Annotated in this window: 114 protein-coding genes (2 of these 114 only partly in view); 74 read left to right on the top strand and 40 right to left on the bottom strand. The window is 63.7% G+C overall.

All coding sequences use genetic code 11. From position 1 onward, the window contains the following. Positions 1-561: the 5' portion of an MBL fold metallo-hydrolase gene (locus ACFOJ9_RS32500; RefSeq protein ID WP_378985280.1), read on the bottom strand. The gene continues 459 nt to the left of window position 1, outside the view; 561 of the gene's 1,020 nt are visible here — the first part of the coding sequence; its start codon is at positions 559-561; its stop codon lies beyond the left edge, outside the window. 283 nt (positions 562-844) lie between these two features. Between ACFOJ9_RS32500 and ACFOJ9_RS32495 the strand changes: the two genes are divergently transcribed. Continuing rightward, complete coding sequence (locus tag ACFOJ9_RS32495) at positions 845-1,384, top strand: protease inhibitor Inh/omp19 family protein (protein ID WP_378985278.1); 540 nt, start codon at positions 845-847, stop codon at positions 1,382-1,384. A gap of 88 nt (positions 1,385-1,472) precedes the next feature. Next, a complete protein-coding gene (gene zapE, locus ACFOJ9_RS32490; RefSeq protein ID WP_378985276.1) occupies positions 1,473-2,675 on the top strand; it encodes a cell division protein ZapE in 1,203 nt (400 codons plus the stop codon). A 210-nt stretch (positions 2,676-2,885) separates the two neighbouring features. Here the strand turns inward: zapE and ACFOJ9_RS32485 are convergent, their stop codons facing one another. Continuing rightward, on the bottom strand, positions 2,886-3,314 hold the full coding sequence (locus tag ACFOJ9_RS32485; RefSeq protein WP_378985274.1) for a GNAT family N-acetyltransferase: 429 nt from the start codon (positions 3,312-3,314) through the stop codon (positions 2,886-2,888). A gap of 235 nt (positions 3,315-3,549) precedes the next feature. On the opposite strand from ACFOJ9_RS32485, the gene mdh reads away from it, so the two are divergent. From mdh to lpdA, 10 genes are all read left to right on the top strand, one after another. Next, positions 3,550-4,518 carry a malate dehydrogenase gene (gene mdh, locus ACFOJ9_RS32480; protein ID WP_378985272.1) on the top strand — a complete coding sequence of 323 codons (969 nt, stop codon included), beginning with the start codon at positions 3,550-3,552 and terminating at the stop codon, positions 4,516-4,518. Between the two features lie 46 nt (positions 4,519-4,564). Further along, a complete protein-coding gene (gene sucC / locus ACFOJ9_RS32475) occupies positions 4,565-5,758 on the top strand; it encodes an ADP-forming succinate--CoA ligase subunit beta (protein ID WP_378985270.1) in 1,194 nt (397 codons plus the stop codon). Between the two features lie 4 nt (positions 5,759-5,762). Continuing rightward, entirely contained in the window at positions 5,763-6,134 is a 372-nt protein-coding gene (locus tag ACFOJ9_RS32470) for a cupin domain-containing protein (protein ID WP_378985268.1), read from the top strand. Positions 6,135-6,175: 41 nt separating this feature from the next. Beyond that, the gene (gene sucD, locus ACFOJ9_RS32465; RefSeq protein ID WP_027042853.1) at positions 6,176-7,078 is read left to right on the top strand and encodes a succinate--CoA ligase subunit alpha; all 903 of its coding nucleotides are present in this window, start codon (positions 6,176-6,178) and stop codon (positions 7,076-7,078) included. 132 nt (positions 7,079-7,210) lie between these two features. Continuing rightward, positions 7,211-10,198, top strand: a complete 2,988-nt coding sequence (locus ACFOJ9_RS32460) for a 2-oxoglutarate dehydrogenase E1 component (RefSeq protein ID WP_378985266.1) — start codon at positions 7,211-7,213, stop codon at positions 10,196-10,198. A gap of 49 nt (positions 10,199-10,247) precedes the next feature. Then, positions 10,248-11,528 carry a 2-oxoglutarate dehydrogenase complex dihydrolipoyllysine-residue succinyltransferase gene (gene odhB / locus ACFOJ9_RS32455; RefSeq protein ID WP_378985264.1) on the top strand — a complete coding sequence of 427 codons (1,281 nt, stop codon included), beginning with the start codon at positions 10,248-10,250 and terminating at the stop codon, positions 11,526-11,528. 4 nt (positions 11,529-11,532) lie between these two features. Then, entirely contained in the window at positions 11,533-12,120 is a 588-nt protein-coding gene (locus tag ACFOJ9_RS32450) for a hypothetical protein (RefSeq protein ID WP_378985262.1), read from the top strand. A 72-nt stretch (positions 12,121-12,192) separates the two neighbouring features. Beyond that, the gene (locus ACFOJ9_RS32445; RefSeq protein WP_378988202.1) at positions 12,193-12,708 is read left to right on the top strand and encodes a hypothetical protein; all 516 of its coding nucleotides are present in this window, start codon (positions 12,193-12,195) and stop codon (positions 12,706-12,708) included. Next, entirely contained in the window at positions 12,705-13,460 is a 756-nt protein-coding gene (locus ACFOJ9_RS32440; RefSeq protein WP_378985260.1) for an SDR family oxidoreductase, read from the top strand. The genes ACFOJ9_RS32445 and ACFOJ9_RS32440 overlap by 4 nt, the downstream gene beginning before the upstream one ends. A gap of 24 nt (positions 13,461-13,484) precedes the next feature. After that, positions 13,485-14,891: a dihydrolipoyl dehydrogenase gene (lpdA, locus tag ACFOJ9_RS32435; protein WP_378985258.1), complete on the top strand. Its 1,407-nt coding sequence runs from the start codon at positions 13,485-13,487 to the stop codon at positions 14,889-14,891. A gap of 115 nt (positions 14,892-15,006) precedes the next feature. Here lpdA and ACFOJ9_RS32430 read toward each other — a convergent pair whose 3' ends face one another. Next, positions 15,007-15,351, bottom strand: coding sequence for a hypothetical protein (locus ACFOJ9_RS32430; protein WP_378985256.1), 345 nt, complete (start codon positions 15,349-15,351; stop codon positions 15,007-15,009). Positions 15,352-15,545: 194 nt separating this feature from the next. On the opposite strand from ACFOJ9_RS32430, the gene ACFOJ9_RS32425 reads away from it, so the two are divergent. Next, positions 15,546-16,022: a DUF2867 domain-containing protein gene (locus ACFOJ9_RS32425; protein ID WP_378988199.1), complete on the top strand. Its 477-nt coding sequence runs from the start codon at positions 15,546-15,548 to the stop codon at positions 16,020-16,022. 10 nt (positions 16,023-16,032) lie between these two features. Here the strand turns inward: ACFOJ9_RS32425 and ACFOJ9_RS32420 are convergent, their stop codons facing one another. Together ACFOJ9_RS32420 and ACFOJ9_RS32415 are read right to left on the bottom strand one after the other, a co-directional pair. Next, positions 16,033-17,103, bottom strand: coding sequence for a TraB/GumN family protein (locus ACFOJ9_RS32420; RefSeq protein ID WP_378985254.1), 1,071 nt, complete (start codon positions 17,101-17,103; stop codon positions 16,033-16,035). A 61-nt stretch (positions 17,104-17,164) separates the two neighbouring features. Then, the gene (locus ACFOJ9_RS32415; RefSeq protein ID WP_378985252.1) at positions 17,165-18,103 is read right to left on the bottom strand and encodes a tyrosine recombinase XerC; all 939 of its coding nucleotides are present in this window, start codon (positions 18,101-18,103) and stop codon (positions 17,165-17,167) included. Positions 18,104-18,232: 129 nt separating this feature from the next. Between ACFOJ9_RS32415 and rimM the strand changes: the two genes are divergently transcribed. The 4 genes from rimM to ACFOJ9_RS32395 all read left to right on the top strand — a co-directional run bounded on the left by rimM (position 18,233) and on the right by ACFOJ9_RS32395 (position 20,340). Then, positions 18,233-18,832: a ribosome maturation factor RimM gene (gene rimM / locus ACFOJ9_RS32410; RefSeq protein WP_378985250.1), complete on the top strand. Its 600-nt coding sequence runs from the start codon at positions 18,233-18,235 to the stop codon at positions 18,830-18,832. After that, a complete protein-coding gene (gene trmD, locus ACFOJ9_RS32405; RefSeq protein WP_378985248.1) occupies positions 18,829-19,530 on the top strand; it encodes a tRNA (guanosine(37)-N1)-methyltransferase TrmD in 702 nt (233 codons plus the stop codon). Before rimM ends, trmD begins: the two co-directional genes overlap by 4 nt. 119 nt (positions 19,531-19,649) lie before the next feature. After that, positions 19,650-19,895, top strand: a complete 246-nt coding sequence (locus ACFOJ9_RS32400) for a DUF4160 domain-containing protein (protein ID WP_378985246.1) — start codon at positions 19,650-19,652, stop codon at positions 19,893-19,895. Beyond that, positions 19,888-20,340 (top strand): DUF2442 domain-containing protein, encoded by a 453-nt coding sequence (locus tag ACFOJ9_RS32395; protein WP_378985244.1) that lies wholly within the window; start codon positions 19,888-19,890, stop codon positions 20,338-20,340. The genes ACFOJ9_RS32400 and ACFOJ9_RS32395 overlap by 8 nt, the downstream gene beginning before the upstream one ends. An 83-nt stretch (positions 20,341-20,423) precedes the next feature. On the opposite strand, the gene ACFOJ9_RS32390 is transcribed toward ACFOJ9_RS32395, so the two are convergent. After that, the gene (locus ACFOJ9_RS32390) at positions 20,424-21,176 is read right to left on the bottom strand and encodes a sulfite exporter TauE/SafE family protein (RefSeq protein WP_378985242.1); all 753 of its coding nucleotides are present in this window, start codon (positions 21,174-21,176) and stop codon (positions 20,424-20,426) included. A 328-nt stretch (positions 21,177-21,504) separates the two neighbouring features. Here ACFOJ9_RS32390 and rplS point away from each other — a divergent pair, with 328 nt between their 5' ends. From rplS to ACFOJ9_RS32360, 6 genes are all read left to right on the top strand, one after another. Further along, positions 21,505-22,053, top strand: a complete 549-nt coding sequence (gene rplS / locus ACFOJ9_RS32385) for a 50S ribosomal protein L19 (protein ID WP_378985240.1) — start codon at positions 21,505-21,507, stop codon at positions 22,051-22,053. 139 nt (positions 22,054-22,192) lie between these two features. After that, the gene (locus tag ACFOJ9_RS32380) at positions 22,193-22,627 is read left to right on the top strand and encodes an organic hydroperoxide resistance protein (RefSeq protein ID WP_378985238.1); all 435 of its coding nucleotides are present in this window, start codon (positions 22,193-22,195) and stop codon (positions 22,625-22,627) included. Further along, positions 22,624-23,118 (top strand): MarR family winged helix-turn-helix transcriptional regulator, encoded by a 495-nt coding sequence (locus ACFOJ9_RS32375; protein ID WP_378985236.1) that lies wholly within the window; start codon positions 22,624-22,626, stop codon positions 23,116-23,118. Before ACFOJ9_RS32380 ends, ACFOJ9_RS32375 begins: the two co-directional genes overlap by 4 nt. 175 nt (positions 23,119-23,293) lie before the next feature. After that, the gene (locus ACFOJ9_RS32370; RefSeq protein ID WP_378985234.1) at positions 23,294-24,091 is read left to right on the top strand and encodes a transporter substrate-binding domain-containing protein; all 798 of its coding nucleotides are present in this window, start codon (positions 23,294-23,296) and stop codon (positions 24,089-24,091) included. Between the two features lie 242 nt (positions 24,092-24,333). Continuing rightward, the gene (locus tag ACFOJ9_RS32365) at positions 24,334-25,143 is read left to right on the top strand and encodes an amino acid ABC transporter permease (protein ID WP_378985232.1); all 810 of its coding nucleotides are present in this window, start codon (positions 24,334-24,336) and stop codon (positions 25,141-25,143) included. 56 nt (positions 25,144-25,199) lie between these two features. Further along, positions 25,200-25,835 carry a class I SAM-dependent DNA methyltransferase gene (locus ACFOJ9_RS32360; protein ID WP_378985230.1) on the top strand — a complete coding sequence of 212 codons (636 nt, stop codon included), beginning with the start codon at positions 25,200-25,202 and terminating at the stop codon, positions 25,833-25,835. A gap of 45 nt (positions 25,836-25,880) precedes the next feature. Here ACFOJ9_RS32360 and ACFOJ9_RS32355 read toward each other — a convergent pair whose 3' ends face one another. Then, positions 25,881-27,173, bottom strand: coding sequence for an IS4 family transposase (locus tag ACFOJ9_RS32355; protein WP_378979481.1), 1,293 nt, complete (start codon positions 27,171-27,173; stop codon positions 25,881-25,883). Positions 27,174-27,905: 732 nt separating this feature from the next. On the opposite strand from ACFOJ9_RS32355, the gene leuC reads away from it, so the two are divergent. From leuC to ACFOJ9_RS32340, 3 genes are all read left to right on the top strand, one after another. After that, the gene (leuC, locus tag ACFOJ9_RS32350; RefSeq protein WP_378985228.1) at positions 27,906-29,315 is read left to right on the top strand and encodes a 3-isopropylmalate dehydratase large subunit; all 1,410 of its coding nucleotides are present in this window, start codon (positions 27,906-27,908) and stop codon (positions 29,313-29,315) included. A 160-nt stretch (positions 29,316-29,475) separates the two neighbouring features. Then, positions 29,476-30,672: a GGDEF domain-containing protein gene (locus ACFOJ9_RS32345; RefSeq protein WP_378985226.1), complete on the top strand. Its 1,197-nt coding sequence runs from the start codon at positions 29,476-29,478 to the stop codon at positions 30,670-30,672. A gap of 75 nt (positions 30,673-30,747) precedes the next feature. After that, positions 30,748-31,956 (top strand): GGDEF domain-containing protein, encoded by a 1,209-nt coding sequence (locus tag ACFOJ9_RS32340; protein ID WP_378985224.1) that lies wholly within the window; start codon positions 30,748-30,750, stop codon positions 31,954-31,956. On the opposite strand, the gene ACFOJ9_RS32335 is transcribed toward ACFOJ9_RS32340, so the two are convergent. Beyond that, entirely contained in the window at positions 31,940-32,302 is a 363-nt protein-coding gene (locus ACFOJ9_RS32335) for a hypothetical protein (protein WP_378985222.1), read from the bottom strand. The two genes, ACFOJ9_RS32340 and ACFOJ9_RS32335, sit on opposite strands and share 17 nt — an antisense overlap. A 287-nt stretch (positions 32,303-32,589) precedes the next feature. Between ACFOJ9_RS32335 and ACFOJ9_RS32330 the strand changes: the two genes are divergently transcribed. From ACFOJ9_RS32330 to ACFOJ9_RS32305, 6 genes are all read left to right on the top strand, one after another. Next, a complete protein-coding gene (locus tag ACFOJ9_RS32330; protein WP_378985220.1) occupies positions 32,590-32,964 on the top strand; it encodes a hypothetical protein in 375 nt (124 codons plus the stop codon). 257 nt (positions 32,965-33,221) lie between these two features. After that, positions 33,222-33,641 carry a succinate dehydrogenase, cytochrome b556 subunit gene (gene sdhC, locus ACFOJ9_RS32325; RefSeq protein ID WP_378985218.1) on the top strand — a complete coding sequence of 140 codons (420 nt, stop codon included), beginning with the start codon at positions 33,222-33,224 and terminating at the stop codon, positions 33,639-33,641. A gap of 2 nt (positions 33,642-33,643) precedes the next feature. Then, positions 33,644-34,039, top strand: a complete 396-nt coding sequence (gene sdhD / locus ACFOJ9_RS32320) for a succinate dehydrogenase, hydrophobic membrane anchor protein (RefSeq protein WP_378985216.1) — start codon at positions 33,644-33,646, stop codon at positions 34,037-34,039. A gap of 1 nt (position 34,040) precedes the next feature. After that, positions 34,041-35,879, top strand: a complete 1,839-nt coding sequence (gene sdhA / locus ACFOJ9_RS32315) for a succinate dehydrogenase flavoprotein subunit (protein WP_378985214.1) — start codon at positions 34,041-34,043, stop codon at positions 35,877-35,879. Positions 35,880-35,888: 9 nt separating this feature from the next. Beyond that, a complete protein-coding gene (locus ACFOJ9_RS32310; protein WP_378985212.1) occupies positions 35,889-36,668 on the top strand; it encodes a succinate dehydrogenase iron-sulfur subunit in 780 nt (259 codons plus the stop codon). Positions 36,669-36,900: 232 nt separating this feature from the next. Beyond that, a complete protein-coding gene (locus ACFOJ9_RS32305) occupies positions 36,901-37,530 on the top strand; it encodes a YceH family protein (protein ID WP_378985210.1) in 630 nt (209 codons plus the stop codon). A 55-nt stretch (positions 37,531-37,585) separates the two neighbouring features. On the opposite strand, the gene ACFOJ9_RS32300 is transcribed toward ACFOJ9_RS32305, so the two are convergent. Further along, complete coding sequence (locus ACFOJ9_RS32300) at positions 37,586-38,011, bottom strand: OsmC family protein (RefSeq protein WP_127260082.1); 426 nt, start codon at positions 38,009-38,011, stop codon at positions 37,586-37,588. 241 nt (positions 38,012-38,252) lie between these two features. Here ACFOJ9_RS32300 and ACFOJ9_RS32295 point away from each other — a divergent pair, with 241 nt between their 5' ends. From ACFOJ9_RS32295 to ACFOJ9_RS32285, 3 genes are all read left to right on the top strand, one after another. Further along, a complete protein-coding gene (locus tag ACFOJ9_RS32295; protein WP_378985208.1) occupies positions 38,253-38,474 on the top strand; it encodes a hypothetical protein in 222 nt (73 codons plus the stop codon). Then, entirely contained in the window at positions 38,471-38,827 is a 357-nt protein-coding gene (locus ACFOJ9_RS32290; protein ID WP_378985206.1) for a YciI family protein, read from the top strand. The genes ACFOJ9_RS32295 and ACFOJ9_RS32290 overlap by 4 nt, the downstream gene beginning before the upstream one ends. A 141-nt stretch (positions 38,828-38,968) precedes the next feature. After that, positions 38,969-39,496 (top strand): hypothetical protein, encoded by a 528-nt coding sequence (locus ACFOJ9_RS32285; RefSeq protein WP_378985204.1) that lies wholly within the window; start codon positions 38,969-38,971, stop codon positions 39,494-39,496. Between the two features lie 37 nt (positions 39,497-39,533). Here the strand turns inward: ACFOJ9_RS32285 and ACFOJ9_RS32280 are convergent, their stop codons facing one another. Then, entirely contained in the window at positions 39,534-40,229 is a 696-nt protein-coding gene (locus ACFOJ9_RS32280) for an alpha/beta hydrolase (protein WP_378985202.1), read from the bottom strand. 131 nt (positions 40,230-40,360) lie between these two features. Then, positions 40,361-41,620: a ubiquinone biosynthesis hydroxylase gene (locus ACFOJ9_RS32275; RefSeq protein ID WP_378985200.1), complete on the bottom strand. Its 1,260-nt coding sequence runs from the start codon at positions 41,618-41,620 to the stop codon at positions 40,361-40,363. 99 nt (positions 41,621-41,719) lie between these two features. On the opposite strand from ACFOJ9_RS32275, the gene tesB reads away from it, so the two are divergent. The 4 genes from tesB (at position 41,720) to ACFOJ9_RS32255 (ending at position 45,148) form a co-directional block, all read left to right on the top strand. Beyond that, positions 41,720-42,595 carry an acyl-CoA thioesterase II gene (gene tesB / locus ACFOJ9_RS32270; RefSeq protein ID WP_378985198.1) on the top strand — a complete coding sequence of 292 codons (876 nt, stop codon included), beginning with the start codon at positions 41,720-41,722 and terminating at the stop codon, positions 42,593-42,595. Between the two features lie 217 nt (positions 42,596-42,812). Further along, positions 42,813-43,151, top strand: a complete 339-nt coding sequence (locus ACFOJ9_RS32265) for a P-II family nitrogen regulator (RefSeq protein WP_013892292.1) — start codon at positions 42,813-42,815, stop codon at positions 43,149-43,151. Between the two features lie 31 nt (positions 43,152-43,182). Beyond that, positions 43,183-44,613 (top strand): ammonium transporter, encoded by a 1,431-nt coding sequence (locus ACFOJ9_RS32260; protein WP_378985196.1) that lies wholly within the window; start codon positions 43,183-43,185, stop codon positions 44,611-44,613. A 259-nt stretch (positions 44,614-44,872) separates the two neighbouring features. Continuing rightward, positions 44,873-45,148 carry a hypothetical protein gene (locus ACFOJ9_RS32255; RefSeq protein ID WP_378985194.1) on the top strand — a complete coding sequence of 92 codons (276 nt, stop codon included), beginning with the start codon at positions 44,873-44,875 and terminating at the stop codon, positions 45,146-45,148. Positions 45,149-45,239: 91 nt separating this feature from the next. Here ACFOJ9_RS32255 and ACFOJ9_RS32250 read toward each other — a convergent pair whose 3' ends face one another. Beyond that, complete coding sequence (locus ACFOJ9_RS32250; RefSeq protein ID WP_378985192.1) at positions 45,240-45,599, bottom strand: hypothetical protein; 360 nt, start codon at positions 45,597-45,599, stop codon at positions 45,240-45,242. Between the two features lie 202 nt (positions 45,600-45,801). On the opposite strand from ACFOJ9_RS32250, the gene ACFOJ9_RS32245 reads away from it, so the two are divergent. The 3 genes from ACFOJ9_RS32245 (at position 45,802) to ACFOJ9_RS32235 (ending at position 50,276) form a co-directional block, all read left to right on the top strand. Continuing rightward, positions 45,802-48,465 (top strand): DNA translocase FtsK, encoded by a 2,664-nt coding sequence (locus tag ACFOJ9_RS32245; RefSeq protein ID WP_378985190.1) that lies wholly within the window; start codon positions 45,802-45,804, stop codon positions 48,463-48,465. Positions 48,466-48,617: 152 nt separating this feature from the next. Continuing rightward, complete coding sequence (locus ACFOJ9_RS32240; RefSeq protein WP_378988196.1) at positions 48,618-49,301, top strand: outer-membrane lipoprotein carrier protein LolA; 684 nt, start codon at positions 48,618-48,620, stop codon at positions 49,299-49,301. Positions 49,302-49,469: 168 nt separating this feature from the next. Then, on the top strand, positions 49,470-50,276 hold the full coding sequence (locus tag ACFOJ9_RS32235) for an exodeoxyribonuclease III (RefSeq protein ID WP_378985188.1): 807 nt from the start codon (positions 49,470-49,472) through the stop codon (positions 50,274-50,276). A gap of 84 nt (positions 50,277-50,360) precedes the next feature. Here the strand turns inward: ACFOJ9_RS32235 and ACFOJ9_RS32230 are convergent, their stop codons facing one another. From ACFOJ9_RS32230 to ACFOJ9_RS32220, 3 genes are all read right to left on the bottom strand, one after another. Beyond that, positions 50,361-51,449, bottom strand: a complete 1,089-nt coding sequence (locus ACFOJ9_RS32230) for a glycosyltransferase family 9 protein (protein WP_378985186.1) — start codon at positions 51,447-51,449, stop codon at positions 50,361-50,363. A 261-nt stretch (positions 51,450-51,710) separates the two neighbouring features. Continuing rightward, complete coding sequence (locus tag ACFOJ9_RS32225; RefSeq protein ID WP_378985184.1) at positions 51,711-52,166, bottom strand: cyclic nucleotide-binding domain-containing protein; 456 nt, start codon at positions 52,164-52,166, stop codon at positions 51,711-51,713. 221 nt (positions 52,167-52,387) lie between these two features. After that, a complete protein-coding gene (locus ACFOJ9_RS32220) occupies positions 52,388-53,071 on the bottom strand; it encodes a response regulator transcription factor (RefSeq protein WP_013528898.1) in 684 nt (227 codons plus the stop codon). A 144-nt stretch (positions 53,072-53,215) separates the two neighbouring features. On the opposite strand from ACFOJ9_RS32220, the gene ACFOJ9_RS32215 reads away from it, so the two are divergent. Further along, on the top strand, positions 53,216-53,752 hold the full coding sequence (locus ACFOJ9_RS32215; protein ID WP_378988193.1) for a L,D-transpeptidase family protein: 537 nt from the start codon (positions 53,216-53,218) through the stop codon (positions 53,750-53,752). Positions 53,753-53,882: 130 nt separating this feature from the next. Here ACFOJ9_RS32215 and ACFOJ9_RS32210 read toward each other — a convergent pair whose 3' ends face one another. Next, entirely contained in the window at positions 53,883-54,119 is a 237-nt protein-coding gene (locus ACFOJ9_RS32210; protein WP_378985181.1) for a hypothetical protein, read from the bottom strand. Between the two features lie 130 nt (positions 54,120-54,249). Here ACFOJ9_RS32210 and gcvA point away from each other — a divergent pair, with 130 nt between their 5' ends. Then, positions 54,250-55,185, top strand: a complete 936-nt coding sequence (gcvA, locus tag ACFOJ9_RS32205; RefSeq protein WP_378985179.1) for a transcriptional regulator GcvA — start codon at positions 54,250-54,252, stop codon at positions 55,183-55,185. A gap of 147 nt (positions 55,186-55,332) precedes the next feature. Here the strand turns inward: gcvA and ACFOJ9_RS32200 are convergent, their stop codons facing one another. From ACFOJ9_RS32200 to tsaD, 6 genes are read right to left on the bottom strand one after another with little or no spacing between them, the layout of a single operon-like run. Continuing rightward, entirely contained in the window at positions 55,333-55,749 is a 417-nt protein-coding gene (locus tag ACFOJ9_RS32200; protein ID WP_378985177.1) for a DUF1761 domain-containing protein, read from the bottom strand. 51 nt (positions 55,750-55,800) lie between these two features. Further along, positions 55,801-56,499, bottom strand: coding sequence for a class I SAM-dependent methyltransferase (locus tag ACFOJ9_RS32195; protein WP_378985175.1), 699 nt, complete (start codon positions 56,497-56,499; stop codon positions 55,801-55,803). After that, positions 56,454-56,879 carry an EVE domain-containing protein gene (locus ACFOJ9_RS32190; protein WP_378985173.1) on the bottom strand — a complete coding sequence of 142 codons (426 nt, stop codon included), beginning with the start codon at positions 56,877-56,879 and terminating at the stop codon, positions 56,454-56,456. Before ACFOJ9_RS32190 ends, ACFOJ9_RS32195 begins: the two co-directional genes overlap by 46 nt. A gap of 40 nt (positions 56,880-56,919) precedes the next feature. After that, positions 56,920-57,216 (bottom strand): YciI-like protein, encoded by a 297-nt coding sequence (locus tag ACFOJ9_RS32185; protein ID WP_378985171.1) that lies wholly within the window; start codon positions 57,214-57,216, stop codon positions 56,920-56,922. Positions 57,217-57,258: 42 nt separating this feature from the next. After that, positions 57,259-58,275, bottom strand: coding sequence for an NAD(P)H-dependent glycerol-3-phosphate dehydrogenase (locus ACFOJ9_RS32180; protein WP_378985169.1), 1,017 nt, complete (start codon positions 58,273-58,275; stop codon positions 57,259-57,261). Next, entirely contained in the window at positions 58,272-59,357 is a 1,086-nt protein-coding gene (gene tsaD / locus ACFOJ9_RS32175) for a tRNA (adenosine(37)-N6)-threonylcarbamoyltransferase complex transferase subunit TsaD (RefSeq protein ID WP_378988190.1), read from the bottom strand. Before tsaD ends, ACFOJ9_RS32180 begins: the two co-directional genes overlap by 4 nt. 101 nt (positions 59,358-59,458) lie before the next feature. Here tsaD and hemC point away from each other — a divergent pair, with 101 nt between their 5' ends. The 6 genes from hemC to ACFOJ9_RS32145 all read left to right on the top strand — a co-directional run bounded on the left by hemC (position 59,459) and on the right by ACFOJ9_RS32145 (position 65,570). After that, entirely contained in the window at positions 59,459-60,385 is a 927-nt protein-coding gene (hemC, locus tag ACFOJ9_RS32170; protein WP_378985167.1) for a hydroxymethylbilane synthase, read from the top strand. Between the two features lies 1 nt (position 60,386). Next, entirely contained in the window at positions 60,387-61,103 is a 717-nt protein-coding gene (locus ACFOJ9_RS32165) for a uroporphyrinogen-III synthase (protein WP_378985165.1), read from the top strand. A gap of 110 nt (positions 61,104-61,213) precedes the next feature. Then, a complete protein-coding gene (locus tag ACFOJ9_RS32160) occupies positions 61,214-62,710 on the top strand; it encodes a COG4223 family protein (RefSeq protein WP_378985163.1) in 1,497 nt (498 codons plus the stop codon). Positions 62,711-62,720: 10 nt separating this feature from the next. Further along, positions 62,721-64,322, top strand: a complete 1,602-nt coding sequence (locus ACFOJ9_RS32155; protein WP_378985161.1) for a heme biosynthesis protein HemY — start codon at positions 62,721-62,723, stop codon at positions 64,320-64,322. A gap of 36 nt (positions 64,323-64,358) precedes the next feature. After that, positions 64,359-64,838 (top strand): tellurite resistance TerB family protein, encoded by a 480-nt coding sequence (locus tag ACFOJ9_RS32150; protein WP_378985159.1) that lies wholly within the window; start codon positions 64,359-64,361, stop codon positions 64,836-64,838. A 15-nt stretch (positions 64,839-64,853) separates the two neighbouring features. Further along, positions 64,854-65,570 (top strand): glutamine amidotransferase, encoded by a 717-nt coding sequence (locus ACFOJ9_RS32145; RefSeq protein WP_378985157.1) that lies wholly within the window; start codon positions 64,854-64,856, stop codon positions 65,568-65,570. Positions 65,571-65,576: 6 nt separating this feature from the next. On the opposite strand, the gene ACFOJ9_RS32140 is transcribed toward ACFOJ9_RS32145, so the two are convergent. The 7 genes from ACFOJ9_RS32140 to ACFOJ9_RS32110 all read right to left on the bottom strand — a co-directional run bounded on the left by ACFOJ9_RS32140 (position 65,577) and on the right by ACFOJ9_RS32110 (position 74,474). Then, complete coding sequence (locus ACFOJ9_RS32140; protein WP_378985155.1) at positions 65,577-66,815, bottom strand: MFS transporter; 1,239 nt, start codon at positions 66,813-66,815, stop codon at positions 65,577-65,579. 119 nt (positions 66,816-66,934) lie between these two features. Beyond that, complete coding sequence (locus ACFOJ9_RS32135) at positions 66,935-68,077, bottom strand: pyridoxal phosphate-dependent aminotransferase (RefSeq protein ID WP_378985153.1); 1,143 nt, start codon at positions 68,075-68,077, stop codon at positions 66,935-66,937. Positions 68,078-68,185: 108 nt separating this feature from the next. After that, the gene (locus ACFOJ9_RS32130; RefSeq protein WP_378985151.1) at positions 68,186-68,647 is read right to left on the bottom strand and encodes a MucR family transcriptional regulator; all 462 of its coding nucleotides are present in this window, start codon (positions 68,645-68,647) and stop codon (positions 68,186-68,188) included. A 215-nt stretch (positions 68,648-68,862) separates the two neighbouring features. Beyond that, positions 68,863-69,582, bottom strand: coding sequence for an ROK family protein (locus ACFOJ9_RS32125; protein ID WP_378988186.1), 720 nt, complete (start codon positions 69,580-69,582; stop codon positions 68,863-68,865). An 11-nt stretch (positions 69,583-69,593) separates the two neighbouring features. Continuing rightward, complete coding sequence (gene zwf / locus ACFOJ9_RS32120; RefSeq protein WP_378985149.1) at positions 69,594-70,970, bottom strand: glucose-6-phosphate dehydrogenase; 1,377 nt, start codon at positions 70,968-70,970, stop codon at positions 69,594-69,596. 22 nt (positions 70,971-70,992) lie between these two features. Next, a complete protein-coding gene (gene gnd / locus ACFOJ9_RS32115) occupies positions 70,993-72,006 on the bottom strand; it encodes a phosphogluconate dehydrogenase (NAD(+)-dependent, decarboxylating) (RefSeq protein ID WP_378985147.1) in 1,014 nt (337 codons plus the stop codon). A 50-nt stretch (positions 72,007-72,056) separates the two neighbouring features. After that, entirely contained in the window at positions 72,057-74,474 is a 2,418-nt protein-coding gene (locus ACFOJ9_RS32110; protein WP_378985145.1) for a glucan 1,4-alpha-glucosidase, read from the bottom strand. 156 nt (positions 74,475-74,630) lie between these two features. On the opposite strand from ACFOJ9_RS32110, the gene ACFOJ9_RS32105 reads away from it, so the two are divergent. From ACFOJ9_RS32105 to ACFOJ9_RS32065, 9 genes are all read left to right on the top strand, one after another. Then, positions 74,631-75,911 (top strand): GAF domain-containing sensor histidine kinase, encoded by a 1,281-nt coding sequence (locus tag ACFOJ9_RS32105; protein WP_378985143.1) that lies wholly within the window; start codon positions 74,631-74,633, stop codon positions 75,909-75,911. Then, positions 75,911-76,645, top strand: a complete 735-nt coding sequence (locus tag ACFOJ9_RS32100) for a response regulator (protein ID WP_378985141.1) — start codon at positions 75,911-75,913, stop codon at positions 76,643-76,645. Before ACFOJ9_RS32105 ends, ACFOJ9_RS32100 begins: the two co-directional genes overlap by 1 nt. A gap of 159 nt (positions 76,646-76,804) precedes the next feature. Continuing rightward, a complete protein-coding gene (locus ACFOJ9_RS32095) occupies positions 76,805-77,806 on the top strand; it encodes a YihY/virulence factor BrkB family protein (RefSeq protein ID WP_378985139.1) in 1,002 nt (333 codons plus the stop codon). Between the two features lie 205 nt (positions 77,807-78,011). Beyond that, positions 78,012-78,902, top strand: coding sequence for an SMP-30/gluconolactonase/LRE family protein (locus tag ACFOJ9_RS32090; protein WP_378985137.1), 891 nt, complete (start codon positions 78,012-78,014; stop codon positions 78,900-78,902). Between the two features lie 92 nt (positions 78,903-78,994). Next, positions 78,995-80,008, top strand: a complete 1,014-nt coding sequence (locus tag ACFOJ9_RS32085; protein ID WP_352442103.1) for an ABC transporter substrate-binding protein — start codon at positions 78,995-78,997, stop codon at positions 80,006-80,008. 49 nt (positions 80,009-80,057) lie between these two features. After that, on the top strand, positions 80,058-81,527 hold the full coding sequence (locus ACFOJ9_RS32080) for a sugar ABC transporter ATP-binding protein (protein ID WP_378985135.1): 1,470 nt from the start codon (positions 80,058-80,060) through the stop codon (positions 81,525-81,527). A gap of 1 nt (position 81,528) precedes the next feature. Beyond that, positions 81,529-82,509: an ABC transporter permease gene (locus ACFOJ9_RS32075; RefSeq protein WP_378985133.1), complete on the top strand. Its 981-nt coding sequence runs from the start codon at positions 81,529-81,531 to the stop codon at positions 82,507-82,509. Between the two features lie 3 nt (positions 82,510-82,512). After that, on the top strand, positions 82,513-83,460 hold the full coding sequence (locus ACFOJ9_RS32070) for an ABC transporter permease (RefSeq protein WP_378985130.1): 948 nt from the start codon (positions 82,513-82,515) through the stop codon (positions 83,458-83,460). A gap of 101 nt (positions 83,461-83,561) precedes the next feature. Beyond that, positions 83,562-85,634, top strand: a complete 2,073-nt coding sequence (locus tag ACFOJ9_RS32065; RefSeq protein ID WP_378985128.1) for a 3-hydroxyacyl-CoA dehydrogenase NAD-binding domain-containing protein — start codon at positions 83,562-83,564, stop codon at positions 85,632-85,634. A gap of 35 nt (positions 85,635-85,669) precedes the next feature. Here the strand turns inward: ACFOJ9_RS32065 and ACFOJ9_RS32060 are convergent, their stop codons facing one another. Further along, positions 85,670-86,482 (bottom strand): helix-turn-helix transcriptional regulator, encoded by an 813-nt coding sequence (locus tag ACFOJ9_RS32060; RefSeq protein ID WP_378985126.1) that lies wholly within the window; start codon positions 86,480-86,482, stop codon positions 85,670-85,672. A 111-nt stretch (positions 86,483-86,593) separates the two neighbouring features. On the opposite strand from ACFOJ9_RS32060, the gene ACFOJ9_RS32055 reads away from it, so the two are divergent. The 6 genes from ACFOJ9_RS32055 (at position 86,594) to ACFOJ9_RS32030 (ending at position 92,473) form a co-directional block, all read left to right on the top strand. After that, a complete protein-coding gene (locus ACFOJ9_RS32055; protein ID WP_378985124.1) occupies positions 86,594-87,730 on the top strand; it encodes an ABC transporter ATP-binding protein in 1,137 nt (378 codons plus the stop codon). Next, on the top strand, positions 87,711-88,874 hold the full coding sequence (locus ACFOJ9_RS32050) for an ABC transporter substrate-binding protein (protein WP_378985122.1): 1,164 nt from the start codon (positions 87,711-87,713) through the stop codon (positions 88,872-88,874). Before ACFOJ9_RS32055 ends, ACFOJ9_RS32050 begins: the two co-directional genes overlap by 20 nt. Before the next feature lie 76 nt (positions 88,875-88,950). Further along, a complete protein-coding gene (locus ACFOJ9_RS32045; protein ID WP_378985120.1) occupies positions 88,951-89,814 on the top strand; it encodes an ABC transporter permease in 864 nt (287 codons plus the stop codon). Then, positions 89,814-90,626 (top strand): ABC transporter permease, encoded by an 813-nt coding sequence (locus tag ACFOJ9_RS32040; protein WP_378985118.1) that lies wholly within the window; start codon positions 89,814-89,816, stop codon positions 90,624-90,626. The genes ACFOJ9_RS32045 and ACFOJ9_RS32040 overlap by 1 nt, the downstream gene beginning before the upstream one ends. A gap of 10 nt (positions 90,627-90,636) precedes the next feature. Then, positions 90,637-91,398, top strand: a complete 762-nt coding sequence (locus tag ACFOJ9_RS32035) for an SDR family NAD(P)-dependent oxidoreductase (RefSeq protein ID WP_378985116.1) — start codon at positions 90,637-90,639, stop codon at positions 91,396-91,398. Positions 91,399-91,699: 301 nt separating this feature from the next. Further along, on the top strand, positions 91,700-92,473 hold the full coding sequence (locus ACFOJ9_RS32030) for a hypothetical protein (RefSeq protein WP_378985114.1): 774 nt from the start codon (positions 91,700-91,702) through the stop codon (positions 92,471-92,473). Between the two features lie 112 nt (positions 92,474-92,585). Here the strand turns inward: ACFOJ9_RS32030 and ACFOJ9_RS32025 are convergent, their stop codons facing one another. The 9 genes from ACFOJ9_RS32025 to ACFOJ9_RS31985 all read right to left on the bottom strand — a co-directional run bounded on the left by ACFOJ9_RS32025 (position 92,586) and on the right by ACFOJ9_RS31985 (position 100,714). Next, positions 92,586-94,094 (bottom strand): aldehyde dehydrogenase family protein, encoded by a 1,509-nt coding sequence (locus ACFOJ9_RS32025; RefSeq protein WP_378985112.1) that lies wholly within the window; start codon positions 94,092-94,094, stop codon positions 92,586-92,588. A gap of 20 nt (positions 94,095-94,114) precedes the next feature. Continuing rightward, complete coding sequence (locus tag ACFOJ9_RS32020; protein ID WP_013528939.1) at positions 94,115-94,459, bottom strand: cupin domain-containing protein; 345 nt, start codon at positions 94,457-94,459, stop codon at positions 94,115-94,117. Positions 94,460-94,482: 23 nt separating this feature from the next. Beyond that, positions 94,483-94,824, bottom strand: a complete 342-nt coding sequence (locus ACFOJ9_RS32015) for a cupin domain-containing protein (RefSeq protein WP_378985109.1) — start codon at positions 94,822-94,824, stop codon at positions 94,483-94,485. An 18-nt stretch (positions 94,825-94,842) separates the two neighbouring features. Further along, positions 94,843-95,193, bottom strand: coding sequence for a cupin domain-containing protein (locus ACFOJ9_RS32010; RefSeq protein ID WP_378985107.1), 351 nt, complete (start codon positions 95,191-95,193; stop codon positions 94,843-94,845). Between the two features lie 232 nt (positions 95,194-95,425). Then, positions 95,426-96,700: a glycosyltransferase gene (locus ACFOJ9_RS32005; protein ID WP_378985105.1), complete on the bottom strand. Its 1,275-nt coding sequence runs from the start codon at positions 96,698-96,700 to the stop codon at positions 95,426-95,428. Between the two features lie 12 nt (positions 96,701-96,712). Then, on the bottom strand, positions 96,713-97,786 hold the full coding sequence (locus ACFOJ9_RS32000) for an ABC transporter ATP-binding protein (protein ID WP_378985103.1): 1,074 nt from the start codon (positions 97,784-97,786) through the stop codon (positions 96,713-96,715). Then, positions 97,783-98,577, bottom strand: coding sequence for an ABC transporter permease (locus ACFOJ9_RS31995; protein WP_378985101.1), 795 nt, complete (start codon positions 98,575-98,577; stop codon positions 97,783-97,785). The genes ACFOJ9_RS32000 and ACFOJ9_RS31995 overlap by 4 nt, the downstream gene beginning before the upstream one ends. Continuing rightward, a complete protein-coding gene (locus tag ACFOJ9_RS31990) occupies positions 98,570-99,412 on the bottom strand; it encodes an ABC transporter permease (protein WP_378988183.1) in 843 nt (280 codons plus the stop codon). Before ACFOJ9_RS31990 ends, ACFOJ9_RS31995 begins: the two co-directional genes overlap by 8 nt. A gap of 237 nt (positions 99,413-99,649) precedes the next feature. Continuing rightward, the gene (locus ACFOJ9_RS31985; protein ID WP_378985099.1) at positions 99,650-100,714 is read right to left on the bottom strand and encodes a polyamine ABC transporter substrate-binding protein; all 1,065 of its coding nucleotides are present in this window, start codon (positions 100,712-100,714) and stop codon (positions 99,650-99,652) included. 236 nt (positions 100,715-100,950) lie between these two features. On the opposite strand from ACFOJ9_RS31985, the gene ACFOJ9_RS31980 reads away from it, so the two are divergent. From ACFOJ9_RS31980 to ACFOJ9_RS31965, 4 genes are read left to right on the top strand one after another with little or no spacing between them, the layout of a single operon-like run. Further along, positions 100,951-101,889, top strand: a complete 939-nt coding sequence (locus tag ACFOJ9_RS31980; protein WP_378985097.1) for a GntR family transcriptional regulator — start codon at positions 100,951-100,953, stop codon at positions 101,887-101,889. Positions 101,890-101,899: 10 nt separating this feature from the next. Beyond that, a complete protein-coding gene (locus tag ACFOJ9_RS31975; protein ID WP_378985095.1) occupies positions 101,900-103,183 on the top strand; it encodes a glycosyltransferase in 1,284 nt (427 codons plus the stop codon). 5 nt (positions 103,184-103,188) lie between these two features. After that, a complete protein-coding gene (locus tag ACFOJ9_RS31970; RefSeq protein ID WP_378985093.1) occupies positions 103,189-104,571 on the top strand; it encodes a glutamine synthetase family protein in 1,383 nt (460 codons plus the stop codon). A gap of 2 nt (positions 104,572-104,573) precedes the next feature. Continuing rightward, positions 104,574-105,875 carry an NAD(P)/FAD-dependent oxidoreductase gene (locus tag ACFOJ9_RS31965; protein WP_378985091.1) on the top strand — a complete coding sequence of 434 codons (1,302 nt, stop codon included), beginning with the start codon at positions 104,574-104,576 and terminating at the stop codon, positions 105,873-105,875. Between the two features lie 255 nt (positions 105,876-106,130). Here ACFOJ9_RS31965 and ACFOJ9_RS31960 read toward each other — a convergent pair whose 3' ends face one another. Next, positions 106,131-106,901, bottom strand: coding sequence for an IclR family transcriptional regulator domain-containing protein (locus ACFOJ9_RS31960; RefSeq protein WP_378985089.1), 771 nt, complete (start codon positions 106,899-106,901; stop codon positions 106,131-106,133). Between the two features lie 121 nt (positions 106,902-107,022). On the opposite strand from ACFOJ9_RS31960, the gene ACFOJ9_RS31955 reads away from it, so the two are divergent. From ACFOJ9_RS31955 to ACFOJ9_RS31935, 5 genes are all read left to right on the top strand, one after another. Beyond that, positions 107,023-107,880 carry a CoA transferase subunit A gene (locus tag ACFOJ9_RS31955; RefSeq protein ID WP_378985087.1) on the top strand — a complete coding sequence of 286 codons (858 nt, stop codon included), beginning with the start codon at positions 107,023-107,025 and terminating at the stop codon, positions 107,878-107,880. Further along, positions 107,877-108,671, top strand: a complete 795-nt coding sequence (locus ACFOJ9_RS31950; RefSeq protein ID WP_378985085.1) for a CoA-transferase subunit beta — start codon at positions 107,877-107,879, stop codon at positions 108,669-108,671. Before ACFOJ9_RS31955 ends, ACFOJ9_RS31950 begins: the two co-directional genes overlap by 4 nt. Position 108,672: 1 nt before the next feature. Continuing rightward, positions 108,673-109,878 carry a 3-oxoadipyl-CoA thiolase gene (gene pcaF / locus ACFOJ9_RS31945; RefSeq protein ID WP_378988180.1) on the top strand — a complete coding sequence of 402 codons (1,206 nt, stop codon included), beginning with the start codon at positions 108,673-108,675 and terminating at the stop codon, positions 109,876-109,878. Between the two features lie 153 nt (positions 109,879-110,031). Beyond that, a complete protein-coding gene (locus ACFOJ9_RS31940; protein WP_378985083.1) occupies positions 110,032-111,063 on the top strand; it encodes a BMP family protein in 1,032 nt (343 codons plus the stop codon). 209 nt (positions 111,064-111,272) lie between these two features. Beyond that, on the top strand, positions 111,273-111,861 hold the start of the coding sequence (locus ACFOJ9_RS31935; RefSeq protein WP_378988177.1) for an ABC transporter ATP-binding protein. Its footprint extends 902 nt past the window's final position; 589 of the gene's 1,491 nt are visible here — the first part of the coding sequence; its start codon is at positions 111,273-111,275; its stop codon lies beyond the right edge, outside the window.

The raw sequence follows: 111,861 nt of genomic DNA, 5'->3' as shown, positions 1-111,861 counted from the left end.
ATTGCCGACCTCGATCCTGTCGCCCCAGTCATGCGCCGACAGCCGCATGCCGGGAACCGCATTGCCGATGACGGCATCGTTGCCGAGCGGGGTGAGCACCAGCGGGTCGTGGCTGGCCTTCAGCCGCTTCAGCGTGGCGAGGTCGAGATGGTCGTAGTGGTTGTGGCTGACCAGCACGAGGTCGATCGGCGGCAGGTCGGCGAAGGCGATGCCTGGCGCATTGATGCGTTTAGGCCCGGCGAAGGAAAGCGGTGACGCACGCGGCGACCACACCGGGTCGGTGAGGATGTTCAGGCCGGCCGTCTGGACCAGCAAGGTGGAATGGCCGACCATCGTCACTTTCAGTGCGGTGCCCTCGACCTTCGCGGCCGGCTTTGCCTGCGGAAAGGGGCTTGGATTCGTCGCCGGCCATTTCGAACGCTTGCCATTGAACTGCCATTTCAGCAGGTCGGCGAAACGGCCGGGTGGCTGGCCGTCGGGATTGAAGAATAATGTGCCGTCGAAATGGTCGCTGGGCGGGCCGCTGTAATAGCGATTGGCGGCTCTCTTTCTCGCGGCCAATTTTGCGGCTCCAGCAGGGGTTTCGTCTCCCTGACATAGGCGCTGCGCCGGCTCGCGCAAGCTTCTGACCGTCGAATAGCAGGGGCAGCACTGTCTCGACCGAGACCCAGGGCGGACGCGCGACCAGAGGCCGGTGCCGTGGTGATTGCGATAAATTTGCAACAAATCTTGCTGCAAACCGTATTTTAACCATATCGGGTTGAAATTTCGCCACCTTCTCCATCTTGGTGGAGGTGAGATTGTGCGGACGGCTTCCCCCCAGCCGGATCCGACGGAGGTTGGAATGACTTTTTCGAAAACCGGTCTGGTGGCCGTATCGCTGGCGGCGCTCGTTGCGAGCGGCTGTTCAACCTCACGCTTCTCGTCGATGGATGACCAGCAGCCCGCCCCTCTGGAAGCCGCGCCCGCCGGCAAGGTGACCGCGAACCAGCTGCCGCCGCCGGCGTCGCCCGGAACGACAGACCCGTCGCAATTCCCGACCGCGCCGGCAAACACGCAAGTTGCCTCGCTGCCGCCAGACGGCTCGGCTCCCGCCGGAGCCTCGGACCTCAACGCCGCCAGCGTCGCCGGAGTCTGGAACGCCAGCGTTTCGGGCCAGAGCTGCAAAGTGGCAACGCCGCAGACCAAATTCGGCGCTGGCTTCCGCGCCGGGCCGCTGCATTGCCCGGCACCGATCGACGGCATCAAGTCGTGGAACGTCGCCGGCAAGCAGCTGACGCTCTATGACGAGAATGGCGGAGCGCTGGCGCGGCTCTATTCGTCGGGCGGCTCGAAGTTCGACGGCCAGACTTCCAACGGCCAGCCGATTTCGCTTACAAGATAGGCTGACCCTCCTCTATTTGGTTTTACGCAATTCCGGATGGAAAACCGCTACACGCTTTTCCTGGAATTGCTCCAGAACGACGTGACCGATGCATCTGCGTGACGGCCTCCAGACCCATGCGACCGTCAGGCAGCGCTACGACCATCTGGTGGAAACCGGCGCGATCGAACGCGATCCGGCGCAGGAGCGGATCGCGGCTGCGCTCGATCGGCTGATCGACGAGATCTCGGCCAAGCGGCTGGCGCACAAGTCGAGTGCGCTGGGCTGGCTGTTTGCCCGCAGGCGCGAGACGCATGAGGCCGTCAAAGGCCTCTACATCCATGGCGGCGTCGGCCGCGGCAAGACCATGCTGATGGACATGTTCTTCGACTTGCTGCCGGTGCGGCGCAAACGCCGCGTGCATTTCAACGACTTCATGGCCGACGTGCAGGACCGTATCCAGAAGCACCGTCAGGCGCGCAAGAATGGCGACGTCAAGGAGGACGATCCGATCCCGCCCGTGGCCAAGGCCCTTGCCGAGCAGGCCTGGGTGCTGTGCTTCGACGAGTTCTCGGTCACCGACATTGCCGACGCGATGATCCTGTCGCGGTTGTTTTCCGCGCTGTTTGCCAGCGGCGTGGTGCTGGTCGCCACCTCGAACGTGGCACCGGAAGATCTTTACAGCGACGGCCTAAACCGCCAGCTTTTCCTGCCGTTCATCGGCATTCTGGAGCGGCATGCACAGGTGCTGGCGCTCGACGCCGACAAGGACTACCGGCTGGAAAAGCTCGCCCGCATGCCGGTCTATGTCACGCCGGTCGATGCGGCGGCCGACCAGATTCTGGACGAGGCCTGGCAAGCCATGACGCGTGGGGCGCCGACCGCCGGGACGTCGCTGGCGCTCAAAGGCCGGCAGGTGATCGTGCCGGCAGCTGCCGGCGACGCGGCGCGGTTCTCGTTCGCCGATCTCTGCGAAAAGCCACTGGGCGCGCGCGATTTCCTGGCCATTGCTGGGCGTTTTTCGACCGTCTTCATTGACCACATCCCCGTGATCGGCGAAGGCAAGCGCAATGAGGCCAAGCGCTTTATCCTTCTGATCGACACGCTCTACGACCATCATGTGCGGCTGGTGGCGAGTGCCGAAGCGCCGCCGCCCCAGCTTTATGTCGCCAAGCGCGGCGTCGAGGTCTTCGAGTTCGAGCGCACGGCATCGCGGCTGATCGAGATGCAAAGCCGCGACTGGCTGGAGGATTGGGCGGAGCGGCGGAATGCGAAGGCGGCGCCGGAGGAAGCGCAGCAGGCACAGGCGTAAGTGCCTGCTCCAAAAGCCGATCTGTCGCGTTCTGTCACACCCCCCTCTGTCCTGCCGGACATCTCCCCCGCAAGGGGGGAGATCGGCAGCTTTGGTGCCTCGCCTCTTCTTTCACCTTTGAAAGTTGGCGAAGGCCGGCATGACAGCCAATCTCCCCCCTTGCGGGGGAGATGTCCGGCAGGACAGAGGGGGGTGCTGTCCCGCCGACGTCTACAAACGATATACATACATCACGAAGCCCTCCGCTGCCTCATGCGGCTCCGTGCGCGATTCGTAAAGCGCGCGGGCTGGACCGTTGTCCGGCTCGGTGCCGACCCAGGCCTCTTCACAGCCATGCTCCCTGCCGATCGAGAACATCGCATCGAGCATTTTTCGCGCGATGCCTTGGCGCTGGAATGCAGGCGATACGCCGACCTCGTCGATATAGAGTTCGCTGACCTTGTCGGGATGACGATGGATGACGGCGGCGCATTGACCGACGACCACGCCATCAGCGAGCGCCACGATCATGAAATGGCCTGGCTGGCTGAGATAGGCCGCCAGCCGATCCGGCCTGACCGGCTCGTCGAACACATCCTCGGCGACCCGCATCACAAGGGCGTCATCGCCCGCTTCCAGCCTTCTGATTTCCATCCTCATTGTATAAATTCTCCCAAGTCGGCTTACAAACTTTGACGTTTACGTAAATCCCAATCACTCTAACCGATTGAAAATGCTAGCTCCGAAATAATCGTTTGAATTTATATTGCGCCGGGGCTATTGGGTGCGGCGAAAATTCGCGGTTCCCCCGCAGCATTCCGGCCTCTTCTTCGATGCGCCATCAAGTCGTTAAAGATTTGAGACGCCGTCACTGACAAAGGGAAAACATCCTCACATGGCACGCAACAAGATAGCGCTCATCGGCTCTGGCATGATCGGCGGCACGCTCGCCCACATGATCGGCCTCAAGGACCTCGGCGACGTGGTGCTGTTCGATATTGCCGAGGGTATCCCGCAGGGCAAGGGGCTCGATATCGCGCAGTCGTCGCCGGTCGATGGCTTCGACAGCCGCCTCACCGGCATCAACGACTATGCCGGCATAGAGGGTGCCGACGTCTGCATCGTCACCGCCGGCGTGCCGCGCAAGCCGGGCATGAGCCGCGACGATCTTTTGGGCATCAACCTGAAGGTCATGGAACAGGTCGGCGCCGGCCTCAAGAAGTACGCGCCGAAGGCCTTCGTCATCTGCATCACCAACCCGCTCGACGCCATGGTCTGGGCGCTGCAGAAGTTCTCCGGCCTGCCCAAGAGCCATGTCGTCGGCATGGCCGGCGTGCTCGACAGCGCGCGCTTCCGCTATTTCCTGGCCGAGGAATTCAAGGTCTCGGTCGAGGACGTCACCGCCTTCGTGCTCGGCGGCCACGGCGATTCCATGGTGCCGATGATCCGCTATTCGACGGTTTCGGGCATTCCGCTGCCCGACCTTATCAAGATGGGCTGGACCTCGAAGGAAAAGCTCGACCAGATCGTGCAGCGCACCCGTGACGGCGGCGCCGAGATCGTCGGCCTGCTCAAGACCGGCTCGGCCTATTACGCGCCGGCCGCCTCGGCGATCCAGATGGCTGAAGCCTATCTCAAGGACAAGAAGCGCGTGCTGCCGTGCGCCGCGTATCTCTCCGGCCAGTATGGCGTCAAGAACACCTATGTCGGCGTTCCCGTGGTGATCGGCGCCGGTGGCGTCGAACGCATCATCGAGATCGACCTCAACAAGGCCGAGCAGAAGATGTTCGACAGTTCGGTGGCGACGGTGCAGGGCCTGACCGAGGCCTGCGTCAAGATCGCGCCGCAACTCGCCGCCAAATGAATCTCCAGTAAGTGAACCTCCAGCAAGCAACCCGGAGACATCGAGCATGAACATCCATGAGTATCAGGGCAAGGCGCTGCTGAAGTCTTTCGGCGCGCCGGTGGCCGAAGGCGTGCCGGTGTTCAAGGCGAGCGAGGCGGAAGCCGCCGCCAAGGCGCTGCCGGGTCCGCTCTATGTGGTGAAGAGCCAGATCCATGCCGGCGGCCGCGGCAAGGGCAAATTCACTGAGCTTGGCCCGGACGCCAAGGGTGGTGTGCGGCTGGCCAAGTCGGTGGCTGATGTCGTCGCCAACGCCAACGAGATGCTGGGCAACACGCTAGTGACCAAGCAGACCGGCCCGGCCGGCAAGCAGGTCAACCGCCTCTATATCGAGGACGGTGCCGACATCGAACGCGAGCTCTATCTGTCGATCCTGGTCGACCGCTCGGTCGGCCGCGTTGCCTTCGTCGTCTCGACCGAAGGCGGCATGGACATCGAAGCGGTCGCCCATGACACGCCGGAAAAGATCATCACCGTCGCCATCGATCCGGAAAAGGGTGTCATCGCAGCCGATCTGAAGGCGCTCAACGGCGCGCTGAAGCTCGACGGTGACGCGGCACAAGACGGCGATACGCTGTTCCCGATCCTCTACAAGGCCTTCGTCGAGAAGGACATGAGCCTGCTCGAGGTCAACCCGCTGATCGTCATGAAGAACGGCCGGCTGCGCGTGCTCGACGCAAAGGTGTCGTTCGACAACAACGCGCTGTTCCGTCACCCCGACGTGCTCGAACTGCGCGACACCACCGAAGAGGACGAGAAGGAGATCGAGGCGTCGAAATACGACCTCGCCTATGTCGCCCTCGACGGCAATATCGGTTGCATGGTCAATGGCGCCGGCCTTGCCATGGCGACGATGGACATCATCAAGCTCTACGGCGCCGAACCCGCCAACTTCCTCGATGTCGGCGGTGGCGCGTCGAAGGAGAAGGTGACGGCGGCGTTCAAGATCATCACCAAGGATCCGGCTGTCAAAGGCATCCTGATCAACATCTTCGGCGGCATCATGAAGTGCGACATCATCGCCGAGGGCGTCATTGCCGCGGTCAAGGAAGTCGGGCTGGAAGTGCCGCTGGTGGTGCGCCTCGAAGGCACCAATGCCGAACTCGGCAAGAAGATCATCAACGACAGCGGCCTCAACGTGGTGTCGGCCGATGACCTCGACGATGCGGCCAAGAAAATCGTGGCGGCGGTGAAGGGCTGATCTGGTGCCTCCGCACAAGATAAACCTGGTCGAGGCGGCGGATCAAAAGATCAAGAAGGTCTTCGATCCGCATATCGCCGGCGACGTCAATGACAGCCAAGCTAAGGTCGCCAAGTTCGGCGAGATGTTCGACTGGCACGCGCATGACAATGAGGACGAAGCCTTCCTCGTCCTGCGCGGCCGCATCGCTATCGATTTTCGCGACGGTCCGGTCGAACTCGGCGAGGGCGACTTCATCGTCGTGCCGCGCGGTGTCGAGCACCGGCCGCGTTCGCTCACTGCGGAGCCGGTCGTGCTGATGTTCGAGCCGGCAACGACGCTCAACACCGGCAACGCCATGAGCGACCTCACCGTCGCCGACCTAAAGCGGCTCTGACCATGTTTCCCTCGATCAACGGTTTTTAGAAAAGGGCTCCCATGTCCATTCTCGTCGACAAGAACACCAAAGTGCTGGTGCAGGGCCTGACCGGCAAGACCGGCACGTTCCACACCGAACAGGCGCTGGCCTATCACGGCACGAAAATGGTCGGCGGTATCCATCCGAAGAAGGGTGGCGAGACCTGGACCGGCTCGAAGGGCGAGAGCCTGCCGATCTTCGCCACCGTCGCCGAGGGCAAGGAAAAGACCGGTGCCAACGCTTCGGTCGTCTATGTGCCGCCGGCAGGTGCCGCCGAGGCGATCCTGGAAGCGATCGAGGCCGAGATCCCGCTGATCATCTGCATCACCGAAGGCATACCGGTGATGGACATGATCAAGGTCAAGGCGCGGCTCGATCGCTCGACCTCGCGGCTGATCGGCCCGAACTGCCCGGGCGTCTTGACGCCCAACGAATGCAAGATCGGCATCATGCCTGGCAACATCTTTCGCAAGGGCTCGGTCGGCGTTGTTTCGCGCTCGGGAACACTTACCTATGAGGCAGTGTTCCAGACCACCAATGTCGGTCTCGGCCAGACGACCGCCGTCGGCATCGGCGGCGACCCCGTCAAGGGCACCGAGTTCATCGACGTGCTCGAGATGTTTCTCGCCGACGACGAGACCAAGTCGATCATCATGATCGGCGAGATCGGCGGTTCGGCCGAGGAAGACGCCGCGCAGTTCCTCAAGGACGAAGCCAAGCGTGGCCGCAAGAAACCGATGGCCGGCTTTATCGCCGGGCGCACGGCGCCGGCCGGCCGCACCATGGGTCATGCAGGCGCGGTCATCTCCGGCGGCAAGGGCGGCGCCGAAGACAAGATCGCGGCAATGGAATCGGCTGGCATCAAGGTATCACCCTCGCCGGCAAGGCTGGGCACGACCTTGGTCGAGGCGATCAAGGGTTAAAGTGAGTAGCGAGTAGTGAATAGCGAATAGGGAAAACAGAGTAGCGGCGCGACCACAGGGCAATCCCTACTCGCTATTCGCTACTCACTATTCGCTCCAGACAGGAGACGGAGCCAGGCTCCGCGGACAAAAATGGCAAGACAAGATCAGGCCAACGACCAGTTTTCGCTCACCTCTTTCCTCTATGGCGGCAATGCCGATTACATCGACGCGCTTTATGCCGCCTATGAGGACGATCCAGCCTCGGTCAATCCCGAATGGCAGGAGTTCTTCGCCGGGCTGAAAGACGATTCCGGCGATGTGCGCAGGAACGCCAAGGGCGCCTCCTGGGCCAAGCCCTCCTGGCCGCTGCAGGCCAATGGCGAACTGGTGTCGGCGCTCGACGGCAATTGGGGCATCGTCGAGAAGACGATCGAAAAGAAGGTCAAGGACAAGGCGGTCACCAACGGTGTCGTCCTCTCCGATGCCGATGTGCACCAGGCGACGCGCGATTCGGTGCGCGCCATCATGATGATCCGCGCCTACCGCATGCGCGGCCATCTGCACGCCAATCTCGACCCGCTCGGCATCGCCAAGCCGCTCGAGGACTACAACGAGCTGTCGCCGGAAAATTACGGCTTCACCGCTGCCGACTATGACCGGCCGATCTTCCTCGACAATGTGCTCGGGCTCGAATTCGGCACCATCCGGCAGATGCTGGAGATCCTGACGCGCACCTATTGCTCGACGCTCGGCGTCGAGTTCATGCATATTTCCGATCCCGAGGAAAAGGCCTGGATCCAGGCACGGATCGAGGGCGCCGACAAGGAGATCACCTTCACCGCCACCGGCAAGAAGGCGATCCTGCAGAAGCTGGTCGAATCCGAAGGTTTCGAGCAGTTCATCGACGTCAAGTACAAGGGCACCAAGCGCTTCGGCCTTGACGGCAGTGAAGCGCTGATCCCGGCACTGGAGCAGATCATCAAGCGCGGCGGACAGCTCGGCATGAAGGAAATCGTGCTCGGCATGGCGCATCGCGGCCGGCTGAACGTGCTCTCCCAGGTGATGGCCAAGCCGCACCGCGCCATCTTCCACGAGTTCAAGGGCGGCTCGGCCGCCCCAGACGAGGTCGAGGGCTCGGGCGACGTCAAGTACCATCTCGGCGCCTCGTCGGACCGCGAGTTCGACGGCAACAAGGTGCATCTGTCGCTGACCGCGAATCCCTCGCATCTGGAAATCGTCGATCCGGTGGTGATGGGCAAGGCGCGCGCCAAGCAGGATTATCTGTTCGGCCGCAGCCGCGAGGAAATCGTGCCGCTGGAAGAGCGCGCCAAGGTGCTGCCTCTCTTGCTGCACGGCGATGCCGCCTTCGCCGGCCAGGGCGTGATTGCCGAAATCCTCGGCCTGTCCGGCCTGCGCGGCCACCGCGTCGCCGGCACGCTGCATTTCATCATCAACAACCAGATCGGCTTCACCACCAATCCGCGCTTCTCGCGCTCGTCGCCCTATCCGTCGGATGTGGCCAAGATGATCGAAGCGCCGATCTTCCACGTCAATGGCGACGACCCGGAAGCCGTGGTGCACGCCACCAAGGTGGCGATCGAATTCCGCATGAAGTTCCACAAGCCTGTTGTGGTCGACATGTTCTGCTACCGCCGCTTCGGCCACAATGAGGGCGACGAACCGGCCTTCACCCAGCCGATCATGTATCGCAACATCCGCACCCACAAGACGACGGTGCAGATCTATGCCGACCGCCTGATTGCCGAGGGCCACATCACCCAGGCCGAGTTCGACCAGCTGAAGGCCGACTGGCGCGCGCATCTCGAATCCGAATGGGAAGTCGGCCAGCACTACAAGCCCAACAAGGCCGATTGGCTCGATGGCGCCTGGTCTGGCCTGCGCACGGCCGACAACCAGGACGAACAGCGGCGCGGCAAGACCGCCGTTCCGGTCAAGACGCTGAAGGAAATCGGCAAGAAGCTGACCGAGGTGCCGAAGGATTTCGAGGCGCACAAGACGATCATCCGTTTCCTCGAAAACCGTCGCCAGGCGATCGAGTCCGGCGAAGGCATCGACTGGTCGACGGCCGAGGCGCTGGCCTTCGGCGCCATCCTGCTCGACGGCAATCCGATCCGCTTGTCGGGGCAGGATTCCGAACGCGGCACCTTTTCGCAGCGCCATTCCGTGCTCTACGACCAGCGCGACGAGACCCGCTACATCCCGCTCAACAATCTGTCGGCCGCTCAAGCCGGCTACGAAGTCATCAACTCGATGCTGTCGGAAGAGGCGGTGCTCGGCTTCGAATATGGCTACAGCCTGGCCGAGCCGAAGGCGCTGACGCTGTGGGAAGCCCAGTTCGGCGACTTCGCCAACGGCGCCCAGGTGGTGTTCGACCAGTTCATCTCTAGCGGAGAACGCAAGTGGCTCAGAATGTCGGGGCTCGTCTGTCTGTTGCCGCATGGCTATGAAGGCCAGGGTCCGGAACATTCCTCGGCCCGGCTCGAACGCTTCCTGCAGCTTTGCGCCGAAGACAACATGCAAGTGGCCAACTGCACGACGCCGGCCAACTACTTCCACATCCTGCGCCGGCAGCTGAAGCGCGACTTCCGCAAGCCGCTGATCCTGATGACGCCGAAGTCGCTGCTGCGCCACAAGCGGGCGGTGTCGACGCTGCCGGAAATCTCGGGCGAAAGCTCGTTCCACCGGCTGCTTTGGGACGACGCCCAGCTGCTGCCCAACCAGGCGATCAAGCTCACCAAGGATTCGAAGATCCGGCGTGTCGTGCTGTGCTCGGGCAAGGTCTATTACGACCTCTATGAGGAGCGCGAGAAGCGCGGCATCAACGACATCTATCTGCTGCGCGTCGAACAGCTCTATCCGTTCCCGGCCAAGGCGCTGATCACCGAACTGTCGCGTTTCCGCAACGCCGAGATGGTCTGGTGCCAGGAGGAGCCCAAGAATATGGGCGCCTGGTCGTTCATCGACCCGTATCTGGAATGGGTGCTGGCGCATATCGACGCCAAGCATCAGCGGGTGCGCTACACCGGCCGCCCGGCCGCCGCCTCGCCGGCGACCGGACTGATGTCCAAGCATCTCGCCCAGCTCGCCGCCTTGCTCGAAGACGCGCTTGGTGAATAGAACAGAACCGGGCTGACAAAACAGAACCGACAAGAAACGGACAGGCACAATGGCTACCGAAATCCGCGTTCCCACTCTCGGCGAATCCGTCACCGAGGCGACCATCGGCAAATGGTTCAAGAAGGTCGGCGACGCGATCGCCGCCGACGAGCCGCTGGTCGAACTCGAGACCGACAAGGTGACGGTGGAAGTGCCCGCCGCCGCCGCCGGGACGCTGAGCGAGATCACCGTCAAGGAAGGCGAAACGGTCGGTGTCGGCGCGCTGCTGGGTTCGATTTCGGCAGGTGGCGCGGCCGCCGCTCCGGCTACTAGGCCGCAAGCGGTATCGCAGGCCTCGTCGCCGGATGCGGCATCGACCGGCAAGCAGGCCGCGGCCGAGACCGCCAAGATCGCCGGCGACGCCGGCGCGGTCGAGCCGCGCAGCATGCCGCCGGCGCCAGCGGCAGCGAAACTGATCGCCGAAAGCAATCTCTCGGTCGACCAGATCTCCGGTTCGGGAAAGCGTGGCCAGGTGCTGAAAGGTGACGTGCTCGACGCCATCGCCAAGGGCGCGCCCTCCCAGCCTGCCGAGACGCCCAAGGCCGCACCGGCACCGGTTGCCGTGCGTGCGCCGTCCTCGGGCGACGATGCGTCGCGCGAGGAGCGCGTGCGCATGACCAAATTGCGCCAGACCATCGCGCGCCGCCTCAAGGAAGCGCAGTCGACCGCCGCCATGCTGACCACCTTCAACGAGGTCGACATGTCAGCGGTGATGGCGCTGCGCACCAAGTACAAGGACGTTTTCGAGAAGAAGCACGGCGTGAAGCTCGGCTTCATGGGCTTCTTCACCAAGGCCGTCACCCACGCGCTGAAGGAGATCCCTTCTGTCAATGCCGAGATCGACGGCACCGACATCATCTTCAAGAACTATGCCCATATCGGCGTCGCCGTCGGCACCGAGAAAGGCCTGGTCGTGCCGGTCGTGCGCAATGCCGACCAGATGTCGATCGCCGAGATCGAAAAGGATATCGGCCGGCTGGGTATCGCCGCGCGCGACGGCAAGCTGTCGGTCGCCGACATGCAGGGCGGCACGTTCACCATCTCCAACGGTGGCGTTTACGGGTCGCTGATGTCGACGCCGATCCTCAACGCGCCGCAGTCGGGCATTCTGGGCATGCACAAAATCCAGGACCGGCCTGTCGTGGTCGGCGGCCAGATCGTCATCCGGCCGATGATGTATCTGGCGCTGAGCTACGATCACCGCATCGTCGACGGCAAGGAAGCGGTGACCTTCCTGGTGCGCGTCAAGGAAAGCCTGGAGGATCCAGAACGGCTGGTGCTGGATTTGTGATTAGATGGCTTTGACCCAGGAGCAATACCTGCGTGCCATAAAGGCCCGGCGAGCGCTCGCTGTCGCAGATTGCCCCGCAACGGCCTCCAAGACGATGAAGACATTGAGCGAAGCTGGTTGGGACGGTGAGTATGTCGTTCCGAACCAGCTTACCTCACGCTCATTCAGTGGCCCGCTAATCCTCCTGAATAACTGGTTTGGTTGGGAGGAACTTGAAGGGCTCGCCCTCAAAGATAGGGCAGACGTCAAGAAGCTGGGCTACTTGCCGAATATCCGCACCAACCTTTGTCTTGATCGGGCATTGGAAATCGTAGGACTGACGCGGCAGGATATCTACGTAACGCAGGCATGCGTATTCCTTCCGCCATCGACAATGGGTTCTTCAATCGCCTCGGCGGTGTATCGGGTTTCCGTTGATCGGGTGTTGAGACACGAGCTAGGTGGGCGGACACCGGTTGCACTCGGCGACGCGGCTCAAAAAGTTTGCAGATCAAGTGGGATCGATTTTGTTGGAGCATTCCATCCATCCTACCAAGCTGGCGAACGGCGAGCCCAGGAGATTGCGGCTGCGATAGGGCGAGTTCACGGATGACGTCCAACGCCGCTTGTTTGCTTGCGCTTGCAGCCACCTGAGGGGCTGGGAAAAGATATGCGCCGCCGCACGATGCCCTATGACCTTTGCCATTGCAGGATTGTCTCGATCTCGGCGGCGGCTGCCATCGTAGTCTTTGCCGTGGCAGATGCCCACGCCGCCTGCCCAATCGAGCTCGCCGTCTATGGCGACGCCCAGAGCGGCAGTGAGATCGATTTTACCCCGACCGGAACCTCGGCGACCGTCACCAACAGCTTCCGGATGATCCTCGACAACAATGTGGTGCTGAACGGCATCGTCATGTGGAACGAGGGCGTGTCGCGGCCGAATGGCGCGCTGATGTACAAATGCCCCGAGGGCGACGTCACCGGCGAGGAGCTTGCCGCCTGCACGGCCTGGCATGGCGTCATCTATACGGCGGACGACAAGGGCAACATCGGACTGCTGCCGGCCGAAGGCGTCGAGGCGCCGAAGACGTTGATCCTGCCGGATCTCGGACCCTCGCTGCGGCAGTCCAGCGCCTATGGCGGCAGCGGGTTTTCGAAAGTGTCGGGGGATGTGTTTGCCTTGAAGGGATGCCAGGAATGAGCGCGACGCAAAAAGTGCTGCTGGTCACCGGCGGCGGGCGCGGCATCGGCGCCGCGATCTGCCGGCTCGGCTCGAAGGCCGGTTACCGCATCGCGGTCAATTTTGCCTCGAACCAGGACGCCGCCGATGCGCTGGTTGCCGAAATCAAGGCCGGCGGCGGTGACGCTTTTGCCGTCAAGGGCGATGTCGGCAGCGAGGCCGATGTTGTGGCGATGTTCGGGGCCGTCGACCGCGTCTATGGCCGGCTCGATGCCTTCGTCAACAATGCCGGCATCGTCGACGTCAAGGCGCGCGTCGACGAAATGGACGTTTCGCGGCTGGAGCGCATGATGCGCATCAATGTCGTCGGTTCGTTTCTCTGCGCCCGTGAGGCGGTGAAGCGCATGTCGACCCGTCATGGCGGGTCGGGCGGCGCTATCGTCAACATCTCGTCGGCGGCAGCGACATTGGGCTCGCCGGGCGAATATGTCGACTATGCCGCCTCCAAGGGCGCCATCGACACCTTCACCATCGGGCTCGCCCGCGAGGTGGCGCTGGAAGGCATCCGCGTCAACGCGGTGCGGCCGGGTATCATCGACACCGAAATCCACGCCTCCGGCGGGCAGCCGGACCGGATAGAACGGTTCCGCGACATGCTGCCGATGAAAAGAGCCGGTACATCCGATGAAGTCGCGGGCGCGGTTCTCTATCTTCTATCCAACGCCGCGTCCTATACGACGGGCGCGATCCTGAATGTAAGCGGCGGCCGCTGAGCCCCAATCCAGAAGGACAGTATCATGGCTTATGACGTCGTTATCATCGGATCGGGACCGGGCGGTTATGTCTGCGCCATCAAGGCGGCGCAGCTCGGGCTCAGGGTTGCGGTGGTCGAAAAGAACGCGACCTTTGGCGGCACCTGCCTCAACATCGGCTGCATTCCGTCCAAGGCACTGCTCCATGCCTCCGAGATGTTCGCCGAGGCCGGCCATTCCTTCGACACGCTCGGCGTCGAGATATCGGCGCCGAAACTAAACCTGAAGAAGATGATGGCGCACAAGGACGCGACGGTGTCGTCGAACGTCAACGGCGTCGCCTTCCTGTTCAAGAAAAACAAGATCGACTCGTTCCACGGCACCGGCAAGGTGATCGCGGCCGGCAAGGTCTCGGTGACCGGCGAGGACGGCAAGGTCGAGGAGATCGAGACCAAGAACATCGTCATCGCCACCGGCTCGGATGTCGCCGGCATTCCCGGTGTCAAGGTCGACATCGACGAGAAGGTGATCGTGTCGTCGACTGGCGCATTGTCGCTGGACAAGGTTCCCGGCCATCTGGTGGTGGTCGGCGGCGGTGTCATCGGGCTCGAGCTCGGCTCGGTGTGGGCGCGGCTCGGCGCCAAGGTCACGGTGGTCGAATTCCTCGACACCATCCTGGGCGGCATGGACGGCGAGGTCTCCAAGCAGTTCCAGCGGCTGCTGTCCAAGCAGGGCTTCGAGTTCAAGCTCGGCGCCAAGGTCACCGGCGTCGCCAAGGCCAAGAAAGGTGCCACGGTCACCTTCGAACCGGTCAAGGGCGGTGCCGCCGAAACGATCGATGCCGACGTCGTGCTGATCGCCACCGGGCGCAGTGCCTATTCCGACAGCCTTGGGCTGAAGGAAGCCGGCGTCGAGGTTGACGAGCGTGGCCGGGTCAAGACGGATGGCCATCTCAGGACCAATGTATCAGGCATCTATGCCATCGGCGATGTCATCGCCGGGCCGATGCTGGCGCACAAGGCCGAGGACGAGGGCGTGGCGGTGGCGGAAACCATTGCCGGCCAGGCCGGCCATGTAAACTACGACGTCATCCCAAGCGTCGTCTACACCAGCCCGGAAATCGCCTCGGTCGGCAAGACCGAGGAAGAGCTGAAGAAGGCCGGCATCGACTACAAGGTCGGAAAATTCCCGTTCAGCGCCAATGGCCGGGCGCGTGCCATGCTGCACACCGACGGCTTTGTGAAGATCCTTGCCGACAAGACGAGCGACCGTATGCTCGGCGTTCATATCGTCGGCTTCGGCGCCGGCGAGATGATCCACGAGGCGGCGGTGCTGATGGAATTCGGCGGCTCGTCCGAGGATCTCGCCCGCACCTGCCACGCGCATCCGACGATGTCGGAAGCGGTGAAGGAGGCGGCGCTGGCCACGTTCTTCAAGCCGATCCACATCTAAAGCGACCAACGCTTCGTCATCCTCGGGTCAAGCCTGAGGATGACGAACGTAGCGATATCGCCCAAACAAAACGGCCCGCTTTTCAGCGGGCCGTTCGTATTTGATATCGAGCCGATCAGTTGGCCGGCGCTGGGGCCGGTGCGGGCGCAGGTGCCGGTTCCGCAGGTGCAGGCGCAGGAGCCGGTTCTGCAGGTGCCGGAGCAGGTGCAGGGGCAGGCGCTGGTTCGGCCGGCTTCATCGGCTCAGCCGGTGCGGGCGCGGGGGCCGGTGTGCTGGCCGCCGGCGGCTCGGCAGGTGCCGGGTGCTCACCACTTCTTCCGAAAACATAATACGCGACAACCGCCAGAATAACGACGACCAGCGCAATCAGCCAGCCACTACCGCCGCCGCCGCTCTGCTTGATGGTGGTGTTGGTGGTGTTGGGATTGAACGGATCGTTTGGATTCGGTGCGTTCGCCATAAAAGTGTCCTCCGTGGATGAAAAATATCAATCAACACCATTCAACGCGCAATCATTGAACTGGTTTCACGCTAAGGTTGGAAAACGCCAAAAACAAGGAAAATCCTGCCTTTCCGGAGCTGGAATGGCGTCGTTTCGCCACGCAGCGCGCCAAGTCTGCGCCTGCTAGTGTCGGTTCAGAGGATTTTGCCGTGATCAACTCCACAGCGCAGATTGTCCCGAACCCCCACGACGTTCTTGCCGGAGCCCAGTTCGCCGACCGCTATGTGCTGGTCACCGAAGGTCTTTCATTGACCGCAATCGGCGCGGCGGAACGGGCTTTGGGGCAAACGCCGCGATGGGTCGGCAGGCTCATGGCGCTGCGCAACCTTGCCGTCAGGCCATTTCGGCTGAAGACGGGCCTGGAACCTGCCGTGTTGCCAGCTGGCCGGATCGGGATATTTCCGCTCATCAGCCAGTTTCCCGGCAAGGTCGTGCTTGGCCTCGACGACCGGCATCTCGATTTCCGGGTCCTGGTCGAAGTCAGGGATCTCGGCATGGGACGGCAGGAAGTGGCCGCGTCGACGATCGTCAAGACGCACAATTGGCTCGGGCGAACCTATCTCGCGATCGTCATGCCGTTTCACCGGATCGTCGTTCCGGCGATGCTGGCTCAGATCCTGGCGAAGTAAGCTGAAGTAGCTAAAGTCCAACAGGCGTGACGGTGTAACCGGCCTTGCGGAAATCCTCGACCAGGCCTTCGGGACCGGGAAGGTGGAGGGCGCCGACCGCCATGAAGGCATTGCCCCTGGCAAGGATCGGCCCGGCATGCTCGACCATCACCTTGTTGCGGCTGGTGATCATGGTTTCCTCGAACGCCGCATAGCCCGCGGGGTCGTCCTGCCCTTCTGGCATGGCGGCACGAAACAGCGGCCAGAACATGCCGGTGTCGCCGCGTTGGTAGAGCACGATCATGGTCTCGTTGATGTCGTTGACCTTGTCGCCGAGCTTCAGCGTGTCGACGAGGCCCTTCATGTGAAAAGCAAGCGGCAGCGATGCCATGGCGCGCAGCTGGCTTTCAGCCGTCTCCAATCCTTCCACCGGCTTGCCGGCAGCCTTTGCACCCTCCGCCAGCTTGACGTCGAGCACCGGTGCGCCGCCGGACTGGCGGGCCAGTTCGCAGGCCGGCAGTGCCATCATGGCCGAGAGCATCCACGGCTTCATCTTGGCAACGGTTGCCGGCGGGATGCCGCGCGCGTCGAGTGCGGTGTTCATGGCCGCCGCATCGTCCGGCGACAGCAATGACGCCAGCGTCGTGCTATCGGTGAACATCATCAGGTCCGGCTCCTTGAGCATCGCGACCATCATCTTCTGCTTGTCGAGCACGTCGGTGGTTTCGATGACGATGGTGCCGGCGGCGTCATAGGCCTTCTGCGCGTCCGGCGGCAGCGTGGTGACGCGCGGGTCGGTCATGTGCATGGTGCCGAACAGGAAGGACGGCTTTTCGCCCGGCTTTTCCAGCTTCCACAACAGGCCCTTGCCGTTCGGCGTGGCAGCGGCTTCCGTCTCGATCTTGCGGTAGGCCGCCGGGTCGTCTTTCTGCAAGGCCGACAGCATGTCGGCGCCGGTGCAGGTCGGGATTTCCGCATGCGCCCTGCCGGCGGCGAACAGCAAGACGGCGAGGAACGACAGGAAAAACAGGACGTTGAGCGCAACAAGCAGCTTCAGCGAGACGTGAGCTGCACGGTCGGCAATGGCGATGACGCGTTTCATGATCCTTTCTTAGGACCGAAAAACGGCAAAACGGTTAACCGGCACTGCAAAATTGAAGGGTTCATGCCCGTGGATGGGCTGATTCGTAGATTTCGAGCAGCCTCGCGGTGTCGACGCCGGTGTAGATCTGCGTCGTCGACAGGCTGGCGTGGCCCAGCAGCTCCTGGATGGTGCGCAGGTCGCCGCCACGGCCGAGCAGATGCGTGGCGAAGGAATGGCGCAGCGCATGCGGTGTCGCCGTGTCGGGCAGGTTGAGCGCCGAGCGCAGCTTGGCCATGTCGCGCTGGACGATGGCCGGGTTGAGCGGTCCGCCGCGCGCGCCGCGAAACAACAGGCCCTTGGGGTCGAGATGATAGGGGCAGAGCCGGCGATATTCGGCGATGGCGCGTAGCGCCACCGGCAGCACCGGCACTAGTCGCGTCTTGCCGCCCTTACCGGTGACGCGCAGCACGGTGTCGGCCGGCGACGCCAGATCGGCGCCGGCCAGGCCAAGCGCCTCCGAAATGCGCAGGCCGGAGCCGTAGAGCAGTGTCAGCACGGCGGCGTTGCGGGCCGCGATCCACGGCTCCTCCGCCAATTGGCCTTCGATGGAAACGATATGCTTGGCGTCGCTCGCCGTCAGCGGCTTGGGCAGCGATTTGGGCTGGCGCGGTGCGCGCAGGGCGGCCGCACCCGCCGCATTGGCAAGGCCGCGCCGCTCGAGGAAACGCAGCAGCGAGCGGATGCCGGCGAGACCCCGGCCAAGCGTGCGGGCGCCGGCGCCGGCATTGCGACGGGCGGCGAGGAAGCCGCGCAGATCGGCCGGGCGCAGATTGGCGATGTCGGCAATGCCGGGCGAGCCGCCGCAATGGCCGGTGAGGAAATGCAGGAACTGGCGCGTGTCGCGCTCATAAGCTTCGACGGTTTCAGGCGACAGCCGGCGTTCGCGCGCCAACATCTTCAGCCAGCTTTCGCGCGCCGCCTGGAGATCGGGCTTGGCCGGGATGAGGAATTCCTGCATGGCGTGCTTCCCATCTTTGTTTCATGCATGCCCGGCCATTTTCCGGCAGCCGGGTTAGGAAGCGGTGAAGAGCGCGTCATTGAAATGACAATCGGGGAGCGTTAGAGCAAAGCCAAAGGATGTCGCGCCATGAGCAAGCCCCAGAACCCTGTCCAGATGGCCGTGATCGGCGCCGCCCATGGCATCAAGGGCGAATTGCGGGTGAAGACCTTCACCGGTGAGCCGCTGGCGCTGGCCGATTACGGGCCGCTCTATGCCAGGGACGGCCGCGCCTTCCAGATCATCGACATCAGGCCCGCCAACACCGTCGTCGTGGTCCGCTTCAAGGGTGTCGCCGACCGCAACGCGGCCGAGGCGCTGGCCGGCACGGAGCTGTTCGTCGATCGCTCGATGCTGCCGGACGACGGCGAAGAAGACGAATTCTATCATGCCGACCTCGTCGGCCTCGAAGTCCGGGACGACACGGGTGCCGCGCTCGGCAAGGTCGTCGCGGTGCACAATTTCGGCGGCGGCGACATTCTCGATGTGACGCTGGGCGGGCGCAAGGGCGTGCTGATCCCGTTCACGCAAGCCGCCGTGCCGCAAGTGTCGGTCGCCGAGGGTTTCGTCCGCGTCGATCCGGCATCCGCCGGGCTTGTCGACGACGAGGATGGCGATGCGCCGCGCGAGGAAGATTTCGACCCGAAGGGCAGGCCGCGCGGACCGAGCGACGCCGGGGGCAACCGGTGAGCTTCTCCGCCTGCGTGCTGACGCTCTATCCCGAGATGTTTCCGGGTGCGCTCGGCCTATCTTTGGCCGGGCGGGCGCTCGAGGCCGGCACGTGGTCGCTGGAGGCGATCCAGATCCGTGACTTCGCCACCGATCGCCATCGCACCGTCGACGACACGCCGGCCGGCGGCGGCGCCGGCATGGTGATGCGCGCCGACGTGCTGGCGAAAGCCATCGACCACGCTTCGCCGGAGGGCGATCTACGGCCGCGCCTGCTGATGAGCCCGCGCGGCAAGCCGCTGACCCAGCGCCGTGTGCGCGAACTGGCCGCCGGGCCGGGCGCTGTCATCCTGTGCGGTCGCTTCGAAGGCGTCGACCAGCGGGTGATCGACGCGCGGGGATTAGAGGAAGTCTCGATCGGCGATTTCATCCTCTCGGGCGGTGAGCCGGCCGCCCTTGTGCTGCTCGACGCGGTGGTGCGGCTGTTGCCCGGCGTGATGGGAAACGCGGTGTCGGGCGAGGAAGAGAGTTTCGAAAACCGCCTGCTGGAACATCCGCACTATACGCGGCCGCAGGAGTTTGAAGGCCGCGAGATCCCCGTGGTGCTGATTTCCGGCAATCACAAGAAGATTGCTGCCTGGCGGCGGGCGGAGTCAGAGGCGTTGACAAGAGCGCGACGGCCGGACCTGTTGGAAAACGGCAAGACCAATAACGATTAAGGAGAGCCCCGTGTTTGGGCAAGTGCCCTCCAAGGCGTCTCCGAAGACCCACAAAACTGGTCTCGTAAAGTGCATTGGTTGCACTTTAGGATTGATTTAGTGCATGGAGTGCACTAAATATGGCTCATCACAGGGCAGGCCAAATGCCGACAATCGCCACTTTCGATGGGATAAAAATTCAGGTCTTTGCAGACCATAGCCTACCGCATTTCCATGCGCTCAAGGCAGAATTTGAAGTCCTGATAACCGGATCGTGGGAGGTACTTCTGGGATCGATGCGTCGGCGTGATCTCGATGCTGTCATGGAGTGGGCAAGGACGCACGAAACGGAGCTTCGCAATGAGTGGAGACGCATCAATGGATAACGAGATCGTCACGAAAGGCCGTCCGCTTCCTCGGATTGCGGCCGCCACCATTATTGACAATCGTCGAGTTCGCGTGACTTGGCGAAACGGCAATTCGGTAACTGTAGACCTGGCCCCTGTCCTGAATAGTCACCGCCACTTTATTCCCCTTCGAACCGACGAAGAAAGTTTCGCCACGATGAGGGTGAATGACGAAGGTACGGCGCTTGAGTGGGATGGCGGGATAGAGCTTTCCGCAGTTTGGATTGCCACGCTTCCTGCCGTAGGAATGGAGAACGGAGAGTTCCGCCAAATCATGGATAAGCTATCGTATTCGCTCGACGGGATGGCGCTGCAACTCGACGTTTCCCGACGCCTGATCGCAATGTACAGGGGTTCAGCTCCAATCCCGAACTCGATAGCCTTGGCTGCTCGATATCTGGCAGAAAAGGCAGATGAACGATGAGGCTATGGCTAATTTGACTCGACTCCAGCAGTGCTTGGCGTTGATGACATTTCGGAATCGGATCGGAATCGAAGTGATCCGGTTCAGCTTTTCGTGAAGTAGTAGAAGGCCAAAAACCGACCGACCGCGACGACGAAGCCGCGCACCGCGTTTTGTGGCACGCGTTTGGCGATCCAGACGCCGGCATAGCCGCCGAGCGCGCCGCCCGGGATCATGATGATCGCCTGCGGCCAGGCGACGACGCCGCCCGAGACGAAGACGACGATCGCGACAGCGGCGATGACCATGGCAAGCATGTTCTTCAGCGCATTCAGCCGGTGATAGTCGCCGGCCTGGGTCAGGCCAAGCGTCGCCAGCATCATCACGCCCATGCCGGCACCGAAGAAGCCGCCGTAGATGGCGGTGACGAACTGCGCCAGGGAACCGGCCAGCGAACCCACCGCCGCTTCCTGCCCCGGTTTTGGCGCCGGCTTCAGCCAGGGTCCAGCGGCAAACAGGGCCGTCGCGGCCAGCAGCAGCCACGGCACCAGGGCGCGAAACGACGGATTGTCGAGCGCCAGCAGGATCAGCGCGCCGGCCAGCGCGCCGACGGCGGAGATGAGGCAGAGCAGCAGCGCGCCGCGCCAGAAATGCCTGATATCGGCCGAGTAGGCGAGGGTCGAGGTGATGTAGCCTGGAAACTGCGTCACCGAGGAGGTGGCGTTGGCGACGATCGGCGGCAGGCCGACCAGTGTCATGGCGCCGAAGGTGATGAAGGTGCCGCCACCGGCGACCGCATTGGCGGCGCCTGACAGAAAGCCCGCTAGAAACAGCAAGATGGCGTCGAAGACAGACATGGAATGCGGCCGCTCAAAACTGTGTTATTTCAGGCTTAGGAAGCCTGAAGAACCGACGCAACCCGGCACGGCAGGATTACGATGGTGCCATGCGAGCAGAAAATGCGCGGCCAAGGCGTGACAAAGCGGCGAAATAGCTGTATGTGCCCGCCCGTACCGGCCAGAAAGAATCTGCCGGACCCGTCAACAATGACGGTGTAGTCGCCCCTGCCCGATGTTTTGAAGACAAATGTCTTGGAGACGAAGGGCATAGCCGAGCGGTCCATGGAACTGCAAGGCGAGTGTAGGACGCTCTGACTGTCGGAAGAACAAGAAGTGGACTTTTGAGATGGATATCCTCCGTCAGCTCGAGGCCGAACAGGCCGCCAAGATCGAAGCCAAGCGCAAGCTTCCCGAATTCCAGCCCGGCGACACCGTGCGCGTCCAGGTCCGCGTGACCGAAGGCACCCGCACCCGCGTCCAGGCTTATGAGGGCGTTGTCATCGCCCGCGCCGGCGCCGGCTTCCAGGAGAACTTCACCGTTCGCAAGATCTCCTATGGCGAAGGCGTCGAGCGCGTGTTCCCGGTCTACTCGCCGATGATCGAAGGCGTCGAGATCGTTCGCCGCGGCAAGGTGCGTCGCGCCAAGCTCTACTATCTGCGCGATCGTCGCGGCAAGTCGGCCCGTATTTCGGAAAACACCGGCGTGCGCGCCCGCAAGCTGAACGATGAGGAGCGCGATGCGCTGAACGCCGAGAAGGCCCGCATCGAGGCCGAGAAGGTGGCAGCCGCCGAGGCTCTGGCCATCGAGAAGGCCGCCCAGGACGCCGCCGAGAAGAAGGCCGCCGCCGAGGCAGCTGAAGCCGCCAAGGCAGCGGAAGCAGCCACCGCCGAATAAGATTTTTGACGAGCATGTTCAAAAAGGCGGCTTCAGCCGCCTTTTTTCGTTTTGAAGGATCTCAGCGCAGGACATGGGTAATTGACTCGATTTACATCGTGTACTAATCAATCTTGTACGATTTAAATGGAGAAGCGAAATGCCTGCATTGTATTCCACCCAAGCCCGCGCCGTCGGCGGCCGCGCCGGCCATGTCCAGAGCGACGATGGCCTGCTCAGCCTCGACCTTGCCATGCCGAAGGAGTTGGGCGGCAAGGGCGGCGCCACCAATCCCGAGCAGCTGTTCGCCGCCGGCTATGCCGCCTGCTTCGAAAGCGCCATGCGCTTCATCGCCGGCAAGCAGAAACTGCCGCTGCAGGATGCCTCGGTGACGGCGAGTGTCAGCCTGCACAGCAATGCGCAGGGCGGATTTGTGCTTGGCGTTTCCCTGGCGGCGGAAACGAAAGGTCTTGATCAGGCGGCGACGGAAGCGCTTGTATCGGCAGCGCACCAGATCTGCCCCTATTCCAACGCCATCAAGGGCAATATCGAAGTGGCGCTTTCGGCCAGGGCACTTCCGGCAAAGGCAGCATGACCACGAAGCAGACAAGCGATGTCATCGACGTCCCGGCGGATTTCGCCGGGATCCCGAAGCTCGACCAGCATCTGTGCTTCGCCCTTTATTCGGCAAGCGGGCTGATGACGCGGCTCTACCGGCCGCTGCTCGAACCGCTCGGCCTGACCTATCCGCAATATCTGACTATGCTGGCGCTGTGGGAGCATGCACCGCGCACCGTCGGCGAACTCGGCGATGCGCTGGGGCTCGATTCGGCAACGCTGACGCCATTGCTCAAGCGCCTGGAGGCGAGCGGCCTGGTCACGCGCCGGCGCGATGCCGCCGACGAGCGCCGGGTGCTGGTCGAACCGACACAGCACGGCCGGGCGCTGCGCGAGGGCGCCAAGGCGGTGTCGGCCGCGATGCGGTGTCATTCGCCGCTCGATGGCGACGAGCTGAAATCCCTGCATCACACCTTGACCCGACTGATCGACGGTCTGCGTGAAGCCGGCGCCGCGGACCGCGATTGACGGCGGATCGCAAGGAATGTTCTGGAATCCCAGGATTGCAGGCACCGAAATCCGCTTTCGGGTGCGCTGACGCAGCGGACCGTCTTGCGTGACGCTTGCGGAAAGCTAAAGTCGGCGCCGGATTTTCCTGCAAGCCCGGCCGTGCCCGGGTCCTTTTATTTCCGGGGAGTGTGTCATGACCAAATCGAAACTGCTGCTGGCCGGCTTGCTTGCCCTCATCCTGGCGCCCGTCGCCGCCTTCGCGCAAGCGCTTCCCGATCTCGGCGGCAAGAAGGTAGTGGTGGTGACCGAGAATGCCTATCCGCCGCTGCAGTTCATCGATGCCAAGACCGGCAAACAGATCGGCTGGGAATATGACGCGATGAACGAGATCGCCAAGCGGCTGAATTTTTCTGTCGAGTACCAGAACACCTCGTGGGACGCGATGATCCAGGCGGTTTCCGACAACCAGTACAATATCGGCATGACCGGCATCACCATCAAGGACGACCGCAAGGAGAAGGTGGATTTCTCCGACCCCTATATGCGCTCGGAACAGTTCATGCTGGTGCGCGGCGATGAAAGCCGCTTCACCGACGCCAAGACCTTCGGCGCCTTCAAGGACGGGCTGATCGGCGCGCAGGCCGGCACCACGCCCTTCTATACCGCCGTCTACAGCGTGCTCGACGGCAATGAGCAGAACCCGCGCATCAAACTGTTCGAGACGTTCGGCGCGACGGTGCAGGCGCTGAAATCAGGCGACGTCGATGTCGTGCTGACCGACGGCACCGCCGGGAAGGGCTATGTCGATGCCTCCGAGGGCAAGCTGAAGCTGATCGGCGGACCGCTCGGCACCGAGGATTTTGGCTTTATCTTCCCGAAGGGTTCGGATCTGGTGAAGCCGGTCAACGCGGCAATCGCGGCGCTCAAGGCGGACGGGACGCTCGATGCGCTGAACAAGAAGTGGTTCCTTGACTACAAGATGGGACAGTAGTTCGTCTTGTCGCGAGGGTTGCGTGACGGTTATGAGCAGGAAATCGCGCTGACTCTGCGCTTGAACACCCCCCTCTGTCCTGCCGGACATCTCCCCCGCAAGGGGGGAGATTGGCAGCTTCGGCTTCACCGCTTGTTTTTCGGCGCGGGAAATTGGCTAAAGCAGTCGCGACATCTGATCTCCCCCCTTGCGGGGGAGATGGCCGGCAGGCCAGAGGGGGGTGCCTTGGCGCAATCCTTTTGATGCCTCCCGCATCTTCCTCAAAAGCCGACTTCCCGTGGTGGCTCGTCGTGGCCGTAGCCATCGCGATCGCGGTGGCCGTCTTCGTTGCCACCAGCAACCTCTACGCCCAGGTCTTCGCCACCGTCGCCAAGGGCATCGGTATCACCATCTTCGTCACCGTGATCGCCTTTGTGCTGGCGTCAGCCATTGGCCTCGGCATCGCACTGATGGGAATGTCGGGTTCGCGCTGGCTGCGCCAGATTGCCCGTTTCTATGTCGAGATCATCCGCGGCGTGCCGATCCTGGTGCTGTTGTTCTGGATCGCTTTTGCCGGCGCGCCGGCCTTCGTCGCGGCCTGGAACGCGCTGACCGCGCCGTTGCAAAGCGCCGGCCTGTTCGGCGAGTTGCTGGTGCGTGACGTGTCGCTGCTGTGGCGCGCCATCATGGCGCTGACCATCGGCTATTCGGCTTTCATCTCGGAGGTTTTCCGTGCCGGTATCCAGGCGGTGGAGAAGGGCCAGATCGAAGCGGCAAAGGCGCTCGGGCTGAGCCGGGCGCAACGCTTCCGGCTGATCGTGTTCCCGCAAGCGATCCGCACCATCCTGCCGCCGCTCGGCAATGATTTCGTCGCTCTGGTCAAGGATTCCTCGCTGGTCTCGGTGCTCGGCGTCGCCGACATCACGCAGATGGGCAAGGTCTATGCAGCCGGCTCGTTCCGCTTCTTCGAGACCTATTCGATCGTCGCCTATATCTATCTCATCCTGACGGTAGGCCTTTCCTTGGCCTTGCGGGCGCTGGAAGGGCGGTTGCGCCGTCAGCACGAGGAATAGTTTTCGGGTCAAGACAGCCTACGATCCTTGTCGGCATATTTCGTTGAGGAGGTCCCATGATCGTCGACAAAGCCAATGCGGCGCTGGATTCCGTTTATACCGCCGACACGCTGGAAGCGCTTGCAGAGGCCTATGCCGCATGGGCCGCGACCTATGACAGCGAGACCGCCTCGCTCGGATATCTCCTGCCGTTCCTGATCACCGCCTGGGTGGCGCGCCATGTGCCGGCGGGCGATGCCCCCTTGCTCGATGCCGGCTGCGGCACCGGCCTGTCGGGGCCGTCGCTGAAGGCGTTGGGCTACCACAACATTGCCGGGCTCGACCTGTCCGACGACATGCTGAAGATCGCCGGCAGCCGCAATGCCTACAACGAGCTGAAACAGGCGATGCTGGGCGGACCGCTGCCTTGGCCGGACGGGCATTTCCGCGCCTTCTTCTCAACCGGCGTGTTCACCATCAGCCATGCGCCGGCATCCGGCCTGCACGAGCTGGTGCGCATCACCCGCAAGGGCGGCCATGCCATCTTCACCGTGCGCGACCAGGTGTTCGAAAGCGGCGGCTTTCAGGCGGTGTTCGACGAGTTGGAACAGGCGAAAAAATGGCGGGCGGTCGAGGAAAGCCCGTGGTTCCGATGCTATGCGATTGCAGAGCCTGACGCCTTGGTGAAGACCTTTGTTTTCGAGGTGGTTTGAGCCGCGAGTTCGCCGACCTTGGCTCCCTTCCTCTCCCTCCGGAGGCTAGGGCATATACACATCTCGCAAGGCCCAACCATCGGCACAGGCACGGAAGTAGGCCAAGCCGTTGTAGAAGGTGATAGGGCCTGGTGGCCTTGAGGAGGCATAACCGTTCCAGCCGCCGAGCCTTGCGATGATCCAGGCCGCCCATGCGAGTGAGTTTTTGGGGTAGGGATTGGATTGCAGCCGCGTCTTGCCCTTGAAGCGTGTCTCGATCGCCGAGAGCGTATCGATCTCGTTGGACGTGAAGGCGAGGCTCGCCTGTTGATCGCCTTGGCCATTGCGGGCCTGCACGAGCTGCATGACGATGATGGCGGCCTTGGCGGCGATGGCGACGAGCTTTTCCAAGCGCGCGGCCGATTGCAGCTGGCTGTCTTCGATCTTCAAGCCTTGGCTCTTCATCACCCGGAAGAACTGCTCGATGACCCAGCGCTGCTTGTACCAGTCGACGATCTGCCAGGCCTGGGAGGGTGTGGCCACCGCATGGGTGGTCAGCAGCAGCCAGTGAAGCGGCTCCACGTCGGCGGGCGCAGCCGTCTCGATGACTTCGACCCAGCGCAGCGTCACGCCTTTGGGCAGGTTGGCCTCGCGCAGGTTGCCCGGCCGCCGGATCGTGGCTTCGCCAAAGCGCAAGCAAAGCTCGGCTCGACGCGCCGGGCGGTCGGCCCGTTCGCGCAGCTCGATCACCTGGGTGTCACTGAACGCCACCTCCTGCACGGCACGGCGCAGCGTTGTGCCCGAAAGCAGTGCGCGGTCATGCATGACGCGTGTCAGCACGTGGAAAGAGCCATCCGGCACACGCGCCCACATCATATAAAAGTCACTCTCACGATCGGCGATGAAAGTGACCATACGGGCCCGGGCCAGCACTGGCTTGGCCGCTTGCGCGGTTTCGACCCAGCGGCACGATTCCTTCTCGCTCAACGAGCGATCAGCGTGCGGTGGCAGCTCTTCATCGCCCCGTGTCCAAACCCGCCCGCCCACAAGACCAAGGCAAGAACCGCGCTCGGCATCAAGGGCGAGCATCGGATGCAGCAGCATGCCCCAGCAATTGCCCTTCTTGATCCTGCCAAGATCGCGCCGGTTGTCCTGCGTCGTTGGGAATCTGATCTCGCTGGTGTCTTGCAGCGCCAAAACATGCCGGCCGTCCACTGCAACCCGCGTCGGTTGGCTCCAGCCTTCAATCACCCGCTCGACCGTCACCGCATCATTGCCGAGAAAGCGCCCATAGCGGATCTCCTCGGAATGGTTGCCGCCAGAAAGCTGGCGCAAGCACACCGTTTCGCGCAGCACCATGCCTTGGAGCAGCGACGCCCCCCTTTATCGAGGCGGCGATCTCCAAACAAACCTAATGACCACGACGGGCACGACATCGGCGACAATCCTTGCAAATCAGACCGTCGCAGAAAAAATCATACCTCAGGCATTCGCGGAATCCGACCCAGCCAAGGCGAGTCAATCCGCCGCACCGAGATATGTATATGCCCTAGCGTCGATCGGGGGAGAGGTGGCGCTGCGAAGCAGCGACGGAGTGGGGGAAGCCGCTCGTCAATCGCGCCGCCGCCGCAAGACAGCCGCAACCCGGCGAGCAAGAAGACTCAGGCAAGCAGTAATCAGGCGGAAGCATTGCTTCGATGAAAGATCGACCCCCACTCCGTCGAGCTTCGCTCGCCACCTCTCCCCCGATCGACGGGGTAGAGGAAAAGCGCGAGTTCGCCGACCTTGGTGCCCTTCCTCTCCCTGAAGGTGTGGAAGTGAGGGCGACGAACCCAAGTCCTGCCTCGCACGCCGCAATTGCCGAAAACCCAAAACATTGGTATGAGCCACGCCATGGAAGAGCTTTTTGGCGATCCGGCCTACAAGGGGTTCGTGCTGCAGGACAGGAAACGCCTGCCGTCGCGCTTCTCCGCGCGCGTGTCCGGGGCGCTGACCAGCCGACTACCCTAGGCCGACCTGTTCGGGTCGTTTCGCCGGGCCGAAAGTCAGGCGTCTGCTCTTTCCCATTCTCATATCGACGGATTTACGCACATGAGCGCACCGCGCACCCTCTACGACAAGATTTTCGACGACCATGTCGTCGACCGCCAGGACGACGGCACCTGCCTGCTCTACATCGACCGCCACCTCGTCCATGAAGTGACCAGCCCGCAGGCCTTCGAAGGCCTGCGCATGACCGGCCGCAAAGTCCGGCATCCGGAAAAGACGCTGGCCGTGGTCGATCACAATGTCTCGACCTCGCCCGAGCGCAAGTTCGGCATCAAGAACGAGGAAAGCCGCATCCAGGTCGAGGCGTTGGCCAGGAACGCCAAGGATTTCGGCGTCGAATATTATTCCGAAAACGATATCCGCCAGGGCATCGTCCACATCATCGGCCCCGAGCAGGGTTTCACCTTGCCCGGCATGACCATCGTCTGCGGTGACAGCCACACCTCGACGCATGGCGCCTTCGGCGCGCTGGCGCACGGCATCGGCACGTCCGAGGTCGAGCATGTGCTGGCGACGCAGACGCTGATCCAGCGCAAGGCCAAGAACATGCTGGTGCGTGTCGACGGCCAGTTGCCGGAAGGCATCACCGCCAAGGACATCATCCTCGCCATCATCGGCGAGATCGGCACCGCCGGCGGCACCGGCTATGTCATCGAATATGCCGGCGAGGCGATCCGTGCGCTGTCGATGGAGGGCCGCATGACGATCTGCAACATGTCGATCGAAGGCGGCGCGCGCGCCGGCCTGATCGCCGCCGACGAGACAACCTTCGCCTACGTCAAGGACAAGCCTCGCGCCCCGAAGGGTGCGTCCTGGGATGCGGCACTCGAATACTGGAAGACGCTGCAGTCCGACGAGGGCGCGCATTTCGACAAGGTGATCGTGCTCGACGCGGCCAAGCTGCCGCCGATCGTCTCCTGGGGTTCTTCGCCCGAGGATGTCGTGTCGGTGCAAGGCATCGTGCCGAACCCGGAAGACATCACCGATGAGAACAAGCGCACCTCCAAGCAGCGCGCGCTCGACTATATGGGGCTGACGCCGGGAACCAAGATCACCGACATCACGCTCGACCGCGTCTTCATCGGTTCCTGCACCAATGGCCGTATCGAGGATCTGCGCGCTGTCGCCAAGGTGGTCGAAGGCAAGACGGTCAGCCCGCATGTCGATGCGATGATCGTGCCGGGCTCCGGCCTGGTCAAGGAACAGGCGGAAGCCGAAGGCCTCGACAAGATCTTTATCGCCGCCGGCTTCGACTGGCGCGAGCCGGGCTGCTCGATGTGCCTTGCCATGAATGACGACCGGCTGAAGCCGCATGAGCGCTGCGCCTCGACCTCGAACCGCAATTTCGAGGGCCGGCAAGGTTTCAAGGGCCGCACCCATCTGGTGTCGCCGGCGATGGCGGCGGCGGCGGCGATCGCCGGCCACTTCGTCGACATCCGCGAGTGGAAGTAGTCCGGAGCGCCCAGCTTCGAACACATACGAGGCCTCGGACCGCCTTGCGGCTCCGGGGCCTTTTTCATCCGGTTCGTCTACATATTCGCTTTCGCTTAACCGCTTGTTTGGGCTTGCGCTCTAAGCTCTTCCCTGACGTAAGCGGGGAAATTACAGTCGTTTGGACACGGGTCTGCTCATAGCGTTGCTCAACCCGACGATCGCGTTGGCGCTCGGCGCCGCGTTCCTCGTGCTATGGTCCTATCAACGCCACCGCCCTTATCTGGCCGTGCTGGCGACCAGCTACAGTCTCTCGGCGGTCGGCTTCCTGCTTCAGTATTTCACCTTGCCCATCGGCATGCCGCTGACCAAGCTGGCGTCCAACATCTGCTTCACCGTCGCCGGCTGCTGCCTGTCCAGCGCCATCGTCCACCGCTATGGCCGCAAGGTGCCTTATGTGGGGATCGGCGTGCTGGCGGGCGGCGGCCTGGCGTCGCTGTGCTGGTTCCTGTTCGTCGCGCCGGATCTCACCTGGCGCATCCTGGCGATGAATTTCGCTTTCGGCGGGATCAGCCTCCTGGTCGCCGCCGAACTGCGCCCGGTGCGCAACAACGGTCCGACCGAAAAAATCCTGTTCGTGCTGTCGCTGCTGTCGAGCGTCAACTTCTTCGTGCGCACCCTTGTCGTCGTCATCGCGCACGGGCCCTTCACCAGTTATGACGGGTTCTATGGCTCGTCCTACTGGACGACGGCGCTGCTGTCGCATGCTCTGCTGTCGCTGCTCATTGCACTGTGCCTGTTCTCCGCCGCTGCCCTCGACGTGATGAAGGCACTGAAGACCGAGACCTATACCGATCCGCTATCAGGCCTGCTCAACCGGCGTGGCTTCGAGGAGCGAGGCATGCTGCTGCTGCGGCACTGCGCCACGGCCCGGTTCCCGGTCGCGCTGGTGCTGGCCGATCTCGATCATTTCAAGGCGCTCAACGATGTGCACGGGCATGCGGCGGGCGACCGTGTGATCGCCGACTTCGCCGCCAAGCTTCGGTCGGCGGCGGGCGCGCGCGGTGTTGCCGGGCGTATCGGCGGCGAGGAATTCGCGGTGCTGCTGCCGCTCAGCGATCTCGCCGCCGCGCGGCTGTTCGCCGAGGCGGTGCGCACGCTCTATTCGGCCGGCCATGTCGATGGACTTCCTGCTGGCACGAAGGTGACAGCCAGCTTCGGTGTGGCGGCCCGCAGCGGCGACGAGGCCCTGGAGCCGCTGATGCGCCGTGCCGACGACGCGCTCTACAAGGCCAAGAGGAACGGCCGCGACAGCGTGCGCCTGTCCTATGAGCGGCCGGAAACGGCGTTCGTGCCGGAGCCGCTCAAGGTGGGCTGAATCCCGTCCGGCGAGGTCGGCGTTAACGTCTTCTTCGCCCGTCGATGCTTAGCTATTGGCGCGGGCGGGAAGAACATGGGCGGCGCCAATTTCATACTGTTGATCAATTTGTCGGTTGCCGGCCTGCTGGCGGCATCCTTCATGGCGGTCGCCTTCCATGATGTCGGCCGCGCGCCGGCGCGCTGGCTGGCGTCAGGCTATCTGCTGGGCATGGCCTATTCGGCCATCGAATTCAGCATTCCCGCTTTCGCCGACGCGCGGCTTCCGGTCGTTGCCGCCTTCGCGGTCTTCCTTGGCGCCACCATTGCGTTCAATGGCGGGCTTGCCCGCAAATACGGCGTGGCGCCGCCCTGGAAGCCGATGCTGTTGTTCCTGGTCGCCACCACCGCAGCTGTGTATTTCGTGCAGGACCTGCCGCGCCAATCGCTGGTCCGCATGATGGCCTACCAGCTTCCCTATGCGGTCATGCAGTTCATCGGGCTGGCCATTGTCTTGTCATCGAGGCAAAGGCCCGCCCGTCTCGATCGCATATTGATGGCCGTGCTGGCGGCGAGCGGCCTGCAATTTGCCTCCAAGCCGTTTATCGCGCATGCGCTTGGCGGTTGGGGCGCCAATCCGCAAGCCTATCTGCAAAGCAACTACGCGCTGGTGTCACAGTCGCTCGGCACTGTCTTTGCGTTGGCGCTGGCGCTGCTGATGCTGGCCATCCTGGTTCGCGACGTGCTCGCCGAGGTGACGTCGAAATCGGAGACGGACACGCTTTCGCGCCTGCTCAACCGCGGCGGCTTCACCCGCCATGCCGAACTGGCGGTGCTTGGCGCGATGCGGCAAGGCGTGCCGGTCGCGCTCGTCATCGCCGATCTCGATCATTTCAAGAGCGTCAACGACAGTTTCGGCCATGCGTCCGGCGACCGGGTGATCGAGACTTTTGCGGGCTTCCTGCGCGAGGCCGCCGCCGCGCATCATGTCGCCGGCCGCATTGGCGGCGAGGAATTCGCCATCATCCTGCCGGGAACCAACCTTGCCGCCGCCCGGCTGTTCGCCGAGGGCACGCGCAGCGCCTTCGGCGCGCTGCCCATCGACGGACTGCCGGCGGACAACCGCTGCACCGCGAGCTTCGGCGTCGCCGAACTTCATCCGAGCGAAGACTTTGCCGATCTGATGCGGCGCGCCGACCAGGCGCTCTATCAGGCGAAGAATGCCGGGCGCGATTGCGTGCGCGTCTCCGCCGGGCCGGCAGGCAACTGGTCGTCAGCCGGTATCGAGGCTAGCGGCAGGGGCTGAGCTCAGGCATCTCGCCGTCGGAGAGACCGTACATATAGGAGCGGCCCTTCACCAGCACCGGCGGCCGGTAGCAATCGCCGTAGCCTGATATCTCGTCGGCTTCGTTCTCGTAGATCACCTTGGGCTGGCCGGCGCTGGTGTAGTCGGAGAGTTGCTTGGCCAGCCTGCCTTCGCCGACAAGGATGCGCTTGTAGCCGGCGGCGCTGTCGATGACGAGATTGCCGAAGGAATCGGCGTAGACGCGATCCTGATGCCGCGCGCCGGCGAACGCCGGCGCTGCAAGGCCAACGACCGAGGCCGCCACTATGAGCGCCACAAGGCGCGATCTGCCCGAATTCGAACGCATGGCGTCCTCCGTATCCTGAGGAAGGCCTCCTCGAATCGGAAATTAACGTTTTCTTAACCTTTGTTAAGAGGCTGATGCACTTCGCGGCGATGTCTCGGTAAACATGGTTAATATCCGTTAATATCCGACTGGATGGAAAACCCGCTGGCCATCATTCGGCCATGCTTGGCCGCACCATCGCGGCCGGCGTCCGCTCGGCGTCGGGATGACCTTGATCTTGGCAAAGCACATCGTGGCTGATTCGCCGCGCGGGAGGACAACATATGGCGCTACGCCGGACGCTTCGGATGACGCTAGCCCTTTTGCCGCTTTTGATCGCCATCGCCTGCGTGCCGCAGAACAACGAGCCCAAGGCCGGCAACAAGGCCGCCGCGTCGGTGTTGCGGGTGCCGGCGCCGTCGGCAGGTGGGGTTGTCACCGACGTGACCGCGCCGCAGCCGCGCACCGCGACCTACAGCTGTGCCGACGGCGGCAGGATGACCATCGAGAATCTCGGCACCTCGGTGCATGTCGTCGGTGCCGACGGCGCCAGCGAGGATCTGCAGGCCTCGCCGGCCAACCAGAACAGCCGTTACGAGCAGGCGCATGACGCGATTGTGATCGATGGCCGCGAAGCGCTGGTCATGAAGGCCGGGTCGACGCCGGTGACCTGCAAGCGCTAACGCGAATCTCGAACGCCCGGGCTTTGGACCAGACATGCTGCACTGCAGCGATATCGAGCCGGCTTCAGGCCATGAGTCCCTAATCGATTGAAGCTCGAGCCTGCCTTTTAGTCAGATTAAATTACGTTTTCGAAACGGTTTTCTGGCTTTGACGCGGTGCAAAAAGAGCATTAGAAACCGGCTGTCCGAAGTCGCAACCGGAAGCGGCAATGCCGCATTTCCACCTGAGGCTCCAGAGACGCCGAACTGGGGGAGCCATGAGCAAATCACCAGCCACCCGCGAATTTGCCAGACGTGAACGGCCGCTTTCGCCGCACCTGACCGTATATCGCATGCCGATCACCATGACGATGTCGATCATCCATCGCATCACCGGTGGCGCACTGTATTTCGGCACGCTGCTGGTCGCCCTGTGGCTGATGGCGGCGGCAAGCTCGCAGGCGACGTTTGACTGGGTCAACTGGGCCTTCGGCACCTGGCTCGGCCGGTTGATCCTGTTCGGCTACACCTGGGCGCTGATGCACCACATGCTGGGTGGCGTGCGCCATCTGGTCTGGGATACTGGCGCGGGCCTCGAGAAGCACACGGCCTCGAAGATCGCCTGGGCGACGCTGGCCGGCTCGATCCTGCTCACGCTGCTGATCTGGATCGCCGGCTATATGGCGCGGGGAGCCTGATCATGAGTGGCAACAAGTCAGACATGCGCACGCCGCTGGCGAAGGTCCGCGGCCTCGGGTCCGCCCGCGAGGGCACCCGACATTTCTGGCGCCAGCGCCTGACCGCGATCGCCAACATCCCGCTGATACTGTTCTTCGTTGGTTTCCTGATCGCGCTCAACGGCGCCGACCATGCGCATGTGCGGGCCGCGCTCGCCAATCCGTTCGTGGCGCTGGTGATGGCCCTGGTGCTCATTTCCGGGCTCACCCATATGCGGCTCGGCATGCAGGCGATCATCGAGGATTACGTGCATGGCGAAGGCATGAAGCTGGCGCTGATCGCGCTCAATACATTTTTCACCATAGCGGTCGGCGTCGCCTCGATCTTCGCCCTGCTCAAGCTGGCATTCGGAGGCTGAGTTGGCCAAGGACGCGAAATCAGCCAACAAGGCTTCCGCCTATACCTTTGTCGACCACAAGTTCGACGTGGTGGTCGTCGGCGCCGGCGGTGCCGGCCTGCGCGCCACGCTCGGCATGGCCGAACAGGGCCTGCGCACCGCCTGCATCACCAAGGTGTTCCCGACCCGCTCGCACACGGTGGCGGCGCAGGGCGGCATTGCCGCCTCGCTGTCCAACATGGGCCCCGATTCCTGGCAGTGGCACATGTACGACACCGTCAAGGGCTCGGACTGGCTGGGCGATGTCGACGCCATGGAGTACCTGGTGCGCGAAGCGCCGGCCGCGGTCTACGAGCTCGAGCATTACGGCGTGCCGTTTTCGCGCACCGAAGAGGGCAAGATCTACCAGCGGCCGTTCGGCGGCCACATGATGAATTATGGCGAAGGCCCGCCGGTGCAGCGCACCTGTGCGGCCGCCGACCGTACCGGCCACGCCATCCTGCACACGCTTTACGGCCAGTCGCTGAAGAACAACGCGCAGTTCTTCATCGAGTATTTCGCGCTCGACCTGATCATGGAGCCGGACGGCACCTGCACCGGCGTCGTCGCCTGGAACCTCGATGATGGCACCATCCACCGCTTCTCCGCCAAGATGGTGGTGCTGGCGACCGGCGGCTATGGCCGCACCTATTTCTCGGCGACCTCGGCGCACACCTGTACCGGCGACGGCGGCGGCATGGCCGCGCGTGCCGGCTTTCCGCTGCAGGACATGGAGTTCGTGCAGTTCCACCCGACCGGCATCTATGGCGCCGGCTGCCTGATCACCGAGGGCGCGCGCGGCGAGGGCGGCTATCTCGTCAACTCCGAGGGCGAGCGCTTCATGGAACGCTACGCGCCGTCGGCCAAGGACCTTGCCTCACGCGACGTCGTCTCGCGCTGCATGACGCTGGAGATCCGCGAGGGCCGCGGCGTCGGCAAGAACAAGGACCATATCTTCCTGCATCTCGATCACCTCGATCCGGCTGTCTTGCACGAAAGGCTCCCAGGCATTTCGGAGTCAGCAAAAATCTTTGCCGGCGTCGACCTGACCAAGGAGCCGATCCCGGTGCTGCCGACGGTGCACTACAATATGGGCGGCGTGCCGACCAACTATTGGGGCGAGGTGCTCAACCCGACGTCACTCAATCCCGACCAGGTGTCGCCCGGCCTGATGGCTGTCGGCGAGGCCGGCTGTGCCTCCGTGCATGGCGCCAATCGGCTGGGTTCGAATTCGCTGATCGATCTTGTGGTGTTCGGCCGCGCGGCGGCGATCCGGGCCGGCCAGGTCATCGACCGCAAGTCGGCGATCCCTTCGCCCAATGAAGCCTCGGTCGAAAAGATCATGGACCGCTTCGACCGGTTGCGCCACGCCAATGGCTCGACGCCGACGGCGGTGCTGCGCGAGAGGATGCAGAAGGCGATGCAGGAAGACGCCGCCGTGTTCCGCACGCAAGAATCGCTCGAAAACGGCTGCAAGCGCGTTTCGCAGATCTGGGGCGAGCTCAAGGATGTCAGAGTGTACGACCGCTCGATGATCTGGAACTCCGATCTGGTCGAGACGCTGGAGCTGGAAAACCTGATGGCCAACGCCATCACCACTGTCTACAGCGCCGAGGCGCGCAAGGAGAGCCGTGGCGCGCACGCGCGGGAAGACTTTTCCGCCCGCGACGACGCCAATTGGCGCAAGCACACGCTGGCCAGGCTGAGCGAAGACGGCAAGGTGACGCTCTCCTATCGGCCGGTGCACACCGAGCCGCAGCTGGCGGAAAAGGACGGCGGCATCAGCCTCGCCAAGATCGCGCCGAAGGCCAGGGTGTATTGAGGATCAAACATGGTTGAGCTCACTCTCCCCAAGAACTCGAAGATCCAGCAGGGCAAGACCTGGCCGAAGCCGGAAGGCGCCACCAATCTGCGCGAGTACCGGATCTACCGCTGGTCGCCGGACGATGACGAGAACCCACGCATTGACACCTATTTCGTCGACATGGACGATTGCGGGCCGATGGTGCTCGACGCGCTGCTGTGGATCAAGAACAAGATCGATCCGACGCTGACCTTGCGGCGCTCCTGCCGCGAGGGCATTTGCGGCTCCTGCGCCATGAATATCGACGGCTCCAACACGCTCGCCTGCACCAAGGGCTGCGACGACATTTCCGGCGCGGTGAAAGTCTATCCGCTGCCGCATATGCAGGTGGTCAAGGATTTGGTGCCGGATCTCACCAATTTCTACGCCCAGCACGCCTCGATCCAGCCCTGGCTGAAGACGGTGTCGCCGACGCCGGCCAAGGAATGGCTGCAGAGCCACGAGGACCGCGAGAAGCTCGACGGGCTCTACGAATGCATATTGTGCGCCTGCTGCTCGACCTCGTGCCCGAGCTACTGGTGGAACGGCGACCGCTATCTCGGCCCGGCAACGCTGCTGCAGGCCTATCGCTGGCTGATCGACAGCCGCGACGAGGCCAAGGGCGAGCGGCTCGACGATCTCGAAGACCCGTTCCGGCTCTATCGCTGCCACACCATCATGAACTGCGCGCAGACCTGCCCCAAGGGCCTCAACCCGGCCAAGGCGATCGCCGAGATCAAGAAGATGATGGTGGAGAGAAGGGTATAGGCGAAGGTTGCTTGCAAACTGCGTCTGTCGCGATCCTTCACACCCCCCTCTGTCCTGCCGGACATCTCCCCCGCAAGGGGGGAGATTGGCCGTCATCTTGACTTTCGCTAGTCTCCAACGTTGCAAGAATGGCGGACAGCGCTGAAGCTGCTGATCTCCCCCTTGCGGGGGAGATGTCCGGCAGGACAGAGGGGGGTGCTGTCCCTCCAGCCTCAGAAAGGATTGCAACTTAATGAGCGATGACCTTCCCATCCTTTCCCCCGTCGAAGCCCGTGTGCTCGGCTGCCTGATCGAGAAGAAGGAGCTGACGCCGGATGTCTATCCGCTGACGCTCAATGCAGCACTGGCCGCCGCCAACCAGAAGACGGCGCGCGAGCCGGTGATGGCGCTGGAACAGGTCGAGGTGCACCGGGGGCTGAAGCTGCTCGAACAAAAGGGGCTGGTGCGGCAGATGTTCGGTTCGCGTGTCGAGCGTTACGAGCACCAGATGGCGCAGCGCTTCTCGCTGACCACGCCGCAGACCGCTTTGATCGGCCTGCTGTTGCTGCGCGGGCCGCAGACGGCACATGAGCTCTTGGCGCGCGGCGAGCGCATGGCGCGGTTCTCGTCGATCGAGGATCTGCGCGCCGAGCTCGACATGCTGATCGGCCGCCGGCCGCCGCTCATCCAGGAAATCCCGCGCGGACCAGGCCAGCGCGAGGACCGCTACGTGCATCTCCTCTCTGGCCCGGTGGACGTTGCGGCCCTTTCAGCGCAACGCGGTGTGTCGGCCGTGCCTGCTTCCGACCTGGAGGCGAGGCTGGAGGCGCTGGAGCAGGAAGTCGCAGCACTTCGCGCCCGGCTCGACGCACTGGGCGCGTAGGCCCCGGCGCGCCCCTGAGAGTTGGCGCCGGGTCTTCACGCCGGATGCGGCGTTCTCAGCCGAGCCTGGCGTCGAGCGACACGTTTATGGCGCCGAGCGCTTTCGAGACCGGACATCCGGCCTTGGCCTTTTCGGCCAACTCGCCGAACTTCGCCGCATCGATGCCCGGTACCTTGCCGACCACCGTGAGGGCGCTGCCGGTGATCCCCGTGCCGGGAACCAGCGTCACCACCGCCTTGGCGTCGAGTTCGGTGGCGGGCGTGCCGTTCTCGGCCAGGAAATGCGAGAACTGCATGGCAAAGCAGCCGGCATGCGCGGCGGCGATCAGCTCTTCCGGATTGGTGCCGGATTTGCCGCTTTCGTCCTCGAAGCGAGCCTTGAACGAATAGGGCGTGCCTTTCAGGGTCCCGCTCTGGGTGTCGAGCGTGCCTGTGCCCTCTTTCAGATTGCCTTTCCAGACGGCGTTTGCGGTGCGGTCCATGAATTCCTCCTTGGTTGTCGTGACTGGGGTTGTCGTGGCTGGTTGCCTGGGTGAGTTCCGGCGTCCGGTAAACTATAGCGCGCGCGGACGCGAAGGCCACTGCGCACTTTGAACCACCGCGCGGTGTCGGCAACGGTGGCCAAATTCTTTCCGAAAAAAATGCGCATGCAAAAATGTCGACTTTGGCCTGCCTCGCCCGTCCTGCGGGCGGCCACGGGATTGTGGCCGGATGGAGGTTCACATGGACAATCTGTTTTTCGCACTGTGGAATGGCGCGGGCCGCAAGGCCGGGCGACCAGAAGACTTCTGGCTGCATCCGCCGGCGTCCGGCTTTGGCCGGCTTCTGGCGGCGGTCGCCATCATCGGCATCGCGGCATGCCTTCTCGACCATGCGGCGGAGCGCAACGCTGACACGCTCGTCGCCGCATCCTATGGTTCGACGCAGCAAGGGAGCCAGAAATGAAATATGTTTGCCTGGTCTATGGTGAGGAAAAAGACCTCTATGCACTCACCCCGGAAGGCGCGGCCAAGCTCGACGCCGATTCGCTGGCCTATGACCGATCGCTGCAGGAGAAGGGCCTGCTCATCGTCGCCCAGGCGCTACAATCGGTGACGTCGGCCAAGACCGTGCGGCGGCGCAAGGGCAAGCGGCTGGTCGTCGACGGTCCTTTCGCCGAGACCAAGGAGCAATTGCTCGGCTTCGTCATGATCGAGGCTGAAAATCTCGAGGAGGCGCTGGATGTTGCCGCCGGTATTCCGCTGGCCGAACTCGGCACGATCGAGGTGCGGGCGGTCTACGACATACCGGGGTCATAGAGCCCTGCCATGCGTTGGGTCACCTGGAACCAGGGCGCTCGGTCGAGCGAGCGTCCTGGTTTCGGTTTCGTGCGCAACTTTTGCGTGTTGAAGCCCCGCACGAGTTCTCCTATCGTCGCCAGATTTCCGGGGGATGTCGACATGCCGTTCTTGATTGCTATCCTTGGCGCGTTGGGCGCGGCGGCGTTCTGGTGGTACCGGATGAAGGCCATGAACGACGCCGCGCGCGAGGTCGCCGACGTCGTTGGCCGCGTGCAAGGCAATATCAGGCGCAAGAAGCTGCGCAAGCAGGCGGCTCTCTCGCCGCTGACGGCGATCGACGATCCGGTGGTGGCCGCAGCGACGCTGATCACCGCGATCGTCTCCGAGGAAGGGCCTGTCCTGCCACAGCGCGAGGCCGTCATTCGCGCGGTGATTTCCGAGATCGCCGACAAGAAGAAGACGGACGAGGCGGTGATCTACGCCAAATGGGCGGCGGTGCAGATCGACGACGCCACTGTTGTCATCGACAAGCTGGCGCCGTTCCTGCGCGAACGTCTCGATGTCGCCGAGCGAAACGATCTGCTGCAGATGGTCAACCGCGCCGCTCAAGGCGGCGAGAAACGCCTTGAGATATCCGACCAGAGGATATTGCGGCTGCGGCAGAAGCTGGGTTTCGAGGTCAACTAATTAGCGGACTTCAAAACCGAACCGTATCGCCGCCCTGTCAGCGCGACGTCGCGCTGGCCGCCTCGTCGATGAGCGCCGCCACCTCGACCGGCTTTGACGCCAGGGAGGCATGGCTTGCCTGGAGTGTGATGACCTTCCTGGCGTTGAGGCGCCCGGACATCCATTGCTGGTTTTCAGGCGCGATCATCCGGTCGCCGCTCGAGATCTGGTACCAGGATGGCTTGCTCTTCCACGCCGGCCTGGTGATCTTGTCGCCGAAGGTGCTGGCCAATGGGGCTTTCTGGGTGACGCCCATGACAAGGCCCTCATCGGCGGTCAGGTCCTGGCAGAAGCTTTCGTGAAATTTTTCAGGATCGACCCAGAGATAGCCGTCGTCGTCGCCAGCGAGATTGGCGGCGCCGAGCGGGGGATGCCTGCCGGTGATATCTCCCGGGCTCTCTCCGGCGTCCGGCGCGAAGGCGGCGATGTAGACCAGCCCGACGACATTGTCCTGATTGCCGGCCTCGGTAATCACGGCGCCGCCATAGGAATGGCCAACCAGCAGGACCGGTCCCTTCTGCGCGGCAATCATCTTGCGGGTGCGCTCGGCATCATCGGCCAGCGACGTCAGCGGGTTCTCCACGGCATGTAGGTTCTTGTGGCCCTTGCGGGCGAGTTCCGGGATGACCTTGGCCCAGTGGGCGGCTCCGCCCCAGAACCCGTGGACCAGAATGACCGTCGGTTTTTGCGACATAGTGCAATCCTCCTGTACGATCGGAAGCCCCACCGCTGCTACCTTCGCATGAAAGACGGCCACGGCAAAGAACCATGTCATTGGGGGAAGGCGTCAGTGGTTGCCACGATCCGACCGGGCTCGCGGCGCGCTCAGATCGCCTCGCCCTTCAACAATCGCGGTGTGCCGGCGGACAACCCCGACGCCTGCCGGATAAAAAACTCCTTCAGGCGCGGCATGCGCTCGACGAGACCGAGGCCGATGTCGCGGACGGTGCGCAGCGGGCCGATATCGTTGGAAAACAGCCGGTTCAGCACATCCGTCGTGACGCCCATCTGCACCGTGTCGAAGCGGCGCCACTGCTGGTAGCGTTCGAGCACGTCGAGCGCGCCGATGTCCTGGCCGAGCCGGTCGGCCTCGACGATCACTTCGGCGAGCGCGGCGACATCCTTGAAACCGAGATTGAGGCCCTGGCCGGCGATCGGGTGGATGCCGTGGGCGGCATCGCCGGCGAGCGCGATGCGGGGTGCTACGAAGGCGCGCGCGATGGTCAGGCCGAGCGGCCAGGCGCGCGGCTTGTCGGCAACGCGGATCTCGCCAAGCTTCAGGCCAAAACGCTGTTCGAGTTCGTGCTCGAAGACGAGATCGTCACCGGCCACCAGCTTCTCGGCATCCTGCGAGCGCTCGACCCAGACGATCGACGAGCGGTTGGTGCCGTCCTCGCCGGGCTTGAGCGGCAGCGTGGCGAAGGGGCCGGCGGGCAAGAAATGCTCCTCGGCGCGGCCGTTGTGCGGGCGTTCATGCGCCACGGTGCAGACGATGCCGGACTGACCATACTCCCACTTCACCGTCTTGATGCCGGCCATGTCGCGCAGCTTGGAGTTGACGCCGTCGGCGGCGATCAGCAGCCGGGTTTTCAGCGTCGCACCGTCGGCAAGATGCACGGTGATGCCGGCGCCGTTGGTCTCGAAACCCTGCACGGCGACGCCTTCGATGATGTCGATGCCGAGCTTCTCCGCCCTGGCCCGCAAGGCGCCGTTCAGCACCCTGTTGGCGACCATATGCGCAAAGGGCTCGCCCGGCGCCACTTCGCCGTCGAAAGTCAGGAACACCGGACGCACCGGATCGGAGGTGCGCGAATCGGTGATGATCATCTCGGTGATCGCCTGCGCCTGCGGCGCGATCTCGGCCCACACGCCGAGTTGGTCGAGCATGCGGCAGGCGGCGGCGGCAATCGCCGAAGCGCGGCCATCCCTTTGCCAGACGCCAGCGGGTGCAGCATCGACGAGAGCGATGGCGAGACCCGGGCGCGCCTGCTTCAGCGACACGGCGCTGGCCAAGCCGACATAGCCGGCGCCGGCGACCAGAACATCGAGCCCAGACTTTGTTTTCGTGTCCGCCTTGCGTTCCATCATCTTCGCTCCTTGCGCACCGGCCAGGTCTTGCGCCCTTGACTGCCTGTCCGTCCTGTTGGAAACCGCCATAACACTTCTGCGGCGAGGGCGCGAAATATGACGGCAGCCATGGACGAGCTTCTCGGCATTCTCGACCTCGAGAAGCTGGAACACAATCTGTATCGTGGTCGCAGCCCCCTGCTCGACTGGCAGCGCGTCTTCGGCGGCCAGACCATTGCCCAGGCGCTGGTCGCGGCGCAGCGAACCGTCGATCCCGATCGCCATGTGCATTCGCTGCACGGCTATTTCATGCGGCCGGGCGACACCAAGGTGCCGATCGTCTACGAGGTCGACCGCATTCGCGACGGCGGCTCCTTTACCACGCGGCGCGTGGTGGCGATCCAGCACGGCCAGGCGATCTTTTCGCTGGAGGCCTCGTTCCAGCAGGACGAGGTCGGTCTCGAGCACCAGGTGCCGATGCCGCGGGACGTTCCGGGGCCAGACACCTTGCTGTCGCAGCGCGAGCTGTTGGGCAAATTCGGCGAGGCGGTGCCCGATGGCATCAAGCGCTACTGGGAGCGCGACAGGCCGATCGAGATGAAGCCGGTGATGCTGAAGCATTACACGAGCCGTGAAAAGCTGGAGCCGAAGCAGAACATCTGGATCCGAACCACCGGTCCGGTGCCGGCGGATCGCGCCATCCAGGCGGCGGTGCTGGCCTATCTTTCCGACATGACACTGCTCGACACATCGACCTTCGCGCATGGCCGCGCCATTTTCGACCGCGATATCCAGGCGGCGAGCCTCGACCACGCCATGTGGTTCCACCGCAGCCATGCACTCGACGACTGGATGCTTTACACGCAGGACAGCCCGTCGACGCAAGGGTCGCGCGGCTTTACGCGCGGGTCGCTGTTTGCCCGCGACGGCACGCTGATCGCCTCGGTTGCACAAGAAGGGCTGATCCGGCTCAAGCGAACGCCTGCAGAGTAGGCATTTTCGGAAAATTGCCTATTTTTTAGTCAGATGCATAGCCGCAACTGTAAGCAGGTTGCGTCCGAACATTCCCCAATCTCTTTGTTTACAATGAGTTAACACCCTGCTTCGGCACTTGGCACGGAGCTTGAATCCTTGTGGGCACTCTCCGGCTTTTTAGGATCGGTGAAGGTGTGCAAACGCGGGGGACCGCAACAGCAAAGGGTGAAACCTTATGAAAATCGTGATGGCAATCATCAAGCCGTTCAAGCTCGACGAGGTACGCGAAGCGCTTACCGCCGTCGGCATCCAGGGCCTGACCGTCACCGAAGTCAAAGGCTACGGGCGTCAGAAAGGGCATACGGAAATCTATCGCGGGGCGGAATACGCGGTCAGCTTCCTGCCGAAGATCAAGATCGAAGTCGCGGTCAGTTCCGACATGGTCGACAAGGCCGTCGAAGCCATCACCGCCGCTGCCAAGACCGGCCAGATCGGCGACGGCAAGATCTTCGTTTTCGGCATCGATCAGGCGGTGCGCATCCGCACCGGCGAAACAGACACCGACGCGCTCTGAGCGGCGATCACGTATTCCAATGGAGAGTTCAATGAATATTCCTTCCAACTTGAAGTCAGTGGCGCGCTCCGCGCTGCTGGGCTCGTTCGCACTCGGAGCATTGGGCACGGTCGCCGCATTCGCGCAGGAAGCGGCTCCCGCCGTCGCCGCGGCAGCGCCAGCAGCGCCGGCTTTCACCGTCGACAAGGGCGACACCACGTGGATGATGATTTCCACCGTGCTGGTGCTGTTGATGACCGTTCCCGGCCTTGCGCTTTTCTACGGCGGCCTGGTTCGCAGCAAGAACATGCTGTCGGTGCTGATGCAGGTCTTCACCATCACCAGCGTGGTCATGATCATCTGGGTTTTCTACGGCTACAGCCTGGCCTTCACCCCGGGCAACGCCTTCGTCGGCGGCCTTTCCAAGATGTTTCTCTCCGGTGTCGATGTGACGACCCTGTCGGAAACCTTTACCAAGGGTGTCGCCATTCCTGAGCTGGTGTTCGTCGTCTTCCAGATGACCTTCGCCTGCATCACACCGGCCCTGATCGTCGGCGCTTTCGCCGAACGCGTCAAATTCTCCGCTTTGATCCTGTTCGTCATCCTGTGGGTCACCTTCATCTACTTCCCGATCGCGCACATGGTCTGGTTCTGGGGCGGCCCGAGCGCTTATAGCGATCCGACCGGCCTCATTTTCAGCTTCGGCGCCATCGATTTCGCCGGCGGCACGGTCGTTCACATCAATGCGGGCATAGCCGGCCTCGTCGGCGCGCTCATGATCGGCAAGCGCAACGGCTACAAGAAGGACCTCATGGCGCCGCACTCGATGACGCTGACCATGGTCGGTGCTTCGCTGCTGTGGGTCGGCTGGTTTGGCTTCAATGCCGGTTCGAACCTTGAAGCGAACGCCTATGCGGTGCTGGCCATGATCAATACCTTCGTCGCCACGGCGGCGGCGGCGGTGACCTGGATCGTGCTTGAATCGCTGCTGCGCGGCAAAGCCTCCATGCTTGGTGCTGTTTCGGGCGCGGTGACCGGCCTCGTCGCCGTCACGCCCGCTGCCGGCTTTGCCGGCCCGATGGGCGCCATCGTGCTCGGCATCGTCGCCACCTTCGTCTGCTACTTCTTCGTCTCGGTGGTGAAGAACGCGTTCGACTACGACGACAGCCTTGATGTCTTCGGCGTCCACTGCATCGGCGGCATCATCGGCGCGCTCGGCACAGGCATCCTGGTCAATCCTGCCCTCGGTGGCGCCGGCATCGTCGACTATTCGACGGCCGACTTTGCTGCCGGTTATGCCGGCACGGCCACCCAGCTCCTGGCGCAGGCCAAGGGTGTCCTGGTGACCCTGCTGTGGTCGGGTATCGGCAGCGCCATCCTCTACAAGATCGTCGACCTGATCATCGGCCTGCGTCCGACGGCCGACGCAGAGCGCGAAGGCCTCGACCTCACCTCGCATGGTGAAGCGGCCTATCACTCCTAGGTCCTGTCCGGGGCGGCCCTCGGCCGCCCCGCATTCTCCCATCCCGTCGTGACGCTCCCGAAAGGAGTTCACGCCTTGAGGCCCGGATCATGTCCGGGCCTCTTTTTTTGGTACAATCGATCTGCCAATGCCGGGATACGGGCAATCACGTTCGTGTGATCAAGATTTTTGAGGAAACATCGACCACTCTGGTTCCGAACTGTGGGGGACGATCGTCGTTCTGACGCTCGTGCCAAACAACAGGGGAGGAAACCATCTCATGAACTTCAGGAATATCTGCCTCGGAGCGTTTGCACTTTCCATGGTCGGCGGCGTGGCATTTGCCGGTGCTCTCGACTCACCCGACAACATGGCGCCGTTCTTCACCGATTCCGGCATGAAAACCATGAAGCCCAAGGCCGAGTTCAAGACCGCCTGGGATTCGATGGCGAAGGACAAGCAGGACGCGATGATGAAGGAATGCCAGGACGCGGCGATGAGCAAGCCGCATGCGGAGTTCTGCGCCAACCTGCAGGCGCTCGGCGGCGCCAACTGATTTTGCCGCGATCGGGCCGGAGCCCGATCTTTTGTTGCCAAACGAACAATGGCGGGCTCGCAGGCCCGCCATTGTTTCGTTCGGCGGCAGCTTATCCGCCGGTGCCGTCGTCCATCATGGTGCCTGTCAGCTCCTCATAGGCGCTGCTGCACGTCCGGGAATGGGGGCAATTCCTGACAATCAGCGATGGCGCCACCGTCAGGACGGCCGCGATCAAAATCTGCAGACCGAGCCCCGGCACTCCAAATCCCTTGCCGAAGAGACCTCTGCACAGAAAATACAGGCCTTGTGCCAGACAGGCTGTGGCGAGGAAGTGCAGGAGCGGGCCGGTCGCTCTGGCAAAGGGCGTCACATAGCCGTCCGGGAAACCCACCATTCCGAGTTCGACAAACCAGTGCAAAGCGAGCCCCGCCCAGGCCAGAGCAGCCATGCGAAGGAAGACGGATTGCATGCTTCTACCCAAATTGGCGACCCCTGCGACCGCTCTCGGGGCCTATCCTCGGGCAGCGAGCGGCTCAACCGGGGGTAACGAGGTTTGATCATCTCAACCTCTTATAGTTAATGCGCCCTTAACCTTCCCACCGATAGTCTGAGACCCGAATCTGCCGGAGTGCGCCACGCACCCGGCGAGTCCATGACAGACGGGGAAGAGCATGCGTTCAGGGGCTTCAGCACCGCTCGCGCTGGCCGATACGGGGCACGGCATCCAGGCGTTCGCACGGCGTCAGGTCGGGCGGCTGATTGGCGCCGGCCTGTTCGCGCTGGCCGCCTTTGGCGTCGCCAGCCTTGCCACCTGGAATGTCGCCGATCCGAGTTTTTCCCACGCGACGAACAACACCGTCACCAACGCCATGGGCTATGCGGGTGCCGTGTTCTCCGACCTCGCCATGCAGTTCTTCGGCCTTGCCGCCGTCGCCGCCCTGGTTCCGACGGTCATCTGGGGGTTTCTGCTGTTTTCCGCGCGCGGCGTCGACAGGTTGCCCAAACGCGGGCTGTCCTGGTTTGGCTTCGCGCTGCTGGCCGCGGCGATGGTCGGCTGCGTTGTGCCGCCCAAGACATGGCCGCTGCCCACCGGCCTTGGTGGTGTGTTCGGCGACATGGTGCTGAAGATCCCCAGCGTCGTCATCGGCGGCTATCCGACCGGACTGATCGCCAGCATCATCGCCATCCTGCTGGCCGCACCCGCGCTGTGGCTCTTCGCCCATGGCTCGGCGCTGATCGGACGCAAGAACGGGTTCGCCGTGATGGAGGACGAGCCCGCCGCTGATCCGCGCGAGGACGACCTTTTGTTCGACAATGACGAGGACGAAGGCGACGAGGGCATCCTGGCGCTCGGGGCAATTACTCATTGGTGGCTCTCGTTCCGCGCGTGGATGCACCGCCGCGCCGTGCGCCGCAGGCAGGAGCGAGACGAATACGAGCCGGAGATGGAGCAGCGCTCCACCGCCTGGCGCCGCGCCGCCGAACGGGTCGAATCGGCCGAGTTCGCCGAATCGCGGATGAGCCAGGATGGCCGCGCCCGCGTCGAGCCCGAATTCTTCGCCGCCATGGTCAATGACCGCAGCGTCTCGCTCGACCCCGACGATGCCGATATCTTCGAAGTCGACGACGACATGGATTTCGAGCAGGACGAGCCCGCCATCCAGCGGCGCGCGGCGCCGACCGCCAAGGTCCAGCCGTTCCGCTCCGATGCCGCCACCCGCGTCGAGGCGCCGGCGCCGCGTCCGGCTCCTGGCGCCCGCGTCCAGCGCGAGGCGCAGACATCGCTGATCGGCTCGGAAAAATTCGAAATGCCGTCGCTGCATTTCCTCTCCGAACCGAAGAACGTGGTGCGTGACGCCAGCCTGTCCAAGGACGCGCTGGAGCAGAATGCCCGCCTGCTCGAAGGCGTTTTGGAGGATTTCGGCGTCAAGGGCGAGATCATCGCCGTCCGCCCCGGTCCGGTGGTCACCCTCTATGAGCTCGAACCGGCGCCCGGCATCAAATCGTCGCGGGTCATCGGCCTGTCCGACGACATCGCCCGCTCGATGAGCGCCATCGCCTGCCGCGTCGCCGTGGTGCCCGGCCGCAATGCCATCGGCATCGAACTGCCGAACGCCAAGCGCGAAACCGTATATCTGCGCGAGATTCTGGCCAGCCGCGACTTCGAGACGACGAAGGCCAAGCTGGCGCTGGCGCTGGGCAAGACCATCAATGGCGAGGCGGTCATCGTCGACATCGCCAAGATGCCGCACGTGCTGGTCGCCGGCACCACCGGCTCGGGCAAGTCGGTCGCCATCAACACCATGATCCTGTCGCTGCTCTACCGGCTGACTCCGCAGGATTGCCGGCTGATCATGATCGATCCGAAGATGCTGGAACTCTCGGTCTACGACGGCATCCCGCATCTGCTCACGCCCGTTGTCACCGACCCGAAAAAGGCGGTGGTGGCGCTGAAATGGACCGTGCGCGAGATGGAGGACCGCTACCGCAAGATGTCCAAGGTCGGCGTGCGCAACATTGACGGCTTCAATGCCCGCGTCAGCCAGGCCGACAAGAAGGGCGAAAAGATCTCGCGTACCGTGCAGACCGGCTTCGATCGCCAGACCGGCGAGGCGATCTACGAGACCGAGAACCTCGATCTCGAGCCGATGCCCTATATCGTCGTCATCATCGACGAGATGGCCGACCTGATGATGGTCGCCGGCAAGGACATCGAGGGTGCCGTGCAGCGCCTGGCGCAGATGGCACGCGCCGCCGGCATCCATGTCATCATGGCCACGCAGCGCCCGTCGGTCGACGTCATCACCGGCACCATCAAGGCCAATTTCCCGACCCGCATCTCCTTCCAGGTGACCTCGAAGATCGACAGCCGCACCATTCTGGGCGAGCAGGGCGCCGAGCAGCTGCTCGGTATGGGCGACATGCTCTACATGGCCGGCGGCGGCCGTATCCAGCGCGTGCACGGTCCGTTCGTCGCCGATGAAGAGGTCGAGAAGATCGTCGCGCATCTGAAGCTGCAGGGCGTGCCGGAATATCTCGACGCCATCACCGAGGATGATGGCGAGGATGACGACGAGCCGTCGGGCAAGGGTGGTTCCGGCGGCGGTGGCGGCAACAGCAATTTCGAGGATTCCGACGATCCTTACGATCAGGCGGTTTCCGTGGTGCTGCGCGACGGCAAGGCCTCGACCAGCTATATCCAACGCCGGCTGGGCATCGGCTACAACCGCGCCGCCTCGATCATCGAGAAAATGGAAAAGGAAGGCATCGTCGGCCCGGCCAACCATGCCGGCAAGCGCGAGATCCTGGTGCCGACCGAAGAGGACAAGTTCTGACCAGAAGGCCTGACCCTTGTGACATCCCGGTCTGGCAACCTTGAACCTTTCAAGACGTTGAAGCGACTGAGGGACGCCTGTCCCGCCAAACTTCAGCCTAACTGGGGGTCCAAGCACCAGAACAACTCAGGAATCAGATGAGAGTGACCGACATGAAAAATGATCCTTCAGCGCTCAGCAAATTTGCTCCCTCCCGGCGTCAGTTGCTGGGCCTCGGCTTGGCGTTTGCAGGGGCGGCAGCCTTCAACGCGGTGCCCGGCTTCCAGGTGCTGGCTTCGGCGCAGGCGGCCGTGCCGGACGCGGCACAGAAGATCGCCGACCATTTTTCCTCGGTGAAATCGATGAGCGGCGAATTCGTGCAGTTCGGCCCCAAGGGCGAGCAGACCGGCGGCAAGTTCTTCCTCGAACGGCCGGGCAAGATCCGCTTCAACTATGACGGCTCTTCAAACTTCCGGGTGATTTCAGACGGCAAGTCGGTGGTCATCCTCAACAAGAGGCTCAACACGTCCGATCTCTATCCGTTGTCGAAGACGCCTCTGAAGCTGCTGCTCGACACCAGGATCGACCTCTCCGGCGACCGTGTCAAAAGCGTCAAGCAGGAGGATGATCTCACCACCATCCAGCTCGCCGACAAATCGGTGTTCGGCAATTCGAAGATCACGATGATGTTCGATCCTAAAACCTTTGATTTGCGGCAGTGGACGATCACCGACGCGCAGGGCAAGGACACCACGGTGATGATCTTCAACACCAAGGAAGGCGTCAGCTTCGCCCCCGATACTTTCGCCATCGACTACACGGCGAATCGCGAGCTCAACACCAACAAGTCGCGCTAACCCTGTCGTTATAGCTGTGGAAAGCACCGGGCCGCGCCTCGTCGGGCGTTGGCCGGCTTGTCTTTGCGGCTTGCGGCTGGCAATTTCCCGGACCGACTCCGTCAAAAGGCGTCTTCCCCGTCAGGGCCCATCGGTTCTGGCCGGCCGTACGCTGTCCTGGATTGCCAAATGCCCTTCTCCATCGCCACCTGGAACATCAATTCCGTTCGGCTGCGCATGCCGATCGTCGAGCGCCTGCTTGTCGAACATGCGCCTGACGTGCTCTGCCTGCAGGAAACCAAGGTTCCAGACGAGCTGTTTCCCGAAAAGGCCTTCCGCAAGCTCGGCTACGAGCACATCGCCTTCCATGGCAAGAAGGGCTATCACGGCGTCGCAACCGTGGCGCGGCGGCCGATCGAGGTGGTCGAGAAGCGACGTTTTTGCGAGATCGAGGACAGCCGGCACCTCTCGGTGACGGTGCGGGCCGGCGGCAAGACGATCCTGCTGCACAATTTCTATGTTCCGGCGGGCGGCGACGAACCGGACCCTGTCATCAACAGGAAGTTCAAGCACAAGCTCGATTTCGTCGCCGAGATGAATGCCATCCGGGCCGAACATGACGAAGTATCCGGCTCGGTGCTGGTCGGCGACCTCAACATCGCCCCGCTCGAACACGACGTCTGGTCGCACAAGCAATTGCTCAACGTGGTCAGCCACACGCCGGTCGAGACGGAAAATTTCGAGGCGATGCGCCTCGCCGGCAATTGGGTCGACCTGATGCGGCTCAATGTGCCGCATGAGCAGAAGCTCTACACCTGGTGGAGCTATCGCGCGCAGGATTGGGAGCTGTCCAACCGCGGCCGGCGGCTGGACCATGTCTGGTCGTCGCCGAATCTGGTGCCCAGCTTTTCCGGCTACGAGATCCTGCGCCTAGCGCGCGGCTGGGAGCGCCCGTCGGACCATGTGCCTGTCATCGCTCGGTTCGATCTGGATTAGGTGCGTTGATATTCAGGTGAGGCCGGCCTGCAAATGGCTGATACCTGCGCTTCCCCGTTCTACCGCGTCGCGGTAGAACTGAGCTCACGTACCCAAACGTGCGCTCCGCTCCGGCGTGTCGTTGTCCAGAGACTGCTGCGGTGACAGACCTGCCGGCTGATCCAGAAGATGGGGATGGTCGCGGTGGCGCACCGCCAACATCCGCTGCGCCGCTTCGATGATTATCGGCGCCGGGACATTGGCGACCAGCCCGGTTGGACTTGCATGGCGGGATTCGATCACGTCCACGCAATTCGAAAGCGGCCTCCAACGGGCCATGTTGGCACCGCCACTGACGATAACCATCGGCGTCATCACGGTCGCCATGAGATGTGCCGTGCCGCCTTCGGCGCCAATGTAAAGATCGGCAAACTCTCCGAGCGCCAGCAGAACATCGCTGACATCGACACCGTCAACCGTGCCGGAATCAACAAGCTGCAGCTTCGGCACGCGTTGAGCCAGTTCAGCCATGTCCGGGCCGTCGCCTGGCGTCTTCACATAGAGGAGGTTTGCCCCGTCGGCGATCATACTGTCGGATATCACGACAACCTGATCCGCTGTCATGCGTTTGTCGCCGTCGCCATGCGCGGCGATAACGACCAATGGAGCATGCTTGCCGTCCGCCAGGCCCCTGGCCGCCGCCCGCGCGGCCGGGGTGGGCTCCAGCCGATGATCGAAAGGCAGCCGTTTGCCCGCAAGACGCTCGATGAGGCGGTGGTAGCGCCATGCGTTGCGCTCGGGTCGTGCTTCGGGTTTTTGGCCGGGGCGCCAGGAAAGGGCGAAAGCCGGAAAGTTCGCTTCATAGGCGACGCCGCGGCCGAGCAGCGACACTGACGCCTGAAGCAGCCAGCGCGCCGAGATGCGGAAATCGACAACGGCCAATCGCCCCTTGCCCTTGTGGTGGCTGGCCACCAGGCGCGCCAGGGAGGTCCGTACATTGATCGCATCGACCAAGTGGCCGGCGTGGCGATTGAGGACATGTTCAAGGGTCGACGATCCGGTGGTTCCGTAGACGATGAAACTGTCGGGGAATGCCGTTCTGGCGGCGCGCAAAGCCGGAATCCGGACCAATCCGTCGCCGAACGCGTCATTGCGGGAATACAGGATAATCGTCTCGTACCGAGCTGGCAGCATGCCTCGCTCCCCCAGGAGCCTGGTGGTGACGGTGCCTGCTAAGCCGTCCGCCTTCGAGGTTCTGTAGGATTTCACCTCTTGCCTGTCAACGGAACCTCGTCCCTCAAGTCCGGGCGTCCGGATGACCAACCCGTCGGCGGTTTTTCTCACTCCGGCCGCAGTTGCGCCACGATCAGCTCGTCGCGGTGGACGCCTTTGAAAAACGCGCTGCCGCGCGAAATGCCCTCAGCCGTGAAGCCGACGGCTTCGTAGGCGCGCCGCCTAACCGGAAAAGCGTGGCGCCAGTTCCTCGATGCGGCGGATCATCGCCTGAAATTCCTCGGAGATGCGCTGGTGGAGCTTGACCGCGACCTCGGGGTACTCCTCCAGGATGCGGCGGAACATCTTGCGGCTGAGCCGTATCACTTCCGAATCGATTTCCGCCGACGCGCTGGTCAGCCGGTTGGTGTCGGCGATCAATGCCAGTTCGCTCAGGATCGTGCCGGGGCCGGCCGTGCCTATCGGGATGCGTTCGCCATTCTGCTCCCGGTAGAGCACGATGCGCCCGGAGACCACAATATAGGCGGAATCGGCCTCGTCGTCCTCGCGGTAAAGCTTGTGGTTGGCAATCAGCCTGGTGCTCTCGGCGCCGAAGGCGAGCAGGCGCAGCTGTTCCTGCGTGAAGCCCTCGAAGAGCCTCACGGCGGACAGGATGCGGATGTCGTCATCCAGCGCCATCTAGCTGTGTCCCCGAACGGTCAGTCCAATCCCTCCTTTAGAGCGCCGCGCGTCCTCTTGGACGCGCAAAGGACGCTCTAACATTGTCAATCGGCGCATCGTGCTTTCCAAAAATCGAATCCGATTTTTGGGCCGATGCGCGGGGCAGATCCAGAAACCCCCTCCAACTGGATCGTACCCGAAAACGGCCCCGCCCGACCGCTCACTGGATAATGAAATGTTTAAGGAACCAGCTTGTAGCCGCCGCTTTCTGTCACAAGAATTTCCGCATTGGAAGGATCGCGCTCGATCTTCTGACGCAGCCGGTAGACATGGGTTTCCAGCGTGTGCGTGGTCACGCCGGAATTGTAGCCCCACACTTCCTCGAGCAGCACATCGCGCGTCACCACTTTCTGGTCGGCGCGATAGAGGTATTTGATGATCGAGGCCTCCTTCTCCGTCAGCCGCACCTTGCCGCCGCGCGGGTCGAGCAGCAGTTTCTGGCTCGGCTTGAAGGTGTAGGGTCCGACCGAGAAGGTGGCGTCCTCGCTCTGCTCATGCTGGCGCAATTGCGCCCGGATGCGCGCGAGGAGTACGGCGAAGCGGAACGGCTTCGTCACATAGTCGTTGGCGCCGGCCTCAAGACCCAGAATCGTATCCGAATCGGTGTCGTGGCCGGTGAGCATGATGATGGGCGCCTTGTAGCCGCCCTTGCGCAGGATCTTCACCGCTTCGCGGCCATCCATGTCGGGCAGCCCGACATCCATGATGAGCAGATCGATGAGGCCGCCGCGCGCGGCGGCGACACCTTTTGCCGCAGTCGATTCCTGCAGCACGTCGAATTCCTCGTAAAGGGACAATTGCTCGACCAGTGTGCCGCGCAGGTCGTCATCGTCGTCGACGATCAGTATGGTGCGTGAAGTCATGGATCAATCCGTTGTTTTGAAAAGAAAATTCAGTTGACCGCTGCCTGTTTATGCGGAAGCTGACCGGCACAACAGCCGATCACAGTGATTTGTTCCGTGGCACGATCATACAAGAAAAAACACGATCGCAATGCAGCCGGCGCAATTTCGCGAAAAGGGCTGCGTGTGCTGACCGTGCGGGCCAGGCCCGGACATCCAAGCCAGGGCCTGCTGCAGGCTGGCAGAACGGTGTTTGCGTGTGCGCTGGGGCGCGGCGGCATCTCGGCCGACAAGCGCGAAGGCGACGGCGCCACGCCGCTGGCCTCGATGCGGATCCTGTCGGGATATTTCCGGGGAGATCAGTTCTCCAGCGGCCGCAAGACCCGTCTGGCGATGGCGCCGATCGGGCCTGATCTGGGCTGGTGCGAAGTGCCTGACGACCGCAACTATAACAGGCCGGTCAAGATTCCCTATGGCGCCAGCCACGAACGCATGCGCCGCGACGACCGGCTCTACGACGCCTGCCTGGTGCTCGACTGGAACCTGGCGCCACGCCGGCGCGGGCGCGGCAGCGCCATCTTCTTCCATCTGGCGCGCCCTGGCTTCACGCCGACGCAAGGCTGTGTGGCTGTGACGGCGCAAACCATGGCGCGGCTGCTGCCGCTGCTGTCGGACCGAACGGTGGTGAGGGTGGTGAGGTAGGCAGTAGGCAGTAGGCAGTAGGCAGTAGGCAGTAGGCAGTAGGCAGTAGGCAGTAGGCAGTAGGCAGTAGGCCATCCGCCTCGGAGCCGCTTAAATTTCCCCTACTGCCTATTCCCTATTGCCTATTCCCTTACCTCCTCGGCTTCTGCCAGCCGATGTCGAGAAGGCCGAGGCGGCCCATCTCGCGGTCCATGGCGCGTGCGATGTCCTTGCGCCTGGCGCCAACGTCGCGCAGTTGCCGATCCGACAAGTCTTCGACGTTCTGGTGCGGGAGATTGACCGCGACCCTGGCATGACGCAACCACTCAAGGGTCTCGGTCAGCCAGTTCGGACGGAGTGTCGATGAATTCAAAGCGATGATGGACATGGTGTGATCCGTGCTCTCCGGATATCAAATCCGGCTTGATGATGTTTCGATGGTTGGATCCTGCCAGATTGAAATCGCTGTGAGAAACGAGTAGTTTTCTCTGGATCATCAAGTTTTCTTTGAGGATAGGATGGCCCGCCTGCTGCCCGGAACTCGCGCCTTGAGGACGCTGGAAGCCGCGGCCCGGCACCTTAATTTCACCCGTGCCGCCGATGAGCTTGGCCTGACGCCAGCCGCCGTCAGCCACCAGATCAAGGAAATCGAGGATCAGCTCGGGCTGGTGCTGTTTACGCGCACCAGCCGCACCATTCGGCTGACCGAGGCGGGCACGGTGCTGTTCGAGGCCTCGACCGACGCGCTCGACCTGCTTGGCCGGGCCGTTTCGCGGGCGCAAAAGCTGACGCGCGGGAACGCGCTGCTGAAAGTGACTCTTGATGCACAGTTCGCGTCAAAATGGCTGATGCGACGCGTCGACGATTTTCGCAAGTATCACCCCAATATCGAGCTGCGATTCGACATCGCCTACGAAGTGCGGGATTTCGAACTCGATGACATCGATGTCGGCATCCGTTTCGGCGCCGGCAAATATCCGGGCCTGCGCGCCCATCGGCTGTTCGACAACATCCTCATTCCGGTGTGCAGCCCGAGCCTCCTGACCTCCGGTCCGCCGCTGCGCGAGCCGCGCGATCTTTTTAATCACACGCTTGCCCATATCGAATGGTCGCGACAAGGCGTGACATGGCCGAACTGGCGGATGTGGATGGCGGCGGCCGGCGTCAACGATTTCGACGACAGCCGGACCGTCGTGTTCAAAAACTCCACGGATGCCGTCCAGGCAGCGCTCGACGGCAATGCCGTCGCGCTCGCCGATTTCGCCATGGTGGCGAACGACCTTTCCCAAGGAAGGCTGGTGCAGCCTTTTGAACTCGGCCTGCGGGTGGCGCCCGAATTCGCCTATTTCCTGGTCTATCCCGAAAGTACTGCCGCCGATCCGCGTATCATCGCCTTTCGCGAATGGATACTCGAGGAAGTCGCCAAGACGCGAACCACGGACAAAGGGCAGTAGGGCAGTAGGGCAGTAGGGCAGTAGGGCAGTAGGGCAGTAGGGCAGTAGGGCAGTAGGGCAGTAGGGCAGTAGGGCAGTAGGGCAGTAGGGCAGTAGGGATGGGCGTCGGTGCCGCCTTCGGCCCCCTATTCCCCTACTGCCTTTTGATCAGCCTGCCACCGCGCCGAACCAGCCGATCACGGCGCCGATGATCAGCAGCACGCCGAGCCAGTGGCCGCCGTCGATGAGGGTCAGGTCCCAGCCGAAATTCTCGTAGCGATGGTTGACCGAAAGCGTCGTGGCGACGAAGCCCAGCCAAATCACGAAACCGAAGACAAGGCCGGCAAGCAATGTCGGCTCGCCGCCTGTCATCGCGCCGACGACCAGGGCCATGACGTACGCCATGACCAGTTCAGCGATGAAGCTGATGACGAAGGGCAGCAGCGATTTCTTCATCGTGGCCGGATCAAGCTTGGCGGCCTTCAGCCACGCCTTGCTCAGGCCCATGTACCAGGCGGCGCCGAACAGCCACGCCACGATTGCGGCGGCGATCACCGCCAGCCAGTTCACTGCTGAAAAGTCCATGAGTTCCCCCTCCAGATGCGGATTTGATGGAACGCCTGTTCGGCGATGGCGTCAAGCAAACCGCCAGACGGTCGTGCGCTTGACCAGCGCATCCTCCAGTGCCCGCGTGACGGCCACTTCATAGACCGCAAGCGGTTCCAGCCCTGCCTTCGGCATATACGACCGGCCGGGATCGCCGACGAGGATCTCGGCGCCGCGCGCTTTCAGGGTTGCGAACCACGGCATCAGCCGGTCGGCGAAGGATCTGTCGTAGAAAACGTCGCCGGCCAGGATCACGTCCCAACCCGCATCGGTGCCGATACAATCCGTGCCGAGGAATTCGATCGCGACATCGTTGGCCTCGCTGTTGAGGCGGATCGCGGTCGCGCAGAACGGGTCTATGTCGGTTGCGATCACCTTGGCAGCGCCGGCCTTGGCGGCGGCAATGGCGACAAGGCCGGAGCCGGAAGCGAAGTCGAGCACGCGCTTGCCCCGCACCGTGCCGGGATTGTCCAGGACATAACGGGCAAGGCCCTGGCCGCCGGCCCAGGCAAAGGCCCAGAAGGGCGGCGGCAGGCCGATTTCGACCAGCTCGTCCTCGGTCCGCTGCCACAGATCATGTGCTTCATCGGCAAGATGAAGCACGATTTCCGGCACGTGCGGCGGCGTCATGAGCGCCGTGTTGTCGAGAATGAATTGTTTCGCGCTGTTCGGCGTCAGCGCCGTCACGGAGCAGGCGTCAAGCCGCCCATGCGGCAGACTTCCTTCCATTCGGCCGGCGTCACCGGCTGCACGGAAAGCCGCCCGAGCCGCACCAGCGCCATTTCGGCAAGCTTTGGATTGGCCTTGACCTCTTCCAGCGTCGGCGGGTTCGGCACATCCTGGACGGCGCGGATGTCGACGCATTCCCAGCGTGGATCGTCCGACGTGGTGTCGGGATGGGCCAGCGCGCAGACTTCGGCGATGCCGACCACGTTCAGCCCCTCGTTGGAATGATAGAAGAAGCCGAGATCGCCGATCTGCATCGCCTTCATGTTGTTGCGCGCGGCGTAGTTGCGCACGCCATCCCATTGCGTGCCGGCCTTGCCCTTGGCCTTCAACATCTCGAAGGAGAACTTGAATGGCTCCGATTTGAACAGCCAGTAGTTCATGTCCTTATCCTTGCTCCTTCTTGCGCGCCGGCGACCGGGATTAACTAGCCGCCGGCTTGTTGAACGTCCAGTTCCACGGGCGGATTTCGACGCTTTCGAACAGCCCAGCCTTGGCGTAGGGGTCGGCGGCCGACAGGGTCTGTGCCCCGGCCATGTCGGGGGCCTCGACGACGACGAGGCTGCCGTTGGGCTTGCCTTCGGCATCCAGGAACGGACCGGCGAAAGCCAGCTTCTTGTCGCCGTTCAACCCTTCGAGAAAGGCGATATGCTCTGGCCGCGTGTCGAGGCGCACCTGCAGGCTTCCGGGCTTATCCTTGCAAATCACAGCAAACAGCATGGTCTCTCTCCTGGTCGTTGGATTAACGTCGTGGCGTGGGGATCAATCGTTGGTTTCGGTCTTCAGCGGCCGGGTCATCAAGGCCGTCACAGCCTGCCGTATGGTGATGGTGCCGTCCAGTATGGCAGCGACAGCGGCGATGATCGGCGCGTCGATGTTGCGCTCGCTGGCGATGCGGGCAGCGATCGCCGCCGTCGGCACGCCCTCGGCCAGCGGCAATCCGGCAAGCGGCTTGCCTTGCCCGAGCGCCAGCCCATAGGCGAAATTGCGCGACTGCGTGGACGAGCAGGTCAGCAGCAGGTCGCCAAGGCCGGAAAGCCCCATCAAGGTCTCAGGCCTGGCGCCGAAGGCAGCACCGATGCGGCGCAGCTCGACAAAGCCTCGCGTCACCATGGCGGCCTGGGCGCTGGCGCCGAGACCCGCGCCGGTGACAGCACCTGCGGCGATGGCGAAGACGTTCTTCAAGGCGCCGCCGATCTCGACGCCGATCAGGTCGTCGCTCGAATAGCAGCGCAGGTTTTCGGCGGAAAAGCGGGCGGCGAGATCGGCAGCCAACGCCTCGTCCCGCGCGGCGACCACCACGGCCGTCGGCAGGCCGCGCGCGACATCGGTGGCGAAGCTCGGGCCGGACAGAGCGGCGACCGGATTTTGCGGTAGGATCTCTTCGACGATTGCCGACAGCAGGGCGCCGGTGTCGCGCTCGATACCCTTGGCACAGAGAACGAGCGGAATGCCGGCCGGCATATGGGTTTTGGCAACCGCCAGCGTTGCCCGCAGCGCTTGCGCCGGCGTCACCGCCAGTACGCAATCGGCGCCGGCAAGTGCCGCCTCGATGTCGCTCGTTGCCTCGATGCCGGGCGCAATGCTGATGCCGGGCAGATAGCGCGGGTTCTCGCCGCGCCCGATCGAAGCGACGGTTTCCGGGTCGCGCGCGAACAACCGCACCGCATGGCCGGCGCGCAGCATGGCCAGTGCCAGCGCCGTGCCCCAGGCGCCGCCGCCGAGGACGGTGACACGCCAGCTGCCTTTGCCCGGACTATTCATATCCTGGTCAGTCATGCCTTGGCTCCGCGCCGGCCGGAGCCGACCATCGGTGTCGAGATGCTGTCCAGCGGCCAGCGCGAGCGCGGCACGAAGTCGAAGCCGTTCTGCTGTGCCATGCCGGCGCGCAACCGCTCGACGCCGGCCCAGGCGATCATCGCCGCATTGTCGGTGCAAAGTTTCAGCGGCGGCGCAATAAAGGTGAAGCCGGTCTCGGCACAGAGCCGCTCAAGCATCGCCTTGATCGTCAGGTTGGCGGCGACACCGCCGGCCACGACGAGTGCGGGGTTCTTGGTGCCGGGAAATAGTTGGCGAAAGCGTGCCAGCGCGCGAGAAACGCGGTCGGCCAGCGCATCGGCGACCGCCGCCTGGAAGGAGGCGCAGATGTCGGCGACATCCTGGTCGCTCAAGGGCTCAATCGCCGTCGCCGCCTGGCGCACGGCGGTCTTGAGCCCGGAGAAAGAAAAATCGGGCTGGGCCGAGCCCTTCATCGGACGCGGAAAGGCAAAGCGCGAGGCATTGCCCGCCTGTGCCGCCTTCTCGACATTCGGTCCGCCGGGATAGGGCAGGCCGAGCATCTTGGCCGTCTTGTCGAAGGCTTCGCCGAGCGCGTCGTCGATGGTCGTTGCCCAGCGCTGATAGTCGCCGATGCCACGCACGGCGAGGATCTGCGTATGGCCGCCGGAGACCAGCAGCAGCAGATAGGGAAAATCGAGCCCATCGGTCAGCCGTGCGGTCAGGGCATGGCCTTCGAGGTGGTTGATGGCGATCAGCGGCTTGTTTGCCGCAGCGGCAATCGCCTTGGCCGTCATCAGCCCGACAATCAGCCCGCCGACCAGGCCGGGACCGGCGGTGGCGGCGATCGCGTCGATATCGGCGAGGGCCACGCCTGAATCGGCAAGGGCCGCCTCGATGATGCCGTCCAGCGCCTCGACATGGGCGCGCGCCGCGATCTCCGGCACGACGCCGCCGAATGCGGCATGTTCCTCGATCTGGCTGAGCACGATGTTGGACAGGATTTTTGGCGCACCATCGCCGTCCAGCGCCACGACGCTGGCGGCGGTCTCGTCACAACTTGTCTCAATGCCCAGAACGCGGATCAATTCGTCGCTGTCCCAATAGATTGTATGTCCGGCCTTTCCGCTTTAGGAGAAAGCCCGGAAAAACCTCGCTGGCCGGGGGTTATCACGGACTGCATGCCATGCAAACAATCTTGAGAATCGGAACACGCGGCAGCCCGCTGGCGCTGGCACAGGCGTATGAAACACAGGCGCGGCTGATGGCCGCGCATGGCATGCCGGCGGAGGCGTTCGAGATCGCCGTCATCTCGACCAGCGGCGACCGCATCCAAGACCGGCCGCTGTCGGAAGCCGGCGGCAAGGGCCTGTTCACCAAGGAGATCGAGGAGGCGCTGCTGGCAGGCCGGATCGATATCGCCGTGCATTCGTCGAAGGACATGCCGACGCAACTGCCCGACGGTCTCGAACTCTCGGCCTTCCTGCCGCGCGAGGATGCGCGCGACGCCTTTGTCGGCAAGGCGGCGAAGACGATCGCCGGCTTGCCGCAAGGGGCGAAGGTCGGCTCCTCGTCGCTGCGGCGGCAGGCGCTGATCCGCCGCATGCGGCCGGATCTCGACGTGGTGATGTTCCGCGGCAATGTGCAGACACGGCTGCGCAAGCTCGACGAAGGCGTCGCCGCCGGCACCATCCTGGCCTATGCCGGGTTGAAGCGGCTCGGGCTCGAGCATGTTGTCACCGACCTGATACCGCTCGACGTCTTCCCGCCGGCGCCGGGGCAAGGCGCGATCTGCATCGAAACCCGTATCGACGACCGCGATGTCGAAAAGATGCTGGTGGCCGTCCATGATGTGGCGACCGGCCAGGCGCTCGCCTGCGAGCGCGCCTTCCTGGCGGCGCTGGATGGTTCCTGCCGCACGCCGATCGCCGGCTACGCGGCGATCGAGGCCGGAAAGCTGTCGTTCGCCGGGCTGATCATTTCGCCCGACGGCACGCAGTCCCACACGGTCGAGCTGCAGGGGCCGGCGCAGGACGCCGCCCGCATCGGCGGTGAAGCAGCCCGGACTGTGCGCGCCAGGGCCGGTGAAAAGTTCTTCGACGGCTGGCTCTGAAATGCTTCGCGTCCTGGTGACGAGACCGGAACCGGGCGCCTCGCGCACAGCGCGGCAGCTTCGGGAGACGGGGTTTCAGCCGATCCTTCTGCCCCTGACCGAAACGGTGGCGCTGCCGGTCGATGCCGGAGTGGTTCCAGACGCTGCCGTCGCCGTTGCCATCACCAGTGCCAACGCCGTGCGCCATGCGCCGGAAGAACTCATCGCGACACTCGCCGCCTTGCCTTGCCATGCGGTCGGCAAAAGGACGGCGGAAGCCGCCCGCAAAGCTGGGTTTTTGTCAGTCAGCGAAGGCTCGGGCGATGCGGAGGCGCTGGCCGACAGCATCGCAGCCGCACTTTCCGACAAGGCCATTGTCTATCTCTGTGGGCGCGTGCGCTTTCAGGGGTTCGAACAGAGGCTCAAGACGGCGGGCGTTGGGGTCCACGCCGTCGAGACATATGACACGCTTCAGGTGGGTTATTCGGACGAGACCATTGTTGCGCTGTTGTCGAGCCAACCTGTCGATGCGGTGCTGCTTTATTCAGCCAAGGCCGCCGCCGCGATGCAGGTGCTGGCCAGGCGGCCCGCTCTGCAAGGCCTGTTTGAAAGAACACGGTTTTTCGTTCTTTCCACCCGTATCGCGGCAGCCCTCGACGATACCGCCAACGAAAGAATCCGCATTGCCGCGCAGCCCGACGAGGAAGCGCTGCTGGCGCTTTTGCGAAGCGCGAGCTGAGCCGCGTCATCACACCGCCCCTTTTCACCGCTTGGTGATGTGCTAGACCCATTGTGAACCATCATGCGCCGCAGGGCGTTGAGACGAAGCGAATTGTGCGGAGCCCAGGCATGGTCAAGACGCCGAAGATGCGACATTCGAAAAGCCGCCGCGACCCGGTGACCATCGATCTTGAGCCGGGCGCGGTCTCACGAATCGCCGACGAGGATGCCGCCAGGCGCGAGGCTCAGACGGACGAGGCGAAAGCCGAGGAAGCAGCGAACGCCTCGCAGCCCGAGGTTCCTGAAGAGCCGGTGCATGCCGACCAGACAGATCTTGAGCCCTGGGAGCATGCCGACGCCCAGGCCGAATCGGAGCAGCCGCTGGCGGCGGCGACAAAGCCCGCTAGCGAGGCTGAGCTCCCCTATCCCGGATCGTCCGACGATCCCGGAGCATCCGATGCGCCGGCCGGCAAAACCAAAGCCTTCGACTACAATTTCGAGGATGCTTCGGCGAAGCGCACGCAGACCGACGGCGACAAGGCAAAACCCGAGACACGGGACGACAGAATGGCGCCGACACCTGAAAAGCGTGGCGGCATCAACGGCATCGCTGCCGGCATCATTGGCGGTGTCATCGCGCTGGTTGGCGCCGGCGGGCTGCAGTTTGCCGGACTGCTCGGCGCGCCGGGCTCGGGCGCCAGTGTCTCGCTTGACGGGGTCAATGGCGACATCACCTCGCTGAAGACCGAAATCGCAAGCTTGAAGGACGCTGGCGGCAACAGCGATGCAGCGGCCAAAGTGGTCGGGCTGTCCTCGGGCCTGGAGCAGGTCAAGGCGGATGTCGCGGCGCTGAAATCGGCGATCGAGAAAGGCGGAGCAGGCGACACTGCCGGGCTCGCCGCACTGGGCGACAAGGTCGCGCAGATCGAAACGGCGGTCGCCGCGCTCGGCAAGGCCGGCAGCACAGCCCCGGTAGATCTCGGCCCGCTCAACGAAAAACTGGCTGGTCTCGACGCGCAGGTGAAGTCGGCCGGCGAGGCGGCGACGGCACAGGATGGACGGCTCACCGCGCTGGAGCAGTCGGTGTCGCAGCTTTCCGGCAAGGTCGAGGCGGCGGCCGGACAGCCGAAGATCGCGCTCGCCATCGCCGCCTCGGCGCTCAAGGCGGCGCTCGACCGTGGCGTACCGTTCTCGGCCGAACTCGAAACCTTTGCCGCGATTTCGCCTGATGCGCCGCAGCTTGCGACCTTGCGCACCTATGCCGAAAAGGGCGTTCCGACCCGCGCCGAGATCGCATCGCAGGCGGATGCCACCGCCAGTGCCATGGTCACTGCTGCGACGCCTGTCGATGAGAATGCCGGCTTCCTGCAGAACCTTCTGTCGAGCGCCGAATCGCTGGTCAAGGTCAGGCCGATCGGCGCCGTCGAAGGCGCCGGTGCCCCGGAAATCGTCGCGCGCATGGAGGCGGCGGTCAACCAGGGCGACTACGCCAAGGCGCTCAGTGAATACGACACGCTGCCCGACGCCGCCAAGGCTGCCGGCGCCGACTTTGCCGGCAAACTAAAAGCACGCATCGAGGTCGAAACCCAGGTCGACGCGCTGATCTCCGGCGCGATGAAGGCATGAGGGTAACACAATGATCCGGCTGCTCGCCTTCCTCATCGTCGTCTTCGCGCTCGGGCTGGGCTTTGCCTGGCTGGCCGACCGGCCAGGCGACATGGTCGTCACCTTCAGCGGCTATCAATACCAGGTCAGCCTGATGGTGGCGGCGGTAGCTGTCGTTGCCGTGGTCGCCGCGGTGATGATCCTCTGGTGGCTGCTCAAGTCGCTGTGGAACAGCCCCTACACCATCTCGCGCTATTTCCGCGTCCGCCGCCGCGACCGCGGCTATCAGGCGCTGTCGACCGGCATGATCGCCGCCGGCGCCGGCGACGGCGCGCTGGCCCGCAAGAAGACCAAGGAAGCCGCCAAGCTGATCCGCTCCGACCAGGAACCGCTGATCCATCTGCTCGAGGCGCAGGCGTCGCTGCTCGAAGGCGATCATGAAGGCGCGCGGCAGAAGTTCGAGAGCATGCTCGACGATCCCGAAATGCGGCTGCTCGGTTTGCGCGGACTCTATCTCGAAGCCGAACGGCTCGGCGACCGCAACGCCGCCCGCCACTATGCCGGCCGTGCCGCGGTGATGGCGCCACAGCTGGCCTGGGCAGCCGAATCGACGCTGGAAGAGCTGACCGCACGCGGCGATTGGGACGGCGCCTTGAAACTGGTCGACGCGCAGAAGTCGACACGGCAGATCGAACGCGATGCCGCCAACCGCCGCCGCGCCGTGCTGCTGACCGCCAAGGCGCAGGCGCTTGCCGACAGCGATCCCGCTGCCGCCAGGACCGCGGCGATCGAGGCCAACCGGCTGCGGCCGGACTTTGCGCCCGCTGCCGTTGCCGCCGCCGCGGCGCTGTTCAAGCAGAACGATGTGCGCAAGGGCTCAAAAATCCTCGAGGCGGCGTGGAAGGCCGAGCCGCATCCGGAGGTCGCCGAACTCTATACCCATGCAAGACCGGGCGACGCCGTGCTCGACCGCCTCAACCGGGCGAAGAAGCTGCAGGAGATGAAGAAGAACCACGCCGAGTCGTCGATGACGGTGGCACGCGCCGCGCTCGACGCGCAGGATTTCTCGACCGCCCGCCGCGAGGCCGAGGCTGCGATCCGGATGGACCGCCGCGAGGGCGCCTATCTGCTGCTCGCCGACATCGAGGAGGCCGAGACCGGCGACCAGGGCAAGGTGCGGCAGCTGCTGTCGAGGGCGGTACGGGCGCCGCGCGATCCAGCCTGGGTTGCCGACGGCGTGGTGTCCGAACGCTGGGCGCCGGTATCGCCGATCACCGGCCGGCTCGACGCCTTCGAGTGGCGCGCACCGATGGAGCGTCTCGGCCAGCTGATCGACAGCCATGAGGATGCACCAGCGAGCGCGGCGCCGGTCATTGAAGCATTGGCAAAGCCGACGAGCGAAAAAAGGCCGGCCGAGGTGATCGATGATACCGGTCGGGGCGAGGCGGCGGGCAAGGACGCCGAGAGCCTCGAGGATCATGTCAGGCCGATCACGGCGGCGGCCTTCGCCGCGGTGCCGACCGATGCCGAGGGTGTCGAGCCGGCCGAGGAGCTTGCGCGGCTGCCGGACGATCCTGGCGTCGATCCGGACGAGGGAGCGGAAAAATCGCCGCGCCGGTTTCGGTTGTTTTGAGTTGGGCCGGCCGTCGGGCCGTTGGGGAATGGATCTATGTTTGAACGCGTTCTGTCATTTCTCAGGGATTTGCCCGCCGGCGCCGGCACGCATGCCAGCACGGACGATCCGCGCATCGCTGCCTCGGCGCTCCTCTACCATGTGATGAACGCCGATGGTGTGCGCCAGGATGTCGAGTGGGAGCGGTTCAAGGCGGTGCTGGCCGAGAGCTACTCGATCAGCGGCGCCGAACTCGAAGCGCTCGCCGCCGCCGGCGAGCGGGCCGACAATGAGGCGATCGATCTCTATGCTTTCACCAGTGTCTTGAAGCGCCATCTCGAAGCCGATGCGCGCAAGGCTTTCATCGGCCTGATGTGGGAGATCGTCTATGCGGATGGCGAGTTGCACGAGCTCGAGGACAACACGGTCTGGCGGGTTGCCGAGCTGATCGGTGTCGAACGCCGCGACCGCGTCGAGGCGCGCCGCAAGGCGGCGGCGCACGCGCCCGGCGCCACCGGAACATCGAGCGACGAATAGGATTTTCGCCTGCCCATGCCGCGCCAAACGAGTTCGAAGCCAAGAATCCTGATCGTGCTGCATCAGGAGAATTCGAGCCCCGGCCGCGTCGGCCACATGCTGCTGGAAGAGGGCTTTGAACTCGACATCCGCCGGCCGCCGCTGGGTGACACCTTGCCGGAAACGCTGGACGGCCACGCCGGCACGGTGGTGTTCGGCGGCCCGATGAGCGCCAATGACGAGGATGAGTTCGTCCGCCGCGAGACCAACTGGCTGGAGATACCGCTCAAGGAGAACCGGCCGTTTCTCGGCATCTGCCTCGGCGCGCAGATGCTGGCCAACCATCTCGGCGGCAAGGTCGAGGGGCATGGCGAAGGGCTGGTCGAGATCGGCTGGTATCCGCTGAAGGCGACCGAAGCCGGCAAGCAACTGATGCACTGGCCTGAGATGGTCTATCAGTTCCACCGCGAGGGCTTTTCGCTGCCCAGGGACGCAACGCTGCTGGCGACGGCGGAGACCTATCCCAACCAGGCCTTCCGCTATGGCGACAATGCCTGGGGCATCCAGTTCCATGGCGAGTTGACCAGGGTGATGATGCAGCGCTGGGTGGTGCGCGGCGCGCATCGCTTCGAGTTGCCGGGCGCGCAGCCTGGCCGCGATCACCTTGGCGGCCGGCTGATCTGGGACATGCATCTCAAGCGCTGGCTGGACGAGTTCCTGCGGATGATCTTCGGCAAACCGGAAGCGCGATAAGGCCCTTCAGTTTCGCCCGTTGAGGTGGCGCACCTTGCGCAGTTGCGGGAACAGCACCATCCACAGGCCCGCGACGGCGATGGCGCCGACGCCGCCGATCACCACGGCCGGCACCGTGCCGATCAACGCCGCCATCGTGCCGGCGCGGAATTCGCCCAGTTCGTTGGAAGCACCGACGAAGACCTGGTTGACGGCGTTGACGCGGCCACGCACGTGGTCGGGCGTCCACAACTGGATCAAGGTTTCCCTGATGTAGACGCTGAACATGTCGGTGGCGCCGAGGAAGGCCAGCGCGACGATCGACAGCCAGGTGATGGTCGACAGACCGAACAGCACGGTGAAGGCGCCGAACGACGCGGCGGAGGCCAGCATGATCATGCCGGCGTGGTTGCGGAGCGGATGCCCGGCCAGCCAGATAGCGACGCAAATGGCGCCGACGCTGGGCGCCGAGCGCAGCAGGCCGAGCCCCCAGGGACCGAGCTGGAGGATATCGCGCGCATAGACCGGCAGCAGCGCCGAAGCACCGGACAGGAGCACGGCGAACAGATCGAGCGAGATGGCGCCCAGCACGATCTTCTCGCTCCAGATATAGCTGAACCCGCCTAACAGGTGCTGCATCGTCGGCTTTTCCGTCTCCGTGCGCTGCGACGGCTTCGGGATGGTGAAGATCAGCAGCCCGGACACAAGCATCAGGACAGCGGCGGTGCCGTAGGCCACTTCCGGCGACACGCCGTAGAGCAGGCCGCCGGCGACCGGACCGACGATGGTCGCCGTCTGCCAGGCCGATGAATTCCAGGCGATGGCGTTGGCGAAATCCTCCGATGGCACCAGATTGGCGAACAGCGAGGCGGAGGCCGGGCCGAAGAAGGCGCGGGCGACGCCGAACATGGCCAGCACGGCGAAGATCGGCAGCGGCCCGCTGATGCCGCGCAGCGTCAGGAATAGCAGCGCCAGCGCACAGATCGCTTCCATCACCACCGCCAGCGCCATGATCAGGCGGCGGCCGAAGCGGTCGGCCACGACCCCGGTGACCAGCACCAGCAGCAGCGACGGCAGGAATTGGACGATGCCGACCAGGCCCAGATCGAGCGGGTCGCGGGTCAAGTCGTACATCTGCCAACCGACCGCGACGGACACGATCATGGTGGCGAAGGTGGTGAGGAAGCGCGCCGCCCAATAGCTCAGGAAGGAGCGGTGGCGGAACGCGGCATAGCGCTGGTCCAGCGAGGTTTGTGCTGATGTCATGGAGTGAGGCCCCGTTGCGATGGCATCAGCTGGCGGGGCACTTCCACGATGGGCGCTGGTCCGGCTGGCGGAACTTTTAGCTCAGTTCGCCGCGGATATGCGTTAAAATCAGTGCTGGATCAAGAAATTTTAAGCCTACTCCATCGACTGCACGGGGAAGTTATTGCCGCAGCGCGGCGGAGATGGCGTCGAGGCCGCCGCTCAATTCGGCTTCCGTCGGCCAGCCAAACCCGACGCGGAAGAAGCGCTTCTCCATTTCGAACCAGTGGCCGGGTCCGACATAAGTGGCATGGTTTTCCAGCAAGTTCACGTAGAACCTGTCGAGGTCGAAGCCGGGATCGACATTGAGGCGGGGGAAACCGACGACACCACCTTCGGGCGGCACCCAGTCGACCAGTGGCTCGCGGTCGATCCAGGCCTGGACGATGTCGCGGCGCTTGGCCATTTCGGGCAGCAGCGTCGCCAGGAAGGCGTCCCCGGCGCTCAAGCATGCCGCGCGCAATGCCCTCGTCGATGACGCTGCCGCAGATGCCGATCTGCTCCTTGGCGGCGAGGAATTTCTCCTGAAGCGCCGCGTCCCTGGTGACCAGCCAGCCGATGCGAATGCCGGGAATGCCGAAGGCCTTGGACAGCGACGAGACGCTGATCGCCTTCGGGCTCAGCGATGCCGCCGACGGCAGGCGACGGCCGTAGGAGAGGTCGCGGTAGGTCTCGTCGACCAGCAGATGACAGTTCCTGCTTTCGGCGAGCGCCACCAGCGCATCGAGCTCGGTTCGGCTCATCATCGTGCCGGTCGGGTTGTGCGGGCAGGTGACGCTGATCAGTTTCGTGTTCGGCTGTATCGCCGCCTTGGCGCGTTCGACATCGATGGCGAAGCCTTCCTCGAAGGCCAGGTCGACAAAGCTGATGGTGCAGCCGATCGCCCTTGGGGTTTCGATGTTGGTGGCATAGTTGGGCCTGATGACGACGAGATGATCGCTCTGCGACAAAAGCGAGGTCGAGATGATGAACAGCGCGCCGGCGGCACCGGCGGTGACCAGGACATCGTCAGGCGAAACGCCGGCGTCCTGCGCCGATATCAGCGCGCGCAACGCCTTGTCGCCGCGATGCTCGCCATAGAAAAGCGTCAGATCAGGCAGCGACAGGCCGATGTCGGAGAGCTTCTGGTCGGCGATCGAACTTTCGGAGAGATTGTAGCGGATACGGTCGTAGCCGTACTCTTCCGGCGCCTCTTTCTCGATCACCATTCTGGTGTAATTCATGGCTCACCCCCCAAAGACCCGTCCGACCCAGCATGAAGCCTGCCAAGGCGGATTCGCCGGCAGGCTTCTGTTCCAGTCGTCCTGACTGTTGGCGCAGGACTGAATTGTTCAGGCCGAGGCCTTCGCCTTCCTGCCCTTGACAGGTGCCTTCACAGGGGCTGCCTTGCGGCCGAGGCCGATCGACTTCGCCAGCAGAGAACGCGAGGCGGCATAGTTGGGGGCAACCATCGGATAGTCGGACGGCAAGCCCCATTTGGCGCGATAGGCGTCCGGCGTCAGGCCGAAATGCACGCCGAGGTGACGCTTCAGCGACTTGAACTTCTTGCCGTCTTCGAGGCAGATGATGAAATCGGGCGTCACCGATTTCTTGGGGTTGACCGCGGGGACCAGGGGGGCAGCCACCGGGACCACCGGCTTGCCGAGCCCGCTTATCGAGGTGCTGACGCTGGCGATCAGATCGGCCAGGCCGGAAACGGGCAAGCGGTTCTTCTCGACATAAGCGGACACGATGTGAGCGGTCAGCTCGAGCAGGTCGATGTCTTTACGGGTGCTGTTGCTATCGTCGGTCACTCTATTTCTCCGTCTAAAGCGAATGACCTGAAAATCGGATTCGATTCCCGGAAAGGATCATGCGCGAAATCAAAATGCTGTGGCGTGCTTCGTGCGTCCACGGGGCGAATGGCGTTGTTGTGGCGCGGAATTCCTAGTCGGCAAATCTGCGCAATGCAATGACTTGGCGTCACTTCACACGTTATTTTGAACAACTATATTAAACAATAACAATATCAGACTATGAGCGCTTTGTCGCGCCACAAACGAAATCCGCCTTCAAAGGCGCGTGTGTTGTCGCCGCGCCTGGAGTCGGCGGGCAATTCATCCAGCTTGTCGACGTTGCCGCCGCCAATGACGACATAGTCCGGCTGCATGGCGGCGCGGAGCCGGTCGACGACATCGAAGACATATCTGCGCCATTTCTTCTTGCCGCGCTTTTCGAGGCCGCGCTCGCCGACATAGTCCTCGAAGCTCTTGCCCTTCCTGTAGGGCAGGTGGGCGAGTTCCATCGGCTGGGCGACGTTGTCGGCAATCATCGCTGCACCGAGACCAGTGCCGAGCCCGAGGAACAGCATGTGCCCGCCCTCATAGCTGCCAATAGCCTGCATCAGTGCATCGTTGACAACCTTCACCGGTTTGCCGAACGCACCCGCGAAGTCAAATCCAGCCCAGCCCTTGCCGAGATTGGCGGGGTCGGTCAGCGGCCTGTTGTGGTTGACCGGGCCCGGATAGCCCATCGAGACGACATCGTAGGGCAAGCCCTCGGCGAGCTTCTTGACCGCATCGATCATCTGCTGCGGCGTCAGGCCCGGTCCGGAGTCGGCGCGGCGCTCCTCGCCGCCGGCACTGGTCAGGATCTTGACGTGCGAGCCGCCAATATCGATCGAAAGCACGATCTTCTCAGGTCCCGACGTCTCTGGGCCCGATGCCGGTTGTTTCACCGCCTTGGCCATCGTGTCCCCTCTCATTTCACCGGATCAATCCAACCATTGGGCGGCCCGAACCCGGCCATGACGTCCGCTGGCCCCCATGTTCCCAGCTCGTAGAGGTGCGGCGGCGTGGTGTCGCCGAGCACCGGGCCGACGATGCGCCAGGCCAGTTCGCTGGCGTCCTGGCGGGTGAACAGCTGGCCGTTGCCGTTCATGGCGTCGCCGATCAGCCGCTCATAGGGCGGCATGTCGCCCTTGCTGTCGTCGAGCGCCGTCAGTTCGACCTGCTCGCCGATCATGTCGTCGCCTGGCGCCTTGCGCTGGGCGCCGATGGCGATCACCACCTGGGGGTCGATGCGGAAGCGGACGTAGTTCTGGTCGGCGGGCTTGATCGGGTCGAAGACATCGAGCGGCGGCCGCTTCAGCCGCACCACCACTTCAGTGACATGCACGGGCATGTTCTTGCCGGCGCGGATGAAGAACGGCACGTCCTGCCAGCGCCAGGTGTCGACGAAGAAACGCACCGCGGCAAAGGTCTCGACCGGCGAGTTCGGCGCCACGCCCGGCTCGGCGAGATAGCCGGTGAACTGGCCGCGCACGACATCGTCTTTGGTCAGCGTGCGGATGGCGCGCAGCACCTGCACCTTCTCGTCGATCAGATCGTCGGCGGAACGGCCGACAGGCGGCTCCATGGCAAGCAGCAACAGGATGTTGAGCAGATGGTTTTCGATGACATCCCTGATGCAGCCGACATCGTCATAGAAACGGCCGCGTCCCTCGACGCCGAAATCCTCGGCCATGGTGATCTGCACGCTCTCGACGAAATTGCGATTCCAGATAGGTTCGAGGAAGGAATTGGCGAAGCGGAAATAGAGCAGGTTCTGGATCGCTTCCTTGCCGAGATAATGGTCGATGCGGAAGATCGACTGTTCGTCGAACACCAGGTGCAGAACCCGGTTCAGCCAGCGCGCCGATTGCAGATCGTGGCCGAAGGGCTTTTCCACCATCAGCCGCGCGCCATGCGCGGTGCCCGATTGCTCCAGCCCCTGGACGACGGTCTCGAACATGGTCGGCGGCACCGCCATGTAGTGCAGCGGCCGCTGCGCGGTGCCGAGCGCGCTTTTCAGTTTCTCGAACGTCGCTCCATCGCGGTAGTCGCCGCTGACATAGCGCAGCAGCGAGGCGAATTTGGCGAACACCTTTTCGTCGATCTTGCCGAGCGCATTGACGATGCCGTCGCGGGCGCGCGCCTGCAATTGCTTGAGATCCCAGGCGTCAAAGGCGACGCCGATCACCGGTTCGGTGAGCGTGCCCTTGGCGACCATCTGGTAAAGCGCTGGAAATATCTTCTTGTGGGCGAGGTCGCCGGTCGCTCCGAAGAGCACCAGCGTGTCGGACCGTTCCGGGCTCATCAGCGTGTCTCCCCCTGTGCCGTCACTTGCCTGCCTTCGGCTTCTCGACATGGCCGCCAAAGGCATAGCGCATGGCGGACAACAGCTTGTCGGAGAATTCGGATTCGCCTTGCGAGGAGAAGCGGTCGAACAGAGCCGAGGACAAAACCGGTGCTGGTACGCCTGTGTCGATCGCCGCCTTCAGCGTCCAGCGGCCTTCGCCGGAATCCGAGACGCGGCCACCGAAATTCGCCAGGCCCGGGTCGCCTTTCAATGCGCCGGCGGTCAGGTCGAGAAGCCAGGAGCCGATGACGCTGCCATGGCGCCAGACCTCGGCCACCTGGGGAAGGTCGATGTCGAACTGGTAGTATTGCGGGTTTTCCAGCGGGCTGGTCTCGGCGTCCGCCGTCCGTTGCCGCTTGCCGGCATTGGCCGATTTCAGGATGTTCATGCCTTCGGCATAGGCGGCCATGACGCCATATTCGATGCCGTTGTGCACCATCTTGACGAAGTGGCCAGCGCCGCTCGGTCCGCAATGCAGATAGCCAAAGGGCGCGGTCCCGGCATCCTTGGGCGGATTGGAGCCGGCGTCGGCGCCCGGCGCCAGCGTGGCGAAGATCGAATCGAGGTGTTGCACCGCCACATCGGGACCGCCGATCATCAGGCAGTAGCCACGCTCCAGGCCCCAGACACCGCCGCTGGTGCCGACATCGACAAGATGGATACCCTTGCCGGCCAGTTTCGCGGCCTGGTCGACGGCGTCGTGATAGTAGGAATTGCCGCCGTCGATGACGATGTCGCCAGGCTCCATCAGGGCCGCCACCTGATCGATGATCCTGCCGGTGATCGCTGCCGGCAGCATCAGCCACACACAACGTGGCTTGACGAGCTTGCCGACGAATTCTTCCATTGAAGCCGCCCCCAGCGCGCCGTCGGTCACCAGAGCCGCGACGCTGGCGGGATTGATGTCGTAGACGACGCATTCGTGGCCGTCGCGCATCAGGCGCCGGACCATGTTGGCGCCCATCCGGCCCAGTCCCATCATTCCGATCTGCATGGTTTCGTCCCTGTTTCCTTGGAGATTTGCGGGGTTTATCGGGGGAAGATCTACTGGCTGTCCTGCTCGCCTGATATGACGGAGAAGTCGACATTCTCCCAATCGCCGGTTGCGGACCAGAAAAAAGTGAAGATCAGCGTGCTTCCCTCGGGGAGGCCGGCGACGGGCAGATCGGCAAGATGGATGCCGAAAGCATTCTCTGCCGTCTGGCTGTCATGGGCGGTCGCCCAGTTGTGGCTGCTCCAGTGAATAATTGCCGGGGCCAACAGCTCGACACGCAGCGTCTTGCCCGCCGGCATGGTGCGGATCTTGTTGTTGAACCGCCATGTCCTGAACGGCGATACGGTCCTGTCCTCGGTGTAGCGCTTGACGCCTTGCGGGGGCATGTCGAAGACCGCGCCGTCGTGCAGCGAGCGCAACAGCTTGATATGCTCCGAATGTGCCCAGACCAGCGGCATGGCGCTGCCCGAGGGGCGGCCATGCAGCAGTTCGCGCTCAGTCAGGTCGATGCCGTCCCAGACTTGCTCCGGCAACAGGCCGCCCGGCCCGGCCGAGCCTTCCAGCGCTGCCAGCAGGCTGATCGCCTTGTTCCTGCGCCCCGCCGCCAGCTCGTAATGGGCGCGTTCGCCGGCCAGCAACGGCCACGGACGGCCCTGACCGGTGCCGTCGAAGGGCGCACCATCTTCATGCTCGCCATAGCCGTCGCTGGTGTAGCGATACCAGAGCGGCCCTTGCGGCAACTCGCAGCGCAATTGCGCATCGATGACCTTGACCGTGTCGACGATGCGCGGGTCATCGGCCGCCCGCAGGCCGAAGCGCACCAGCGCCAGCGCGTCCGGGCTGACGATTGCCTCTGTGGGCCGGTTGCTATCGCTGGGTGGCCGGTTCTTGATCGGGACAAAACCGTCCTTCGGCGAGCCGGCCTCGGCGCTGTCGGGTGGCGCGATGCGGACGTAGTAGCCGTCAACGCCGGCTTGCGTGCAGATCGCCGTGCCGCTGACATAGGTCCAGCGCTCGATCTGATCGTTCCAGCCATCGGCGGTCTCGCGCAGATAGGTCGCCGGCTCAGGCATGCCGCAGGCGTCGAGCAGGTCGACCGCGGCAAGCAGTGCGGCGATTTCGACGGCGAGCGTGAACGGGCTGTAGCCGGCATCCTCTTCCCAGCGGTCCTCGCCGGTGACCGGTCCGTTGCGCACGACATAGCTGGCGGCGCGTTCGATCATCGGCAGGAAGGTTATGAGCCTGGCGCGCGGCAGATGGCCGGCACGGTGCAAAGCATCGGCCAGCAGCAGTGGGAAGGCGCATTCGTCCATCTGGATGCCGGGCCAATAGACCGATCCATCGAGCCAGGCGTTCTGCGGCCAGTGGCCGTCCGGCTGCTGGATGGAGCTGAGATAGTCGAGGATTTGCAGCGCCGAGGCGGCGTCGCCGGCAGCGAGAAAGCCGCCCGCCGTCTCGACCAGATCGCGCGGCCAGACCAGATGGTAGCCACCGAGGTCGTCGTCACCCTTGTTGAAGCCCCATGGAATGGACAGGCTGGCGACCGCAGCGCCCGGCGTCGTGATCGAGCGATGTGTCGCCAGTACCGCGGTGCTGGTGCGATAGCTGTTGATGCCAGATGCCGTGTGCCGGTCCAGCGGCAGCAGGCTCTTTTGCCACTTGCGCCATTTTTCGACGTAGGACTTCGCTGCTGGTTCAAAGCCTCGGTTTAGGCTAGCGAAAGCATGTTCCGCCGCTTCGTCCGGCGTCGCTCCAAATCCTAGCGCCAGCAAGGCCTTGGTCTCGGTGGCGGAAAAGCCGATCTCGCCGGTCAGCGCGACATTGCCGTTCTCGGCCCGCTGGCATGCCGGGTCGAGCTCGCCTGTATTACGGAGCTGCTGCCAGCCGTCTGAGAAACCGACATAGCCGGCCGAGCCGGTTCGCCAGGGCAGCGACGAGGCCAGCGCCAGGCACGTGCCGCGCCCCGAGGCGAACTGCACGGGCTTTCCCTTGTGCTCGCCGACCCAGGCGGTGTTGCCCATGCCGGCATTGACCAGATGCGGTGCCAGAAGCGCGTAGACGCGGTAGTCACCGGGCACCCCCTTGAGCGCCGTGAAGGTGATTTCCTGCAACAGCGCCGGGCGCGCCGGGTCGGCGAGAATGCGCTTTTCGATCCGGTAGGCGCCGTCGGCGGCGGAGTTGACCAGCCTGTAGGCGGGCACGCCGTCCTCGAACGGTTCGATGATGTGCGCGGCATCGCGCTTCTCTTCCGAGAAATAGCCGTCGGGGCCGGTGACGATCAGGCCGAGGTCGCGCGTGCAGGCGCTGTCGAGGCGCGGATAGTAGATTTCGTTGAGGATGCCGTGGCTGATCGTGAACCAGATTTGGCCCGCCGGCGAAAGCGACGTTCCGACGCCACTCTTGGCGCTTGACGTCCAGCGGGCCGGAATTCCCGGGGCGCCCGGAGCAACGTTTTGCGTCACTGGCATTCTGTTTCGGTCTCCTCGCCTCCTCCCTAGACCAGGACACGAAGCCTTTTCAATCATTGCACCGCAAGTTGATCGACTGCCGTAAAGGGCGCCGTCGTTGACAGCAGCGCCGGCATGCGTCCACTATTTCCCGGCACGGGAGGATCGTGAAAGCCAATGCCGGAAGTGTCCCTGGTCCTGATCGACCGGCTGCTGGCGATCTCGCGGGCGCTTGCCGGCCATATCGATCCCGGCACGGCGTTCCGCGCGACAGCCATCGAGATCGGCACGCTTATTCCGCACGACCATATCGATCTGGCGGTGCTGTCTCACGATGGGCGCATGCATGCCTGCTATGAAGCCGGTTTCCACACCAGTTGGAGCGAGCTCGCCCAGCATCCGGTTGAAGGCAGTCCGATCCGCTACGTGTTGTGGGGCAAGACGCCCTATCTGTTATCGGACAACGCGCTTGTCGACGACCGCTTCCACTTTGCCGGCGCCTTCGACGAGCCGATTTTCGCGGCCAAGCTGCGCAGCCGCATCATTGTGCCGCTCAGGGCGCGGGGCAGTGTCATCGGCGCCCTCAACATCAGCCGGCACGAGGTCGGCTGCTACACGCTAGCCGATGTCGCGGTCGCCCAGCAGTGCGCCGATCTGATCGCGCCCTATATCTTCGCGCTGATCCAGACCGAGGAGGCGCGGCGCGCCATGCTTGCCGAGAGCGAGGCGCGCAACCGTGTCGAACTGCTGCGCGTCGGCGCCTCGCAACTGACCGAAGGCATGGAACGCGAACGTCGGCGCATGGCCATGGATTTGCACGACCAGACGCTTGCCGACCTGGCCCGCATTGCGCGCCAGCTTTCGGCATTGCGCGGCCAGGGCGTGGCGCGAGCGGCGCAGCTTGCCGATCTCGAACAGGAGGTCGCCGGGTGTCTGACGGAACTGCGCCACATCGTCGACGCGATGCGGCCGAGCGTGCTCGAACTGTTCGGCCTGCGCGACGCGGTCGAGGCGCATCTCAACCGCAGCGTCAGCAAGGCCAAGCCGCCGATTGCCGTGCACATCGCCGACACCAGCGACGGCTGCGCCGACAGCCTGCCCGAGCCGGTTCGCACCGCGCTCTACAGGATCGTGCAGGAAGCGATCAACAATGCGGTTCGCCACGCCGCGCCGCGCCGAATCGATGTCTTGCTGGCGTCGACCGCGAGCGTGCTGCGGGTGATCGTGACGGATGACGGCCAGGGCTGCGGCGCTATCGATCCGGCGGCGCATGGCGGCATCGGCCATATGCATACGCGTGCGGCGCTTATCGGGGCGCGGCTGCGCATCGGACAGGCCGGCCGCAAGAGCGGCGGCACGCGCGTCCTCGTCGAGATCGATCGCCAGCCGTCGCGGGAATTGCCGGCTGCGGCGGCTGCAACAATGCCCGGCGAGCTCGCCGTGTCGGAGGCCATGTGATGCTTGTGATGATCGCCGAGAATGACGGGCTGCACCGCACCTTCGCGCGGCGCACCGTCGAGCAACTATGGCCCGGCGACGTCGAGGTGATCGAAGCGAGCGACGGCGAAGACGCCATCAGCCTGGCGACCGAGCGCGAGCCGCCGCATGTCGTGCTTGATCTGCAGATGCCGAAGGCGACCGGGATCGAGGTCGCCAAGGCGATCTGGAACCGCCGCGCCGGCACCCACATCCTGTTCTGGTCGAATTTCGCCGACGAGGCCTATGTGCGCGGCGTGGCACGCATCGTGCCGCCCGGTTCGGTCTACGGCTATGTGCTCAAATCGGCCACGGAGGAAGGCATGCGGTCCGCCTTGCGCGGCGTTTTCCGCGATGGCCACTGCATCATCGACCGCGAGATCCGTGGCATCCAGCACCGGGTGCAGGACAAGTTCGAGGGCATCACCGACGGTGAATATGAGAGCCTGATCGACATCGCGCTCGGCCTGACCGACCGGGCGATCGCGGCCCGCCGCGGCCTGTCGATCCGTGGCGCGCAGAGCCGCATCAAGCATGTCTACGACAAGCTCGGCATCGTGCCCGCGGAGGACGGCGCCAGCGATGCTTCCGTGTTCAACTCGCGGACGCGGGCGATCTATCTCGCCATGGCGCGCGGCCTGATCAACATCGACGCGCTGCGCCGCGAGCAGGACCGGCTCGATGCCTGGCTGGCACAGGCGCCGCCGCAGCGCTAGGTCCTTCAGCCCACGCGCCCAAGCCTGTCGGCTGACGTTCTCGGCACCAGCGTTCCGATTCAATTCCTGAACCCAATGGCGCGGCCACCAAACGGAACATCGGAAGTTCTGGCGCATTGCTAATGGACGCCATTTCAACTTGCTGCCCACGGGCTCGACGTGCGAACCGCGATCATAAACTTCTGGCACTTGGTGCGTGAAAGCGTAGTCGGCTTCATCAACGACAATGCTCTTAGTCATGGTGCTGCGATGGCTTTCTATGCTGCCACTTCGCTGGCGCCGATCTTGCTGATCGTGGTCGCTATCGCTGGTCTCGCCTTCGGTCATGATGCCGCACAATTGGCTTTGTCTGCCCAGGTCTCCGGGCTGATGGGGCCGGAAAGCGCCGACCTCCTCCAGACTGCGCTGGAGAATGCATCGAGCAAGCTGTACGGAACCTGGGCCGCGGTCATCGGGCTAGTCACCTTGTTGGTGGCCGCGTCTGGCGTCTTTGGTGAAATGCAGCAGTCACTGAACACAATTTGGAAGGTCGAACCGCGGGGCAGTTCTTTGTCGCGTCTGGTGCGGGCACGAGCCGCCAGTCTGGGGTTGGTCGCCGCGCTCGGGTTCCTGTTGCTGGTCTCTCTCATAGCAAGCGCTGCGATTTCGGCACTGAGCGATTTTATCAACGTCCATCTGCCGTTCGGAACGATCATACTCAGCGTCATCAACGCCGTCGTTTCATTTGCCCTCATCTCCCTGATGTTCGCCGCCATTTACAAAGTTTTGCCCGATCGAACCTTGGAATGGCGCGATGTAGGGATTGGTGCTGTTATGACCGCTGCCCTGTTCACGTTGGGAAAATCGCTTATCGGCTGGTATATCGGTACCAGCGCGATTGCGTCCTCCTATGGCGCCGCCGGTGGACTGCTCGTCATCCTGCTCTGGGTTTACTACTCATCGGAGATTTTCCTTCTCGGTGCCGAGTTCACGCGCGCCTATTCAGTTCGGCACGGCAGCAGGTCCGATCTGAAGGCCTTGGTTTACAGTCCTTTGCCAGCGAAGCGCGACGCGTTTCGCGCAGGGCAAAAGCCCAACTCTGCCGGCGTAGTCGTGCTCGTGGCGGTGGCGTGCGCGAGCGCAACCTTGACCGCGCTTTTGCTGAGTGTTCGCCGGCCCTAGTCCGGCCTCGCCGTAGCCGCTATCACTCTGCCCCGATTAGCCCCTACGCGACTGTGCAAATGCACAGTCGGCCATGCGCTTTGACCCGTATCGCCTCGCGGGCACCGCAACTACGCTCGACCCCAACAAGAGACCATATCGGGGAAGCGCTCATGCCATTCGTCACCATGCGAATACGCACGGCTGTTCGGGCCGGGAGCCAGTGATGTCGGTTTCGGTGCGCGCGCGCCATTCCGGCCTGGACGACGTCGTCGGCGACGCGACGATCGAAACGCTGGCGAGCGGCTTCGGCTTCCTCGAAGGGCCGGTCTGGCATCCTTACGAGAAATGGCTGGTCTTCTCCGACATTCCGGAAAGCCGCATGTACCGCCGCAGTGCCGCGGGCGAGATCGAGCTGTTGCGCGAGCCGAGCTACAAGGCCAACGGCAACACGCTGGACCGCCTCGGGCGGCTGGTCACCTGCGAGCATGCGACAAGCCGCGTGACCCGCGCCGAGCCCAATGGCAGCGTGACCGTGCTTGCCACGCACCATCAGGGCAAGCAGCTCAACAGTCCGAACGACATCGTTATTGCCACCGGCGGATCGATCTACTTCACCGATCCGGGCTATGGCCGGATGGAATTCTATGGCGTGCCACGGCCACAGGAATTGCCGTTCCAGGGCGTCTACCGCATCGATGGCGACGACGCTCGGCTGACATTGCTGACCGACGATTTCGTGCAGCCAAACGGGCTTTGCTTTTCGCTGGACGAGTCGCGGCTGTTCATCAACGACACCGAATGCGGACACATCAGGGTGTTCGGCGTCGAAGCGAATGGCGACCTCAATGGCGGTGCCGTCTGGGCCGTGACCGAGGGCGAGGGGCCGGGAGCGCCCGACGGCATGAAGATCGACAGCCGCGGCAATCTTTACTGCACCGGCCCCGGCGGCATCCATGTCTTTGATGCGTCGGGCGCCATTCTTGGCGTCATCCGGACACCCGAAGATTGCGCGAATTTCACCTTCGGCGACGACGACCTTCAGAGCCTCTACATCACGGCGTCGACATCGTTGTACCGGCTCCGGGTGCGGGTGCCGGGATTGAGACTGTTTTGAGTTCGGCACCGTCCGTGCTCAAATCAGATTGGGAGTGAGGCCGGGTCAAGCCGGTAGGAAATGCAGCAGTCAACATCTGGGAGGATAACGACATGAAGAAACTGTTCGTCTTGGGCGCTCTGGCGGCGATGCTCGCCTCGGGCACGGCACTCGCCGACACCAGCGGCAAGAAAATCGCCTTCTCAAACAACTATGCCGGCAATTCATGGCGGCAGGCGATGCTCGACAGCTATGGCATCGTCACCAAGAAGGCGGTCGCCGACAAGATCGTCGGCGCGGCAGACATCTTCACCACCGCCGACAAGGAGGTGCCGACGCAGGCGGCGCAGGTACAGAACCTAATCCTGCAGGGCTATGACGCAATCGTCATCAACGCCGCCTCGCCGGATGCGCTCAACGGCGCCATCAAGCAGGCCTGCGACGCCGGCATTGTCGTCGTCTCCTTCGACGGCACCGTGACCGAGCCTTGCGCCTACCGCGTCGTCGTCGACTTCAAGGACATGGGCAAGCAGGAAGTCGAGCAGATGGCCAAATTCCAGCCCAAAGGCGGCAATCTGCTTGAAATACGTGGCCTTGCCGGCACCTCGATCGACGATGCCATCCATGCCGGCATCCTCGAAGGCGTCGCCGCCCATCCCGAGTTCAAGATCGTCGGTTCGGTGACCGGCGACTGGGACCAGACGACGGCGCAGAAGGCGGTGGCGACCATCCTTCCGTCGCTGCCCGATATCGTCGGCGTCGTCGACCAGGGTGGTGACGGCTATGGCGCCGCACAGGCCTTCGCCGCCGCCGGCAAGCCGCGCCCGACCATCATCATGGGCAACCGCCAGGACGAATTGCAGTGGTGGAAGGAACAGAAGGACAAGGACGGCTACCAGACATGGTCGGCCTCGATCGCGCCCGGCGTGTCATCGCTCGCCTTCTGGGTGGCGCAGCAGGTGCTCGACGGCCGCACGGATATTCCGCACGATCTGCTGGTGCCGTATCTGGCCTTCACCCAGGATGATTTCGAGGCCGAGCTGCCGAAGATCCCCAAGGGCGGCGTCGCCAGCCACGAATACACGCAGGAAGATGCGATCGCGGCCATCAAAGCCAACATCAAGTGAGCATCACGGCAGCGTTGCCGTCCGTATCGCCGAGCGGATATCGTTGAGCATGCCTGAAGGGAACGCTGACATCATCAGACTGAACGGCGCCGAAAAGCATTTCGGCGCCGTTCGCGCACTGGGCGGCGTGGATTTTCACGTCGGGTCCGGCGAGTGCGTCGGTCTTGTCGGCCACAATGGCGCCGGCAAATCGACGCTGATGCATATGGTGGCGGGCACGTTGATGCCCGACAGCGGGCAGATCGGCGTGCATGGCGGCATCGAGGCGAACTACTCGGTGTCGCGGGCGCAGCAGCTCGGCATACGCTGCGTGTTCCAGGAACTGTCGCTGTGCCCCAATCTCAGTGTCGCCGAGAACACACGCATCAACCACGCTTCGCTGCGCGGACTCGGCTGGCGGCGCAAGGCGGCCGATCTGATCGCCGCCAAGCTCGACGAAATCTTTCCAGGTCACAGTATCTCGGCGTCGGACATTGTCGGCGACCTGTCGATCGGCCGGCGCCAGATGGTGGAAGTGGCGCGCGCCTTTACGGTGACGCAGGACCGGCTCGACCTCGTCATACTCGACGAGCCGACATCGTCGCTCGACGCGCACACGGCCGGCCAGTTGCTGGCCTTCGTGCGCCGCTTCGTCGCCGGCGGCAAAAGCTGCATCCTGATCTCGCATGTGCTGGGCGAGGTGCTGCGGAACGCCGACCGGATCGTGGTGATGCGCGACGGCAAGGTGGTTGTCGCTGACGCCGCCAGTGCCTTCGACCGCGACCGGCTGATGACGGCGATGGGCGGTGCGGAAGCGCGCCAGAAGATCGCCGCTGAAATCGCTGCCGCCAAGCCCGGCGCCAGCCCGCTGCGGGTTCGGGCGCGGCCCGCCGCGCAGAAGGACGGCACCGACCTTGTCGCATGCGCCGGCGAGATCATCGGCCTTGCCGGGCTGGCGGGACATGGCCAGACCGACCTGCTGTTGGCGATCTTCGCTGCTGCATCGCGCGCCCGGACCGGTATCGAGGTGACAGCACCTGTGGCGCTGGTCGCCGGCGACCGTCAGTCGGACGGCATTTTTCCGCAATGGTCGATCACTGAGAACATCGGTATCCGTTCGCTGGCGCGTTTGCGCAACGGGCTGTTGATCTCGCCGCAGCGCGAGGCCGAGCTTGCTGCATTTTGGCAAAAGAAGATAGGCATCCGCACGCCTGATATGAACAACAACATCTTTTCGCTGTCGGGCGGCAACCAGCAGAAGGCGCTGTTTGCCCGCGCCCTCGGCTCGGACGCGCAGATCGTGCTGATGGACGATCCGATGCGCGGCGTCGATATCGGCACCAAGCTGGAGGTCTATGACCTCGTGCGCGAGGAGGCCAGAAGCGGCCGCACCTTCCTCTGGTACACCACGGAAACCGAAGAGCTCGACAATTGCGACCACATCTATGTCTTCAAGAACGGCCGCATCGTCGCCAATCTGCGCCGCGACGAGTTGACCGAAGAGAAGATCATCCAGTCCTCCTTCGGCGATGCGGCCTGAGATGACGGCCGCCAGCCTCGACACCGCTGCCAGGACTTCCGCCGAGCGTGGCGCGCTGGCCCGCGCCCGCCTGCTGCGCGGGCTGCTGCCGGCGCTGTCGCTGGCGCTGGTGCTGCTCGCCATCGCCTGGCTCAACCCGCGCGCCATCAGCTATTTCGGCTTCAGCCTGATGCTCAACCTGGCGATCCCGATCGCACTGGCGACCATCGCGCAGATGTTCGTCATATCAGGCAACGAGCTCGACCTGTCGATCGGCACCTTCGTCGGCTTCGTCGGCTGCGTCACCGCGACCTGGCTGAAGGATGCGCCGCTTATCGGTGCCCTGATCCTGCTCGGATCGATCGGCGTCTATGCGCTGCTCGGCGCGCTGATCCATCTGCGCAATTTGCCTTCCATCGTGGTGACGCTCGGCATGAGCTTCGTCTGGCAGGGGCTCGCGATTCTCGTTTTGCCCAAACCCGGCGGCAAGGCGCCGGACTGGCTGCTTGGGCTGATGGCGTTCAAGCCGCCTTTCATTCCCTTCCCGATCATCGCGGCGCTGCTCATCGGCCTCATCGTTCATTTCGGCCTGATGCGCACTTCCTACGGCGTGATCCTGCGCGGCTCGGGCGGCAATCCGGCGGCACTCGGCCGCGCCGGCTGGTCGCTGCTCAAGACCAAGATCGTGCTGTTTGCGCTCGCCGGCCTGTTCGGCGTGCTGTCCGGCATGGCGCTGATCGGCATCACCACCTCGGCCGATGCCAATATCGGCAATGGCTATACGCTGCTGGCGATAGCCGGCGTCATCCTCGGCGGCGGCGAGTTCGTCGGCGGCCGGGTGTCGCCGATCGGCGCGGTGATCGGCGCACTGACGCTGGCGCTGGCGGCTTCGCCGCTGCTCACCTTCATGCACATTCCACCCGACTGGCAGGTGGCCGCCAACGGCGCCATCCTGATCATCGTGCTGGCGGCGCGGGTGCTGATCAGCCGCAGGGAGAGGTGATCGATGACATCGGTGAAATCGCTGCTCACCAAACCCTGGATCTGGTCGTTTCTCGGCGCGCTTCTGGTGTGGCTGGCGACGATCGCCTTCACCGGTGGTTATGGCGCCGGCGGCATGGTGACCGCGGCCCTGTCGCTGGCGGTGTTCACGGTCATTGTCGGCGTCGGCCAGATGTTCGTCATCACGCTCGGGCCCGGCAATGTCGACCTGTCGCTGCCGGCCAATATCGGCCTGGCCAGCGCCGTCGCGATGAAGGTGATGGACGGCAATGATTCCATGATCGCGGTCGGGCTGCTGGCGGCGCTTGCCTGCGGGGCGGCGGTCGGCGCCGTCAACTATTTGCTGATCTGGGCGCTGCGCATTCCGCCGATTATCGCCACTTTGTCGGCCAGCTTCATCATCCAGTCGATCGACATCAGCTATGGCCGCGGGCTGCAGATCAAGCCGCCGCCGGGCTTCGCCGATTTCGCCAACTGGCAGATACTCGGCATTCCGGTGCTGGCGATCCTCACCGTGCTGTTCACCATCGGTGCTGCCGTCGCGCTGCAGCGCATGATCTATGGCCGCTCGGTGCTGGCCATCGGCCAGAACATCCGCGCCGCGTGGCTGGCCGGCGTCAATGTCGGCCGCATCCGCTTCCTCACCTACACGCTGTCGGGCGCGCTCGGCGGCATCGACGGCGCGCTGCTCGCCGGCTATTTCCGCGGCGCCAATGTCGACATCGGCAATGAATATCTGCTGGCCTCGATCGCCGTCGTCGTCATCGGCGGCACCTCGGTGGCCGGCGGCAAGGCCAATGTGCCCGGTGTCTGGGGCGCGGCCCTGTTCCTGGTGCTTTTGCTGACCATGCTCAACACGTTCGGCGTCAGCGCCGGGGTGCGGCTGCTGCTGACGGGGCTGATTATTGTCGGTGTGATCACGGCGGCGGGCGGGCAGAAGGCGGTGCGCTGAGGAAGAATGGCTCCGCCTGGCATCGCAAGGCAGTTCCCAATCTCATCCTGGCGCTGTAAATCCGGTCGGCGCGGTCGTGGCCGGTCACCGGGAGAGTTTGTTTGTCCAATTTCGTGAATGTGACTCATGACGGCGACGTTGCCATCGTCACCATCGACAATCCGCCGGTCAACGCGCTGAGTTTTCATGTCCGCGAGCCGCTGATGCAGGCGTTGGTCTCCTTGCGCGATGATGCTTCGGTCGCCGCCATTGTCGTCGCCTGCGCCGGCAGGACTTTTGTCGCCGGGGCCGACATCACCGAGTTCGGCAAGCCGATGCAACAGCCGGAATTGCGCGCCATCGTGGCGACGCTGGAAGCGATCGCCAAGCCGACGGTCGCCGCCATTCACGGCACCGCACTCGGTGGCGGCCTGGAACTGGCGCTCGGCTGTCATTTCCGCGTCGCTGATGCCGGCGCCAGGCTCGGCCTTCCCGAGGTTAAGCTTGGCCTGTTGCCGGGCGGCGGCGGCACGGTGCGGCTGCCACGCCTGGTCGGCGCGGTGAAGGCGCTCCGGATGATCGTTTCCGGTGTGCCGATCGGTGCTGACGAGGCGCATGCCGCCGGTCTGGTCGATGCCGTGTTCAAAGGCGACCTGACCGCGCATGCCGTGAATTTCGCTCGGGAGATCGCCCGCAAGGGTGGCCCCTACACGCCGGTGCGCGATCGCGATGACCGGCTTGTTGAAACCGACCTGGCGGCCTTCGACGCCGAGGCGGCGGAGCTTGCCAGGAAGGCGCGCGGCCTCGAAGCGCCGATCGCTTGTGCGCAGTCGGTGCGTAACGCCATCACGCTGCACTTCGACGAAGCGCTGGCGGCGGAGCGGGCGCTGTTCGTCAAACTTGTCGCCAGCGACCAGTCGCGCGCGCAGCGCCATCTGTTCTTCGCCGAACGTGAGTCGGCTAAGATTCCCGGCAAGGACGTCGTCAAGCGCAGGATCGCCCGCGTCGGCGTCATCGGCGCCGGCACGATGGGTGGCGGCATCGCCATGGCCTTCGCCAATGGCGGTTTTTCGGTCACCTTGCTGGAAACCAGCGACGAAGCGTTGCAACGTGGACTCGGCATCATCGACAAGAACTATGCCGTCTCGGTCTCGCGCGGCTCCTTGACCGAAGAAGCCAAGCGGCAGCGGCTCGCCCAGTTCAAGGGCTCCACCGACTTTGCCGATCTCGCCGATTGCGACCTGATCGTCGAAGCGGCGTTCGAGGACATGGCGGTCAAGAAAGAAATATTCGGCAAGCTCGACGCGGTGGCCAAGCCCGGCGCCATCCTCGCCACCAACACCTCCTACCTCGACATCGACGAAATCGCCGCCTCGACCTCGCGGCCGCAAGATGTGCTTGGCCTGCATTTCTTCTCGCCGGCCAATGTGATGAAGCTGCTGGAGATCGTGCGGGCCGACAAGACCGCACCCGATGCGCTGGCGACCGTCGTAGACCTGGCGCGACGGATAGGCAAAGTGGCTGTCGTCGTCGGCGTCTGCCACGGCTTCGTCGGCAACCGCATGCTGGCGGCGCGGGGTGCTGAATCCGAGGCGCTTCTGCTGGAAGGTGCGACGCCGCGCCAGATCGACCGGGCATTCACCGATTTCGGCTGGCCGATGGGGCCGTTCCAGATGGGCGATCTCGCCGGCCTCGACATCGGCTGGCGCAACCGCAAGGCACGCGGCCAGACGGCCGTCATCGCCGATACGCTGTGCGAACAGGGGTGTTTCGGCCAGAAGACCGGCCGTGGCTTCTATCGCTACGAGAACGGCTCGCGCACACCGGTTCCAGATCCGCAAGTCGAGGCGCTCATCCACGAGAAGGCAACCGAGAAGGGTATCGTGCCGAGGGCGATCAGCGCCGAGGAAATCATCGAGCGCACGCTCTATCCCCTGATCAACGAGGGCGCGAAGATCCTGGAAGAAGGCATAGCGGCCCGAGCGTCCGACATCGATGTCGTCTGGGTCAACGGCTACGGCTTCCCCGTGGGCAAGGGCGGCCCGATGTTCTGGGCCGGACTTCATGGCGCGGCCAGGATCATCGAGCGGCTCGAACACTGGCATCAGCGGACGGGCAAGCAAGTCTTCCAGGTGGCACCGTTGCTCAGGCGGATGGCCGAGACCGGTTCCTGGGAAGCCGGCGCGACAGCCTGATCAGGCGTCACGAGCAAGCGGTGGTGTGCCTGGAACTACCCCTGGCGGATCCGCGCATCGATGATCTCGACGAAGCGGGCGAACAGACCCGCCTGCGACTTGATCTTGAGCTTGCGGTAGATGTTGCGGCGATGGACCTTCACGGTTCCCGGCACGATGCGCATGGCCCTGGCGATCGATTCCGTGGAATGCCCCTGCAGCACCAGGTCGACGACATGCTTTTCGCGCGGCGTCAGCGACAGGCTTTTCCAGATATGAGCGCGGTCGAACTCGTTGACTGAAGCGATCGTCTCGTCCTGCTTCACTTCCGCCGGCTCGTCGGCCGACAGGGCGGGCCAACGCAATCTGGCGAAGCTGATCACCGCCGGCGCCATGTCGCGCAACAGCCTCGCATCGGCGGTGCCGAACGGGCCCGAAGCGCGCAGCCGCATCAGCGAGAGCACCAGCGCATCCTTGCCCGGCAGCGGCACGAAGAAGCCGACCTCCTCGGCCAGTCTGGTCTGGCTGTAGTAGGAGCGAAAATATTCGCTGGCGTAAAAGCGGTCCGGCGCGAGTTCGCGCATGCGCCAAAACCCTTCCTTGCGCTCGACAGCAGCGTGATGGAACGGGTCGAGCAGATACGGCCCTTCCTGGTACAGCGCGACGAAGACGTGGCTCTCGGCGGGCGAAAACGTCTCGAACAGCAGTGGCGGCCGTGAGGCGCCGTGATAGCCGAAGATCACGCAGTGGTCGAAGCCGACATGCTGCCGCAGCCAATCGACCATCGCCTGGCCGAAGAGGTCGCCGCTGGTCTCCCGCGTCGCCGCGGCGAGCGTGGCGAGCTGGCTGTATTCGTCGCTGCGGGACAATCCATACCCCCTTAAACGAGAAAATACATCAGATATACCACCCGCGAGGTATATACTAGCCGCCTTTGGCTCTGGTAGCGTTCTGAAATCGTCCTGGGGAGTCCGCAGCCTTTGACCGCAGTGCCAGACATCGAATTTCGCGGCGTCACCAAGCGCTATGGCGCGGTGACCGCGGTCAGCGGCATCGATCTCGCCGTCCCGCCCTCGGCTTTTGTCGCCCTGCTTGGACCCTCCGGCTGCGGCAAGACGACCTGCCTGCGCATGATTGGCGGCTTCGAGCAGCCGAGCGAAGGCCAGGTGTTCATTCGCGGCCAGGACATGGCCGGCACGCCGCCCTACCGCCGACCGGTCAACATGGTGTTCCAGCAATACGCGCTGTTTCCGCATCTCGATGTCGAGGACAACGTCGCCTACGGGCTGCGCCAGGCGCGGCCACGGCTGTCGTCGCGCGAGATCGGCCAAAGGGCGGGCGAGGCGCTCGAAATGGTGCGGCTCGCCGGTTATGGCGGCCGCAAGATCCACGAACTGTCCGGCGGCCAGCAGCAGCGTGTCGCGCTGGCCCGCGCGCTGGTCAACAAGCCGGCCGTGCTTTTGCTCGACGAGCCGCTGGCGGCGCTCGACAAGAAGCTGCGCACCGACATGCAGATCGAGCTGCAGAACCTGCAGCGCGAGATCGGCATCACCTTCGTGCTGGTCACCCACGACCAGGAGGAAGCGCTGTCGATGAGCGATTTCGTCTGCGTCATGAATGGCGGCCGTATCGTCCAGCTCGGGCAGCCGAGCGAAATCTATGACGAGCCGGCCGATCTGTTCGTCGCCGACTTCGTCGGCAAGACCAATCTCTTGAGCGGCACCGTCGCCGGGCATTCGGGCGAGCTGGTCGAGGTGGCCCTTGCCGACGGCTCCGTGATTGCGGCGCGCAAGCGGACGGCCTTGCTGCAAGGCGAGGCCGTTTCGGTCAGCCTGCGTCCTGAATCGCTCAGTCTCGGCGCTGCCGAAAGCGGCCCGTTCAAGGGCATCGTCCGCAACCGCATCTTCCTCGGCTCGACAGCGGAATACGCGATCGAGGTCCAGGGCATCGGAACACTGCTCGCCAAGGCCGATCACGTCATCGGCCACGGCAATCTCTTCAAGCCGGGTGAACCCGTCGCCATCGGCTTTGCCTCCGGAACGCCGTTGGCGTTTGCGGAGACCAAGAACAACGGGACCAACCAGAGGGTAACCAGAAATGTCGAAATCATATCGTGATGGACTGCCGATAAGCCCCGAGAATTTTGTCGATCAGCTGATGCGTTTGAAACGCGGCTCGATCGGCCGCCGCGATTTCCTTGGCCTCACCGGCCTCGGCATTGCGACAGCGGTGATGGCGCGCGAGATCGGCATCATGCCGACGCCGGCCTATGCCGCAGAAAGCCTTGGCGACCGCATGTCGATCGCCACCTGGCCGAATTATCATGACCCGGCGACGTTCGAGAATTTCAAGAAGGACACCGGCGTTGCCGTCGAGGTCAATGTGTTCGGCTCCAACGAGGAGATGCTGGCCAAGCTGCAGGCCGGCGCCTCGGGCTGGAGCCTTTTCGTGCCGACCAACTACACGATTTCCACCTACAAGAAGCTCGGCATCATCGAGCCGCTGGAGATGGCGAAGCTGCCGAATTTCGACGGCTCGCAGGAAGACCCGCGCTTCACCTCGGAAGGCACGATCGACGCGGTGACCTACGCCGTGCCGAAGAACTGGGGCACCACCGGATTTGCCGTCAACACCAAGAAGCTGACCAAGCCGATGACCAGCTGGAAGGAGTTCTGGGACACGGCCATGGCGGAGGGCGACAGCCGCACCATGGTGCATGACTACCAGCTGACCACGATCGGCAATGCGCTTAAATATTACGGCTATTCGTTCAACTCGCTCAAGCAGGACGAACTCGCCAAGGCGGAGGAACTGCTGCTCAAGGTCAAGCCGCATCTGTTCGCCGTCTCGTCCGACTACCAGCCGGGAATGCGCGCGGGTGACGCGTGGATGACCATGTGCTGGACGAACGATGGCGCGCAGCTGCATCGCGACATTCCCGAGATCGCTTATGTGCTGGGCAAGGAAGGCGGCGAGATCTGGACCGACTTCTACGCCATTCCCAAGGACGCGCCGAACAAGCCGGCCGGCTACGCCCTGCTCAACTATCTGATGAATCCGCAGGTGGCGGTGAAGGAGCATTTGGCCAATGGCGCGCCCTCGACCGATGCGCGGGTCAACAAGCTGCTGCCGAAGGAGGTGCTGGACAATCCGATCCTCTATCCGGCGGCCGACCTGTTGACGCCGCTGGAATTCGGCGCGGCGGCAACGCTGACCGATCCGGGCCGCGCCGAATTGATGGCGCGCTTCAAGTCGGCCTGAGCCAGGCGGGTCTCAAATTCGACTCAGATAATTTGACCGGCGGGTTCATACCCGCCGGCACCGGGGCAATCCTTCCATGCACGGCAGCCGTCTTCGCAAGAATCTTCTGACCGCCATGCTGCTCGGTCCGGCGACCGCGTGGCTGGTGGTTTTCCTGGTGCTGCCGTTCATCGCCATCGCCGTGTTCAGCGTCGGCGAACGGGCACCGGAGGGCGGCTACCAGGCCGCTTTTACGCTGGCGCAATACGCCAATCTTCCGGCGCGCGCGACGGCCTTCTGGAACACGATGATGCTGGCGCCGGTGGGGGCGCTCGCCTGTCTGCTCGTCGCCTATCCCGTCGCCTATTACCTCGCCTTGCGCGCGCCGCAGCGCTGGCGGCTGATCCTTCTCGCGCTGGTCGTCATTCCGTTCTGGACCAGCCTTCTGATGCGGACCTATGCCTGGATGTACATTCTGGGCGGGCGCGGCATTCCGGCGCTGCTCGCCTTTGTCGGCATCGAGGATGTCAGGCTGATCAACACGCCGGGCGCTGTCCTGCTCGGCATCGTCTATGGCTATCTGCCGCTGATGATTCTGCCGATCTATGTCAGCCTCGAGCGGCTCGACCGCAGGCTCCTGGAAGCGTCCGCCGATCTGGGTGCGACCCCGCTCTCGACCTTTCTCGGCGTGACGCTGAAACTGTCGCTGCCGGGCGTGATGACCGGTTTCTCGCTGGTGATGATCCTGCTGCTCGGCGAATATCTGATCCCGACGCTGCTTGGCGGCGGCAAGGTGTTCTTCATCGGCAACGCGCTGGTCGACCTGTTCCTGCAGTCGCGCAACTGGCCGTTCGGATCGGCCATCGCGATCACGCTGGTGCTGGTCTCGGTGGTGGTGCTGATTGCCGCCAACCGCATCTCGACCCGGGTTTCCGGCGCGCGCCGGGTGGATCTGATCTGATGCGCGCCTTCGTCATTGCCGTCTTCGCCTTCCTCTATCTGCCGATCGCGCTCGTCGTGCTGTTCTCCTTCAATGCGGGTCACCATGCCAGCGAGTTCACCGGTTTTTCGGTGCAATGGTACGGCAAGGCGTTGGCGAACCCGTTCCTGGTCGAAGCGCTGAAGAACAGCCTGTTCATCGCCACCACCAGTGCCTTGCTGGCGGCGCTATGCGGCACTGCGGCGGCACTCGGCCTGGCGCGTGTCAATGTGCGAACCCGCGCGGTTTTCGATGCACTTCTGGGTGCCGCGATCGTGGTTCCGGGCGTCGTCATCGGTATCTCGACGCTGGTCGCGCTCGTCCAGCTGTTCACGGTCGTCAATCCGTTCCTCGCCTCGATCTGGCCGGACGACCAACCGCCGCGCCTGGCGCTCGGCTACGGTTCGATCATCGCGGCGCACGGGCTGTTCGCGATGGCGCTGGTGACGATGATCGTCGGCACGCGTCTCGGCAGCCTCGACCGCAATCTGGTCGAGGCCTCGAGCGATCTCTACGCCACGCCGTTGACGACGTTCCGCTCGATCGTGCTGCCGCAGATCATGCCGGCCGTCGTTGCCGGCTTCCTGCTCGCCTTCACCTTTTCCTTCGACGATTTCATCATCGCCTTCTTCGTCGCCGGCGCGCAGACGACGCTGCCGATCTATGTCTTTGCGTCGATCCGGCGCGGCGTGACGCCGGAAATCAACGCCATCGCGACCATCGTGCTCGTCGCCTCCGTCCTGCTTGTGGTGCTTGCCCAATGGCAGCTGCGCCAGCGCAAACCGTCAAACTGAAAGTTGCATCATGATCCTCAAAGACCGCATCGCCGTGGTGACAGGCGCGGGCTCCGGCATCGGGCGCGCCGGCGCGATGATCATGGCCAGGGAAGGCGCGATGGTCGTCATCGCCGACAGGGATCATGCGGCTGGCGAAACGACAGCCACGGATATAAGGGCGGTGGGCGGGCGGGCCGAGGCGATCGCGACCGATGTCGCGGATGATGGGGCGGTCGAACAGCTCATCGCCGGCACGCTCGACAGGCACGGGCGCATCGACATCCTGCACAATCACGCCGGCATCCAGGTCGGTGGCACGCTGACCGAAGTGGACGTCGGCGGCATGGATGCCTCGTGGCGGGTCAATGTGCGGGCGCAGTTCCTGGCGGCCAGGCTGGTCATGCCGTCGATGATCGCGCGGGGCGGCGGCGTCATCCTCAACACGGCTTCCAATTCGGGCGTGTTCTACGACCGCGAGATGATCGCCTACGCCACATCGAAACATGCGGTGGTGGCAATGACCAGGCAGATGTCGCTCGACTATGCCAGGCACAATGTCCGCGTCAACGCGCTCTGCCCAGGCTGGGTCGACACGCCGTTCAACGAGCCGTTCATCGCCCAGATGGGCGGACGCGCGGCGATCGAAAACTATGTCCGCACCAAGATCCCGATGGGGCGCTGGGCCAGCGCCGATGAGATCGCCGAAGCGATCCTGTTCCTCGTCTCCGACCGCTCATCCTTCATGACCGGCCAGGCGCTGGTGATCGATGGGGGCGAAAGTATCGGTTGAGACTTGTGCTTTCGTTATCAACTCCCCTGTTTCAAAGCCTTTCCGATATACCACGCCACGACTTTCACCCGTGCCGCTGCCCGGCGGCAGGACTATAGTCTGGCCGACGTGGGACTTCAGTGCCATGGCGATCTGAGAAGCTTGATTTGTATTCTATATCAAATGGTTATGGTGCCGGCTGGTCGCCAGCTCGCGTATTGAGACCGCATTTGTCTAAAGTTTACTCTGTACAATTAGCAATTCCTCATACGACGTCGCCTAGCGGTTGGGCGATGGGTGGCGATTCCCCGAGGAGGTTATCATGACAAACCGAAAAACTCTGTTCGCGGCGCTTGCCGCATTGGCGCTTCTGGCGTCTCCGGCGCTCGCCGGAGCCGGCGGCAATGGGCACGGCAATGGCGGTGGCGGTGGCAATGCCGGAGGCAACGGTAACGGCGGTGGCAATGCCGGCGGTAACGGCGGCAATAGCAATGGCAAGAGCGGCGCTTCGCACGGCAAGTCTTCGTCGGCTCGAGGGCAGGTGGCAAAGGCCAAAGCGGACGACACGGTCGACACGACCACAAAGGTCTCGTCCGTGCCCAAGGAGAAGAACATCCACGCCAAGCTCGGCCGGCTGAACTCGCTGCAGCGCAACATCAACGCCTACATGAACTCGAAGAGCAAGAAGTTCGCTGCCATTCAGGCATTCGTGACGCAGTCCGCCAAAGCCAAGGTCGCCCAAGCCGCCGCTGAGGCAGCCGAGGATAAGCTGGATGCGCTGAATTCGCAGTTGACCGCGCTGACGTCGCTGACGCCCGATCAGATTGCGGCCATGACGCCCGAAGATCAGGCGGCCTTGCCTGGGAAGATAGCGGATCTGGAGGCCGATGTCGCTGCCCAGGAGGCCGAGGTCGCCGCTGCCAATGAGGCGGCAGCCGCAGCGGAAGTCGGCACCGATGATGCATCGCTCGACGCGGCGCTGACGGACATGGCCAACAAACCCGTCGACGCCGAGGTCACGGCCTGGGCCCAGGGCGTCCTTGCCGGCAAGATCGACCAGACGGCGGCCGCGATTGAAGCGGAAACGACGCCGTAAGCCAATCGAAACGGCAGTACTCAGTCAAAGTGCCGTCGGGCCTCGCCCGGCGGCACTGCCTTTTCTGACCATGATCGGGCTGGCTATCCAGAGATAGCGAGGTTCGGAACACTCATACATGCTTACGGCCACCGGTTTCGCGGAACCAGCTGTCGGGGTAGGGATACCACCATTCCTGGATTGTCGGACGGTGGTCGATGATGACCATCTTCGAGCGGCGGAAGGCATCGAGCCCCTGGCGGCCGAGTTCGCGGCCGAGGCCGGAGGCCTTCCAGCCACCGAAGGGCAAGGCGTCGTTGTCGATCAGCGGATTGTTGACCCAGACCATGCCGGCCTCCAGCCGTTCGGCCGCCTCATGCGCTTCAGCCAGATCGGTGGTGAAGACAGAGGCGCCGAGCCCGAACGGGCTGTCATTGGCAAGCCGGATCGCCTCGTCGAAATCCCTGACCCGGCAGATGGCGGCGACGGGTCCAAAGCACTCCTCGCGCACGATAGCCATGTCCGGGGTGACGCCCGTCAGGATCGTCGGCTCGTAGAACCAGCCGACATTGTGCGCAGGCGGGATGCGTCCGCCAGTCACTGCCTTGGCGCCGTGGGCGATGGCATCATCAACAAGACGCATGACCTTGGCGCGCGCGGCTTCGCTGACCAGCGGCCCGATCTCGGTCTTGTCCATGCCGTTGCCGATGCGCAGCGCCCGTGTCCTTTCGGCGAACAGCTCGACGAAGCGGTCATGCACGGCCTCGACGACGAAGAAGCGCTCGGCCGAGGTGCAGACCTGGCCAGTAAGGTGGAAGGCCGCGGTGACACTGCCGGCGGCCGCAACATCGAGCGGCGCGTATTGGCTGACGATCAGCGGATCGCTGCCGCCGGCCTCGATGACGCACGGTTTCATGCGTTCGGCGCAGGCCACCGCCACCGCCTTGCCCGCGGCGACCGAGCCGGTGAAGGCGACGGCGTGGGTGCGGTCGGAGGCGATCAGTGCCTGTGCCGTCGCCGCGCCACCGGGCAGGCAGGAGACCAGGCCTTCCGGCAGCGAGCGGAACACGGTCATGTAGTCCGATGTCGACAGCGTCGTCGCCTCGGCCGGCTTGATGATGCAGGCATTGCCAGCGGCAAGTGATGCGGCGACCGTCCAGCACATCAGCAGGATCGGGAAGTTGTAGGGCATGATGTGGACGGAGACGCCATAAGGCTCGTAGCGCGCATATTGGAATGAACCGGCCTGTGTCGTGCCGGCGATCTTGCCGGCATCGTCGCGCGCCATCTCGGCATAGTAGCGGAAGATCGGCGCGCAGTTGGCGATCTCGCCGATCGCTTCGGGGTAGGGCTTGCCCATCTCGCGCACCATCAGCTCGGCACAACGGGTGAAGTCGGCCGCTTCGATGGCGTTGGCGACGGCATGCAGGTGCTTGGCGCGGCTCTTGGCGTCGAGCTTTTTCCAGGCGGCCTGCGCCTTGGTCGCGGCGGTGAGCACGGCATCGATCTCGCCATCGCTGGCTGCAGCGATGGCGCCGACGGTTTCCAGCGTCGCCGGATCGATCACCGGTTTGTTCGTGCCGGCCATCGGCCGGTAGTCCGGATTGACGAAGAAAGCCGGCCGGTCAGGGGAGAAATCCATGGACATCCTCTCGGATCCGCTCAGCGGATCATGTAGACCTTCTTGATGGTCTCATGGACGGTGCAGACGCCTTTCCAGTCCTGCGGAAAGAAGGCTGCCGTGTCCGGTTCGATCTCGATCACTTCGCCGGATTCATGCACGTAGGTGCAGCGTCCTTCGAGGAAGTGGCAGAACTCGTCGCGGGTGACGTGGCAGTGCCATTTGCCTGGGGTGCAGACCCAAAGGCCGCATTCGGAGCGGCCTTCCGGCCCCTTGTACAGCAGCTTGCCCGATGTGTGGGACTGGCCCTCGATCATGGTCGGGATGACACCCCAGTCGACGAGGTCGGTAATAGTGAGCGGGGATTTCATGATGGGTGTGGTCATATCGATTTCCTTGAAATGGGGGCTCACCGGCACATGAAGGCCTTGGTCAGCGTTTGCGTGATGATGGAGATGCCGGTCCAGCCGGCGGGAAAGAACACCAGCGTGCCGGCCTCGACCGGGATCTCTTCGCCGTCGTCATGGATATAGCTGCCACGGCCTGAGAGGAAATGGCAGAACTCGTCGGCGGCAAAGGTGACCTTGCGCGTGCCCGGCGTACACGACCACAGGCCACATTCGCTCGATCCGTTCGGGTTCTGGGACAGGATCCTGCCCGAGGCGCGCGGCGAACCGGCGAGCATGTTGGCGCCCGCGCCCCAATCCTCCAGTTCCACGCTCGAGGCCTTCGGCCAGTGCGGTGTCGGCATGTCATCAAACTCCGTGGATCAGGCCAGCATATAGACGTTGCGCATGGTCTCATGCACGATGCATTCGCCTGTCCAGCCGGCGGGGAACATGACAACGGTCCCTGCGGAGACTTCTATCACCTCGCCGACATCCGACCGGTACGTCGCGCGGCCGGCGACGAAATGGCACAATTCGTCGCGCGGAATGCTGAGGCGCCAGCGGCCTGATGTGCACACCCAAATGCCGGATTCCGGCTGGTTGTTCGGCCCCTTGTGCACGAGTTTGCCGGTGGAATGCGAAGCGCCTGCCAATGCGTCGGGTTGGGCACCCCAGTCGACGAGGTCGGTGCGTGTCGAGGCCTGGTAGAGGTGTGGAGCGGAGGAGGTCACAACAGTGCTCCTGCGCGATGGTTACTATTGATATGCTGCGCCAGGGCACCCCCCTCTGGCCTGCCGGCCATCTCCCCCGCAAGGGGGGAGATCAGATGTCGTCTCGACTTTCGCCAATCACCAAGATTGCAGAGTGAGAACCGGCGACGAAGCTGCCAATCTCCCCCCTTGCGGGGGAGATGTCCAGCAGGACAGAGGGGGGTGCCTAGGCTCGCCATTTCAAGCGTCGCACTCACAGCAACCCCTCCAACAACCCAGCCGCTTTCTCCGGCCCGTTCTGCCCCCGCATCTGTGCCGAGGTTTCCGCCAGCTTGGCCTTCATCTTCGGATCAGTCAGGCAGGTTTCGATCTTGGCGATCAGCTCGGCATCGGTCCAGTCGTAGCGCGGCATGCCGAAGCCGTGGCCGGTTTCCTCGACGCGGGTGGCGTTGTCGTGGCCGTCCCAGACATAGGGCATGATAATGGCCGGCTTACCGAAATAGAGGCACTCGGTGAACGAGTTGTTGCCGCCATGGTGGATGACAGCATCGACCTGCGGGATGACCGAAGGCTGCGGAAACCAGCTCTCGACGATGACATTGCCAGGCACGTCCGTGTACTGGTCCTTGTAGCCGCCGACATTGACCAGCGCGCGGTAGCGGGTCTTGCCCAGCGTCGCGATGATGCGCTTCAACAGGTCGACATCGCCGGCGCCGAGGCTGCCGAAGGAGACATAGAGCAGCGGCCCGTCATTGTTCCTGGCAAAGGTCGGCACGGTGTAGGGCTTTTCCTGCCGCACGCAGCCTTCAAGATACTGGAATTTCGCCGGATCGAGCGGATGGCGGCGCTTGAACTTTGCCGCTTCGGGGTAGAGCAGCAGGTTGAGATAGGGCGAGGCTTCGAAGAACTGGCCGATCGGATAGGGCGCCTCATCGTTTGCGGTGAGGAAGGCGTTGAAGTCGTCATGGATCGGCTTGATCACCGCGTTGAAGTGGTCGCGATAGCGCTGGTGGCCCGCATGGTCGTTTTCGCCGCAGCCGGAGAGGTGCGGCGGGATGTCCTCATCCTCGATCTCGTTTTCCGAGCAGGAGATGACGCGCACCCATGGCTTGCCGTACTGCTTGATCGCCGGGAACAGGATAACGTTGTCGACGCAGATGACATCCGGCTTGATGCTGGCCAGAACGCGCGGCAGATCCTTCTGCGCCCATTTGGCGCTGTCGACGATCGCCGTCCAGCAATCCTTCACATAATTGTCGACCTGGTCGTAGGGCGATTTGCGGAAGTTCGGGATGTGGCCGTTAATGAAGTCTTCCCAGAACTTGGCCATCTGCTCGGGCGGCATCGGTTCGGACAGGTTCACCGGACGCGCTTCGAAGCCGTAGCCCTTGTAGACATCGACGAAGCCGGGGTCGGACAGGAACACCGCCTTGTGGCCGCGCGCCTCGACCGCCTGGGCGATGCCGACGGAGTTGAGCGCCGGGCCGTAGGCCGCTTCGGGAAAAAACGCGATCGTCTTCTGCGCCATCAAGCTTCTCCTCTATTCTGCGAAAATTCTGACATCGGCGGCATCCCAGCCGAGTTCGACCTGGTCGCCCGACGCGACCGGCCGGCGGTCGGCGGCATCAGCGGTGACGCGCACCAGGAACGGCTTTGGCGACAGGGGCGTGCGGACATGCAGCTGCAGGTCGAGGCCTTGATAGGCCAGCGCTTCGACCGTGCCGGTGGTGCGGTTGGCGGTCTGAGCCTCTGGAAACAGCCGGATGCGCTCTGGCCGCACCGACGCGACAGCGGATGCGCCGGGCGAGAGCGTTGCTGGAACCTTGCCTAGTATTCGAACGCCATTCGCGGCCACAACGCCATCGGCGGCGGCCTTGCCCGGCACGAAATTCATCACGCCGATGAAGTCGGCGACGAAACGGTCGGCCGGATGCTCATAGATCACGTGCGGCGTGTCGCATTGCAGCAGCCTGCCATCCCTGAGTACCGCCATGCGGTCGGCCATGACGAGCGATTCCTCCTGGTCATGGGTGACGATGACGAAGGTGATGCCGACCTCGTGCTGCAGGCGCTTCAGTTCCAGTTGCATGGCGCCGCGCAGCTTCTTGTCGAGGGCGCCGAGCGGCTCGTCGAGCAGCAGCAGCCGTGGCCGCTTGACCAGCGCGCGGGCGAGCGCCACGCGCTGCTTTTGGCCGCCGGACAATTGCTCCGGTTTGCGGTCGGCGAAGGGGACGAGTTCGGTGGTTGCCAGGATGGCGTCGACGCGGGAGCGGATTTCGGCTGCCGGCAAACGCTCCATCTCGAGGCCATAGGAGACATTGGCCCGGACGCTCATATGCGGAAACAGCGCGTAGGACTGGAACATCAAATTGACCGGCCGCTTGTTGGGCGGGATCCTGGCGATGTCGCGCCCGTCGAGCAGGATGCGCCCGTCATTCGGCGTCTCGAAGCCGGCCAGTATGCGCAGCAGCGTGGTCTTGCCGCAGCCGGACGGCCCGAGCAGCGCGAAGAACTCGTTCTCTCTGATATCGAGCGAGATGCCGTCGACAGCCGTCACCCGGCCGAAATTCTTCGACACCTTGTCGATGGCCAGCAGCGTACGATGTTCGCTCATTGGCCGATGATCCCACGGTTGAGCCGCTGCGACAGGGTCAGCGCGGTGATCGAGACCGCCATGACGATGGTCGCCAACGCATTGATCTCCGGCGTGATGCCGAAGCGGATCATGGCATAGATCTGCATCGGCAGCGTGGTAGAGGCGCGACCGGCGCCGGCGGTGAAGAAGGCAATGATGAACTCGTCGACGGAGAGCGTGAAGGCGAGCAGCGCACCGGCGATGACCGCTGGCGCGATGACCGGCAATGTCACCCGCCTGAAGGTGGTGAGCGCGGAGGCGCCAAGATCGGCCGACGCCTCGACGATCGACCAGTCGAAACTCTTCAGCCGGGCGCGCACCACCGAGCAGACGAAGGCGAGGTTGAAGACGACATGGGCGAGGATGATGGTGTGCAGGCCCATGGTCAGGTTGAGCATGGAGAAGAACGAGAGCAGCGCGATCGCCAGCACGATGTCGGGAATGATCATTGGCGCGAAGATCAGCGCTTCGAGGCCCTTGCCGTATTGCCGGCGCATCTCGACGCCGATCGCTAGCAGCGTGCCGAGCAGCGTGGCGATTGCGGTCGAGACCAGCGCTATGATCAGCGTGTTGAGCGCGGCGGAGAGAATGGCGCTGTTCGAGGCCAGCGAGGCGTACCATTTCAGTGAGAATCCCGACCACGCCGTGGGCAGCCCGCCTTCGTTGAAGGAGAGCGCCACCAGCACGGCGATCGGGATGTAGAGGAAGGCGAAGACCAGGCTGAGCACCAGCCAGAGCGTGCGCCGCGTGGCGGGAGAGCGCTTAGCCATCGGTTTCTCCGCCGGCTTGCGCGGTGTGACCCGAGGCGCGATTGGCGGCGAGCGCCTGCGCCATCAGCACTAGAAGCATGATGGCGATCAGCGCCATGGCAAGGGCTGCTCCGAACGGCCAATCATTGGCGGTCAGGAACTGGTCGTAGACGAGGTTGCCGATCATCTGGAAGCGGCCGCCACCCAGCAGGGCCGGCGTGACGAAATTGCCGATCGACAGCACGAAGACAAACACCGCGCCGGCGGCAATGCCGGGCACGGTCAGCGGCAGGATGACACGACGGAACGTGGTGGCTGCCGAAGCGCCGAGATCGCGCGATGCCTCGGCGAGTTCCGGATTGAGACGCGACAGCGGCGCGTAGCAGGCGAGGATGACGAAGGGGAGGTAGTTGTAGACGAGACCGGCGATAACCGCGCCTTCCGTATAGAGCATCGATGGCGGCTCGCCGGTGTAGCCGAACCAGCGCAGCAGCTGGGTGATCAGGCCTTCGCGGTTGAGCAGCACGATCCAGGCATAGGTGCGGATCAGGTAGTTGGACCAGAACGGCAGCACGGCGAAGAACAGGAACACCGGCTGCCACCGGCGCGGGGCGGCTGCGATGGCGTAGGCGGCGGCATAGCCGATCACCACAGCGATCAAGGTCGCGGTGCCGGCGATGCGTGCCGAATTGAGGAAAATGCCGGCATAGAGCGGGTCGAAGACCAGGCCGAAATTCTCCAACGTGAAGGTGTATTCAATGCCGCCATAGATGCCGCGCCGGAAGAAGGCGAGCGCCAACACCAGCGCGCACGGCACCACCATCAAGGCCGCGAGCCAGGCCAGGGCCGGGGCCATCAGCAAGGAGGAACGGGAGGGTTGGTGCTTCACGAAGTACCCCCCTCTGCCCTGCCGGGCATCTCCCCCTCAAGGGGGGAGATCGCCAGTTTCAACCCTTCGCTTATCTTGAAAAATCGAAGATTGGCGAAAGCGATGCCATAGCCAATCTCCCCCCTTGAGGGGGAGATGGCCGGCAGGCCAGAGGGGGGCGACACGGAACGCAAGCTTAATTCCAAGATGCTGTTGGAACAGTCCCTACTGCGCCGCCTTGATCTCGCTGACGATCTTCGAATAGTCGCGCTGGGCGTCGCCGACGTCGCGCAGCTGTTCGAACTTGACGAGGTCGGCCACCGGCATCGCCATGTTGGGGAATTTTGCCAGGAAGTCGGCCGGCAGGCTTTCCATGGCCGGCTTGTTCGGCACCTTGTAGTCGATGTTCTGCGCCGCCCAGGCGTGGTTCTTGGCATCGAGCATGAAGTTGATGAACTGGAAGGCAGCGTCCTTGTTGGCGGAGGCCTTCATCACCACCATCGTGTCGACCCACAGGTCGGAGCCTTCCTTGGGAATGACGTATTTGATCTCTGGCTTTTCGGCGATGCCGTAATTGCACCAACCGTCCCATGCCTGCACCATCAGCGCCTCGCCCGACACCAGCTTGGAATAGAAGGTGGTGTCGTCATAGGCGAGCAGGGTTTTCTTGGCCGAGATCAGCAGGTCCTTGACCTCGGCCATCTTGGCCGGGTCAGTTTCGTTGACCGAATAACCTTTGTCGAGCTGCCCGGCGGCCAGCAGCCAGCGGTCGGTCGCCAGCATGGTGGTCTTGCCCTTCAATTCGTCGGAAGGGGCGAGCAGGTCGCTCCAGCTGGTTGGCGCTGTCTTGACCAAGTCCGAGCGGTAGCAGAGGCCGGTGGTGCCCCAGGTGTAGGGGACCGAGAATGCATTGCCGGCATCGTGCGGCAGCTTGGTTGCCTCGGGATAGAGATTGGCGAGATTCGGTATCTTGGCGTGGTCGATCGGCTCGGTCAGGCCGAGCTTGTTCAGCACCTCGGCGAACGGCGAGGAGACGAAGACCACGTCATAGCCCTTGCCGCCGGCGGCGATGAGCTTGCCCATGATTTCTTCATTGGTGGCGTGCACCACCACTTCGCCCGAAACGCCGGTCGCGGTCTTGAAGGCGGCCATGGCATCGGGCGCCATGTAGCCGTCCCAATTGGAGATGACGAGGTCGGCAGCCGTCGCCGGCGCCGACAGCGCCAAGGCCAGGCCGAGTGCGATCGAGGATTTTTTCAGCGCGCGGCGCCGCAGGCTGGTAGCGGTCATGACAGACTCCCATTCCGGTTGATCGTCGAATTTCATTCGTCGGACCAACGCTTGCGACCCGTGCCGCTGCTTCGATCCCGTTCCCTCGGTCTTTTTCTCGCCGATTGCACCAACAGTACTATTGCAGAAAAAAGTACGTCAATCCATAATTTGTCAAACGACCGAGGAATCTGGCCGATTGCGTCCGCGCTGGCGATCGGTCAATCCTGCGGTCACGTCCGTTCACGAGACCAGTCATGCAAGCCGCAGCCCGACGACCTCGCACCAACCATCTCGATCTGGCTCAGCGCATCCTGGATGTGGCGCGGCAGCGCGGCTTCGAGCCCGGCGCACGGCTGCCGGAACAGCAGATCGCCTCGCTATGCAATGTTTCGCGAACCCCGGTGCGGGCGGCGCTCGGCCTGCTCGCGGAGCGGGGCGTCGTGCGCTGGGAGGCGGCCTCGGGCTATCACCTGGCGATCGACCTCACCGCGCAGGCTTCCGTTGCCGCCGAACTGCCCGCCGCCGAGGAGGACGAACTGGCCGAGGCGATTCTGCGCGACCGGTCGGCACGGCGGCTGGACCAGACGGTGACCGCCGCAGGGTTGATGCGGCGGTACAGTGCTGAGCGAAAGACGGTACTAAAAGCGTTGAACAAACTGACCGAAGAGAATCTGCTGGACCGTGCGCCTGGTCAGTCCTGGCTGTTTCGGCGCGCGCCCGACGATCCGGAGGCACAAGGCGACAGCTATGAGTTCCGCCTGCTGCTGGAGCCCGCCGCCATCCTGACGCCTGGGTTCCGGCTGGACGGCGCACGCGCCGCGGCGTTGCGCCAGGGCATGGAAGCGCTGTTGGCGCTGCCCGACGCCGCCTTCGACACGCGCGAGTTCCAGCGGCTGGACATCGATTTTCACGGCATGCTCGCCGAGGGCTGCGCCAACCGCTTCATTACCGACGCGCTGTCCGATCACCTCAGGCTGCGCCGGCTGCCGGGCATCTATGCCGGTGTCAACGTCTTCCGGTTGCGGCAATCGCTGCGCGAACACCTTGTTATACTCGACCATCTTGAAAGCCGGCAGTATGAGGTGGCTGCCGATCTGCTTCGCATTCATCTGCGGCTCTCCCGCAACCAGCGACCACAAGCGGCCAGCCGCGGGGCTCCCGCGCTGTTCGGCATGATCAGCCGGCCGGAATGACGAGGATTAATTGACGCGTAAAGCCAGCCCGACCGTCGCGCTGTTCCCCGAAGCCAGTTTCGGCGCGGCGTTGAATTGCGTCGGCATCGCGCAGGCGCTGCGCGCGAGAGGCGCCCGGCCCGTCTTCATCTGTCATGCCGGCTTCTCCGGCGTCTTTGCCGACTATGGTTTCCAGGAATACCAGCTGCCGACCGACGAGCCGCTGAGCGACAGCGAACGCCAGAGCTACTGGCAGGCCTTCGTGCGCAGGCACCTGCCGCATTTCAGGCTGAGCCCGATCGACCAGCTGGAAACCTATGTCGCGCCGACGTGGCAAGCGATTGTCGACACAGCCGTCAATGCGGAGGCGCCGCTGCGCCAATTGCTGGCGCGGCTGAAGCCGGATGCGGTGGTGCTCGACAACGTCATCATGTTCCCGGCGATCGCCGCCGCCGGCTGTCCCTGGGTGCGCGTCGTCTCCTGCGCCGAGACCGAGCTACCGGACGCTGAGGTGCCGCCCTATCTGTCGGGGCTTGGCGTGGATGACCCGCAACGCGCGGCGTTCGAGGCCCGCTATCTCAGCGCCTCAGCACCGGCGCATGACCGCTTCAACCGCTTTCGGGCGGATGCCGGCTTGGCGCCGCTGCCGAAGGGCCTGTTCCTGGAGACGTCGCCCGACCTCAATTTGCTGCTGACGCCGACGATCGTGCGCCGCGAGCGCGCCGAGCCGCTCGACCCCACGCGCTTCGTCTATCTCGAAGGCTGCGTGCGTTCGGAAGGTCCATTCGAGGTGCCGGTTTTTCCGCGCAATAGTGGGCCGCTGGTCTATGTCAGCTTCGGCAGCCTCGGCGCCATGGATGTCGGGCTGATCGAGCGGATGCTGGCGGTGTTCGACAGGCTTCCGGCGCGCTTCATCGTCAATGTCGGCGGCCTGCGCGACGCCTATCGCGCGGTGCCCGACAACGTCTATCTCGACGCCTGGTTTCCACAGCCCTCGGTGGTGGCGAAGTCGGACCTGTTCATCCATCACGGCGGCAACAACAGTTTTTGCGAAGCGCTGCGCTTCGGCGTGCCGTCGCTGATCATGCCCTATTGCTGGGACGGACACGACAATGCGCGCCGCGCCGGAGAAACCGGCGTCGGTGACCATATCGGCCGCGACGCCTGGACCGAAGGAGTATTGGAGAACGCCATTCTCGGCCTGCTGGCCGACGATGCCATGCGCGCCCGCCTCAGGGACAATGCAGCCCAGATGGCGCTGAAACCCGGAACGGATGTGGCCGCGCAAGCCATACTCTCTCTGATACGGACATGAACGAAATGCCTGACAAAATCACGACGAATACCTCGCTCTCCAGCAGCAACGATCCAAAGACCTGGCTGGCCCAGCACGGCATCAACGAGGTCGAGTGCCTGGTGCCCGACATGAACGGCGTGCTGCGCGGCAAGGCCTTGCCGACGGCCAAATTCCTCAATGCGCTGGAGGACCGCGCGCTCTATCTGCCGAGCAGCGCTTTCCTGGTCAGCATCGACGGCCGTTATTCCGGCTCGATCGACGAGGGTTTCGCTTATTCGGACCCGGACATGCGCATGGTGCCCGACGTTTCGACGCTCTGTCTGGCGCCTGGTGCCGGCGCTGACAAGGCCTATGTCTTTGCCGATGCGTTCCACATGGACGGCCGGCCATGGATGGCCTCGCCGCGTCATGTGCTGCGGGCCGTGCTCGATCTCTATGCCAAGCGCGGCTGGCGAGCGGTGGTGGCGCCGGAGGTGGAATTCTATCTGACCGCGCCCAATCCCGATCCCGACCGCCCGCTGACCGCGCCGGTCGGTGCCAATGGCCGAGCCGAGACCGTGCAGCATCCCTATGATATGGCCGCACTCGAGGAGTTCGAGCCGGTGATCCGCCGCATCTACGACTACGCGGCAGCGGCCGGATTGCCGCTCGACACGCTGATCCATGAATCGGGCACGGCGCAGCTTGAGATCAACTTCCTGCATGGCGACGCGCTGCCGCTGGCCGACAAGGTGCTGCTGTTCAAGCGGCTGACGCGTCAGGCTGCACAGCAGAGCGGCATGCATGCGACCTTCATGGCCAAGCCGATCGCTGCACAGGCGGGAAGCTCGATGCATCTGCACATGTCCATCATCGACGAGGCCGGCAAGACGCTGTTTGCCGGCAGCGACGATGCCGACACGGAGATGTTCGGCCATTTCATCGGCGGCCTGCAGAAATACGTCCCGGAAATCATGCCGCTGTTTGCGCCCAACGTGAACTCGTTCCGCCGCATAAGGCCGAACCACAGCGCGCCGGCTAACATCGAATGGTCGCATGACAACCGTTCCTGCGGGCTGCGCGTGCCGGCCGGCGGCCGCGCCGCGCGGCGGGTGGAGAACAGGCTGCCGGGTGCGGATTCCAATCCCTATCTGGCGATCGCCGGCTCGCTGCTTGCCGGCTATCTCGGCGTTGAACAGAAACTGGCGCGGTCGCCCGAAGCCTCGGGTAATGCTTACAAGGTCAAGAGCACGTTGCCGAAAACCATGGAGGAGGCGCTGGACCGTTTCGAGGCTTGCGACCCGGTGCGGCAACTGCTCGGCGAGGATTTCTTCCAGACCTATCTGCGCGTCAAGAGCGTCGAGCTCGACTTGTTCCAGGGCGTGGTGACGAGCTGGGAACGCGACCACCTGCTGCTCAAGGTGTAATGATGGGGTTCAATTCCGAGGGCTTTAATTCCGGTTTGGATATCGGCAAATCCTATTATGTCGCGACGGCAAATCCGTCGCCGGACCATCCTGCCCTGCAGGGCGATGTCGACGCCGACTTGGTGGTGGTCGGCGGCGGCTGCACCGGCCTGTCAGCTGCCCTTCACGCCGCCGAGCGCGGCCTGAAAGTGGTGCTGCTCGAAGGCGGCAAGATCGGCTGGGGCGCATCGGGCCGCAATGGCGGCCAGATGATCCCCGGCCTGCGCAAGGGCGCCAAGGGACTGGTCAAGCTCTATGGACCTGAGCGGGCAAAGGTGCTGTTCGATCTTGCCTTCGAGGCACGCGGGCTGGTGCTCGATATCATCGAGCGCCATGCCATCGATTGCGATCTCAGGCTGACCGGCCATTTGGTCGGCGCGGTCAACGGCTCCGATCTCAAAGATCTCGAGGAAGAGGCCGAGTGCCTGGCCACGGTGATGAAGTTCCCGCATGCCGAAATCCTGTCGGCGGCGGAAGCCCGCAGCAAGGTCGACACGCCCTATCACGGCGCGATGTATGAGCCGCTCGGCGGCCACATGCACCCGCTCAACTACACGCTCGGCCTCGCCCGCGCCGCGATCGCTGCCGGCGTCACCATCCACGAGAATTCGGTTGCCGTGCGGCTCGAGCGCGAGCCTTCGATCCGGGTCTCGACATCAAAGGGTTCGGTTCGGCCCAGGCATGTCGTGCTGGCGGGTGACGCGTTGCTCAATGGGCTGGAGCCGCGCGTCAACAGCCGCATCATGCCGGTCGGCAACTACATCATCGCCACCGAGCCGCTGGAGGGCAAACGCAACGTCATTCCGGCCAATGTCGCGGTCTCCGATACCCGCTTCGTCGTCAACTACTACCGGATGTCGGCGGATGGACGCCTGCTGTTCGGCGGCGGCGAACGCTACACGCCGTCACCGCCGGCCGACATTGCCGGCTTCGTGCGGCCGCACATGGAAAAGACCTTTCCGCAACTTCAGGGCTGCCGCATCGATCACGCTTGGGGTGGGCTGGTGTCGGTGACGACGTCGCGGCTGCCGCATGTCGGGCACTATGGCGAGGTCTATTTCGCGCATGGCTATTCCGGCAAGGGCGTCATCCTGTCGACGCTGTCCGGCAAGCTCCTGGCGGAGGCGATCACGGGTGACGCCTCGCGGCTCGACCTGTTCTCGACGCTGACGCCGATGCCGTTCCCCGGCGGCACGGCGCTGCGTGGGCCGCTCTATGTGCTGGGCATGCTGTGGTACGCGATGAGGGATCGGATCAAGCATTGAGGGCTTCGTCTTCGTCCGGGAGTGCGACGGTGCAGAATAGTACCGTCGCGATCCTTCACACCCCCCTCTGTCCTGCCGGACATCTCCCCCGCAAGGGGGGAGATTGGCAGGTTCAGCGCTGCGCTCACCCTACAACGGTGTAGATTGGCGAAAGCCGAGATAACAGCTGATCTCCCTCCTTGCGGGGGAGATGGCCGGCAGGCCAGAGGGGGGTGCTGTCCCGCTGGCGGCGAAGACTCTGTCATTGATGGCCTCCTAAACCACGAAGAAATCCTCGATGCGCTGCCTGGCCTCTGCCAGCACCGGCAGAATCTCCCGCTCCATCTCCGCCACCGAAAAACGCGCCGACTGGGTCGAGACGTTGATTGCCGCGACCGTGCATCCTGCGCGGTCGCGGATCGGCACGGCGATCGAGCGCAGGCCGAGCTCCAGTTCCTCATCGACGATGGCAAAGCCGTCGGCCTTCGCCATGCCGATGGCGTCGGCCAGCAGCCTGACATTGGTGATCGTCTTTGGCGTCCGCCTCTCGATGGTCGCCTGACCGAGAAATGTCTCGAGTTCATCTGATGTCAGACCAGCAAGCAGGATCCGTCCCATCGAGGTGCAATAGGCCGGCAGCCTGGTGCCGACATCGAGCGACACGCTGAGGATGCGACGGCCGGGAATACGAGCGACATAGACGACATCCTCACCCGACAGGATCGCCGCCGAGCAGGCCTCGTTCAGCTGTGTCGCGACAGAGCGCATGATGGGTGCGGCGAAGCTCCAGAGCGATGCACCGCCGAGCCAGGTGCGGGCAACCGTCAGCAGGCGCGGCGAAAGCGAAAACACGCGGCCGGCCTGGCTGGCGTAGCCGGTGGCGGTGAGCGTCAACAGGAAGCGGCGGGCGCCGGCGCGGGTCAGGTCCGCCGCTTCGGCCATTTCGGTCAACGTCATGCCCGAGGGGTGCCGGGCCAGAATCTCCATGACGGCAAGGCCGCGTTCAAGCGAGCCGACATGATCACGGGAAACAGCTTCTTCGTCCATCTTGTCTCCGCGGAACGGCATCGGGTCAGGATTGACTCCACGCCTTCGCTCAGCGTAGAAAGTATCGCATACAAAACATATGTTCGCAATACGAACTTTCTGAAAACCCGGAGCCGATGCGATGGTCAAGTTCCTGCCGCTCAAACAGGCCGTTGCGGAGAATTTGAACGATGGCGACACGGTTGCCTTCGAGGGTTTCACCCATCTGATCCCGACGGCGGCGGCGCATGAGGCGATTCGCCAGGGGTTTCGCGACCTGACCCTGATCCGCATGACGCCGGACCTGATCTACGACCAGATGATCGGCATGGGCATGGCGAAGAAAATCGTCTTCTCCTATGTCGGCAATCCCGGCGTCGGCCTGCTGCGCCGCGCCCGCGACGCCATCGAGAATGGGTTTCCGCGCTCACTCGAAATCGAGGAACACAGCCATGCCGGCATGGCCAACGCCTATGAGGCAGGCGCTGCCGGCCTGCCATGTGCGGTGTTTCGCGGCTATCGCGGCGCTGGGCTGGCGGCGGTCAACCCGAACATCAAGTCGGTGACCTGTCCCTTCACCGGCGAGGTGCTGGCGGCCGTGCCTTCGATCCGGCCGGACGTCACCTTCATCCATGCCCAGAAGGCCGACAGAAAAGGCAATGTGCTGGTCGAAGGCATTATCGGCATCCAGAAGGAAGCGGTGCTGGCGGCCAAACGCGCGGTGGTGACGGTGGAGGAAGTGGTCGACAATTTCGACGATCTGCACCCCAATCTGACCGTGCTGCCGCGCTGGACGATTGCGGCGATATCGGTCGTGCCCGGCGGCTCGCATCCGTCCTACGCGCACGGCTATTATGCGCGCGACAATACCGCCTATCTGGAATGGGACGAGATCGCCGCCGACCGCGAGAAATTCCAGGCGTGGATGCAGGCCAACGTCATGGAGAAGAGCGCCGACGATTTCGCGGTACGTGTCGAGCATCTGAGGAAAGCGGCATGAGCGAACTGGGCTTTACCCCCAACGAGATGATGACCATCGCCGCCAGCCGCGCGCTGCGGAATGACGATGTCTGCTTCGTCGGCATCGGCGCGCCATCCGCCGCCTGCAATGTGGCGCGGCTGACGCATGCGCCTGATATCACCTTGATTTATGAGAGCGGCACGATCGGCACTGCACCTGACGTGCTGCCGCTGTCGATCGGCGATGGCGAATTGTGCGAGACCGCGGTCACCACCGTCGCGGTGCCGGAGATGTTCCGCTACTGGCTGCAGGGCGGCCGCATCTCGATAGGCTTCCTCGGTGCGGCGCAGCTCGACAAGTTCGGCAACATCAACACCACCGTCATCGGCGACTATTTTCATCCCAAGACCCGGCTGCCCGGCGGCGGCGGCGCGCCGGAGATCGCGACGTCGTCGAAGGAGATCTACATTACCATGGCGCAGACCAAGCGCGGCATGGTCGAAAAGATCGACTTCTTCACCTCCTTCGGCCATGGCGAAGGCGGCGATCATCGCAAACGGCTTGGCATCGACACCGCCGGCCCGACCTTGCTGATCACCGATCTCGCCATCTGGAAGCCGGATCCGGTGACCAAGGAATTCACCGTCGTGTCGCTGCATCCGGGCGTCACCCGCCAGCAGGTGCAGGAGAGCTGTGGCTGGGTGGTTAAGTTCGCCGCCGCACTTGACGAAACGCCGGCGCCAAGCGAACTCGAACTCAAGACATTGCGTGACCTGCAGGCCCGCACCAAGGCGGCGCATGAGGGAACCGGAAAAGCAAAGGCTGCATGACATGGCCGAGGCCTATATCTGCGACTATATCCGCACGCCGATCGGCCGCTTCGGTGGCTCTCTGTCTTCGGTGCGTGCCGACGATCTTGGCGCGATACCGCTGAGGGCATTGGTCGAGCGCAATCCCGGCATCGACTGGCAGGCTGTCGACGACGTCGTCTATGGCTGTGCCAACCAGGCCGGCGAGGACAACCGCAACGTGGCGCGCATGGCGCTGCTGCTGGCAGGCTTGCCGAAGGAGATCCCGGGTTCGACCGTCAACCGCCTGTGCGGCTCGGGCATGGATGCGCTGACCATTGCCGCGCGCGCCATCAAGGCCGGCGAGGCGGAATTGATGATCGCGGGCGGTGTCGAATCGATGAGCCGGGCGCCCTTCGTCATGCCCAAGGCCGACACGGCGTTCTCGCGCAATGCCGAGATTTACGACACCACCATCGGCTGGCGCTTCGTCAACCCGCTGATGAAGAAGCAGTATGGCGTCGATTCGATGCCGGAGACCGGCGAGAATGTCGCGGAAGAGTTCGCCATCTCCCGCGCGACCCAGGATGCCTTTGCCGTGCGCAGCCAGGAGAAGGCGGTCGCTGCCCAAGCCAATGGCCGGCTGGCGAAGGAAATCACAGAGGTGACGATCCCGCAGCGCAAGGGCGATCCGGTGGTCATCTCGAAGGATGAGCATCCGCGCGCGGGCTCAACGGTCGAGGCGCTGGCCAAGCTGCCGACGCCGTTCCGGCAAGGCGGCACGGTGACGGCAGGCAATGCCTCCGGCGTCAATGACGGGGCGGCGGCGCTGATCGTCGCTTCCGAGGCGGCGGTGAAGACATACGGCCTGACGCCGATCGCCCGCATCCTCGGCGGGGCCGCCGCAGGTGTGGCGCCGCGCATCATGGGCATCGGCCCGGTGCCGGCGACGCAAAAACTCTGCGCGCGGCTTGGCCTGACACCAAAACAGTTCGATGTCATCGAACTCAACGAAGCCTTTGCCTCGCAAGGCATCGCCGTGCTGCGCCAGCTCGGCATTCCCGAGGATGCGCCGCACGTCAACCCGAATGGCGGCGCCATCGCGCTTGGCCATCCCTTGGGCATGTCGGGTGCCCGCATATCCGGCACTGCGGCGCTGGAGCTGCGCGAGCGTGGTGGCCGCTATGGCCTGGCAACCATGTGCATCGGCGTCGGCCAGGGCATCGCGATCGCGCTCGAACGGGCCTGACCGGCACCCCACTCTCGGCCGGCTAAGATCAAGAATCCGGTGCGCGGTCAAATTTGACCACGTGGACAAAAGTCCAGACCCGTTCCATAGTTCCCCGTCTGACATTTTCACGAACAGCCGGCTCGACACGGCTGTCGAACAGAGGGGAATGCAATGGAAAACCGAAACAATAAATCGCAGATAAAACGCGAAGAGCTTTCGCGACGCAACGTGCTGGAGCTGGGCGCGCTTGGCCTGGCTGCGGCGATATTGCCGGGCGCCGCCTTCGCGGCCGACAAGAAGCTGAAGGTGGCGGCGATCTTCGCCACGCCGATCGAGGAGCCATGGGACAACCAGATCCATGTCGCCTTGCAGAAGGCCGAGAAGGAACTCGGCATCGAATACAAATGGTCCGAGAAGGTGCAGACCGCCGATTTTAGCCGCGTCATGCGCGAATATGCGCAAGGCGGCTATGAGCTGGTGCTGGGCGATGCCTTCGCTGCCGAGCGTGAATCGCGCCGCACCGCCAAGCAATTCCCGAAGACCGCCTGGCTGTTCGGCTCCGGCGCCGGGCCGGCGGAACCCAATTTCGGCGTCTTCGACAACTGGATCCACGAGCCGGCCTATCTCTCCGGGCTGATCGCCGGCAAGATGTCGAAGTCGGGCACGATCGGCGCCGTCGCGGCGATGGGCATTCCGGAAGTGAACCGGCTGGTCAACGCCTTCTTTGCCGGCGCCAAGGAGGTCAACCCGAACATCAAGAAGAAGGTCGCCTTCATCGGCTCCTTCTTCGATCCGCCCAAGGCCAAGGAAGCGGCGGTCGCGCAGATCGACGCCGGTGTCGACGTCATCTATGCCGAGCGCTTCGGCGTCATCGAAGCGGCGGTGGACAAGAAGATCCTCGCCATCTCCAACATGTCCGACCAGTCGAGCCTCGGCCCCGACACGGTCATCACCGGCCCGGTCTGGGACATGTATCCAACGGTCGAGCAGGCGATCAAACTGGTCAGGGCCGGCGTCTTCACCGCGCAGGACTATGGCGATTTCTCGCGCATGGCCAAGGGCGGCTCGCATCTGGCGCCCTACCACAAGTTCGACAAGACGCTGCCGGCGGACGTCAAGGAGCTGGTCGAGAAGAAGAAGGCCGAAATCCTCGAAGGCAATTTCCGCGTCGACGTGGATGAGAATACGCCGGTTTCGGATTGATTTCTTCCACCCTCCCCCTTGGGGGGAGGGTCGATCCGCGAAGCGGAGCGGGGTGGGGGTCTTCGGCGCCGCCCCCCACCCCGTCTCACGATCTTCGCTTCGCTGCGATCGTAAGCCGACGCTCCCCACAAGGGGGAGGGTGAGGAGCCGCTTCAACGCCACCTCTCAACGGGAAATGCCCTTTGCCGCCGCCCGCCCCCCTCATCGAAATGCGTGGCATCACCAAGAGCTTCGGCGCCGTCAAGGCGAACGAGGCCGTCGATCTCAGCGTGGCACCCGGCGAGATCCTCGGGCTGCTGGGCGAGAATGGCGCCGGCAAGACGACGCTGATGAATGTGCTGTTCGGCGCCTATGCCCCCGACGCCGGCGAGATTCTCATCCAGGGCCAGAAGGTGCGGATCACCAGTTCGGCCGATGCGCTGGCCGCCGGCATCGGCATGGTGCACCAGCATTTTCACCTCGCGCCGCGGCTGACTGTGCTGGAAAACCTTCTGATCGGCATTCCCGGCAAGACAGGCCGGGTCGACCGCGCCGGAGGGCTGGCGCGGTTGGCAGAGATCGGCCGGCAGCATGGGCTGACGCTTGACCCGGGCCTTCCGGTCTCGGCGCTGTCGGTTGGCGAACAGCAGCGGCTCGAAATCGTCAAGGCGCTGTTTCGTGGCGCCAGGCTGCTGATCCTCGACGAACCGACGGCGGTTCTGGCGCCAAGCGAGGTCGACGGGCTGTTTTCGGCGTTGCGCTCAATGGCCGCACAAGGTCTCGGCATCATCTTCATCTCGCACAAGCTCAACGAGGTGC

Origin of the sequence: Mesorhizobium cantuariense (genome assembly GCF_042647205.1) — a bacterium.
Lineage (GTDB): Bacteria > Pseudomonadota > Alphaproteobacteria > Rhizobiales > Rhizobiaceae > Mesorhizobium > Mesorhizobium cantuariense.
Note: the sequence above shows the minus strand (reverse complement) of the source record. Positions and strands in the feature narration are given on the sequence as shown.

Coding starts and splice junctions, on each gene's coding strand:
- ACFOJ9_RS32495 (WP_378985278.1), top strand. CDS start 845: ATGACTTTTTCGAAAACCGGTCTGGTGGCCGTATCGCTGGCGGCGCTC.
- zapE (WP_378985276.1), top strand. CDS start 1,473: ATGCATCTGCGTGACGGCCTCCAGACCCATGCGACCGTCAGGCAGCGC.
- ACFOJ9_RS32485 (WP_378985274.1), bottom strand. CDS start 3,314: ATGAGGATGGAAATCAGAAGGCTGGAAGCGGGCGATGACGCCCTTGTG.
- mdh (WP_378985272.1), top strand. CDS start 3,550: ATGGCACGCAACAAGATAGCGCTCATCGGCTCTGGCATGATCGGCGGC.
- sucC (WP_378985270.1), top strand. CDS start 4,565: ATGAACATCCATGAGTATCAGGGCAAGGCGCTGCTGAAGTCTTTCGGC.
- sucD (WP_027042853.1), top strand. CDS start 6,176: ATGTCCATTCTCGTCGACAAGAACACCAAAGTGCTGGTGCAGGGCCTG.
- ACFOJ9_RS32460 (WP_378985266.1), top strand. CDS start 7,211: ATGGCAAGACAAGATCAGGCCAACGACCAGTTTTCGCTCACCTCTTTC.
- odhB (WP_378985264.1), top strand. CDS start 10,248: ATGGCTACCGAAATCCGCGTTCCCACTCTCGGCGAATCCGTCACCGAG.
- ACFOJ9_RS32450 (WP_378985262.1), top strand. CDS start 11,533: ATGGCTTTGACCCAGGAGCAATACCTGCGTGCCATAAAGGCCCGGCGA.
- ACFOJ9_RS32445 (WP_378988202.1), top strand. CDS start 12,193: ATGCCCTATGACCTTTGCCATTGCAGGATTGTCTCGATCTCGGCGGCG.
- ACFOJ9_RS32440 (WP_378985260.1), top strand. CDS start 12,705: ATGAGCGCGACGCAAAAAGTGCTGCTGGTCACCGGCGGCGGGCGCGGC.
- lpdA (WP_378985258.1), top strand. CDS start 13,485: ATGGCTTATGACGTCGTTATCATCGGATCGGGACCGGGCGGTTATGTC.
- ACFOJ9_RS32430 (WP_378985256.1), bottom strand. CDS start 15,351: ATGGCGAACGCACCGAATCCAAACGATCCGTTCAATCCCAACACCACC.
- ACFOJ9_RS32420 (WP_378985254.1), bottom strand. CDS start 17,103: ATGAAACGCGTCATCGCCATTGCCGACCGTGCAGCTCACGTCTCGCTG.
- ACFOJ9_RS32415 (WP_378985252.1), bottom strand. CDS start 18,103: ATGCAGGAATTCCTCATCCCGGCCAAGCCCGATCTCCAGGCGGCGCGC.
- rimM (WP_378985250.1), top strand. CDS start 18,233: ATGAGCAAGCCCCAGAACCCTGTCCAGATGGCCGTGATCGGCGCCGCC.
- ACFOJ9_RS32400 (WP_378985246.1), top strand. CDS start 19,650: ATGGCTCATCACAGGGCAGGCCAAATGCCGACAATCGCCACTTTCGAT.
- ACFOJ9_RS32395 (WP_378985244.1), top strand. CDS start 19,888: ATGGATAACGAGATCGTCACGAAAGGCCGTCCGCTTCCTCGGATTGCG.
- ACFOJ9_RS32390 (WP_378985242.1), bottom strand. CDS start 21,176: ATGTCTGTCTTCGACGCCATCTTGCTGTTTCTAGCGGGCTTTCTGTCA.
- rplS (WP_378985240.1), top strand. CDS start 21,505: ATGGATATCCTCCGTCAGCTCGAGGCCGAACAGGCCGCCAAGATCGAA.
- ACFOJ9_RS32380 (WP_378985238.1), top strand. CDS start 22,193: ATGCCTGCATTGTATTCCACCCAAGCCCGCGCCGTCGGCGGCCGCGCC.
- ACFOJ9_RS32375 (WP_378985236.1), top strand. CDS start 22,624: ATGACCACGAAGCAGACAAGCGATGTCATCGACGTCCCGGCGGATTTC.
- ACFOJ9_RS32370 (WP_378985234.1), top strand. CDS start 23,294: ATGACCAAATCGAAACTGCTGCTGGCCGGCTTGCTTGCCCTCATCCTG.
- ACFOJ9_RS32365 (WP_378985232.1), top strand. CDS start 24,334: ATGCCTCCCGCATCTTCCTCAAAAGCCGACTTCCCGTGGTGGCTCGTC.
- ACFOJ9_RS32360 (WP_378985230.1), top strand. CDS start 25,200: ATGATCGTCGACAAAGCCAATGCGGCGCTGGATTCCGTTTATACCGCC.
- ACFOJ9_RS32355 (WP_378979481.1), bottom strand. CDS start 27,173: ATGGTGCTGCGCGAAACGGTGTGCTTGCGCCAGCTTTCTGGCGGCAAC.
- leuC (WP_378985228.1), top strand. CDS start 27,906: ATGAGCGCACCGCGCACCCTCTACGACAAGATTTTCGACGACCATGTC.
- ACFOJ9_RS32340 (WP_378985224.1), top strand. CDS start 30,748: ATGGGCGGCGCCAATTTCATACTGTTGATCAATTTGTCGGTTGCCGGC.
- ACFOJ9_RS32335 (WP_378985222.1), bottom strand. CDS start 32,302: ATGCGTTCGAATTCGGGCAGATCGCGCCTTGTGGCGCTCATAGTGGCG.
- ACFOJ9_RS32330 (WP_378985220.1), top strand. CDS start 32,590: ATGACGCTAGCCCTTTTGCCGCTTTTGATCGCCATCGCCTGCGTGCCG.
- sdhC (WP_378985218.1), top strand. CDS start 33,222: ATGAGCAAATCACCAGCCACCCGCGAATTTGCCAGACGTGAACGGCCG.
- sdhD (WP_378985216.1), top strand. CDS start 33,644: ATGAGTGGCAACAAGTCAGACATGCGCACGCCGCTGGCGAAGGTCCGC.
- ACFOJ9_RS32310 (WP_378985212.1), top strand. CDS start 35,889: ATGGTTGAGCTCACTCTCCCCAAGAACTCGAAGATCCAGCAGGGCAAG.
- ACFOJ9_RS32305 (WP_378985210.1), top strand. CDS start 36,901: ATGAGCGATGACCTTCCCATCCTTTCCCCCGTCGAAGCCCGTGTGCTC.
- ACFOJ9_RS32300 (WP_127260082.1), bottom strand. CDS start 38,011: ATGGACCGCACCGCAAACGCCGTCTGGAAAGGCAATCTGAAAGAGGGC.
- ACFOJ9_RS32295 (WP_378985208.1), top strand. CDS start 38,253: ATGGACAATCTGTTTTTCGCACTGTGGAATGGCGCGGGCCGCAAGGCC.
- ACFOJ9_RS32290 (WP_378985206.1), top strand. CDS start 38,471: ATGAAATATGTTTGCCTGGTCTATGGTGAGGAAAAAGACCTCTATGCA.
- ACFOJ9_RS32285 (WP_378985204.1), top strand. CDS start 38,969: ATGCCGTTCTTGATTGCTATCCTTGGCGCGTTGGGCGCGGCGGCGTTC.
- ACFOJ9_RS32280 (WP_378985202.1), bottom strand. CDS start 40,229: ATGTCGCAAAAACCGACGGTCATTCTGGTCCACGGGTTCTGGGGCGGA.
- ACFOJ9_RS32275 (WP_378985200.1), bottom strand. CDS start 41,620: ATGGAACGCAAGGCGGACACGAAAACAAAGTCTGGGCTCGATGTTCTG.
- tesB (WP_378985198.1), top strand. CDS start 41,720: ATGACGGCAGCCATGGACGAGCTTCTCGGCATTCTCGACCTCGAGAAG.
- ACFOJ9_RS32265 (WP_013892292.1), top strand. CDS start 42,813: ATGAAAATCGTGATGGCAATCATCAAGCCGTTCAAGCTCGACGAGGTA.
- ACFOJ9_RS32260 (WP_378985196.1), top strand. CDS start 43,183: ATGAATATTCCTTCCAACTTGAAGTCAGTGGCGCGCTCCGCGCTGCTG.
- ACFOJ9_RS32255 (WP_378985194.1), top strand. CDS start 44,873: ATGAACTTCAGGAATATCTGCCTCGGAGCGTTTGCACTTTCCATGGTC.
- ACFOJ9_RS32250 (WP_378985192.1), bottom strand. CDS start 45,599: ATGCAATCCGTCTTCCTTCGCATGGCTGCTCTGGCCTGGGCGGGGCTC.
- ACFOJ9_RS32245 (WP_378985190.1), top strand. CDS start 45,802: ATGCGTTCAGGGGCTTCAGCACCGCTCGCGCTGGCCGATACGGGGCAC.
- ACFOJ9_RS32240 (WP_378988196.1), top strand. CDS start 48,618: ATGAAAAATGATCCTTCAGCGCTCAGCAAATTTGCTCCCTCCCGGCGT.
- ACFOJ9_RS32235 (WP_378985188.1), top strand. CDS start 49,470: ATGCCCTTCTCCATCGCCACCTGGAACATCAATTCCGTTCGGCTGCGC.
- ACFOJ9_RS32230 (WP_378985186.1), bottom strand. CDS start 51,449: ATGCTGCCAGCTCGGTACGAGACGATTATCCTGTATTCCCGCAATGAC.
- ACFOJ9_RS32225 (WP_378985184.1), bottom strand. CDS start 52,166: ATGGCGCTGGATGACGACATCCGCATCCTGTCCGCCGTGAGGCTCTTC.
- ACFOJ9_RS32220 (WP_013528898.1), bottom strand. CDS start 53,071: ATGACTTCACGCACCATACTGATCGTCGACGACGATGACGACCTGCGC.
- ACFOJ9_RS32210 (WP_378985181.1), bottom strand. CDS start 54,119: ATGTCCATCATCGCTTTGAATTCATCGACACTCCGTCCGAACTGGCTG.
- gcvA (WP_378985179.1), top strand. CDS start 54,250: ATGGCCCGCCTGCTGCCCGGAACTCGCGCCTTGAGGACGCTGGAAGCC.
- ACFOJ9_RS32200 (WP_378985177.1), bottom strand. CDS start 55,749: ATGGACTTTTCAGCAGTGAACTGGCTGGCGGTGATCGCCGCCGCAATC.
- ACFOJ9_RS32195 (WP_378985175.1), bottom strand. CDS start 56,499: ATGGAAGGAAGTCTGCCGCATGGGCGGCTTGACGCCTGCTCCGTGACG.
- ACFOJ9_RS32190 (WP_378985173.1), bottom strand. CDS start 56,879: ATGAACTACTGGCTGTTCAAATCGGAGCCATTCAAGTTCTCCTTCGAG.
- ACFOJ9_RS32185 (WP_378985171.1), bottom strand. CDS start 57,216: ATGCTGTTTGCTGTGATTTGCAAGGATAAGCCCGGAAGCCTGCAGGTG.
- ACFOJ9_RS32180 (WP_378985169.1), bottom strand. CDS start 58,275: ATGACTGACCAGGATATGAATAGTCCGGGCAAAGGCAGCTGGCGTGTC.
- hemC (WP_378985167.1), top strand. CDS start 59,459: ATGCAAACAATCTTGAGAATCGGAACACGCGGCAGCCCGCTGGCGCTG.
- ACFOJ9_RS32165 (WP_378985165.1), top strand. CDS start 60,387: ATGCTTCGCGTCCTGGTGACGAGACCGGAACCGGGCGCCTCGCGCACA.
- ACFOJ9_RS32160 (WP_378985163.1), top strand. CDS start 61,214: ATGGTCAAGACGCCGAAGATGCGACATTCGAAAAGCCGCCGCGACCCG.
- ACFOJ9_RS32155 (WP_378985161.1), top strand. CDS start 62,721: ATGATCCGGCTGCTCGCCTTCCTCATCGTCGTCTTCGCGCTCGGGCTG.
- ACFOJ9_RS32150 (WP_378985159.1), top strand. CDS start 64,359: ATGTTTGAACGCGTTCTGTCATTTCTCAGGGATTTGCCCGCCGGCGCC.
- ACFOJ9_RS32145 (WP_378985157.1), top strand. CDS start 64,854: ATGCCGCGCCAAACGAGTTCGAAGCCAAGAATCCTGATCGTGCTGCAT.
- ACFOJ9_RS32140 (WP_378985155.1), bottom strand. CDS start 66,815: ATGACATCAGCACAAACCTCGCTGGACCAGCGCTATGCCGCGTTCCGC.
- ACFOJ9_RS32135 (WP_378985153.1), bottom strand. CDS start 68,077: ATGAATTACACCAGAATGGTGATCGAGAAAGAGGCGCCGGAAGAGTAC.
- ACFOJ9_RS32125 (WP_378988186.1), bottom strand. CDS start 69,582: ATGGCCAAGGCGGTGAAACAACCGGCATCGGGCCCAGAGACGTCGGGA.
- zwf (WP_378985149.1), bottom strand. CDS start 70,970: ATGAGCCCGGAACGGTCCGACACGCTGGTGCTCTTCGGAGCGACCGGC.
- gnd (WP_378985147.1), bottom strand. CDS start 72,006: ATGCAGATCGGAATGATGGGACTGGGCCGGATGGGCGCCAACATGGTC.
- ACFOJ9_RS32110 (WP_378985145.1), bottom strand. CDS start 74,474: ATGCCAGTGACGCAAAACGTTGCTCCGGGCGCCCCGGGAATTCCGGCC.
- ACFOJ9_RS32105 (WP_378985143.1), top strand. CDS start 74,631: ATGCCGGAAGTGTCCCTGGTCCTGATCGACCGGCTGCTGGCGATCTCG.
- ACFOJ9_RS32100 (WP_378985141.1), top strand. CDS start 75,911: ATGCTTGTGATGATCGCCGAGAATGACGGGCTGCACCGCACCTTCGCG.
- ACFOJ9_RS32090 (WP_378985137.1), top strand. CDS start 78,012: ATGTCGGTTTCGGTGCGCGCGCGCCATTCCGGCCTGGACGACGTCGTC.
- ACFOJ9_RS32085 (WP_352442103.1), top strand. CDS start 78,995: ATGAAGAAACTGTTCGTCTTGGGCGCTCTGGCGGCGATGCTCGCCTCG.
- ACFOJ9_RS32080 (WP_378985135.1), top strand. CDS start 80,058: ATGCCTGAAGGGAACGCTGACATCATCAGACTGAACGGCGCCGAAAAG.
- ACFOJ9_RS32075 (WP_378985133.1), top strand. CDS start 81,529: ATGACGGCCGCCAGCCTCGACACCGCTGCCAGGACTTCCGCCGAGCGT.
- ACFOJ9_RS32070 (WP_378985130.1), top strand. CDS start 82,513: ATGACATCGGTGAAATCGCTGCTCACCAAACCCTGGATCTGGTCGTTT.
- ACFOJ9_RS32050 (WP_378985122.1), top strand. CDS start 87,711: ATGTCGAAATCATATCGTGATGGACTGCCGATAAGCCCCGAGAATTTT.
- ACFOJ9_RS32045 (WP_378985120.1), top strand. CDS start 88,951: ATGCACGGCAGCCGTCTTCGCAAGAATCTTCTGACCGCCATGCTGCTC.
- ACFOJ9_RS32040 (WP_378985118.1), top strand. CDS start 89,814: ATGCGCGCCTTCGTCATTGCCGTCTTCGCCTTCCTCTATCTGCCGATC.
- ACFOJ9_RS32035 (WP_378985116.1), top strand. CDS start 90,637: ATGATCCTCAAAGACCGCATCGCCGTGGTGACAGGCGCGGGCTCCGGC.
- ACFOJ9_RS32030 (WP_378985114.1), top strand. CDS start 91,700: ATGACAAACCGAAAAACTCTGTTCGCGGCGCTTGCCGCATTGGCGCTT.
- ACFOJ9_RS32025 (WP_378985112.1), bottom strand. CDS start 94,094: ATGGATTTCTCCCCTGACCGGCCGGCTTTCTTCGTCAATCCGGACTAC.
- ACFOJ9_RS32020 (WP_013528939.1), bottom strand. CDS start 94,459: ATGACCACACCCATCATGAAATCCCCGCTCACTATTACCGACCTCGTC.
- ACFOJ9_RS32015 (WP_378985109.1), bottom strand. CDS start 94,824: ATGCCGACACCGCACTGGCCGAAGGCCTCGAGCGTGGAACTGGAGGAT.
- ACFOJ9_RS32005 (WP_378985105.1), bottom strand. CDS start 96,700: ATGGCGCAGAAGACGATCGCGTTTTTTCCCGAAGCGGCCTACGGCCCG.
- ACFOJ9_RS32000 (WP_378985103.1), bottom strand. CDS start 97,786: ATGAGCGAACATCGTACGCTGCTGGCCATCGACAAGGTGTCGAAGAAT.
- ACFOJ9_RS31995 (WP_378985101.1), bottom strand. CDS start 98,577: ATGGCTAAGCGCTCTCCCGCCACGCGGCGCACGCTCTGGCTGGTGCTC.
- ACFOJ9_RS31990 (WP_378988183.1), bottom strand. CDS start 99,412: ATGGCCCCGGCCCTGGCCTGGCTCGCGGCCTTGATGGTGGTGCCGTGC.
- ACFOJ9_RS31985 (WP_378985099.1), bottom strand. CDS start 100,714: ATGACCGCTACCAGCCTGCGGCGCCGCGCGCTGAAAAAATCCTCGATC.
- ACFOJ9_RS31980 (WP_378985097.1), top strand. CDS start 100,951: ATGCAAGCCGCAGCCCGACGACCTCGCACCAACCATCTCGATCTGGCT.
- ACFOJ9_RS31970 (WP_378985093.1), top strand. CDS start 103,189: ATGCCTGACAAAATCACGACGAATACCTCGCTCTCCAGCAGCAACGAT.
- ACFOJ9_RS31965 (WP_378985091.1), top strand. CDS start 104,574: ATGGGGTTCAATTCCGAGGGCTTTAATTCCGGTTTGGATATCGGCAAA.
- ACFOJ9_RS31960 (WP_378985089.1), bottom strand. CDS start 106,901: ATGGACGAAGAAGCTGTTTCCCGTGATCATGTCGGCTCGCTTGAACGC.
- ACFOJ9_RS31955 (WP_378985087.1), top strand. CDS start 107,023: ATGGTCAAGTTCCTGCCGCTCAAACAGGCCGTTGCGGAGAATTTGAAC.
- ACFOJ9_RS31950 (WP_378985085.1), top strand. CDS start 107,877: ATGAGCGAACTGGGCTTTACCCCCAACGAGATGATGACCATCGCCGCC.
- pcaF (WP_378988180.1), top strand. CDS start 108,673: ATGGCCGAGGCCTATATCTGCGACTATATCCGCACGCCGATCGGCCGC.
- ACFOJ9_RS31940 (WP_378985083.1), top strand. CDS start 110,032: ATGGAAAACCGAAACAATAAATCGCAGATAAAACGCGAAGAGCTTTCG.